Annotated in this window: 114 protein-coding genes, 1 tRNA gene and 2 pseudogenes (1 of these 117 running past the window's edge); 40 read left to right on the plus strand and 77 right to left on the minus strand. The window is 36.3% G+C overall.

Annotation, left to right across the window (positions count from 1 at the left end; translation table 11 throughout):
• From BMY21_RS13125 to rpsF, 8 genes are all read right to left on the minus strand, one after another.
• Window positions 1-4,973 (minus strand): OmpL47-type beta-barrel domain-containing protein (locus BMY21_RS13125; RefSeq protein WP_143064238.1); only part of this gene is annotated, 4,973 nt, incomplete at its 3' end.
• 1 nt (window position 4,974) lies between these two features.
• Window positions 4,975-6,717: a hypothetical protein gene (locus BMY21_RS13130; protein WP_074644930.1), complete on the minus strand. Its 1,743-nt coding sequence runs from the start codon at window positions 6,715-6,717 to the stop codon at window positions 4,975-4,977.
• Complete coding sequence (gene lnt, locus BMY21_RS13135) at window positions 6,714-8,309, minus strand: apolipoprotein N-acyltransferase (protein WP_083379876.1); 1,596 nt, start codon at window positions 8,307-8,309, stop codon at window positions 6,714-6,716. Before lnt ends, BMY21_RS13130 begins: the two co-directional genes overlap by 4 nt.
• A 154-nt stretch (window positions 8,310-8,463) precedes the next feature.
• Window positions 8,464-9,789: a replicative DNA helicase gene (gene dnaB, locus BMY21_RS13140; RefSeq protein WP_074644933.1), complete on the minus strand. Its 1,326-nt coding sequence runs from the start codon at window positions 9,787-9,789 to the stop codon at window positions 8,464-8,466.
• Between the two features lie 108 nt (window positions 9,790-9,897).
• Window positions 9,898-10,431, minus strand: coding sequence for a 50S ribosomal protein L9 (gene rplI, locus BMY21_RS13145; protein ID WP_074644934.1), 534 nt, complete (start codon window positions 10,429-10,431; stop codon window positions 9,898-9,900).
• Between the two features lie 159 nt (window positions 10,432-10,590).
• Complete coding sequence (gene rpsR, locus BMY21_RS13150; RefSeq protein WP_422100126.1) at window positions 10,591-10,863, minus strand: 30S ribosomal protein S18; 273 nt, start codon at window positions 10,861-10,863, stop codon at window positions 10,591-10,593.
• A gap of 77 nt (window positions 10,864-10,940) precedes the next feature.
• Window positions 10,941-11,435 carry a single-stranded DNA-binding protein gene (locus BMY21_RS13155; RefSeq protein WP_074644938.1) on the minus strand — a complete coding sequence of 165 codons (495 nt, stop codon included), beginning with the start codon at window positions 11,433-11,435 and terminating at the stop codon, window positions 10,941-10,943.
• A 32-nt stretch (window positions 11,436-11,467) separates the two neighbouring features.
• Complete coding sequence (gene rpsF / locus BMY21_RS13160) at window positions 11,468-11,761, minus strand: 30S ribosomal protein S6 (protein ID WP_074644940.1); 294 nt, start codon at window positions 11,759-11,761, stop codon at window positions 11,468-11,470.
• A 415-nt stretch (window positions 11,762-12,176) separates the two neighbouring features.
• On the opposite strand from rpsF, the gene BMY21_RS13165 reads away from it, so the two are divergent.
• From BMY21_RS13165 to BMY21_RS13220, 12 genes are all read left to right on the plus strand, one after another.
• The gene (locus tag BMY21_RS13165; RefSeq protein WP_143064239.1) at window positions 12,177-13,346 is read left to right on the plus strand and encodes an ankyrin repeat domain-containing protein; all 1,170 of its coding nucleotides are present in this window, start codon (window positions 12,177-12,179) and stop codon (window positions 13,344-13,346) included.
• A 15-nt stretch (window positions 13,347-13,361) separates the two neighbouring features.
• Complete coding sequence (gene rsmD / locus BMY21_RS13170; RefSeq protein ID WP_074644944.1) at window positions 13,362-13,913, plus strand: 16S rRNA (guanine(966)-N(2))-methyltransferase RsmD; 552 nt, start codon at window positions 13,362-13,364, stop codon at window positions 13,911-13,913.
• Between the two features lie 145 nt (window positions 13,914-14,058).
• Window positions 14,059-14,415 (plus strand): hypothetical protein, encoded by a 357-nt coding sequence (locus tag BMY21_RS13175; RefSeq protein WP_177177762.1) that lies wholly within the window; start codon window positions 14,059-14,061, stop codon window positions 14,413-14,415.
• A 33-nt stretch (window positions 14,416-14,448) separates the two neighbouring features.
• On the plus strand, window positions 14,449-15,612 hold the full coding sequence (locus BMY21_RS13180) for a tetratricopeptide repeat protein (protein ID WP_074644945.1): 1,164 nt from the start codon (window positions 14,449-14,451) through the stop codon (window positions 15,610-15,612).
• 13 nt (window positions 15,613-15,625) lie between these two features.
• On the plus strand, window positions 15,626-16,648 hold the full coding sequence (gene rlmN / locus BMY21_RS13185; protein WP_074645140.1) for a dual-specificity RNA methyltransferase RlmN: 1,023 nt from the start codon (window positions 15,626-15,628) through the stop codon (window positions 16,646-16,648).
• A 120-nt stretch (window positions 16,649-16,768) separates the two neighbouring features.
• A complete protein-coding gene (locus BMY21_RS13190) occupies window positions 16,769-18,415 on the plus strand; it encodes a glycoside hydrolase family 36 protein (protein ID WP_074644947.1) in 1,647 nt (548 codons plus the stop codon).
• A gap of 10 nt (window positions 18,416-18,425) precedes the next feature.
• Complete coding sequence (locus tag BMY21_RS13195; protein ID WP_074644949.1) at window positions 18,426-19,916, plus strand: DUF6937 domain-containing protein; 1,491 nt, start codon at window positions 18,426-18,428, stop codon at window positions 19,914-19,916.
• Between the two features lie 33 nt (window positions 19,917-19,949).
• Window positions 19,950-20,612 carry a TetR/AcrR family transcriptional regulator gene (locus BMY21_RS13200; RefSeq protein ID WP_074644951.1) on the plus strand — a complete coding sequence of 221 codons (663 nt, stop codon included), beginning with the start codon at window positions 19,950-19,952 and terminating at the stop codon, window positions 20,610-20,612.
• Window positions 20,609-22,036 (plus strand): MFS transporter, encoded by a 1,428-nt coding sequence (locus BMY21_RS13205; RefSeq protein WP_074644952.1) that lies wholly within the window; start codon window positions 20,609-20,611, stop codon window positions 22,034-22,036. The genes BMY21_RS13200 and BMY21_RS13205 overlap by 4 nt, the downstream gene beginning before the upstream one ends.
• 97 nt (window positions 22,037-22,133) lie before the next feature.
• Window positions 22,134-22,856 (plus strand): DUF3298 and DUF4163 domain-containing protein, encoded by a 723-nt coding sequence (locus BMY21_RS13210; RefSeq protein WP_074644954.1) that lies wholly within the window; start codon window positions 22,134-22,136, stop codon window positions 22,854-22,856.
• A 164-nt stretch (window positions 22,857-23,020) separates the two neighbouring features.
• Window positions 23,021-23,224 carry a heavy-metal-associated domain-containing protein gene (locus BMY21_RS13215; protein ID WP_022931398.1) on the plus strand — a complete coding sequence of 68 codons (204 nt, stop codon included), beginning with the start codon at window positions 23,021-23,023 and terminating at the stop codon, window positions 23,222-23,224.
• Window positions 23,225-23,227: 3 nt separating this feature from the next.
• Window positions 23,228-24,175 carry a D-2-hydroxyacid dehydrogenase gene (locus BMY21_RS13220; protein ID WP_256210460.1) on the plus strand — a complete coding sequence of 316 codons (948 nt, stop codon included), beginning with the start codon at window positions 23,228-23,230 and terminating at the stop codon, window positions 24,173-24,175.
• On the opposite strand, the gene BMY21_RS13225 is transcribed toward BMY21_RS13220, so the two are convergent.
• The 7 genes from BMY21_RS13225 to BMY21_RS13255 all read right to left on the minus strand — a co-directional run bounded on the left by BMY21_RS13225 (window position 24,172) and on the right by BMY21_RS13255 (window position 32,428).
• Window positions 24,172-25,290 carry a cation diffusion facilitator family transporter gene (locus BMY21_RS13225; RefSeq protein ID WP_074644956.1) on the minus strand — a complete coding sequence of 373 codons (1,119 nt, stop codon included), beginning with the start codon at window positions 25,288-25,290 and terminating at the stop codon, window positions 24,172-24,174. The genes BMY21_RS13220 and BMY21_RS13225 overlap by 4 nt on opposite strands.
• Window positions 25,291-25,424: 134 nt before the next feature.
• Window positions 25,425-27,413, minus strand: coding sequence for a glycoside hydrolase family 31 protein (locus BMY21_RS13230; RefSeq protein WP_074644957.1), 1,989 nt, complete (start codon window positions 27,411-27,413; stop codon window positions 25,425-25,427).
• Window positions 27,414-27,581: 168 nt separating this feature from the next.
• A complete protein-coding gene (locus BMY21_RS13235) occupies window positions 27,582-28,292 on the minus strand; it encodes an ABC transporter ATP-binding protein (protein ID WP_074644959.1) in 711 nt (236 codons plus the stop codon).
• Window positions 28,292-29,173: an ABC transporter ATP-binding protein gene (locus BMY21_RS13240; RefSeq protein ID WP_218141061.1), complete on the minus strand. Its 882-nt coding sequence runs from the start codon at window positions 29,171-29,173 to the stop codon at window positions 28,292-28,294. The genes BMY21_RS13235 and BMY21_RS13240 overlap by 1 nt, the downstream gene beginning before the upstream one ends.
• An 8-nt stretch (window positions 29,174-29,181) precedes the next feature.
• Window positions 29,182-30,240: a branched-chain amino acid ABC transporter permease gene (locus BMY21_RS13245; protein WP_074644963.1), complete on the minus strand. Its 1,059-nt coding sequence runs from the start codon at window positions 30,238-30,240 to the stop codon at window positions 29,182-29,184.
• A gap of 21 nt (window positions 30,241-30,261) precedes the next feature.
• Window positions 30,262-31,146, minus strand: coding sequence for a branched-chain amino acid ABC transporter permease (locus tag BMY21_RS13250; protein WP_074644964.1), 885 nt, complete (start codon window positions 31,144-31,146; stop codon window positions 30,262-30,264).
• A gap of 109 nt (window positions 31,147-31,255) precedes the next feature.
• Entirely contained in the window at window positions 31,256-32,428 is a 1,173-nt protein-coding gene (locus BMY21_RS13255; protein ID WP_074644966.1) for an ABC transporter substrate-binding protein, read from the minus strand.
• Window positions 32,429-32,630: 202 nt separating this feature from the next.
• On the opposite strand from BMY21_RS13255, the gene BMY21_RS13260 reads away from it, so the two are divergent.
• Window positions 32,631-33,131 carry a 3-isopropylmalate dehydratase small subunit gene (locus BMY21_RS13260; RefSeq protein ID WP_074644968.1) on the plus strand — a complete coding sequence of 167 codons (501 nt, stop codon included), beginning with the start codon at window positions 32,631-32,633 and terminating at the stop codon, window positions 33,129-33,131.
• A gap of 82 nt (window positions 33,132-33,213) precedes the next feature.
• On the opposite strand, the gene BMY21_RS13265 is transcribed toward BMY21_RS13260, so the two are convergent.
• The 7 genes from BMY21_RS13265 to rsxC are packed head-to-tail and all read right to left on the minus strand — an operon-like array spanning window position 33,214 to window position 39,694.
• The gene (locus BMY21_RS13265) at window positions 33,214-34,551 is read right to left on the minus strand and encodes an NCS2 family permease (protein ID WP_074644971.1); all 1,338 of its coding nucleotides are present in this window, start codon (window positions 34,549-34,551) and stop codon (window positions 33,214-33,216) included.
• Between the two features lie 33 nt (window positions 34,552-34,584).
• Window positions 34,585-35,382, minus strand: a complete 798-nt coding sequence (locus BMY21_RS13270) for an RnfABCDGE type electron transport complex subunit B (protein ID WP_074644972.1) — start codon at window positions 35,380-35,382, stop codon at window positions 34,585-34,587.
• Between the two features lie 11 nt (window positions 35,383-35,393).
• Complete coding sequence (locus BMY21_RS13275; protein WP_074644973.1) at window positions 35,394-35,969, minus strand: electron transport complex protein RnfA; 576 nt, start codon at window positions 35,967-35,969, stop codon at window positions 35,394-35,396.
• Window positions 35,969-36,685, minus strand: coding sequence for an electron transport complex subunit RsxE (rsxE, locus tag BMY21_RS13280; protein WP_083379877.1), 717 nt, complete (start codon window positions 36,683-36,685; stop codon window positions 35,969-35,971). The genes BMY21_RS13275 and rsxE overlap by 1 nt, the downstream gene beginning before the upstream one ends.
• Complete coding sequence (locus tag BMY21_RS13285; protein WP_177177763.1) at window positions 36,685-37,311, minus strand: RnfABCDGE type electron transport complex subunit G; 627 nt, start codon at window positions 37,309-37,311, stop codon at window positions 36,685-36,687. The genes rsxE and BMY21_RS13285 overlap by 1 nt, the downstream gene beginning before the upstream one ends.
• Window positions 37,311-38,285 carry an RnfABCDGE type electron transport complex subunit D gene (locus BMY21_RS13290; protein ID WP_074644975.1) on the minus strand — a complete coding sequence of 325 codons (975 nt, stop codon included), beginning with the start codon at window positions 38,283-38,285 and terminating at the stop codon, window positions 37,311-37,313. Before BMY21_RS13290 ends, BMY21_RS13285 begins: the two co-directional genes overlap by 1 nt.
• Window positions 38,285-39,694, minus strand: coding sequence for an electron transport complex subunit RsxC (rsxC, locus tag BMY21_RS13295; protein ID WP_074644977.1), 1,410 nt, complete (start codon window positions 39,692-39,694; stop codon window positions 38,285-38,287). The genes BMY21_RS13290 and rsxC overlap by 1 nt, the downstream gene beginning before the upstream one ends.
• A 119-nt stretch (window positions 39,695-39,813) precedes the next feature.
• On the opposite strand from rsxC, the gene BMY21_RS13300 reads away from it, so the two are divergent.
• Window positions 39,814-41,736 (plus strand): GGDEF domain-containing phosphodiesterase, encoded by a 1,923-nt coding sequence (locus BMY21_RS13300; protein WP_074644978.1) that lies wholly within the window; start codon window positions 39,814-39,816, stop codon window positions 41,734-41,736.
• 13 nt (window positions 41,737-41,749) lie between these two features.
• On the opposite strand, the gene BMY21_RS13305 is transcribed toward BMY21_RS13300, so the two are convergent.
• Window positions 41,750-42,802 (minus strand): mannose-1-phosphate guanylyltransferase/mannose-6-phosphate isomerase, encoded by a 1,053-nt coding sequence (locus BMY21_RS13305; RefSeq protein WP_074644980.1) that lies wholly within the window; start codon window positions 42,800-42,802, stop codon window positions 41,750-41,752.
• Window positions 42,803-42,856: 54 nt separating this feature from the next.
• Entirely contained in the window at window positions 42,857-43,369 is a 513-nt protein-coding gene (locus BMY21_RS13310) for a cysteine hydrolase family protein (protein WP_074644982.1), read from the minus strand.
• A 227-nt stretch (window positions 43,370-43,596) separates the two neighbouring features.
• Here BMY21_RS13310 and BMY21_RS13315 point away from each other — a divergent pair, with 227 nt between their 5' ends.
• Genes BMY21_RS13315 through arfB form a run of 3 tightly spaced genes read left to right on the plus strand, consistent with a single transcriptional unit; the run spans window position 43,597 to window position 44,560 of the window.
• Complete coding sequence (locus tag BMY21_RS13315; protein WP_074644984.1) at window positions 43,597-43,869, plus strand: hypothetical protein; 273 nt, start codon at window positions 43,597-43,599, stop codon at window positions 43,867-43,869.
• Complete coding sequence (locus BMY21_RS13320; protein WP_074644986.1) at window positions 43,853-44,131, plus strand: DUF4160 domain-containing protein; 279 nt, start codon at window positions 43,853-43,855, stop codon at window positions 44,129-44,131. The genes BMY21_RS13315 and BMY21_RS13320 overlap by 17 nt, the downstream gene beginning before the upstream one ends.
• Window positions 44,132-44,149: 18 nt before the next feature.
• Window positions 44,150-44,560 carry an alternative ribosome rescue aminoacyl-tRNA hydrolase ArfB gene (gene arfB, locus BMY21_RS13325; protein ID WP_074644988.1) on the plus strand — a complete coding sequence of 137 codons (411 nt, stop codon included), beginning with the start codon at window positions 44,150-44,152 and terminating at the stop codon, window positions 44,558-44,560.
• 25 nt (window positions 44,561-44,585) lie between these two features.
• On the opposite strand, the gene BMY21_RS13330 is transcribed toward arfB, so the two are convergent.
• The 6 genes from BMY21_RS13330 to BMY21_RS13355 all read right to left on the minus strand — a co-directional run bounded on the left by BMY21_RS13330 (window position 44,586) and on the right by BMY21_RS13355 (window position 51,678).
• On the minus strand, window positions 44,586-45,032 hold the full coding sequence (locus BMY21_RS13330; protein WP_074644990.1) for a MazG nucleotide pyrophosphohydrolase domain-containing protein: 447 nt from the start codon (window positions 45,030-45,032) through the stop codon (window positions 44,586-44,588).
• A gap of 125 nt (window positions 45,033-45,157) precedes the next feature.
• Window positions 45,158-46,150 (minus strand): HNH endonuclease, encoded by a 993-nt coding sequence (locus BMY21_RS13335; RefSeq protein WP_074644992.1) that lies wholly within the window; start codon window positions 46,148-46,150, stop codon window positions 45,158-45,160.
• Between the two features lie 16 nt (window positions 46,151-46,166).
• The gene (locus BMY21_RS13340; protein WP_074644994.1) at window positions 46,167-47,030 is read right to left on the minus strand and encodes a hypothetical protein; all 864 of its coding nucleotides are present in this window, start codon (window positions 47,028-47,030) and stop codon (window positions 46,167-46,169) included.
• A gap of 33 nt (window positions 47,031-47,063) precedes the next feature.
• Entirely contained in the window at window positions 47,064-47,468 is a 405-nt protein-coding gene (locus tag BMY21_RS13345; RefSeq protein WP_074644996.1) for a (deoxy)nucleoside triphosphate pyrophosphohydrolase, read from the minus strand.
• A 3-nt stretch (window positions 47,469-47,471) separates the two neighbouring features.
• Window positions 47,472-50,525, minus strand: coding sequence for a DEAD/DEAH box helicase (locus BMY21_RS13350; RefSeq protein WP_074644998.1), 3,054 nt, complete (start codon window positions 50,523-50,525; stop codon window positions 47,472-47,474).
• Between the two features lie 166 nt (window positions 50,526-50,691).
• Window positions 50,692-51,678 (minus strand): helix-turn-helix transcriptional regulator, encoded by a 987-nt coding sequence (locus tag BMY21_RS13355; protein WP_074645000.1) that lies wholly within the window; start codon window positions 51,676-51,678, stop codon window positions 50,692-50,694.
• A 250-nt stretch (window positions 51,679-51,928) separates the two neighbouring features.
• On the opposite strand from BMY21_RS13355, the pseudogene BMY21_RS16145 reads away from it, so the two are divergent.
• The 3 genes and pseudogenes from BMY21_RS16145 to crcB all read left to right on the plus strand — a co-directional run.
• A pseudogene (locus BMY21_RS16145) lies at window positions 51,929-52,099 on the plus strand (hypothetical protein); the annotation flags it as partial.
• Complete coding sequence (locus BMY21_RS13365) at window positions 52,100-52,786, plus strand: DinB/UmuC family translesion DNA polymerase (RefSeq protein ID WP_074645003.1); 687 nt, start codon at window positions 52,100-52,102, stop codon at window positions 52,784-52,786. It abuts the pseudogene before it with no gap.
• Window positions 52,779-53,147, plus strand: a pseudogene (gene crcB / locus BMY21_RS16090) (fluoride efflux transporter CrcB). The gene BMY21_RS13365 and the pseudogene crcB overlap by 8 nt, the downstream one beginning before the upstream one ends.
• Before the next feature lie 16 nt (window positions 53,148-53,163).
• Here the strand turns inward: crcB and BMY21_RS13375 are convergent.
• Both BMY21_RS13375 and BMY21_RS13380 read right to left on the minus strand, forming a co-directional pair.
• Entirely contained in the window at window positions 53,164-54,168 is a 1,005-nt protein-coding gene (locus tag BMY21_RS13375; RefSeq protein ID WP_074645005.1) for a helix-turn-helix transcriptional regulator, read from the minus strand.
• A gap of 18 nt (window positions 54,169-54,186) precedes the next feature.
• Window positions 54,187-54,834, minus strand: coding sequence for a CatB-related O-acetyltransferase (locus BMY21_RS13380; protein ID WP_074645007.1), 648 nt, complete (start codon window positions 54,832-54,834; stop codon window positions 54,187-54,189).
• 105 nt (window positions 54,835-54,939) lie between these two features.
• On the opposite strand from BMY21_RS13380, the gene BMY21_RS13385 reads away from it, so the two are divergent.
• From BMY21_RS13385 to BMY21_RS13395, 4 genes are read left to right on the plus strand one after another with little or no spacing between them, the layout of a single operon-like run.
• Window positions 54,940-55,869, plus strand: coding sequence for a hypothetical protein (locus BMY21_RS13385; RefSeq protein WP_074645009.1), 930 nt, complete (start codon window positions 54,940-54,942; stop codon window positions 55,867-55,869).
• A 10-nt stretch (window positions 55,870-55,879) separates the two neighbouring features.
• Window positions 55,880-56,035 (plus strand): hypothetical protein, encoded by a 156-nt coding sequence (locus BMY21_RS15875; RefSeq protein ID WP_177177764.1) that lies wholly within the window; start codon window positions 55,880-55,882, stop codon window positions 56,033-56,035.
• Window positions 56,028-56,192, plus strand: a complete 165-nt coding sequence (locus tag BMY21_RS15880) for a hypothetical protein (RefSeq protein WP_177177765.1) — start codon at window positions 56,028-56,030, stop codon at window positions 56,190-56,192. The genes BMY21_RS15875 and BMY21_RS15880 overlap by 8 nt, the downstream gene beginning before the upstream one ends.
• A complete protein-coding gene (locus BMY21_RS13395; RefSeq protein WP_143064241.1) occupies window positions 56,174-56,410 on the plus strand; it encodes a hypothetical protein in 237 nt (78 codons plus the stop codon). The genes BMY21_RS15880 and BMY21_RS13395 overlap by 19 nt, the downstream gene beginning before the upstream one ends.
• A 509-nt stretch (window positions 56,411-56,919) precedes the next feature.
• Here BMY21_RS13395 and BMY21_RS13400 read toward each other — a convergent pair.
• Both BMY21_RS13400 and BMY21_RS13405 read right to left on the minus strand, forming a co-directional pair.
• Window positions 56,920-57,420 (minus strand): hypothetical protein, encoded by a 501-nt coding sequence (locus BMY21_RS13400; RefSeq protein WP_074645015.1) that lies wholly within the window; start codon window positions 57,418-57,420, stop codon window positions 56,920-56,922.
• A 423-nt stretch (window positions 57,421-57,843) separates the two neighbouring features.
• Complete coding sequence (locus BMY21_RS13405; protein WP_074645017.1) at window positions 57,844-58,227, minus strand: VOC family protein; 384 nt, start codon at window positions 58,225-58,227, stop codon at window positions 57,844-57,846.
• Window positions 58,228-59,297: 1,070 nt separating this feature from the next.
• On the opposite strand from BMY21_RS13405, the gene BMY21_RS13420 reads away from it, so the two are divergent.
• Window positions 59,298-59,786, plus strand: coding sequence for a GNAT family N-acetyltransferase (locus BMY21_RS13420; protein WP_074645023.1), 489 nt, complete (start codon window positions 59,298-59,300; stop codon window positions 59,784-59,786).
• Between the two features lie 378 nt (window positions 59,787-60,164).
• Here the strand turns inward: BMY21_RS13420 and BMY21_RS13425 are convergent, their stop codons facing one another.
• The 5 genes from BMY21_RS13425 to BMY21_RS13445 are packed head-to-tail and all read right to left on the minus strand — an operon-like array spanning window position 60,165 to window position 62,717.
• On the minus strand, window positions 60,165-60,812 hold the full coding sequence (locus BMY21_RS13425) for a hypothetical protein (protein ID WP_074645025.1): 648 nt from the start codon (window positions 60,810-60,812) through the stop codon (window positions 60,165-60,167).
• 15 nt (window positions 60,813-60,827) lie between these two features.
• Window positions 60,828-61,034: a hypothetical protein gene (locus BMY21_RS13430; protein WP_074645027.1), complete on the minus strand. Its 207-nt coding sequence runs from the start codon at window positions 61,032-61,034 to the stop codon at window positions 60,828-60,830.
• Window position 61,035: 1 nt separating this feature from the next.
• Window positions 61,036-61,554, minus strand: coding sequence for a YiiX/YebB-like N1pC/P60 family cysteine hydrolase (locus BMY21_RS13435; RefSeq protein ID WP_074645028.1), 519 nt, complete (start codon window positions 61,552-61,554; stop codon window positions 61,036-61,038).
• 10 nt (window positions 61,555-61,564) lie between these two features.
• On the minus strand, window positions 61,565-62,062 hold the full coding sequence (locus tag BMY21_RS13440; protein WP_074645030.1) for a hypothetical protein: 498 nt from the start codon (window positions 62,060-62,062) through the stop codon (window positions 61,565-61,567).
• A 34-nt stretch (window positions 62,063-62,096) separates the two neighbouring features.
• Window positions 62,097-62,717: a LexA family transcriptional regulator gene (locus BMY21_RS13445; RefSeq protein WP_074645032.1), complete on the minus strand. Its 621-nt coding sequence runs from the start codon at window positions 62,715-62,717 to the stop codon at window positions 62,097-62,099.
• A gap of 93 nt (window positions 62,718-62,810) precedes the next feature.
• On the opposite strand from BMY21_RS13445, the gene BMY21_RS13450 reads away from it, so the two are divergent.
• The 6 genes from BMY21_RS13450 to BMY21_RS13475 all read left to right on the plus strand — a co-directional run bounded on the left by BMY21_RS13450 (window position 62,811) and on the right by BMY21_RS13475 (window position 67,819).
• Complete coding sequence (locus tag BMY21_RS13450) at window positions 62,811-63,125, plus strand: S24 family peptidase (protein ID WP_074645034.1); 315 nt, start codon at window positions 62,811-62,813, stop codon at window positions 63,123-63,125.
• Complete coding sequence (locus tag BMY21_RS13455) at window positions 63,122-64,378, plus strand: Y-family DNA polymerase (RefSeq protein WP_074645036.1); 1,257 nt, start codon at window positions 63,122-63,124, stop codon at window positions 64,376-64,378. Before BMY21_RS13450 ends, BMY21_RS13455 begins: the two co-directional genes overlap by 4 nt.
• A 66-nt stretch (window positions 64,379-64,444) precedes the next feature.
• Window positions 64,445-65,482 (plus strand): ABC transporter substrate-binding protein, encoded by a 1,038-nt coding sequence (locus BMY21_RS13460; RefSeq protein ID WP_074645038.1) that lies wholly within the window; start codon window positions 64,445-64,447, stop codon window positions 65,480-65,482.
• Window positions 65,454-66,428 carry a FecCD family ABC transporter permease gene (locus BMY21_RS13465; RefSeq protein ID WP_074645039.1) on the plus strand — a complete coding sequence of 325 codons (975 nt, stop codon included), beginning with the start codon at window positions 65,454-65,456 and terminating at the stop codon, window positions 66,426-66,428. Before BMY21_RS13460 ends, BMY21_RS13465 begins: the two co-directional genes overlap by 29 nt.
• A 3-nt stretch (window positions 66,429-66,431) precedes the next feature.
• Window positions 66,432-67,196, plus strand: a complete 765-nt coding sequence (locus tag BMY21_RS13470; protein ID WP_074645041.1) for an ABC transporter ATP-binding protein — start codon at window positions 66,432-66,434, stop codon at window positions 67,194-67,196.
• Between the two features lie 92 nt (window positions 67,197-67,288).
• Entirely contained in the window at window positions 67,289-67,819 is a 531-nt protein-coding gene (locus BMY21_RS13475; protein WP_074645043.1) for a hypothetical protein, read from the plus strand.
• Window positions 67,820-68,054: 235 nt separating this feature from the next.
• Here BMY21_RS13475 and BMY21_RS13480 read toward each other — a convergent pair whose 3' ends face one another.
• The 37 genes from BMY21_RS13480 to BMY21_RS13665 all read right to left on the minus strand — a co-directional run bounded on the left by BMY21_RS13480 (window position 68,055) and on the right by BMY21_RS13665 (window position 100,864).
• The gene (locus BMY21_RS13480; RefSeq protein WP_074645044.1) at window positions 68,055-68,432 is read right to left on the minus strand and encodes a hypothetical protein; all 378 of its coding nucleotides are present in this window, start codon (window positions 68,430-68,432) and stop codon (window positions 68,055-68,057) included.
• Window positions 68,429-69,868 carry a DNA primase family protein gene (locus BMY21_RS13485; RefSeq protein ID WP_074645046.1) on the minus strand — a complete coding sequence of 480 codons (1,440 nt, stop codon included), beginning with the start codon at window positions 69,866-69,868 and terminating at the stop codon, window positions 68,429-68,431. The genes BMY21_RS13480 and BMY21_RS13485 overlap by 4 nt, the downstream gene beginning before the upstream one ends.
• Window positions 69,861-70,196 (minus strand): hypothetical protein, encoded by a 336-nt coding sequence (locus BMY21_RS13490; protein WP_074645048.1) that lies wholly within the window; start codon window positions 70,194-70,196, stop codon window positions 69,861-69,863. The genes BMY21_RS13485 and BMY21_RS13490 overlap by 8 nt, the downstream gene beginning before the upstream one ends.
• Window positions 70,193-70,489 (minus strand): hypothetical protein, encoded by a 297-nt coding sequence (locus tag BMY21_RS13495; RefSeq protein ID WP_074645049.1) that lies wholly within the window; start codon window positions 70,487-70,489, stop codon window positions 70,193-70,195. The genes BMY21_RS13490 and BMY21_RS13495 overlap by 4 nt, the downstream gene beginning before the upstream one ends.
• Window positions 70,486-71,604 (minus strand): hypothetical protein, encoded by a 1,119-nt coding sequence (locus tag BMY21_RS13500; protein WP_074645051.1) that lies wholly within the window; start codon window positions 71,602-71,604, stop codon window positions 70,486-70,488. Before BMY21_RS13500 ends, BMY21_RS13495 begins: the two co-directional genes overlap by 4 nt.
• 1 nt (window position 71,605) lies before the next feature.
• Window positions 71,606-72,160 carry a hypothetical protein gene (locus tag BMY21_RS13505; protein ID WP_074645053.1) on the minus strand — a complete coding sequence of 185 codons (555 nt, stop codon included), beginning with the start codon at window positions 72,158-72,160 and terminating at the stop codon, window positions 71,606-71,608.
• Window positions 72,157-72,426, minus strand: coding sequence for an SH3 domain-containing protein (locus BMY21_RS13510; protein ID WP_074645054.1), 270 nt, complete (start codon window positions 72,424-72,426; stop codon window positions 72,157-72,159). The genes BMY21_RS13505 and BMY21_RS13510 overlap by 4 nt, the downstream gene beginning before the upstream one ends.
• A gap of 7 nt (window positions 72,427-72,433) precedes the next feature.
• Window positions 72,434-72,730 carry a hypothetical protein gene (locus BMY21_RS13515; protein ID WP_143064242.1) on the minus strand — a complete coding sequence of 99 codons (297 nt, stop codon included), beginning with the start codon at window positions 72,728-72,730 and terminating at the stop codon, window positions 72,434-72,436.
• The gene (locus BMY21_RS13520; protein WP_074645057.1) at window positions 72,705-72,923 is read right to left on the minus strand and encodes a hypothetical protein; all 219 of its coding nucleotides are present in this window, start codon (window positions 72,921-72,923) and stop codon (window positions 72,705-72,707) included. The genes BMY21_RS13515 and BMY21_RS13520 overlap by 26 nt, the downstream gene beginning before the upstream one ends.
• Complete coding sequence (locus BMY21_RS13525; protein ID WP_074645059.1) at window positions 72,920-73,495, minus strand: hypothetical protein; 576 nt, start codon at window positions 73,493-73,495, stop codon at window positions 72,920-72,922. Before BMY21_RS13525 ends, BMY21_RS13520 begins: the two co-directional genes overlap by 4 nt.
• A 1-nt stretch (window position 73,496) precedes the next feature.
• A complete protein-coding gene (locus BMY21_RS13530; RefSeq protein ID WP_074645060.1) occupies window positions 73,497-73,814 on the minus strand; it encodes a hypothetical protein in 318 nt (105 codons plus the stop codon).
• 8 nt (window positions 73,815-73,822) lie between these two features.
• A complete protein-coding gene (locus BMY21_RS13535; RefSeq protein WP_074645062.1) occupies window positions 73,823-75,325 on the minus strand; it encodes a hypothetical protein in 1,503 nt (500 codons plus the stop codon).
• 64 nt (window positions 75,326-75,389) lie between these two features.
• Entirely contained in the window at window positions 75,390-76,169 is a 780-nt protein-coding gene (locus BMY21_RS13540; RefSeq protein ID WP_143064243.1) for a hypothetical protein, read from the minus strand.
• A gap of 99 nt (window positions 76,170-76,268) precedes the next feature.
• Entirely contained in the window at window positions 76,269-77,648 is a 1,380-nt protein-coding gene (locus BMY21_RS13545) for a KAP family P-loop NTPase fold protein (RefSeq protein ID WP_074645066.1), read from the minus strand.
• Window positions 77,645-78,727: a hypothetical protein gene (locus BMY21_RS13550; protein WP_074645068.1), complete on the minus strand. Its 1,083-nt coding sequence runs from the start codon at window positions 78,725-78,727 to the stop codon at window positions 77,645-77,647. The genes BMY21_RS13545 and BMY21_RS13550 overlap by 4 nt, the downstream gene beginning before the upstream one ends.
• Window positions 78,728-78,763: 36 nt before the next feature.
• Window positions 78,764-81,871, minus strand: coding sequence for a type I restriction endonuclease subunit R (locus BMY21_RS13555; RefSeq protein WP_074645070.1), 3,108 nt, complete (start codon window positions 81,869-81,871; stop codon window positions 78,764-78,766).
• Between the two features lie 3 nt (window positions 81,872-81,874).
• Window positions 81,875-83,092, minus strand: coding sequence for a PD-(D/E)XK nuclease family protein (locus tag BMY21_RS13560; RefSeq protein WP_074645072.1), 1,218 nt, complete (start codon window positions 83,090-83,092; stop codon window positions 81,875-81,877).
• Between the two features lie 2 nt (window positions 83,093-83,094).
• The gene (locus tag BMY21_RS13565) at window positions 83,095-83,907 is read right to left on the minus strand and encodes a hypothetical protein (protein ID WP_074645073.1); all 813 of its coding nucleotides are present in this window, start codon (window positions 83,905-83,907) and stop codon (window positions 83,095-83,097) included.
• 11 nt (window positions 83,908-83,918) lie between these two features.
• Window positions 83,919-85,097, minus strand: coding sequence for a restriction endonuclease subunit S (locus BMY21_RS13570; RefSeq protein WP_074645075.1), 1,179 nt, complete (start codon window positions 85,095-85,097; stop codon window positions 83,919-83,921).
• Window positions 85,097-86,671 (minus strand): type I restriction-modification system subunit M, encoded by a 1,575-nt coding sequence (locus BMY21_RS13575; protein WP_074645077.1) that lies wholly within the window; start codon window positions 86,669-86,671, stop codon window positions 85,097-85,099. Before BMY21_RS13575 ends, BMY21_RS13570 begins: the two co-directional genes overlap by 1 nt.
• Before the next feature lie 32 nt (window positions 86,672-86,703).
• A complete protein-coding gene (locus tag BMY21_RS13580) occupies window positions 86,704-87,705 on the minus strand; it encodes a S1 family peptidase (protein WP_074645079.1) in 1,002 nt (333 codons plus the stop codon).
• Window positions 87,706-87,762: 57 nt separating this feature from the next.
• Window positions 87,763-88,233, minus strand: a complete 471-nt coding sequence (locus BMY21_RS13585) for a hypothetical protein (RefSeq protein ID WP_074645080.1) — start codon at window positions 88,231-88,233, stop codon at window positions 87,763-87,765.
• On the minus strand, window positions 88,220-88,450 hold the full coding sequence (locus BMY21_RS13590; RefSeq protein ID WP_074645082.1) for a hypothetical protein: 231 nt from the start codon (window positions 88,448-88,450) through the stop codon (window positions 88,220-88,222). Before BMY21_RS13590 ends, BMY21_RS13585 begins: the two co-directional genes overlap by 14 nt.
• A 40-nt stretch (window positions 88,451-88,490) precedes the next feature.
• A complete protein-coding gene (locus tag BMY21_RS13595) occupies window positions 88,491-88,898 on the minus strand; it encodes a hypothetical protein (RefSeq protein WP_074645084.1) in 408 nt (135 codons plus the stop codon).
• Window positions 88,898-89,392 carry a hypothetical protein gene (locus tag BMY21_RS13600; protein WP_074645085.1) on the minus strand — a complete coding sequence of 165 codons (495 nt, stop codon included), beginning with the start codon at window positions 89,390-89,392 and terminating at the stop codon, window positions 88,898-88,900. The genes BMY21_RS13595 and BMY21_RS13600 overlap by 1 nt, the downstream gene beginning before the upstream one ends.
• A 172-nt stretch (window positions 89,393-89,564) precedes the next feature.
• Window positions 89,565-90,872: a phage major capsid protein gene (locus BMY21_RS13605; RefSeq protein WP_074645087.1), complete on the minus strand. Its 1,308-nt coding sequence runs from the start codon at window positions 90,870-90,872 to the stop codon at window positions 89,565-89,567.
• 76 nt (window positions 90,873-90,948) lie between these two features.
• Window positions 90,949-91,578, minus strand: coding sequence for an HK97 family phage prohead protease (locus tag BMY21_RS13610; RefSeq protein ID WP_074645089.1), 630 nt, complete (start codon window positions 91,576-91,578; stop codon window positions 90,949-90,951).
• On the minus strand, window positions 91,572-92,153 hold the full coding sequence (locus tag BMY21_RS13615; protein ID WP_074645091.1) for a helix-turn-helix transcriptional regulator: 582 nt from the start codon (window positions 92,151-92,153) through the stop codon (window positions 91,572-91,574). The genes BMY21_RS13610 and BMY21_RS13615 overlap by 7 nt, the downstream gene beginning before the upstream one ends.
• 106 nt (window positions 92,154-92,259) lie before the next feature.
• On the minus strand, window positions 92,260-93,378 hold the full coding sequence (locus tag BMY21_RS13620) for a phage portal protein (RefSeq protein WP_256210467.1): 1,119 nt from the start codon (window positions 93,376-93,378) through the stop codon (window positions 92,260-92,262).
• Between the two features lie 91 nt (window positions 93,379-93,469).
• Window positions 93,470-94,684, minus strand: coding sequence for a phage terminase large subunit (locus BMY21_RS13625; protein WP_074645093.1), 1,215 nt, complete (start codon window positions 94,682-94,684; stop codon window positions 93,470-93,472).
• Window positions 94,681-95,223: a hypothetical protein gene (locus BMY21_RS13630; RefSeq protein WP_074645095.1), complete on the minus strand. Its 543-nt coding sequence runs from the start codon at window positions 95,221-95,223 to the stop codon at window positions 94,681-94,683. Before BMY21_RS13630 ends, BMY21_RS13625 begins: the two co-directional genes overlap by 4 nt.
• 29 nt (window positions 95,224-95,252) lie before the next feature.
• The gene (locus BMY21_RS13635) at window positions 95,253-95,441 is read right to left on the minus strand and encodes a hypothetical protein (RefSeq protein ID WP_074645096.1); all 189 of its coding nucleotides are present in this window, start codon (window positions 95,439-95,441) and stop codon (window positions 95,253-95,255) included.
• A complete protein-coding gene (locus tag BMY21_RS13640) occupies window positions 95,442-95,636 on the minus strand; it encodes a helix-turn-helix domain-containing protein (RefSeq protein ID WP_074645098.1) in 195 nt (64 codons plus the stop codon). It abuts the gene before it with no gap.
• 164 nt (window positions 95,637-95,800) lie between these two features.
• Window positions 95,801-97,330, minus strand: coding sequence for a tyrosine-type recombinase/integrase (locus BMY21_RS13645; RefSeq protein WP_074645100.1), 1,530 nt, complete (start codon window positions 97,328-97,330; stop codon window positions 95,801-95,803).
• 248 nt (window positions 97,331-97,578) lie between these two features.
• A tRNA-Gly gene (locus tag BMY21_RS13655) sits at window positions 97,579-97,651 on the minus strand.
• 99 nt (window positions 97,652-97,750) lie between these two features.
• Window positions 97,751-99,412, minus strand: coding sequence for a B12-binding domain-containing radical SAM protein (locus BMY21_RS13660; protein WP_074645103.1), 1,662 nt, complete (start codon window positions 99,410-99,412; stop codon window positions 97,751-97,753).
• Window positions 99,413-100,864, minus strand: coding sequence for a monomeric [FeFe] hydrogenase (locus BMY21_RS13665; RefSeq protein ID WP_074645105.1), 1,452 nt, complete (start codon window positions 100,862-100,864; stop codon window positions 99,413-99,415).
• A gap of 206 nt (window positions 100,865-101,070) precedes the next feature.
• Between BMY21_RS13665 and BMY21_RS13670 the strand changes: the two genes are divergently transcribed.
• The 6 genes from BMY21_RS13670 (at window position 101,071) to BMY21_RS13695 (ending at window position 110,570) form a co-directional block, all read left to right on the plus strand.
• Window positions 101,071-102,696, plus strand: a complete 1,626-nt coding sequence (locus tag BMY21_RS13670; RefSeq protein ID WP_074645107.1) for a methyl-accepting chemotaxis protein — start codon at window positions 101,071-101,073, stop codon at window positions 102,694-102,696.
• 145 nt (window positions 102,697-102,841) lie between these two features.
• Window positions 102,842-103,783, plus strand: coding sequence for an L-lactate dehydrogenase (locus BMY21_RS13675; RefSeq protein ID WP_074645108.1), 942 nt, complete (start codon window positions 102,842-102,844; stop codon window positions 103,781-103,783).
• A 105-nt stretch (window positions 103,784-103,888) separates the two neighbouring features.
• Window positions 103,889-105,277, plus strand: a complete 1,389-nt coding sequence (fumC, locus tag BMY21_RS13680; RefSeq protein ID WP_074645110.1) for a class II fumarate hydratase — start codon at window positions 103,889-103,891, stop codon at window positions 105,275-105,277.
• Between the two features lie 126 nt (window positions 105,278-105,403).
• Window positions 105,404-106,774 (plus strand): sensor domain-containing diguanylate cyclase, encoded by a 1,371-nt coding sequence (locus tag BMY21_RS13685; protein ID WP_074645112.1) that lies wholly within the window; start codon window positions 105,404-105,406, stop codon window positions 106,772-106,774.
• The gene (locus tag BMY21_RS13690; RefSeq protein WP_074645114.1) at window positions 106,771-109,830 is read left to right on the plus strand and encodes a hybrid sensor histidine kinase/response regulator; all 3,060 of its coding nucleotides are present in this window, start codon (window positions 106,771-106,773) and stop codon (window positions 109,828-109,830) included. The genes BMY21_RS13685 and BMY21_RS13690 overlap by 4 nt, the downstream gene beginning before the upstream one ends.
• Window positions 109,827-110,570 carry a response regulator gene (locus BMY21_RS13695; RefSeq protein WP_074645115.1) on the plus strand — a complete coding sequence of 248 codons (744 nt, stop codon included), beginning with the start codon at window positions 109,827-109,829 and terminating at the stop codon, window positions 110,568-110,570. Before BMY21_RS13690 ends, BMY21_RS13695 begins: the two co-directional genes overlap by 4 nt.
• On the opposite strand, the gene BMY21_RS13700 is transcribed toward BMY21_RS13695, so the two are convergent.
• Window positions 110,567-112,423, minus strand: coding sequence for a glycoside hydrolase family 36 protein (locus tag BMY21_RS13700; protein WP_074645117.1), 1,857 nt, complete (start codon window positions 112,421-112,423; stop codon window positions 110,567-110,569). The genes BMY21_RS13695 and BMY21_RS13700 overlap by 4 nt on opposite strands.
• A 277-nt stretch (window positions 112,424-112,700) precedes the next feature.
• Here BMY21_RS13700 and BMY21_RS13705 point away from each other — a divergent pair, with 277 nt between their 5' ends.
• The 3 genes in view from BMY21_RS13705 to BMY21_RS13715 are tightly spaced (at most 15 nt apart) and all read left to right on the plus strand, a layout consistent with a single transcriptional unit that may run on beyond the window.
• The gene (locus BMY21_RS13705) at window positions 112,701-113,495 is read left to right on the plus strand and encodes a CoB--CoM heterodisulfide reductase iron-sulfur subunit B family protein (protein ID WP_074645118.1); all 795 of its coding nucleotides are present in this window, start codon (window positions 112,701-112,703) and stop codon (window positions 113,493-113,495) included.
• A complete protein-coding gene (locus BMY21_RS13710) occupies window positions 113,495-113,884 on the plus strand; it encodes a 4Fe-4S dicluster domain-containing protein (protein WP_074645120.1) in 390 nt (129 codons plus the stop codon). The genes BMY21_RS13705 and BMY21_RS13710 overlap by 1 nt, the downstream gene beginning before the upstream one ends.
• 15 nt (window positions 113,885-113,899) lie before the next feature.
• A protein-coding gene (locus BMY21_RS13715) for a CoB--CoM heterodisulfide reductase iron-sulfur subunit A family protein (protein WP_074645121.1) crosses the window boundary here: on the plus strand, window positions 113,900-115,343 show its 5' portion. Its footprint extends 569 nt past the window's final position; the window shows 1,444 of its 2,013 coding nt (coding positions 1-1,444); its start codon is at window positions 113,900-113,902; its stop codon lies beyond the right edge, outside the window.

The following is a 115,343-nucleotide window of genomic DNA, read 5'->3' on the forward strand; positions in this document are numbered from 1 at the left end:
TCTGCTTCATAAATATTAATTGTGTTTCCGCTTATTCCGGCTTTCTTTACAATATATGTAACATCATTCAATACAAGCTCAAGATTTGTTCCGTCAATATCTCCATATACAGAATTGAATGAAGAATCTGTATATGTATTTGTAAGAGGAATCTCTTTATCCTGGCTGGCTGTTACAATATTGATATTCTTTGGTTCAAAGAATATGCTGCTGCGGCTGTTATTTAACCTGTAGGCCTCACCTTCAATTTCTATCTGATTTACATTCTGGATATCAAAACCATCTGTCTTTACTGTAACTGGTGTATCCAGTTCATTTGAAACGGCATTGATATACAGTGCATTTGGATATCCTAATTCGATTCTCTCAAAATGAACTGTTTCTGTATCTTTTACTTTATTTTCAACAGGAACTTCAACATTTACATCTGTAAGTGCAATTCCATTTTCTGCTTCATAAATAAAGTTCTGGTTTTCAAATACGAATTGTCCGCACTGTATTTCATATTTTAGAATATCTGCAGCCGGTTCAAATTCTGCAGCTGGAATTGAATTATCCTGTGCAATCAATGTACCATTTGCAATGTTCAGTTCATCAATTCTTTCCTTAACTGCATTTCCATTAACTGACTTAATTCCATAAACCTTAATATTCTCCGGCAGGATTAACTTACCATTTATAAGTTTTACTGAACCAGGTCTTTTTTCCTTTATACCGGTAATTATAATACCGTTTGAAAGTTCTCTATATTCAGATCTGATAACTTCTGGAACAACTGCATTTCCTACTGCAAAACATTTTTCAAGTGCTGCTGTGTTTCCGGCTTTATCATAACCTGTTACACTCAAAAAGTATGCTGTATCATTTCTGAATGTAGAAATGGTATAAGATTCTGGTAATTCACTATCTTCTGCGTTAAGAACAACTCTGTTGCTCTTTGCATTATCTTCATCAAGTCTTGTGTACTCAATTACAATCTGCTCACATTCTGACTGGGCATCAGTAACCTTTCCCCAGATTATCTTTCTGGCAACAGGATTACCTTCAACTTCTTCAATATTGATTTCATTCTCAAAAACAGGAGCTTCAAAATCAAAATTAAATGAACGGCTTGCTTCTACACTATTCTTTGCATAATCGTAAGCTGTTACCTGTACATCAAGTTTTCCGGCTTTTAGATTTTTTGCCTTGCACAGATTCTTTACATTGATTACTGCTGATGTATTCTTTGTATCAGCGCTGTAAAGTTTTTCTCCGTCTGTTGTAATTTCAAGTTCATATTTTTCAATACCAGTTAAATCTCTTGGTATGTTCCATGAAACATTTGTAACATCATCATTATAGAAATATGAATTACTGTAATTTACCTGTGGATTTAACGAAATATATAAACCTGCTGGTGGTGTTGTATCGACTCTGAAGCTGTAAACTGTTTCATCACTTTCTAAGTCATTTCCTCCGATACACCATACCTTAAGGAAATAGAACTCATTTTCCTTGTTATCTGCAAGTTCCTCAAAGTCAAGGATTTCCATTGATTTTGATTCAATGGTTCCGCTTGTTATCACGCGGGTATTTGTTTCTGAAACGCCTTCTTCAAGAGAATATCTGTAACCTTTAATTCCGGCTCCGGATGTTCTTGTCGGTTTCAGGACAAATGAAGCTGTAGTATTAAGTTCTACATCTTTTACATCGTTTGCAAATTTATGTGTTGTACTTGAGATGAGGGCTTTTCCAGGTTTTCCTGTATCCTTAATGATTGCCTTGATTAATGGGACACTGCAGTTTCCGGCAATGTCTTCTGCTTTTACATAAATGAAGTTTATTCCGTTCTGCAGTGCATTCTGGCTATTGTTCAGAATGATTGTATGTTCTGCCTGTACCTTCCAGTTTTCAGGTTCAACACCTTCTGTTGCAGATACTCCGTAATGAATACTCTTTATTGTTCCGCTGTCGTCAGATGCTTCAATCTTAACAGTTAATTCATTTTTACCGATAAAGTCATCATCTGAAATCTCATTTTCTTCATAGATGAACTTATTGCTTGTAATTGATGGAATTGTTCTGTCTATTTTGAATGATACTTTTTCTGATTCAGCTGAATTGCCCTGTTCATCAAATGCCTTAAGCCATACATTATGATTTCCAGCTTCAAAATTCCATACATCAAGCTCAATACTTGAATCAACTTTTTCCCTTCTGGTCAGAAGATTATTATCTACATAATACTCTACAGTCTTAACCCCGGATACATTATCAGTTACGCTTATGTTCTTTAATGTAAGCTTATCCTTATAGCTGTATGCTTCAGGAGTAAATGACATTACAGGAGGAGTTATATCAACAACATCAATTGTATATTCTACAGAGCCGATATTTCCACAATTATCTTCTACTGTAAAATATACCTTCTGTTTTTTTCCGTCTTTTAAGGTTGCAGTATTTCCTTTGTTATATGTCTTTCCATCCAAAGACCATTTATACGAATCCAGGTTCAGGCCGCTGTCTGCATCTGTTGCTGTAGCGGTAATCTTATTTCCCTTTTGTGTAAAGCTTGTATTAAACACAGGGGCTTTTCTATCAATTCTGATTGTTTTCTTTTCTGAAGTTCCGATATTTCCACAGTCATCTTCTACAGTAAACCATACTTCAACTTCACCGTGTGTGTTGAGAGTAAACTCGTTACCTTTTCCAGATTTTTCAGAACCGTCTGTATACTGATAGTAATATTTCCAGGTATCAGAGTTTACATCAGTAGAACTGCTGGCTGCTTTTATAACGGCACTTTGCACCCAGGTTCCAGGAACAGATGCAAAAGTAACTACAGGACCTGTATTATCAATTACAATTGTATATTCGTCGCTGTATACTTTGTTTCCGGCATTATCAATTGCGTAGAATTTTAGTTTATTTACACCTTCGTTTTCAAGTTTAGCTGAGATGGTATTCTTGTACTCCACATCAGAAATCATTTGAGAATTTATAGAGATTTCATATCCGGTTGCACTGATTCCGGAATTTGCATCTGATGATGTAACTGAAATTGTAAGAGATTTTGATTTTGAAGGTATAGTACTGTTAAGCTTAATTTCAGGCTTTGTTGAGTCAATTTTTATTTTCTTGGAAGCAGTTATGCCTTCAATACCTGTATTGCTTTTTACCTTGAAAACTAAGTTATATTCTCCTGTTTTATTTAAGAGAAGATAGATTTCTCCATTTGTATCTTTTTGACAGTTATTAAAGGTTTTTCCACCATCAAGAGAATATTGCCATGTACTGTCATTTATTCCGGATGAACAGCCATTTGCTGTTAACAAGATTTTATAACTTGAAAACCATGAATCACTATTAAATGTTGTGTAATTAATTGATGGGGTTGAATTATCAATGTAAACTTCAACAGTCGTAGTACCGGATTCATTTCCTGCCATATCTACAGCTTTACAATAAACTGTATATGAACCAGTTTTATTTAAAAGATAACTTGAACCTGTAGTCCAGTTATTTTGGTCTGTAGAAAACTTATAAGTCGATATTCCAGAATTTTCATCTGTACTCTTTGGTGTAATTGTAACTGAAGAACCATATTTATTTGCTTTTCCATTTACAATTGTTATTCCACCAACATTTGGATCTGTAAGAGTGAGAACAGGAGTTGTTGGTTTTACTTTATCGACTTTTAGTGTAATTTTTTCTGATGTTGCTTCATTGCCGGCTTTATCTGAAACATAGATATAAATATTATGAATTCCTGTGTTTAAATCAAAACTCTTACTAAATTCTGTATCTGTTAAAATTGCTTGTATACTGCCATTGTCGATGCTATATTTCCACGAATCTGGATCAATATTATTCTTATCAGTAGCTGTAGCAGAAACTGTAACAGCTGATTTTGTCCAGTCTTTAGTATAAGATTTAACATTAATTTCAGGTGGAGTTTTATCTATGGTAAAACTAATAGTAGAACTTGTTTCTGTATTTCCTGCTAAATCTGTTGCAATAAATTGAAAATCTTTATAATAACCTTCTTCATTAAAAATAACTACACCATCACATTCTTCTGTCTTACGCTCATCTTTAAAACTATATTCATATTTTATTTTTCCTGAAATTGGCTCGTTAATAGTTGCTTGAATTTTACCACTTCTATCAAAAACTTTCGGTTTTATTAAATAGTTAATTATCGGCCCTTTCGTATCTAATGTTAAATTAAAAGATTTAGTATTTTTATTTCCAATTTTATCTTCGACTGAAACTTCAAATACATAAATTCCGTTAGGCCATTTAGGAGAAAGTGTTAAACTATTTTTTTTGAGAGAAGCTTGATATTTACCATCTTCGCTATGGTAATTTATATTCCAGGAATTGTCGTTTATACCACATAGATTATCATTAGCATTAAAATCTACTTTTAGATTACTTGGTATGAATATGCCTTTTGGATTATCAATTGAAATACTTGGAGGAACAGTATCTTTTTTGAAATAAAAATAAAAATGAGTATCGTTAAAATAAATTTCCAATATGTCATTATTATTTACTACATAAGAATCTGGTTTTGGAGTAACAGCAACCACAGGTCTGGCTGCAATAGATCCTCTATATACAATATTTGAATTTATTTTTATTGTGCCATATGGATTATCAAAATTAATTCTTAGATTTTGACAATAAATATTATTATCTTTAAATAATATTTTACCACTAATAGCACTAAAGTTTATTAAACAAAGTTCTTCTTCTTTTTCTTCTTCAGATGTCAAATCATAATTTGCACATATTTTTAAATTAATTGTATCATATGGAATATTTTCCTGTAATTTGTTGTTATTATTATCAACATATTTTTTACTATATCCTTTAAGAGTTGGTCCAATACCAATATTTCCTCCCCCACTTAAATTAGCAAAAATATGGAAATTAAAAAGTATTAAACACAAAATTATAAATGTGATTTTTTTTAAATTTTTCATTTTAATCTATCCTTGAAGTAATTATGATTTGATTTCCTATTTTATTAAAAACATAAAATAAACCATTTATTGTATCTGTTATGGCAGAGGTATAAGAATCATGAGTGAAATATAAAAAGTGGTCTTTTTTTAAAAGCGGGTAAGATATTAAATCATTTTTTCTAATTGTATAAAAATAGTTTCCAGTATTTATATCTCGTTCCAAACATAATTCAAATTTTTGAGTTATTAATTCTTCTGCTATTACTTTAGGATGTCTATCATATGTTATATATTTTAATAAATATTGCCAACAAACTCCATTTTTGATTAAATTTATATTTTGTTTCAAAAATACATCCCAAAAGCTGTAGTCATGAATATTATTTAATATTGAAATATCTTTTTGTTTAACTGTTGTTCCATCAAGACTTATCTCTGCTTTTATAATATATCTAAAAGTCGTGTTGTTAACACCATAATAATTACGAATATAATAATTATTATTATTGCAATCAATAAACGGTATTTTTTCAAACGGTATTTCTCCATTCGTAGAAAAAGGGTCATATTTATTGATGTGAAGTAAAATATATACATAAGGTTTTGTATCATACAAACATTCTTTATCAATAAGTAAAATTCTCATATTACTATTTTCTGATCGAATAAAATTAACATCTTTTATTTGCTTATTTTTCAAATCAATATTTTGAAAAATAATTGCGTTATCATCCTCAATTAAAATAACTGCATTGTTTTTTGAATTAACAACAGATTTTACAAAGCTATCTGAATAGTTAAGTGTTTTTTCATACTTAATTATTGTAATTTCTTCATTATAATTTATTTCATAAAAAGAATTATGACTAATAATAAAACAAGAATCCAATTCATCTGCAAAATCATAAAAACAATCCGAATTATACGAATATTCAAGATTAATTTTTGTCGTTATTTCATTATTTTCTTTTATAAGGAATGAATAAATATTGTTTCCAGATGTAAAAATACCATAAAAATAATCATTGTATTCTTTAGATATCATTTTTCTAATTTTTATGTTATCAATTATATATCCGGAAAAAATAAATTTATGTATTTCATTTCCATTCTCTAGATTTATAGTACTCATACATAAATTTTGATTAACTAAATACAAAATAGAAATTTCTTTATCATTTGAAAAAAAGATGTTTTTTATATCTAAATCATCATAATGAGAAAACGGAATTACTTTAGTAAAATAATTATTAATATTGGAACCAGCAGCAAATATGAAAATTTTTTTATCTTCATTAGCAGAAGAAGTCCCTGTAAAACACAATGCATGATTGCCATTTTCTTTTATTTTATAAAATCTTGAAGTTGCATAAACATTTGCATATAGATTATCATTGTTATCGAAATAAATTTTTTTACATTCGTTTGAATTATAATGATTTTCTTTATACATTATAACTTCTGATTTTATTGAATCCGTAAAGGAGGCCCATGGTAAAGTTATTGTACTTGACGTATGTTCTTGGCTTGATGTTATTGGACTCGAAGAAAAAAAATTATGTTGTCTTGATAATGGATTATACAAAAATTGATTTTGATAAATTAAAAAACAATTACCATTAGAATTTTGTATAAAATCAAGATCTATAATATCATAATCTTCAATATATTGAGTTTTTTTGATATTATTCTCTATATCATCTGAAAAAATGAAAAAAACATAAAATACATAAATTAACAATAAAAATATTATTTTCTTCATATAACATCCTTTTTTTTGATTTTATTAATATATTTATATGCGACACATATAATACAAATTAGAAAATATAATATTCCTATACTATCTCCAATTTTTGTGTAAATAGAATATTTGGGAGTTAATTCCAGAGAAACATTGCAAATTAGAAAATTACTACAAAATGGTTTAAGCATTTTCAAACATTTACCTTTTTGATCAATATAAACAGTTTGTCCAGAAACTGAGGATCGTAAAAATGGTACTCTATTTTCAACAGCTCTGAAGACTTCCATTGCAAAATGTTGATACTGACAAACAAGACTTTTGCTCCAAAAATCACTTGAAATAGAAAGAATGAAATTTGTTTTTTTTTTCATAAAACATCGAACTTCATATCCAAATGATTCTTCAAAACATATTGGTGTGCAAAATGAAATATCCTGTAATGGAAAAGTAACAATCTCTTTACCAGAAGATAAACTATTAGAAAATTTAAAGAATTTTTGGTTGTAGAAATTGACAAAAGGAATTTTTTCAATAATTGGAACAAGATGCCGTTTTTTATAAACGTCTATATTTGCAGGAATTGTTTTCGTTTTATTATTTAAATAACAAGATATATTATATGCTTTATAAGTAAAAATTCCATTTCTCGTTGAATCGTATTCTAAACTTGTAGAGCCAAAAACAATAGGAATATTAATATCATAGAAAAATTGTAAATAATCAATAACATCCTGATACATATCAGATGGTATTGAATCTTCAGGATTCAATAAAATTCTTGGTCGAACAGCCCCTTCTGGAAAAACAATCAAATCAATATTTTCATTTTTTTGTAAAGCATCAGAAATAATTTGTTTATAAAAATCTAATATTCCATTATTTTTATCTTTATAATAAATAGAAGTATCTATATTATTTTGAATAAGGCATATTGTTTTTTCTGTATCTGTTTTTACTGTACTTTTTAATTGTACAGAACCATAAACAAGCAATGCAATAAAAACAGAACTATATCCAATTATATAAAATTTATTTTTTTTAATAAAAGAAATCTTATTACCTTTATATTTTATTAAAGAAAAAAAGAAACAAGAAGGAAACAAAATTACAAAATTTATTCCATGAACTCCAAATAATGCAGCACTTTGTAATAAAATGGGATTATTCCATTGACTATAACCAATAACTCCATAATTTACACCGAGAAAGCCCAAGGTTCTAAAATATTCAAAACTACACCAAATCAGGCATTGAATAATACAATTATTATTTTTAAAAAAATTAAAAGATTTTTGTAAGATTAAAAATACAATACCATATAAAATACCTTCATATAAAGCAACAAATAATAATGCAATTGCTTTATAATTTAGCAGCCAAAAAGCATATAATATACAAACTGCAATTCCGTATATAAAACCACAAATAAAACAATTATTGGTTGAATATCTAGACGTTATAAACAATATTGGAATTAGCATTAGCCATGCAAAAAAACTAATTCCATTTAATATAAAAGGATTGGGGTGAGAAAATATAAATAACAACACAGAGGTCAGAAGACTTAATGAAATAAGAAAGACTTCTGAAAATAAATTTTGTTTCATAAATTTATTTTTAAATATAAAATTAGGAGGAAGTATAAATTACATAATGAATTTATGTCAATAAAAAAAATAAATATAACACACTTTTATGACAAAAGTTACATAAAAAATATTTGAATTTAAAAAATAACCATGGTTATTTTTTAGAACTTTATTACGCTTCATCAGCCTTATTTTCAAATTTACTGTAAGATGGAAGGAAGATAATTGGAATATCACCAGTCGCACCGTTTCGCTGCTTGGCAAGAATAATTTTGGCATCCTGTGCTGCAACTGAATCACCGTCTTTAATACGATCACGATGAAGGAACATTACAACGTCGGCATCCTGTTCAATGGAACCTGAACCACGCAGCTGAGCAAGGTTCGGCTCTTCACCTTCTGCAGAACGTGCAACCTGACAGAGTGCTACAATCGGAATTTCAAGCTCACGGGCAAGTGCTTTAAGAGACTTTGAGATTTCGCTGATCTGTTCCCACTGCTCTTTTTTATTATCATCAAGGGTAATCAAACCAATATAGTCTATGAAAATAACTTTTACCTGCTGATTTTTAACCATACGTCGTGCAACAGCACGGATATCAAGCAGCTTCATGTTAGGAGTATCAACTGTATAAAGAGGTGCTTCGAACCAGCGGCCTGCTGCATCCTGAATTCTCTTTACATCATCTACCTTAAGCATACCTGAACGGATTTTCTGCATTGGTACTCTTGCTTCCTGAGCAAGAAGGCGCATACCGATTGATTCGTAAGGCATTTCAAGAGAGAAGAATCCACATGGAATATTTTTTTCGCAGGCAATATTCTGAATCATTGAAAGTGCAAGCGCGGTTTTTCCGATAGATGGTCTGGCACCAATAATAATAAGTTCGGAATTCTGAAAACCTGATGTATAGGTATCAAGCTTTGCAAAGCCGGTAGGAACACCTGTAAACTGATTTTTACTCTTATAACGTGCTTCAATCAGTTCGATTTCTTTGAACATGATGTCTTTTGCAGAATAAACCTGGGTTGTTTCGTTCTTTTCTGCAAGTGCAAAGATTCTCTGTTCTGCACTGTCCAGAAGTGCATCAGCATCTTTTTGTAAATCAAAAGAAGATGCCTTTAATTCTGAAGAAATTTTTATAAGGTCTCGTCGTGCAGCACGATCAAGAACCATGTTTGCATAATAATCAATATTTGCTGCGGAAGGTACTGTGTCTGTAAGTGATGCTATGTAAGCTGCACCACCCGCCTGCTCGAGCTTTCCTTCAACGGTGAGTTCGTTAATAATGGAAATAGTATCACCAGTTGCATTCTGAGCAAAAAGCTTAAGCATTGCTTCGTAAATTATCTGATTCTGAAGAGAATAAAAGCGGTCTGCTTTAAGAATAGAGACAACTTCGGCCATAGCAGTCCAGTTTAAGAGAAGTGCTCCTAAAACTGCCTGTTCTGCTTCAATATTGTGTGGTGGAACTTTATCTTTTAATTCAGCATCCATTTTTAATTCTCCCTGTTCTTAGTATATATGCATTTACAGATAAAAAAAAGTCGGAAATACAATGTATTACCGACTTTTTTTCGTAGAGGCTGTTTAGGGCCTTACAAATTATTCAGCATCAGCAGCTGGAGCTTCTTCCTTTGCAGGTTCAGCTTTCTTTTCTGCCTTCTTTTCTGCAGGAGCAGCGCCCTCTACAGTCTGTGCTTTTACAGCAACATGGATTTCAGCAGTCTGTGCTTCATAAAGTTTAATTGTAGCCTTGAAAGTTCCAACAGATTTAATTGTTGATCCAGGAATTTCAATTCTCTTGCGCTCAATTTCGAATCCGAGCTTAGCAAGTGCTTCTGCAACAACGTTAGCTGTAACTGCTGCATAAAGTTTTCCGTTAGCTGCTGCTGGCATTGTAAGTTCGATAGAAGCTGCTTCGAGCTTTTCTTTGAGGCTTGCAGAGTCCTTTCTCTTCTGCTCTTTACGAGCTTCGATTTCAGCTTTGCGGCCTTCGAAAATTGCTACTGTTGCCTCGTTGTAAGGTACAGCAAGATTACGTGGAAGAAGGAAGTTGCGTGCATATCCGTTAGCAACATTCTTTACGTCTCCCTCTTCACCGAGTGCTTTAACGTCTACGTTAAGAATTACTTTCATTGTAGTTTCCTCAAGCTCCTGTATTTTTTATAAGATTACCTCGGAGTATAAGATAATCCGATATGTCGGCAAGCACAGCTTGCCTCTGAGCCGTTCTTTCGATGAACCTAAAATGGCCCGCTGTCGCAGCCCATTTTTTAACGGTTCTTCGATTTTAGGCTAATCTGCAACGTAAGGAAGAAGACAGATTGAGCGAGCTCTCTTAATAGCTCTTGCAACTTCACGCTGGTGCTTTGCACAAGTACCTGTGATGCGGCGTGGAAGAATCTTACCACGTTCTGTCATATAGCGGCGGAGTGCATCTGCATCCTTATAGTCAATCTTTGCCTTGTTAGCACAGAAACGGCATACCTTCTTGCGGAAGTATGTCTTTCCCTTTGCGCGTCCGTCACGATCTTCTTCGCGACCTTCTGAAGCAGTAGCATCAGCCATTGCTGCTTCCTGTGTCTGTTTTTCTTCCATTTCCTGTGTATTCTCTTCAGACATAATTTTACCTCTTAACTAGTCAATTAGAATGGGATATCTTCCGGGAAATCACTTCCAGTATCACCGTATGGTTCAGACTGATAGCCGCCCTGGAAACCACCATTACCACCATTATTTGCCGGCTGGAATCTTGGAGCACCCCCTGCCATTGGACTTGAACCGCCCTGGCTGTTATCTCCACGTCCGCCGAGCAACTGTACCTGGTCAGCAACAATTGTTACCCTGCTCTGCTTCTGTCCATCTTTTTCCCAACGGTCCTGCTTTAAGTGTCCTTCAACACAAATCTGTTTTCCCTTGGTAAGATATGGTTTTAAGTTCTCTGCGGTTTTACCCCAGATAGTAATGTTGAAGTAGTTTACTTCTTCAACCCACTGGTCACCGTTTTTCTTGCTTCTATTGACAGCAATACTCACATTGGCTCTAGCCTGTCCGTTTCCAACATAACCGAAACTTCTTTCATCAGAACCAAGATCCTGTGTGAGACGGCCGATAAGTACAACATGATTTAAGTCTGTCATTAAAAGCTCCTTTCCGCATTTAGCGGCTTATTCTACTTAGATTCTCTTTCGTCGAGTTTTACAAACTGATACTTCAAAAGATTCATATTGATTTTGAAATCTTTTCCAATTTCAACGATTTTTGAAGGATTAAGCTTCATAGTGTAAAGAACAAAACGTCCCTTCTTCTGTTTGTTGATCTGGTAAGTAAGGTCGCGGTCGCCGAATGCTTTTTCTTCTTCGATTTCAGCGCCGAATTTAGCGAGAGTGCTTTTTACGTCGTCAGCACCTTTTTTTGACTTTTCATCATCGAGTGGATAAATAGTCATAAGTTCATACTTTTTCATAAGTATCTCCTATAAAAAATTTATTAGGAGGTAGCGATACGGCTTTATAAAAGAGTATCTAGTTCCTCCTTATGGATAAAGAGAATCATATTTCAGATTCCCAAGGGGTGTCTTGTAAATATATCAAAAATAAATGATTCAGTCAATTTATAAAGGGCTTTCGCATCATAAACATATTAACTGTATACTTGGCTCCCGGTCTCATATTTGCAGGACAAAAACGCGCAATATTGCGCTAGACGTTGTTTGTGGTATAGAAACTATTGTACTGCCGCTCCCGCGGCAGCCACAAACAAAGTCTTTTTGCCCTGCAAATCTGCTCCCTCGCGCCAAAATCACATTAAGTCTTTATAATGTGTAAGTCCTTTTCTTTTATATATTGCTGATTTCATTTGATTCAATTATAATTTATTACATGATTTCCTTTAAGAGAATTATCTTTATTCTTACAGTTATATTTTTTATTTCTCCTCTATTTTCATATTCATCCAGAAAAAAGGTAAAAGATGATGATGCTGCTTTGCAACGACAGCAGGAGCTAATGGAAAAACGTGCTCAGGCAGAAGCAGAAATTGAAGCGAGAAAAAAAGCTGCTGAGCTTGCAGAACTGGAAAGAATTGAACAGGAACGTCTTGAAGCTGAAAGACTTGAAGCAGAAAGAATAGCTGCTGAAAAAGCTAAAAAAGAGGCAGAAGAAAAAGCTGCAAAAGAAGCTGAAGAGGCTGCCCTAAAGGCCGCAAAGGAAGCTGAAGAAGCCGAAAAGCGCAGACTTGAAGAAGAACGTCTGGAAGCAGAAAGAATAGCAAAAGAAAAACAGGAATTACTGCAGCAGCAGATGAAAAAGGAGCTGGAAAATCAAAAACAGACTTCTGATAAAAATAGAAAAGAATATTTGAGTGATTATATCGTTTATGATTTTGATACAATTGATGATACAATTTCAGACGATATAACCTATAACCGTATTGCAAATCCTGATGAAAAAGATGTCGCTGGAAGAACACTTCTTATGCGTGCTGCAAAAAATGGGAATGAATGGGAACTGAAGCTTTTACTGGAATCAGGTGCAAATGTAAATCTTACAGATGAAGATGGCTGGACTGCTCTTATGTATGCTGTAAGATACAGTGAAGCACTGGAATGTGTTGACGCACTGCTAGATGCAGGTGCAGATGTATCTGTAAAAAATAAATACGGCTCATCAGCACTTGTGCTTGCTGCCTGCTATAATGGAAATCCTCAGATTCTTACAAAGATTCTTAAAGAGTATAAAAGTTCAGACAAAGAAGTCTTACGTTCTCTTATATTCCTTCTTTCAGAACAGAATATTTCTGAAAGACAGCAGGTAACAAAGCTCCAGCTTTTTATGGACAAGGCAGTTCCGTTAAATGTTCTTTATGAAGGAAAAACGCCTTTGATGTATGCAGCTCAATATGGTTCATCAACAAAGGTTATAAAAATCCTTCTGGAAAATCAGTCTTCTGTAACACTTCGTTCTACAGAAGGTAAAACAGCATTTGACTATGCAATGAAAAATACCAATCTTGTTCATGATGAGAACTACTGGGCTTTAAACAAACGATAAAATAAAAGGTACAACATGAGAATTACCGGTGGAAAATTAAAAGGAAGAATTATTAAATGTCCTGATGGTGTTATCAGACCCGCAATGGACAGAATGAGAGAATCAGTTTTTTCAATTATTGGAGATTTGTCTGATAAATCCTGGCTGGATCTTTTTTCCGGCTCGGGTACAATTGCCATTGAGGCAGTTTCACGAGGTTCAAAAGATGTTGAACTCTGTGAAAAAGATAAGATAAAAGTTGGAACTGTTCTGGAAAATGTTTCTATTACAGAAAAGGATTGCGGTGTAAAAATTAAATGTCATTTTATGCCGGTAGAATATTTTATCAAACGCTGTAAACGTTCTTTTGATTTTATATTTTTTGATCCACCCTTCCCTTACAGATTTCATGAGCAGTTAGTGCTGCAGTGCGATCAGAATAATATGCTGAATCAGACTGGAACAATTATGGTTCACAGACCGGAAGAGCATTTTATGCCGGATATAATTGGAAGACTTGTAAGAACCGACCAGAGAACTTATGGCCGTTCAATTGTAGATTTTTATACATACCCAAAATCTGAATAGAAAAATATAACAACTTATTAAAAAATATAGGGTAAAATTCCTATTTTATAATCTTAAAATAGCCTGTATTTTTTTAGCCAAAATAAATTTCTTTTTTTGACATATAAGAATTTTATGTTATAATTATTATATATTATTGTAAATTATGAACGATAGAAAAAGTTTAGAAAAAAAATTTACTGATGCAGTTCAAGAGCAAAAGATTCCGGACGGTTTCATAAAAGTAACTGATAATCCGGTTGAAGGCCTTAGTTCCGAGCAGAAGGTTATTCTAAACAGAAAAGCGAATATAATGTTCAATAATGGCAATATCGAGGATGCCAGAAGAATCTATATTACTACAGGTTATTCTGATGGTCTTACTCGTGTGGGTGATTATTATATGAACAAAAATGAAAGCTTAAAAGCCTTAAAAGCTTACTATCTAGCCCATAATAAAAGAGATGCTGAACCGATTTATGAAAATCTGGCAAAAGTAATCTCTACAATTATAAATGATTAGAACCAAAAAAGACCTAAAAAATGGAGTTTAAAAATGGATAGATTTAATCAGCCAGAAGATATTATTGTGCCGGATTCTTTTTCATCAGCTTCTGAAACAGACAACAAGCCGGATGAGATAACAAACAAAATATCTGATCTTTCAAAAAAGGGTTACCAGCTCATTAAGGAAAATGACATTCCTGGTGCAAAAAAAGCCTTCAATGAAATTCTCGAAATTGAAGAAAACAACAATTATGCACTCGTAGGACTCGGAGATACTGAACGAAAACTTAATCGTTTTAACGATGCTATCTCCTACTACAAGAAATGTCTTGAGTATTATCCTGCAAATAATTATGCACTTTTCGGTCTTGCAGACTGTTATAAGGCATTAAACCAGTATGCAAAAGCTATTGATATCTGGCAGCAGTATCTTGTTCATGATGATAAGAATATTACTGTAATTACACGTGTTGCTGATGCATACCGTAAAATTCATGATTTCAGAAAATCTAAGGATTTGTATCTTAAAGTTCTCGAAATGGAAAAGGACAATGCTTATGCACTCATCGGTCTTGGCCATTTGAATTACGACTTTAAGGAATATAAAGAAGCTCTTTATTACTGGACCCGCATTTACGAATTAAATGATAAGAATACTGTAGATATCCGTGTTCTTACTGCAATAGGAAACTGCCACAGAAAGCTTAAGACTTTTGAAGAAGGTACAAAGTATTTTGAAATGGCACTTGAGCGTGAGCCTGCTAACTTCTATGCCCTCTTTGGTCTTGCAGACTGTTATCGTGGTATGAACCAGCAGTTCAAATCAATTTTCTACTGGAATAAGATTCTTGAAATAGATCCTAAAAACAAGGTTATCCTTACACGTGCAGGCGATGCTTACCGTACAACAGGAAACTATCAGGAAGCTAAATCTTACTACAACAAAGCTCTTGAAATTGATTTCGATATTTATGCAGCAATTGGTCTTGCCCTCATCTGTAAAGGTGAAGGAAATAACGAAGAAGCTGCAAAACGCTTCGAAAATCTTATCAAGAATGACCCTCGCAACGGCCGTCTTTATGTAGACCTTGCAGAGTGTTATGTTGCAATGAACCGCAAACAGGATGCGATTAAAGTCCTCAGCGATTACATGAAGATGGACAGCCGCAATATTGCTGTTCGCAACACTCTTGATAAACTTCAGAGAAACTAATACATTCTCTCTTATGAATCAGATTGTTTTAACAGGACTCCTCCCCGCTGAAATTTGTGAGCAGCTTGAGCTGCCTCAGAAATTCCGGGGAACTCAAATTTTTAAATGGGTTGGCAGCGGCATCACAGATTTTGATGCAATGACTAACCTAAGTGCTGACCTTCGTAATTCCTTAAAAGAAAAAGCCCTTCTCCGCTCTTCAACTGTGAGCAATGTATTAAAGGATCCTGACGGAACAATTAAACTTCAGATAACTTTACAAGACGGAAATGCCGTTGAAACAGTTCTTCTTACAGACCGTGAAGGAAGAAAAACTGCCTGTGTTTCCTGCCAGGCCGGCTGTGCAATGAAATGTGCTTTCTGTCAGACAGGAACTCTTGGACTTTCCCGAAATCTTGAAGCTGGTGAAATTGTAGAAGAATTCTTATACCTGGAAAGTATAGCCGGAAAACTCGACAACATCGTATTTATGGGTATGGGTGAGCCAATGCAGAATCTTGAAGCAATCAGAAAGGCTATAGAGATTCTCTGTCATAAAGACGGCCGTGCTCTTTCTTCAAAGCGCATTACCCTTTCTACCTGCGGTATAGTAAAAGGTATTTATGATTTAGCTGATAACGGACCTTCAATAAGACTTGCCGTTTCTCTTACTACAGCAAATGAAGATTTAAGAAAGGAACTTATGCCTGTTGCAAAAGCAGATGCAAACTCACTTGCTGAACTTAGAAAAGCAATCGCATATTATGCAGAAAAATCCGGCAAACGAGTTACTCTTGAAGCAGCTTTAATGCATGATAAAAATACTGATGATGAAAGTGCACAGAATATGATTAAGTTTGCACGTGGAATAGATGTAAATATAAATCTGATTCCATGGAATCCAGTTTCTACACTTCCGTTTGAAGAGCCTTCAAAAAACGAAGTAAGCCGATTTGTTGAAAAGCTTGAAAAGGCTGGCCTCAATGTTACGCTTAGAACAAGACGCGGACGAAAAATCGGTGGAGCCTGCGGACAGCTTGGAAAAACAAATCAATAATCAGAAATCAGTAATAATTCTTAAAGAATTTATTTGACATTTTAATTTCCTGTGCTATTATTATCATAGTGATAGTGTTACTATCACTGTGATAAATTATAAATTGGCAGGAATACCAGAATGAAAACTTATACAGTCCATCAGGATTATTTTGCTGAAAATAACTCTGTAATAGATGTTTTACATTTAGATGATTTTGTAGATGCGGCAAAATATCGGGTTGATAATGCCTGTATCAACATTGGTGGCTGGCAGAGCTGGAATCCTTGTACAGAAGTTTTTCCTGGTAAAAAGCAGCCTCGTCTTAACTGCCGTCTCATAAAACAATGGAACGCCTATCTCGTATTTCCACAGTCTGGCCACAAACCTTCCAGAAACATAGTTCTCGGGCAGTTTGTAACATATATGCGCTGGAACGATTTCTATCTTGTATTTGCCTCTGTAGGAAATGTAAACGGAACTCTCCCACCCGTTCAGTTTGTATTTAACCGTTCACAAAATACCGTCAGCATCGAAATCTGTGATAAAGGAAATAACTGGAAAACGGGTGATGTAACAGGACGAATCGAAATCTTTACTGCTCAGTCTTATTTTGAATGCAAAGATAAACTTGCTGCAATTTTCGGAAAAGAGCATTTTAATTCCGTAAAGTGGCTTGGAAAAAATCCTGCAGGCTGGGAAAGCTGGTATAATCATTATGCAAATATCAACCAGAATCTTATTAAAGAAGATTTGAAAAAGCTCTCTGGAACAGAAAATATCATAAGTCTTGGAAACTATTCTTCAAAAATCTTTCAGATTGATGACGGATGGGAAAAGGCCCTTGGTGACTGGCAGACAAATCTCGAACGCTTTCCGGAAAACTTCAGTGAAATAACCTCTGAAATCGAGAAAGACGGATATATTCCAGGACTCTGGCTCGCCCCTTTTATTATTGATTCCAGAAGTAAAACAGCAACTGAACATCCTGACTGGCTTTTGAAAGACCATAACGGAAAACTTGTTCCAGCCGGATACAATCCATTATGGGGAAAAGACGGAACTTTCTATTGTCTCGATCTTAGCCGCGACGAAGTTATTGCTCATCTTGATTCAATAATGGAATCAGTAATTAGCAAATGGGGCTTTCGCTATATTAAACTTGATTTCCTTTATGCCGGAATGCTTTATGGAAATTATGCTCAGCAAACAGCTTCATATAAACTATTTACAAGAGCACTTAAAACAATCACATCAAGAACAACAACTAAAGACGGAAAGCCTGTTGCTTATCTTGGCTGCGGCTGTCCATTTGAACTTTGTTTTAAATACCTTCCGCTTTCAAGAATTGGCTGTGATACATATGAAAAATGGAAAAATCCTATGATGCGTTTCCTCCGCTGGAATGGACGCAATGAAGCCTATCTTAATGTCGTAGATACTCTTGGCCATGCTCTCTGGGACAATACGATTTTTATGAATGATCCTGATGTTGTATTTGTTCGCGAAGAAAACTGCACTCTCACAGAAAATCAGAAACTTCTGATTGCAGGTATAAACAGAATGTTTGGAAGTCAGTTCATGTATTCAGATGATCCGGGACTTGCCGGTGAACCTGAAAAGCTTCTTACACAGAAGATTTTTGATTTCATAAAAAAATATGATGAAGAAGAATTTGGAATTAAACAGACATCTGAAGATATTTATGAAATATTCAGCAAATCTGGAAAATACAAAGGTGAAGTAAATCTTAAAACAACTCACCTTAAAATGTCTGAGAGAGAATAAGGAGAATTAAATGACTATATTTGGAAATAAAATAAGTGGGTCAGTTTATAAAAAAGCTGTAAAAACACAAAAGAAGTTTATCAAAAAATTCGGTGATGACCGCAATACAGAATATCATCTTGAATTGAAAGATAATGATGTACTTACACCCCCCTTCGGCTGTCAGACAATTGTAACAAATCCATCTTCTTCTGAAGATACATTTGCATCAAAGCTTCCTGAAAAGCCGCTTATTATTGGAAACATCAGAATGGGCTTTGGTCATTATAGAATCTCAATGGCAATGGCCAGTGCAGCAAAGGCTCTCGGCTATACACCGCTCTGGATGGACCTCAACTCTTTCCCTGAAACTACCTGTACAAAAATCATTTCATATCAGAATAATCTTTATTCAATGGGAAGCAGACTTTCTCAAAAGTTTAAACTCTTCAACAAAATGATTTGGGAGCCATTAAACTACGAAGGTTTTAAAAAACTTTCATACAATGCCGGTGACCAGAAAACTGCAGAACTTATGACTCCTCTCTTCCGTGAAATTCCAAAAGATACTCCGTTCATTGCAACTCACGTATGGCCAAGTCAGGCTGCTATTCATGCTGGAATGAAAAATGTTGTAAATGCAATTCCAGACAACTGGCCAATGGCACTTCATTTAAGTGAAGGTGCAATTCATACTGTACAGACTTTTAATTCTTACTGGGGTTATAGAACTCTGCATGGTTTTGATGGTGAGAATATCATGAATCCTATGAGTGACGGAGACCTTATCTGGATTGGTCACTATATTGATCATGAACTTGTAAGCAATATTGAAAAAGACTGTGAAGCAAGAATCGCCCGTGCAAATGAAGGAAAGTCTATCCGCTTCCTGTTTACAATCGGAGGTGCCGGTGCTCAGGGAGAATTCTTTGCATCAATTATCAAGACTCTTCTTCCTTATGTTAAACAAAACAAAGCCTGCATTTACCTGAACTGCGGTGACTATGAAAATGTCTGGAATATGCTTCAGAATATGATTCCAGAATTTGCTGATGGTTCAGTTCCTGTTACAAAACATTTCAATGACTGGAATGAAGAACTTGAGTTTGCTAATAAAGCAATTGATGGATTTGATACAGATGCCGGAAGTGGAATTCATGCGTTCTGTAACAAAGATATTTTTGGTGCTGTTTATATTACAAACCTTCTTATGAGAGCAAGTGATATTCTTGTAACAAAACCAAGTGAGCTTGCTTTCTATCCTGTTCCAAAACTTTTTATCCGCCGTATTGGTGGTCACGAAATGTGGGGAGCTATTCATTCAGCAGAACTTGGAGACGGAACTCTTGAATGCGAAACACCTGAATATGCATGTCAGATGGTTAAGCTTCTTATGGAACAGCCATCTTTGATTGAAGGTATGTGTAATAATATTATTGCTCAGAAAAAAATCGGAACCTATGATGGAGCCTATAAGGCAGTAAAAATTGCTGCTGGTGAAATCCATGGCCGGAATTTATAAAAAGTAAAATAAAAAAGGAGGACGCGTCAAATTATGACTGCTGTAGAAAAACTCGCCGAAGAACGTGATGAACTCAAAAACGCAAGAATCGAAAGAATCCTGCAATCAGCTTTTTCACTTTTTTCGCATACAGGAATTGATGCAATTGCAATGACTGATATTGCAAAGAATGCCGAAATTGGTGTTGCATCGCTTTACCGCTATTTCGAAACAAAAGACGAAATTGCAATAAGAACTGCAATCTGGGCATGGGAAAATCAGAAAAATATGATTATTCCTATTCTTGATGATACAGGTTATTACCAGAAAAAAGGTATTAATCAGCTTGATGAAATATTTGATTTATTCTGCAAGTTGTATCAGTCTGAACCTGATTTTTTCAGATACATATATTTCTTTGATGCATATGTAGTATGTCAGAAAATTGAACCAGAACGATTGATTCCATATCAGGAAGTAATTCAGACTGTTCAGAAAATTATTTGTGAAGCAATTCATAAAGGTATTGTTGATGGTTCCATTTCATCTGAATACAAAGATAGTGAATGTGAACTATACTACTCTCTTATGCATACATATTTTTCTGCTACACAAAAATTGAGTCTCAGCGGAAAAATGTTAAAGATGGACGAAACAAATAATGATATCCAGCAGCTCAAGCTGCTGGGGAAAGTTTTAATTGGAGGCTTAAAATGAAGGCACTTACAAAAAAAATAATGTGGTGTTATGCCATTGGTCAGCTTGGCTGGTCTATCATCAGCGGTCTTATCGGTTCATGGCTTGTATATTTTTATCAGCCTAACCAGGAAGCAATCAATGATGGTATGATTTCTCTGATTCCTCAGGGACGCGTTGTGCTTGGTGTTCTGACTTTAATCGGTCTTGTAACAGCAATTGGGCGCGTATTTGATGCCGTAACAGATCCTCTTGTCGGCAACTGGTCTGATAACTGTAAGCATAAGCTTGGCCGCCGTATTCCATTTATGAGATGGTCTGCGCTCCCTCTCGGTATTGTTTTTGTTCTTGTTTTCTGTGCTCCAGTTCAGGCTGTAAGCGGAATTAACACCGTATGGCTTTTTATTACTGTTCTTGCTTACTACTTCCTCATTACATGTTATTGTACTCCATATACATCACTTCTTGCAGAACTTCCAAACAATCAGGAAGAAAAACTTAAGCTTTCAATGTGTATTTCCCTTACCTTCATTGTAGGTACCTGTATCGGTTATACAGCTCCAATGATCTGGGGTGGACTTATCGGCGGAGGTATGGCAAGAGTTCCTGCTATGAGAATTACTTTTGCAATTCTTTCTGCACTTGCAACTATCTTTATGCTTGTTCCAGCCTTTGGAATTAAAGAAAAAGATTACTGTGATGTTGTACCTTCAAATTCAAATATGATGACTTCCCTTACAAAAACTTTTAAGAATAAGGATTTCAGAATTTTTGTAGGACAGGATATCATCTACTTCTTTGGACTTGCAATGTTCCAGACTGGTCTTCCATTCTTTGTAACTAGTCTTCTTCAGTTACCGGAAAGCATGACAACTGTTATGTTCGGTGGACTTACACTTCTTTCTCTTGCCTTCTATCCGTTTGTAATTAAGATGTCTAAAAAATGGGGAAAGAAAAAGCTTTTGATTGCTGCATTCATCGGCTTTGTTTTGACATTCGGCTTTACTGCCCTTTCTGGCGAAAAACTTGGATTTATTCCGGTTTACGTTCAGGCTGTAATTATTGTAGTACTTGGTTCTTTCCCACAGGCTATCTTTGGAATTATCCCACAGACTATCGTTGCAGATATTGCTCTCGAAGATGAAGTTGAAACTGGTGAATCAAGAAGCGGTATGTTCTATGCTGCAAGAACCTTTGCTATGAAGCTCGGACAGTCTCTTGCAATGCTTATGTTCACTTCTCTTGCAACAATCGGTATTTCTGAATCTGCTTTCATTGAAGCTGCTGCAGAAACTTCTGAAAAGGCTGCAGGTTCTCCACTAGGATACAGAATTGTAGCACTTGTTGCTTCTGTCTGCTGTATTATTGGTGGTCTTATTATGGCTTTCTTTAATGAAAAGAAGGTTATGTCTACCATTGCTAAAGTAGAGAATACAGCTGAATAAATTATGAGCCGGGTATAAAATCCCGGCTTTTTTATAAGTATTTCTGTACTTCACCTGAAATTCATATTATAATGATATACAATATAAGGAAACTTTTATGACTACAACTAAAACTTTTCACTACATCTTTATTGTTTCTATTGCCTTTCTTTTTGTTTCCTGTGCTTCTCTTCCAGGTACAAACAGAAATTTAAGATTTACAGAGAAATATCAGACTGTTGAATTTGAAGAAAATCTGAATTATGTTGAAACGAATATCAAATATCCTCAATTTGATAAGCTGCCTGATTTAAATAAAAGAATTGAAAATACAGTTCTAAATAACTGGAAAAATTTTAAATCGTATTCAAGAAAAGAATATAATGATATTGTTGCCCTTAATGCCCGAGGAAACTCAAAATTGCCTCCTTTTGAATATAATGTTACATATGAAGTTACCGGTACAAAAGAAATTGTCAGCGTACTTATAAATACATATATATTCAGCGGTGGTGCGCACGGAACAACAAATCTGATAAGCTTAAATTATAATATGAACACTAAAAAATATATCAGTATTCTGAATGCAACTGATATGACTTATAACGAAATCTCTACCCTTTGCAGGAATCACTTATATAAAAAACTGATTGATGATAATAAAGCAGCAAAAAATCCAGCTGAAAAAGATGCTTTGCGGGAAATGATAAATATGGGCGCATTCCCACAGGCCGGAAATTATGAAATATTTACTGTAGATGGTGCAAGGGTTTATGTATACTTTGAACCATATTCAGTAGCGCCATATTCATACGGAATTCAAAAAATACAAGTTAAGTAGAGCTAACTACATCGTTTTAGTTTGTCCTATAATTGTACAAAACGCTACACTTCTAGTATTTTAGTGAATTAGCTGATGAATTTATATTGAACAAAATATATATTTATTTTATATTTGATTAACTTACATTTGAGAGTTGATTATTTAATTTATGAGGTTTTCTTATGCAGAAAAAGATATATGTAGTTGGTATGTTTGATGATGGAACAGCAGGAAAAGTACAGGCTGCAGTTTCAGCAGTAGCAGGAGTTACTAACTGTGTTGCTAACTGTGAAAAATCTCAGGTACTCGTAGACTATGATGATGCAGGAGCAGAAGCTGCTATCAATGCTGCAATCTCTGGCTGCGGTGTAGACGTACTCGGCTAATCTATGATTAAACTTACAATTCTAGATGGGCATGCGGTAAATCCGGGTGACCTACCCTGGACTTTTTTAGACGGCATTGTTGATTACAATGTATATGAAAGAACTTCTCCAGAAGAAGTAATCGATCATATCGGTAATTCAGATGCCGTTTTTCTTAACAAAATTCAGATTACAAAAGAAATTTTCGATGCCTGCCCTAATCTTAAATACATCGGGGTTCTTGCAACAGGCTATAATGTAATTGATTTGGAATCAGCTCGTGCTCATGGAGTAACAGTAACAAATATTCCTGCCTACTCTACTGAATCAGTTGCTCAGCATGTATTTTCGTTTATCCTTTATTTTACAAATCAGGTAGCTCAGCACAGTGCTTCTGTAATGGCAGGAGACTGGGTAAAATGCCGTGATTTCTGTTTCTGGAATGGAAGTCTTTCAGAGCTTTCCGGAAAAACTCTGGGTATTTTCGGTTATGGAAATATCGGAAAAAAGGTTTGTGAATTAGGTAAAGCTTTTGGAATGAATGTTATTTGCTGTACAAGAACTCCAAAAGAAGGCATGCCGGAACAAGTCAGCTTTGAAGAATTATTAAAGCGTTCAGATTTTCTGACACTTCACGCACCTCTTACAGAACAGACTAAGAATATTATAAATAAAGACAGCCTTTCTCTTATGAAAAAGTCTGCTTATCTTATGAATACAGCCCGTGGCGGCTTTGTTGTTGAACAGGATTTAGCAGATTGTCTGAATAATGATGGAATTGCAGGCTATGCAGCTGATGTTCTGCTTCAGGAACCAATGGCAGCAGATTGTCCTCTCCTTAAAGCAAAGAACTGTGTAATTACTCCACATATTGCCTGGGCGCCACGAGAGACCCGTAAACGCCTGCAGGGAATTGCGGAAGAAAATCTTAAGGCATGGATTGCCGGAAATCCGATAAATGTTGTCAGTTAATCACTGATATCCACATCGAACTGAACCTGAACATCGTAGTCTGGGAATGCATCGCGTACGTCCTGGACTACGTGATTAAACATTTCCTTCATGCTCAGAGAATCAAAAGAAACAATAATATCAAATCTCATCTTCTTAGCCTGCTCGTCTACAAAGAAGCCGTGCATCTGAAGAATCTCTTTATGTTCCATAACAATTTTGCTGACACGTTCACGAATCTGAGCTGCAGAGTTTTCATGAGTATTTACTGAATAAATACCTATTGCACTCATTGCAACTCCGTGTTTTAAATAAACTTCGTTTGCAATTTTTCGTGACATAGCATCAATTTTATCTGCAGACCAGGTATCTGGAACTTCAATATGAGCTGAACCAACGTGCATGTCAGGACCGTAATTATTCAATACTAAATCATATGCGCCAAGAATTTCTTTATCACAGGAAATAATTGTCCTTTTTATATCTTTAGAAAGATACGAATCAACACGTTCTCCAAGAATCTTACTGATGGTTTCGCGAAGAGTTTCAATACCGGCCTTTATGATAGCAAAAGAAATCAGAACACCAAGATATGCCTCGAGAGAAACGTTCCAGATAAGGAAAACAGCCGCAGCAATGATAGTAGATGCTGAAATGATTGAGTCCATCAGGGCATCCTGACCGCTTGCAATAAGGGAATCAGAGTTTACTTTTTTACCGCTTGTTTTTACATAAAGTCCAAGAACAATCTTTACAACAACTGCTACACTGATGATTACAATTGAAGCTGTATTATAATCTGGAGTAACAGGATTTATGATTTTCTTTATTGATTCAACACAAGCGGTAAGACCAGCGTAAAGGATGATTACAGCAATTACGAGTGCTGTAAGATACTCTGCTCGTCCGTGACCGAATGGATGCTTTTTGTCTGCTGGTTTTCCGGCCAGTTTTGTACCTACAATTGTAATTACTGAAGAAAGCGCATCACTAAGGTTGTTTACAGAGTCCATAATTATAGCGATAGAATTGGTGATTATTCCGACAAAAGCTTTAAAAGCAGATAAGAAAATATTTGCCAGAATACCGATTATACTGGTACAGATGATTATTTTTTCGCGATTTGGAGTTCCCATAAAAAATAATGTACTTCGTTTAACGAATAATGGCAAGTCGACAAGTATTTAAGTATTTTGTCATTGCGAGGAGCCCTTGAAGGGCGACGTGGCAATCCATGGATTGCTTCGGCTCTGCCTCGCAATGACTTTGATTAAGAAAGTTTAAAAACAGGAATACTTTCAAGCGGAGCATCAACTGTTATTGTCTGCCCGCCATCATATACTTTTCCGTCGTGAATGTTCTCCCACTTTCCTGCCGGAAGATATACGTCACGCTTGAAAGTCTGTGGTGCAAGAACTGGCGCTACAAGGTAGTCTGAACCAAACATATACTGATCTTTGAGGTTCCAGCACTTTTCGTCTTCAGGGAATTCGTAGAACATAGTTCGCATTGCAGGGCTTCCGTTTTCACTAGCCTCTTTCATAACTTTTGTTACATAAGGCTTTATTTTTTCACGGAGCTTAATCTGAGCTTCCATAATCTTCTGAGGGCCTTCACCGTATGACCAGATTTCGTTGTCTCGGCCTGTGAATAAGTGTCCTCCACCGTAACCCCGCTGCGGATCTTTATCGAGTAATGGAATATCGTGCGGATCGCGGTCACCGTGCAATCTTAAGATTGGAGTAAATACAGCCCATTCAAACCAGCGAACAAGAAGTTCCTTAAACTCTTCTGTGCGAACATCACCGTACATGAAGCCGCCAATATCAGTTGTCCACCAAGGAATACCTGCAATACCCATATTCAAGCCTTCACATACAGAAGTTCTGAAACATTCCCATGTAGACTGAACATCACCATTCCAGATTACCTGATTGTATTTCTGGCTTCCTACCCAGGCACAGCGTTCAAGGTTTACAATGCTCTTCTGTCCCATAGCCTTCTGACCTTCGTAGAAGGCACGGCTGTACATCTGAGGATAAATATTTGCAAACTGAAGTCCGTTTCCCATCTGGTATCTGTAGTTACCAAAATCATAAATGTTAAGGTCAGGTTCAGAGTTATCAAGCCAGAACATATCAATTCCGTAATCAGCATAATTCTTTTTACAGATATCCCAGAGGTATTCACGTGCTTCCGGATTTGTTGCATCAATTGCAAGACAGTCGCCCTGCCAGTCAAAGCTCTGGTTACTTCCACGGTCTGCACGAATCAGATAACCCTTTTCCTGCATTTCATAGAAGTGAGTAGATTTTTTATCAACATTAGGCCATACAGAAACCATAACTTTAGTTCCCATTGCATGGAGCTCATCACACATTGCTTTTGGATCAGGCCAGTATTCCTTATCAAAGAACCAGTCTCCCTGACGTGGCCAGTGGAAGAAGTCGATTACGATAACATCGAGATGAATGCCCATTTCTTTGTATTTACGGGCAACAGTAAGGACTTCTTCCTGAGTACGGTAGCGGAGTTTACACTGCCAGAAACCAAGATAATCTTCTGTGAGTGCCGGAGCACGTCCTACAGCTGCAGTGTAGTTTTCTATGATTTCTGCAGGAGTATCACCGGCAGTAATCCAGTAGTCCATTTCTTTTGTGCTGTCTGCATGCCATTCAGTAATGTTCTTTCCAAATGTAACTCTACCAACAGCTGGATTATTCCAGAGGAAACCATATCCAAGATTTGATAAAGCAAAAGGAATAGAAACCTGGCTGTTACGCTGAGCGAGTTCTAGAGTACAGCCTTTCATATCAAGATATGGTGCCGGATACTGACCCATACCAAAGAGTTTTTCTTCATCATTTGGATTAAAGCGTACTGTAAGTGAATAATCTCCGCCTATGATTCCCTGATACTGACGGCTGATGATTTTTGTACAGCAGCTTTCCTTTGTTGCAGTTGGATCATACTGGCGGTAGTATTCCTGCAAAATAAGTTTATCATTTTTATAGAATGAAATTACGCCATTAAAATTCAAACGTGCTTCAAGAATTCCATTTGAGATTGAAGCTCCATTTTCTGTTACGTTGATTTTTGCAGTTCCGTGATTGATTTTTTCTGTAAGTGCAACATCATGATCAATAAATGCACTCTCAAGTGTAGAACGAACTCTAAGAGAATTTTTTCCCCATGGTTCGATAAGAAGTGTTTCGTTACCTTTTTTGAATACTAAAGAATTTTTTGCTTCGTAAAACATTTTGAAGCCCTCCTATTCACTAATATAACATGAAAAATACAATTCTAATGTAAGAGAATTATTTGATTATTGTATAATTCTATTATAGATTCCCGGGCCAGGCCCGGGAATGACATGCATTTTTATACTTAGGAAGGACTGTCATCTTCGGTCTTGCCCCGGAGGTATTTATTTCTTTTTTCCGAGGTATGCTTCGCGAACTGTCGGGTTCACAAGTACCTGCTTGCCAGTGCCGCTGAGGACTATTTCACCTGTTTCGATAACGTATGCGATGTCGGCAGTTTTTAATGCCATATTTGCGTTCTGTTCAATAAGAAGCACGGTAACACCGCTGTTATTGATTTCACGGATGATATCAAATATCTGCTGTACTACAAGAGGTGCAAGTCCCAATGAAGGTTCATCCAACATAAGGATTTTTGGCTTACTCATAAGAGCTCGTCCAACAGCAAGCATCTGCTGTTCACCACCCGAAAGGGTTCCTGCAAACTGCCATGAACGTTCTTTAAGCCGTGGGAACAAATTAAATACCCATTCAAGGTCTTTTTCGATGGCCTTTTTATCATTACGAAGATAAGCACCAATTCTAAGATTTTCAATAACTGTCAGGTCTGAGAAAACGTGTCGTCCTTCAGGGCTGAGGGCAATTCCTTCTGCACAGATTTTATTGATAGGAAGTCCCGTTATTTCTTTTCCATCAAGTTTGATTGAGCCGCTTTCAGCTTTTACGAGTCCACTGATTGTACGTAACAAAGTAGATTTACCGGCACCATTTGCTCCAATAAGAGTAACGATTTTTCCATCTGGAACTTCGATATTGATACCGCGAAGAGCTTTGATTCCGCCGTATGATACATGTAAGTCTTTAATTTCAAGCATTATTCGGCCTCCTCTTCCACAGCATATGGCTTGTCTGAATAATCACTGTCTTCTTCTGATTCACCAAGATAAGCTGCAATTACATCAGGATTATTCTGAATCTCATCTGGAGTTCCCTGTGCAATAAGAGCACCAAAGTTCAAAACGTAGATTCTGTCAGAAATATCCATAACAAGATCCATGTGGTGTTCAATCATAAAAACTGAAAGATGGAAGTCTGTACGGATGCGACGGATAAAGTCTGTAAGCTCTGCAGTTTCCTGTGGGTTCATACCGGCTGCAGGTTCATCAAGCAAAAGCAAAGTTGGATTTGTAGCAAGAGCACGTGCAATTTCCAGACGACGCTGAAGTCCGTATGGAAGCGAAGTACAAAGTTCATCCTTTACATCATAAAGGCCTAGAATCTTAAGAAGCTCGGCAGTTTCTTCGCGCTGCTTTTTCTCTTCTTTCCAGTTAAGACGGAAAGTTGCAGAGAAAACATTTGAAGTGCGGCGAAGGTGTTTTGCAATCAGAACGTTATCAAATACAGTCTGGCTCTTCCACAAACGGATGTTCTGGAAGGTTCGAGCAATTCCAAGCTTTGTGATTTTGTCTGGAGTCGGTTCCAGGTGACCATTGAATACAGTTTTATCTTTTCCTGCATAAAGTTTTTTCATCTTTCTGCGGGGATGATTTTCTACAATCTTATTTCCGTTGAACCAGACTGCTCCGTTTGTTGGTGCATAAACTCCGGTTACAACATTGAATGCAGTTGTCTTACCAGCTCCGTTTGGTCCGATAAGAGATACAATTTCTCCTTCGTTTACTTCAAGAGAAAGATTGTCAACGGCAACTACACCGCCGAACTGCATTGTTATATTTTCCATTTTCAAAATGTTCATATTCATTCCTACTTTTTCTTAAACTTCTTAAAAAAGCCCGATATTCCCTTAATTGAGAATTCCTTATCGCCCATAATTCCTTTCTGGTAGAAAAGTACGATACACATAATTACGATTGAGAACACTACCTTTCTGAATCCAGGACGTAAAATCTGAACGGAAGTAAAGTTCAGGTTCGCGTTATCAAGGAAGCGGAGCCACCACTCAGAACATGCAATAAACAGGAATGAAGAAATACAGCTTCCTGTAACCGAGCCGATACCACCGATTACAACAATCAATAAAATCTCATAAGTCATTGCAGACTTAAACTGACTTGCCTGAATTGTTGTCTGGAACATTGCAAGAAGAGCACCTGAAATACCTGCAAAGAATGAACTGATTGTAAATGCCATTCTTTTATGATGAGCAAGATTGATACCCATTGCTTCGGCAGCAACTTCATCATCGCGGATAGCTTTGAAAGCACGGCCATAAGTAGAATTTATAAGAAGTACAATGACTGCAATACAGATTCCACTTACTGCAAAATAGAATGTTGTAGATTTGAATACCGGATACTTTCGCAAAAGGTTTGAACCGTTTGTAATTACACCAAGCTTATCCCACTGGAAGATTGCACGAAGAATCTCTGCAAATCCAAGTGTAGCAATTGCAAGATAGTCTGATTTCAAATGCAAAACAGGAAGTCCAATCAGATAAGCAAAGAAAGCTGCTACAAGGCCGGCAAGAATCATTGCAACTATTACAGGGAGTGTAAAATGAATCGCACCTCCATCAAAGTACTGATAAACCTGAGCACGAGCTTCAAGCGGAATTGTAAAGATTGCGTATGTATAAGCACCGAGCAGCATAAAGCCAGCCTGTCCGAGACTGAACAAACCTGTAAATCCATTCAAAAGGTTCATACTTACAGCAACAAGAGCGTAAATTGCACCCTTCTTTAATACTGTAAACAGAATTGATGTAGGACGAATTGTGTGTTCAAGAATAATAAGAACAACGAACAGCAGCGCAAGAAGTCCAAAGCCGATAAATAAATCTCTTTTTTTGTTAGTAATTTCCATAGCAAAAACCTCAATAAAAGATTAAACCTTATCGGTCTGTTTCTCGCCGAAGAGTCCGGTCGGCATGAACATCAATACACAAATCAAAAGAACAAAAGTAAAGGCGTCACTGAAGGTTGTCCAGCCAAGTCCCTTAATAATATTCTCACAGATACCAATTAAAAAGGCACCGATTACAGCACCAGGAATAGAACCGATTCCTCCGAAAACTGCTGCTACGAAAGCCTTAAGTCCCGGCATACCACCAACAGTTGGTGTAACTCCAGGATAGTTCGAGAAGAACAGAATTGAACCTACTGCAGCAAGGAAAGAACCGATTATAAAAGTCATCGAAATAACTGAGTCAATTTTGATTCCCATAAGCTGAGCAGTTTCAAAATCACGGGAAACAGCACGCATAGCCATTCCGATTTTTGTATACTTAATCAAAAGAACAAGTGCTACTACGAGAATAATTGTAAGGAAAGGAGTAATCACAGTTACACGTTTTGTAATTGCTCCAAAGATTGTTATAGAATCGCTTATCCATGGAATCTTCGGATAAGTTTTTAATAGTCCACCAGTAATATATAAAGCAAGATTCTGAATCAGATATGACATTCCGATTGCAGAAATCATAATTGACATACGAGGTGCAGTTCTTAAAGGTTTATAGGCAGTACGTTCAATTGCAAAGCCAACCAGAACTGTAAGTATGATTGTTAATGGGATTGATACCCAGAGCGGCATTACAGTGTAAGAATAAATCATGATAAGTCCGGCCGCCATAAATACATCGCCGTGTGCGAAATTGATAAGTCTTAAGATACCGTAAACCATTGTGTAGCCTATCGCGATGAGGGCATACTGGCCACCGGTAGAAATACCTGCAAGAAGATAAGGCAGATTAGCCTGAAAAAAGTTCATCTACGTTTCCTGATATAATAAAAATCACTGTCATCCCGAACTTGTTTCGGGATCTTAAAGTAGATGCTGAAACGGGTTCAGCATGACAGTGCTTTTTTATGATTTTAAATTAGTTTACTTTCTGAATAGCAATGAAGTCCCACTTTCCAGTTGAGTTGTTTACTTTTTTGATGTAAGCAACATCACGCTCAGCATCACCATTCTTATCAAATGCGATAGAACCTGAAACACCATTGTATGTTACAGATGGAAGAGCTTTCATAACGTCAGCAGATTTTGTGCTTCCTGCTGCTTTGAGAGCTTCGAGTGCAGTATAGTAAGCATCGAATCCCATTGCAGAAACAGCAGCGATTTCATCATCTCCACCGTTGTTAGTTTTAGCAGTAGCATTTGTATTAAGATAGTTTCTGAAACCGTCTACAAATGAAACTACATTAGCATCTGCACTTCCCTCTACGAAGAAGGTTGTTACATATACATCAATGTTTGTTCCCTTAGCTGCAGCAAGAACAACGTTAGAATCCCATGTATCACCTGCAAGAAGAGGAATCTTAAGTCCCTGTGTATTTGCCTGTTCAATGATAAGAGCAGCTGCCTCAATTGAAACTGGTGAGAAGAATACATCTGCTTTATTGTTCTTTGCATTTGCAACGTATGCAGCAAAGTCAGAAGTTCCATCTGGGAATGTTTCGAAAATTACTTCGATTCCGAGCTTTTTACAGCCTTCAATAAAGTAGTTACAAAGACCTACAGAATAGTCATCACCAAGTTTTGCAAGAGCATAAGCCTTTTTTGCACCGAACTTATCTTTAGCAAGATTTGCATGAACTGAACCCTGGAATGGATCAAGGAAGCAGATACGGAAATAGTGATTGTTTCCAAGAGTAACCTGTGGGTTTGTACATGTAACGCCAATAGCTGGAACATCTGCAGCAGCAAATGTATCAGAAGCAGCAATTGAAACACCAGAACCGTAAGATCCGAGAACTACAGAAACTCCCTTGCTTACGAGTTCAGAAGCTGCTGTTACAGCCTTATCATTTGAAGATTCGTTATCTACGATTTCAAGCTGAACTTTGTATTCTTTTCCTGCAATTTCTACAGTTGGAGTGATAGAGTTTGCATACTGAATACCAAGAGTTTCCTGCTTACCACCGGCACCGTTATCACCAGATGCTGGTTCGTAAACACCGATTTTTACAACATTTTTCTTTTCACCGCCACAGCTGATAAGAGCAAAAGCCATTACTGCTGAAGCAAGTACAAAAAGCATTTTTTTCATAAATTTTCCCCCATATGTTTTTAATCTAAATAAAAATATATCACATTTTTATGTCATGTTATATATATCTACCATATATTTGTAAAATTTCTAAGAAATTGCTATTAACGAAAAAAACACTATCTTTTAAATCTATTTAATGCTATATTTTAAATAGCGTATCTATATACGTGGTATGACATATATTAGGAGACTAAATAAAATGAAAACTTTTGGTGGCGCTGTGCTGTTTTTGGATCGTTCAGATATCAATACTGACGAAATTATTGCTGCAGAGTATCTTGCAGAACTTCCTAAACAGGAGTTAACTTCCCACCTTTTTGAAAATCTTAAGGTTGATGGTTTTAATCCAAAAAGTGATGTTGCCGGTAAAAAGGTAATCATTACAAAAGAAAACTTCGGCTGTGGTTCAGAACGTGAACATGCATCATGGGCTCTTGAAGCTAACGGAATCAATACAGTTGTAGCTCCAACATTTGCAAAAGCATTCCGTAAAGATATGTTCGCTAATGATCTTATGGCAATTGAAATTGACAGAAAATCTCTTGCAGATATGTTCCGCACATTTGCAGATAAAGATACAGAATGTAAGGTAGTTTTGAATGATGATGGAACTGCAAAGGTAAAACTTATTGCAGGTTCTCTTTCTAAGAGCTATCAGTTCAATGTGGATGATGCGGAGAAGGCTCTCTTCAATAAATAAAAGACGCGTCATGCTGAACTTGTTTCAGCATCTATAAAAAAGGCTGCCCGAAAGGACAGCCTTTTTCGTTTTATCGGCTTAATTACTTGCAAGCTTCGAAGATGATATCAGCCAGGAAGATAGCTGCGAGAATCCATGTAACAACAGGGATGTCTTTTACTTTCTTTCCTGCACACTTAGCGATAACGTAAGAAATGATACCCCACTGAATACCCTTAGCAATTGAGTAAGAGAATGGCATTGTCATGATTGTGATGAATGCAGGGATACCTTCTGTTGGATCATCAAACTTAATGTCTACAACAGACTTCATCATCAAATATCCTACGAAAATCAAAGCTGGAGCTGTAGCTGCAGAAGGAATGAGGAAGAACAATGGGCTCAGGAACAATGAAAGAAGGAAAAGAACACCAGTTGTAACTGAAGCAAGACCAGTGCGTGCACCAGCAGCAACACCAGAAGAAGATTCAACGAATGATGTTACAGTTGAAGTACCGAGACAAGCACCAACAGCAGTACCAACAGCATCTGCCATAAGAGCACCCTTAACGTTCTGAACTTCACCGTTTTCATCTTTAAGGTTACCCTGTTCTGCTACACCAAGAAGAGTTCCGATTGTATCAAATAGGTCTGTGAACAGGAATGTAAAGAAGATTACAAAAAACTGTCCGAGAACTGCAAATGAGAATTTTCCAGCAGGAGTACAAACGATTCCCTTGAAATCAAAAGCAAAGAAATGTGGAGCTGATGGAGCTGAGAATGGCTTAAAGTTTTCAGGAATAGTTGTTACACCAAATGGAATACCAATGATAGTAGTAATGATGATACCAATGAGGATTGCACCTGGTACCTTCAATGTGTACAAAACGATTGTAAGGATAAGACCAATTATAGCTACGATTGCAGCCTTATTAGCCATATCGAAGTTTACATATCCGATAAGAGTTCCTGTTTCTGTAGAAACGATACCTGCATTTGCAAGACCAATGATTGCAATGAAAAGACCGATACCAACTGCAACAGCTTTCTTAAGTCCTTCAGGAATAGACTTAATGATTGCTTCACGAACACCGCAGAGAGAAAGGATTATGAAGAGAATACCTTCCAGGAGAACTGCAGTAAGTGCAAGCTGATAGCTGCATCCCATACCCAGAACAACTGTGTATGTGAAGAATGCGTTAAGACCAAGACCAGGTGCAAGAGCAACAGGCAGGTTAGCACAGAATGCCATTACAAGAGTTGCAATAGCAGCAGAGAGTGCTGTGGCTGTGAATACTGCACCCCAGCTCATTCCAGAAGCTGAAAGAATACTTGGGTTTACAGCAAGAATGTAAGCCATAGCAAGGAAAGTTGTTATACCACCAACAAGTTCTTTAGAAACTGTGGTGCCTCTTTCCTGTAATTTAAAAAACTTTTCCATAATATATATTTCCTCCTATCATGGATTAACAAATTAAAGCAATACCAGAACCTTATCTACACAGGCTGTTACACAAGTACCGCATGAAGTACACTTTGTGTAATCAATTACTGGTAAACCAGAACTGACATCAATAGCCTGTTCAGGACATTTACGAGCACACATGCCGCACTTAAAACAGCCCTTTGAACAGTCTTTCTTAATCTGAACTTTGTTATCACTCTTGTTAGAGCAGACACCAATTGCACCTTTCAAATCAGCATCAATAAGACGGAACAAATGCTTTGGACAGGCAGCAACACATTTTCCACAGGCAACACATTTTGATTTGTTCACCTTTGGAAGTCCATCGTCTCCCATATAAAGGGCTCCGAAAGGACATACTTTCACACAGTCACCAAGTCCTATACAACCAAAAGCACATTTTTTTGTACCGTTCATTGTAAGCTGGGCAGCTTTACAGGTTTTAATTCCAATATATTCAGCCTTATCTGCAGCACAGTCTTTTGTACCGGCACAGGCAAGAAAAGCTACCTTAGGTTTTACTTCTACACCAGCCTGACCGAGAATCTCTGCAACTTTTTTAGCACAGTCAGAACCTCCGGCAACACAACCGTTAGTTGGAGCATCACCTTTAACTACTGCAGAAGCAAAAGCATCACAACCGGCAAGACCACAGCCACCACAGTTTGCACCGCTAAGTGCATCACGTACCTTCTGAACTTTTGGATCTGTATCTACATGGAAAATCTTTTTGAAAAGACCAAGCAGAACACCGAGCAGGAAGGCAATAATTACAGCAACAATAATTGTATATAAAATAGTATTCATACTGCCCTCACTTATTTAATAAGGCCCTTAAAGCCAAGGAATGCAAGACTCAACAAACTTGCACAAACATACAATATTGGAGTTCCAGCAAAAGCCTTTGGAAGATTCGCTGTCTTAACTCTGCTGCGAACCCCGCTCATAATTACCATAGAAATGAGGAATCCCATTGCAGAACCAAATGCATAAACAAGACTCTGTACATAATTGTAGTTCTTAGAAATACAGTTGATAGTAATACCAAGAACTGCACAGTTAGTTGTAATCAAAGCAAGGTAAACACCCATTGCATTATACAAGCCAGGAGACATCTTCTTAAGGAAGAATTCAACAAGCTGTACAAGAGAAGCAATTACAAGAATGAAGAAAAGAGTCTGAAGGAACTCGAGCCCAAGCGGAACCATAACAAGCTTGTAGATTGGCCAGGTTACGGCAGTTGCAAGCATGATTACGAAGGTAGTTGCAAGTCCCATACCAGTTGCTTTTTCTGTATCGTTAGTCATACCAATGAACGGACAGATTGCCAGATATTGGATGAAAACTACATTATCGATAAGAGCAGATTTTATAAAAAGTTTGATTGTTTCCATTATTGTGCTCCTCCCTCAGTTGGCTGTGCAGCAGCGGCTGGTGCTTCAACTTCGGCTGGTTTATCAGCTTCTTTCAAGGCAGCGATTTCTGCTTCATCAGCTTTATTCTGCTTGTACTGTTTCCATGCCTGAAGACATGCAGCAAGAATACCGAATACAAGGAAGCCGCCCGGTGCACTGTTAAAGATTCCGATGCGATAAGCTTCAGGAAGAACATCAATCTTAAGAGCAGTTCCTGCAAAAAGTGTTCCTCCGCCAAGAAGTTCACGAATCAAAGAAATTGCAACAAGAACGATTGTATAACCGATACCCATTCCAAGACCGTCGAGAATAGAATCTCCAACTTTATTTTTAGATGCAAAAGCTTCTACACGTCCCATGATGATACAGTTTACAACGATAAGCGGAATGAAAACTCCAAGAGCATTGTAAAGAGATTCAACATAAGCATTCAGAACAAGCTGAACGATTGTAGTAAAGGCTGCTATTACAGTAATAAAGACCGGAAGACGGATTGCAGAAGGAATCAGCTTACGGAAAATACTGATTACGATTTCACTCATAACAAGTACGAAAGTCATTCCGACTCCCATACCAAGACCGTTGAAAATACTTGTTGTAACACCAAGAGATGAACACAATCCGATGTTCAAAACAAGAAGAGGATTTTCACGAAGGAAACCATTAACGAAGGTTTTCAGTTTTGTGTTTGCCATTATTTTGCTACCCCCTTCTGATTAAAATATGCAAGAATATTTTTTGTTCCTTCATTGATTAAAGAAGAAACTGCAACACTTGTAATTGTTGCACCGGAAATTGCATCAAAATTTTCTCCGGCAGTAAAGCCTGATTTTGCATTCTTTCCTTCAAACTGTCCATAGAAGGTTTTACCGTTTGGAAGTTTAAACGTTGAATCATTAGCTTTAAGACCAAAACCAGGAGAATCTGTAAGCTTAAGGAATTTCAAACCGGTAACTGTTCCATCAGTTTTAATACCGATGAGAATTGTTCCCTGATCATAAGTTGGACCTGATACCTGAGCGGCACCGCCAACAATTTCATTACCGCGTTTAGCAACATACATTTCATCAACTGTAATTGCACCAACTACAGGAGGTGTAAAATCATTTATGGTTTCAAAAGTAAGTCCATTGTCAGGGAAGAATTCCTGCATTGCTGCACTAACCTTTCTTTCCTGATTCTGAGCAATTTTAGGAGCTGTAAAACTATTAACTACAGCAAGCATTGCACAGGCAACAACAGCATAAGCTGCAAGAATGAGTCCAAGACGGATCATGCTCCATGCATTTTCTTTCTGATTTTTTACGGAAGCTTCAGCCATTACTTTACCTCCTTTGCATCTGCAGGACGGCCGGCCTTTTTACCGTAACCGTACTTACGTGCAGTAAGATTATTAAGGAATGGAGCTACACTGTTCATAATAAGAATTGAGAACATAACACCTTCCGGATATCCGCCGAAGCGTCGGATCAGGAATGTAATAAGACCGCAGCCAAAGCCGAATATGAGACGGCCTTTTTTAGTAAGAGGTGCTGTAGCGTAATCAGTTACCATAAAGGTTGCACCGAACATAAGACCGCCAGTCATCAAAGCCATGGCAACATTTTCACCTGCAATACAGGAACAGATTGCAACTGTACCAACCATTGCAACTGGAGCACGCCAGTCAATGATGTGAGCTAGTGCAAGGAAAGCAAAAGAAATCAAAATCAATAAGGTTGAAGTTTCACCAATACAACCAGCTCTGTTACCAATAAAGTACTGCCAGTAAGTGCCCTGCTCTACAGCGAAAGTTCCAGCCTTCATTGCAGAAAGAGTTGTCGCAGAAGAAATTGCATCTACTGCAGAAATTGTTTTTGGAGTAAGCCAGGAAGCACCCATTGCTGCTGGGAAACTGAGGAACATAAACGCACGTCCAGTCAAAGCCGGATTGAATACGTTTGAACCGATTCCACCAAATAATCCCTTTGCAACAATCATGGCAACTGCAGCACCTACAACAAAAATCCAAACAGGAGCTGTCGGCGGGCTAACAAGAGCCATCATAACACCAGTAACACAGGCAGAAAGATTTCCAATTACTACCTTCTGCTTAGTCATTTTCTGAAAACAGAATTCAAAAAGTACACATGAAGCAACTGAAACAAGAATTCTTATTAAAGTTGCCCAGCGGAATAAAACAATACCCATAATGATTTCAGGAAGAAGCGCAAAAAGCACTGTTCCCATAATCATTGTTGTATTACATTTAAGATTAAAATGAGGGCTAGAAGAAACATGAATTTTATTGCTCATCACTTGCCTCCTTCAGCTTTTTCAGCAGCTGCTTTAGCGGCAGCCTTAGCTTTTTCTTCTGCCATTTTCTGGCGTACAATTCCTTTTCCAAGACGGATTCTTTGAATCAGATTAACCTTGGCAGGACAAACAAACGCACAACAACCGCATTCAATACAATCCATAAGACCAAAACTCTTAGCCTTTTCTATATTACCAGCCTTGAGTTCACGAACAATCAGAGCAGGACTCAAACGCATTGCACATTTTGCAACACAGGAACCGCACGAAATACACTGAGATTCTTCTTCAAGGAAGGTTTCTTTTTCTGTAAGGAAAGTAACACCACTGGTTCCCTTTGCAACTGGGAAATCAGCACTGGCCATTGCAAAGCCCATCATAGGACCGCCGGAAATAATTTTAACCGGTTCGCTTGCACCTTCAGATTTCAAAGTAAAGCATGAAGGCATAAGATCACTTACGATAGTTCCTACTGGAACACGGAGGTTTACAGGCTTTTCAACTGCTCCACCACTGATAGTCAGTGAACGTTCAACCAAAGGCATTCCAAGACGGAAAGCATCGCTGATAGAACATACAGATCCGACATTACAGATAACACAACCTGCATCAGCCGGAAGTTTTGCACTAGGAATCTCACGACCTGTTGCAGCTGAAACAATAAACTTTTCTGCACCCTGAGGATACTTTGTCTTTACAAGACAAACCGACATCTTGTCAGAATATCCGGCAGCAGCAATTTCGTTTTCAAGAGCTGGAAGAATATATTCTTTATTATCTTCAAGAACAATAATACCTTTTGCGTGGCCCTGACCATCCTTACCACCATTTATGATGTGCATGACAATTGCAAGACCATCAATAACTTTTGCCGGCTGTTCAAGCATAGTACGCTCATCACAGGTAAGATATGGTTCACATTCAGCAGCGTTAATCAGAACATAATCAATGATTTTATCTGCAGGAGGATTAAGCTTTACATGGGCTGGGAAAGATGCACCTCCCATACCAACAATACCCGCTTCTTTAATACGGGCTAAAGCCTGTTCTTTAGTTGTTTCAAAAGGATTTAATACCGGAAGAAGAGTTTCTCTACCTGCATCATCAGCTTCAATGATAATACAAGGAGCCATACCATTACCGGTAATAAGACAATTCTGTATTTTTTTTACTTTTCCAGAAACAGAAGAATGTACCGGACAGTTCATAAAGCCTTCGCCAGAAGCAATAATCTGTCCTTTTGCAACTTCATCGCCTACTTTTACAAGCGGCTGATTAGGAGCGCCTCCCATCGTAACCGGAATAGTCACAGTTTTTGATGCAGGAAACGCTGGAGTTATAGGACACTGGTTACTCAGTTCCTTATACTCTTTAGGGTGAATCCCACCCTTAAATGTTTTTGCTCTCATAATTCTTCTATTATAAACCGAGATTATTCATCTTGCAATATTTGAATGATTAGAGAAATATAACAATATCTTAAAAAAAACTTTCCCTTTTTTTGATTCCGGCTTTATAATATTAGTATATGAGCAGATTGGAGAAGGTTAAGCATTTTTTCGGAATAGAAAAATTAACAAAATATACACATGATTTTTTTGATGCTTCAAATATACGTTCAAGTTTATATGTAGCTTCCGTTGTAGTTGTTCTTGAACTCTGGATGATTTGCAGCACACTCTTTTTTCAATTTGTAGGTGACCTGAATCGTTCAGATAAATGGCTGTTTACCCATCTTCTCTGTTATTCAGTTTTATTGATATCAGCATTAGTTCTTCTTATCTATAGTATTTTACATCTTAAGAAAATTGTTAAAAATCAAAATGTCTGGTGGACAATCAGGTTTGTATTTGCTGTAATTTCAATCGCATTTGGGATTTACATTTCTTATCTTGATTATCTTAAGGGTGAACAGTTCATCACACTTATGACAATGACCATAATCGTTTTTTGTTTTACGGTATGGCGCCCTATCTATTCGATTATATTTCTTACAACTTCTTATGGAGTATTTTTCTATCTCTGTAATTCAGCAATACCAGCATCTTATGCAACAAAAGTGAATCTGAGCATTGTTTTAATAATCATTCTTTTAAGTGCAATCAACTCTTACAGACAAAAATTAAGTGAAGCAAAAAAAGATGAACAGCTGGAACAGGCTCATGATATCCTTTTGAAATTGTCTATTAGCGATGAAGTTACCGGAATTGCAAATATGAATTATTTCAGAGGCCAGTCCTTTGAATTGATTAACAAAAATGGCATTGATATTCACCAGTATATCTATCTGTATTTTGATATAGAGAATTTTAAGATGCTTAATCAAAAATATGGATTCTGGGAAGGTAATTCGTTTTTAAAGAAATTTGCAGATTTATTGAATCAGACTTTTGAAAAATCCCTGACAGCTCATTTTTCAAACGATAACTTTGTTGTACTTACAAAAGATGAAAGAATCAAAGAAAAGGTTTTAGATATCTGCAAGAAGCTTTCTGAATATCAATATGATATAAAACTTGGAATTAAAGTTGGAGCTTATAAACCTGAGAATAAGGAAGTACTTCCTCTGGTTGCCTGTGACCATGCACGTTATGCCTGTAATTCAATTAAAAAGCATTATAATATCACCTATTGTCTTTATGATGAGACAATGTCTTTAAGATTCCAGAAAAAGCAGTACATCATCAATAATTTTGATAGTGCCATTAAGAATGAATACATTCAGGTTTATTATCAGCCATTTGTAAATTCTCAAACAGGAAAGATTTGTGGAATGGAAGCTTTAGCCCGCTGGAATGATCCGCAATTTGGTTTCCTCTCCCCTGTTGATTTTATTGAAACACTCGAAGAATACTATCAGATTCACAGACTGGATATGTATATAGTAGAAAAGGTTTGCCAGCATATTGAATCTGCAAGAGCTAGAGGCAGAAAAATAATTCCTGTTTCACTGAACTTTTCAAGACTTGATTTTGATTCACTTAATCTTGCAGAAGAAGTCGAAAACTGTCTGAAAAAGTATAACATTGATAAGTCTGATATTCATATTGAAATTACGGAAAGTACTCTTTCAGAAGATGATATAAAACTTCAGGAAGAACTTAAGAGTTTCCGTGCCCATGGTTATGCTCTCTGGCTTGATGACTTTGGATCAGGTTATTCAGGATTAAATGTTCTTAAAGAATATGATTTTGATTTATTGAAAATTGATATGAAGTTCCTTTCAAACTTCGAAGGAAATGAAAGAGCCCGTCAGATTCTTAAGAATGTAATAAATCTGGCCAAAGACATTGGAATGCAGACTCTTACAGAAGGTGTTGAAACTCAGGAAGCTTATGATTTCCTTCGCGAGAATGGCTGTGAAAAGCTTCAGGGGTATCTTTTCAGCAAACCAATTTCCCGCGAAGAACTCGAAGCAAAACTTGATGCCGGCACTTTTGTAATTGAATAGCCGTTTAAAAAGCTTAGCTGCGACTCTTAATAATTTCTGCTATTTTCTTTACATCCTGGATTTTTCCCTTCGCTGCAATAAGAAGAGAATCATCACTGTCTACAATTACAACATCATCAAGACCAATAGTTGCAATTGTTCGTTTTCCGCCACGGATATAAGAGCTTGTTGTATCAAGAGTAATTACATCATCACCCTTTATAACATTCTGATTTTCATCTTTCTGGCTGATGTCATAAAGTGCACTCCAGGATCCAACATCATCCCAACCTGCATTCAACTTTACTACACGGCCTTTGGAAGTTTTTTCCATAACCGCATAGTCAATTGAATCGCCTTTAATCTGACCAAATGAATCCTTATCCAGACGTATAAAATCTGTATCAACTACAGCTTTTTCAAAAGCCTGAATAGAAAGCTCTGCCATTTCAGGATTAAAAGTTTTTAATTCTTCAAGGAAAATTGCAGCCTTAAAAACAAACATTCCGCTGTTCCATGCATATTCACCGCTTGCAAGATATTCCTGAGCTTTTTCAAGACAAGGTTTTTCTACAAATTTTTCAAGCGTAAAGGCACCATCACTTTCATCTCCGGCTGCTTTTACATATCCATAACCGGTTGCAGGGAATGTCGGAACAATTCCGAAAGTAACAAGATAGCCCTGTGCGGCATTATTGGCAGCTGTAAGAACTGCCTTCTGGAAAGCTTCTTTATCAGCAATAACATGATCGCTTGGAAGAACTACAACAACTGCATCCTTATCCTGTTTCATAGCAGCACAACATGCAGCAGCAATTGCAGGTGCAGTATTTTTAGCCATCGGCTCAAGAAGAATTGTAGGCTTAACTTCACTAACTTCACCAATCTGCTGGGCAACCATAAATCGATGGTCCTCCCCGCAGGAAATTATAGGAGCACCAAGTTCAAGCCCCTTAAGGCGGAGCAAAGTCTCCTGAATCATTGTATTTTTAGTAACAAGTGGCAAAAACTGTTTAGGATGATCCCCCCAGCTCAAAGGCCACAAACGTGTTCCGGCTCCACCGGAAAGAATTATTGGAATAATCATATCATTATTATAGTAAATAATTATGCAAAGCGCAAACAAAGGAAATGATCTTTTTTATTTCACATTGATCTGACACAGCTTCATTGCAGACAGTGCAGTCTCATGACTCTGAGGAGTTACACAGGCACAGCATGAAGAATCGACTGAAATCTTAACTTCAGGAAGTTTTGCTTTAAGAATAAAGGCATTGCTGATAACGCAGATTCCTGTGCAGAGACCTACAAGTTCAATTTCTTCAAGCCCATCAAGAGTTGCGACATAATCAGCAAGCGCCATAGAGCCAAAAGAAGGCTTATCAAAAATACGGCTATCACCTACATTAAGAGCGCTTGAAATCTGCCAGCCGTTAGAACCTTCAACACAATGAACTACAGGAAGATTCTTTCCTTCCTGAGTTTCAAGATAGTTCAGCTGATGTGTATCGCGAGTGAACACAACCATTTCACCAGCAGCTCTAGCCTGCTCTATCTTCTTAGCAACCTCAGGAACAATAGCAACAGCTTCTTTAGTTCCAAGTGCTCCGTCTATAAAATCATTCTGCATGTCTATTACGATTAAAAGTTTCATGATTCCTATTGTATCATTTTTTTGATATAATAAAAATATATCTGGGGCTGTAGCTCACCTGGATAAACGTTTGAATCTATAAATAGATAATTCATAAAAAAACAGTCCACTGGACTATTTTTTTATGAATTTACAATTGTATTAGGTTCAAGTCCGATCAGCTCCAAATATTCTTTGAATTGAAAAACAATTTAAACGTGTTATAATATTAAACGGAGGTTTTGAATATGAAATATCCATTTCTTACTTTAGACGATCAGACAGAAATTGTTCACTCAGAAATGCTTCCATATGGAAAAGTTCAAGTATACATTGAAAAGCCTGATGAAAAAGATTGTTTTCATAACGCCTCTTGTTATATTCCTGGATACGAATGGAAAGACATTAACGGATTTACAAAAGAAGAAATAGCACGCTATCAGGAAATCATTGAATCAACTGCACATTTAATTCTTGATTTTTCTAAAAAAGGTGGTTTCGAGAATGCCGCAGGTTTTTAAAATTGGTTCCTATTGGGTTTATTTCTGGGCCGATGAAAATGAACCTCTTGAACCAATACATGTACATATCGCAGAAGGCAGTCCTGTAAAAAATGCCACAAAAGTCTGGATTACCAAATCTGGTAAATGTTATCTCTGCAATAATAATTCAAAAATTCCAAATCATGTTTTAAATAATATTCTGAAAATTCTTGAAGCCCGCAGTTCTGAAATTATTGAAAAATGGATTAAATTTTTCGGCCAGATTTCTTATTACTGCTAACAGTCCCATCAACTCCAAATGAACCGATCAAAACTTCACGAATCTATCATCAATAATTCTCAAATGACTTTTGCTCGCAGTGGCGGTAATGGTGGTCAGAATGTAAATAAGGTAAACACAAAGGTCCATCTGATTATTCCAGTTACCTCACTCGGCGGCCTTACTGATGTAGAACTCATTCGCCTTCGTTCAAAGCTTTCTGCAATGATTAATAAGGATGGCTGTCTTTTCCTTGATGTAGATGATGAACGCTATCAGGAACGTAATCGTGAAATTGCTATTTCACGTCTTGAAAATAAAATTGTGCAGGCGTTGGTTATTCCCAAAAAGAGAATCAAAACAAAACCTACGCGAGCAAGTAAAGAACGCAAATTAAAACTGAAGAAGATTCGCAGCGAAATTAAAAAGAACCGCGGGAAGATCTGGTAGTCCCTAAAATTATCTGTTTTAGAAACTATTTATATTCCGGCGCAATTGACTCCAGTAGCTTCTGCATTTTTGCGAATTTTTCTTCATGCGAAAGCTTTTCTTTCTTGCCTTCTGATTTCTTGATTTTATCCCACTGAACATTAAGCTGTTCCAGCGTCATTTCCTTCTTTTCAAAAACATGCGGATGCCGGCGGATAAGTTTTTCAGCAGCTCCATCTAAAACCTCATCAACAGAAAACTTCCCCTGCTTTTCATAAAGAGCCGCAATCTCAACCGCATTCATAATTACATCGCCCAGCTCTTCCTTAGAGTGCTCCACGTCCCCCTCTACAATCACTTCCAGAGCCTCAAAAGTTTCTTCCACAAGATACTTCTTCATACTCTCCGGAGTCTGAACAGAATCCCACGGACATCCGTCATGAGCGATGAGAGTTTTTATTACTTCGTATAAGCGGGTGAATGAATCAGACATTTTGAAACCTCAATTATTATTATGCAGGAGGGGAAGGCCTTCCCCTCGCTCGCACTACGTTGCTCGCTACCCCTTCTAGCGGGCTTAAGCGCCGCCCGCAACTCCTGCTTTTATAAACAATACTTTTACAACAACACAAATCCACCACTTTGTGCATATCTCCACATATCGCTAATCAGATTTGGTTTGTAAGTTTTAAATTGATGTTGAACAAAAGTAGAATTAAATTTCCTTAAATCATCATTACGATTTTGAATGAGCTTTACATATTCCATTCTCGGAATCTTATTGTTTTTTCGCATATTACAAGCTGGACATGCTAAAACAAAATTCCAGAGTTTATCTTCCTTTATAAAACTCCAAGGGATAAAGTGGTCCACATGAATCTCATACAATTTTCTTCCACAATAAAAACAATTATACTGTTCAAATTCATTATAAAGAACCTGACGGAACACAGATAAATCATCACGTTGTGGTGTTGCTAATTCAAGTTTTTCTAAAAGTTTTGTAACAACAGATTCATCATTTATCTTTTCCAAAAACTTAGCCCATGCATAATAGTTGAGTTTTTCAATTTCGATTTTATATTTAAGCATAAAATTAAAAGCATAAGGATTCAGAAAAATTCCATCACCTTTCAAATCAAAAGCATAAAGGCAATTCTGAAAATCTCTATGAAGAGCACCGATTACATTTCTTCGGCAGTCATTGCTCACTTGTTTTATAACAGAGCTTCTCTTTTTTTCTGGAATTGAAATAAAAGGTAAATTTGCAAAAGATGATTCTTCCTGAATTAATGCTATGAAAATCTGTTCTATTTTGGAATATTCGCTCTTCCCATCAGGCAGCATTTGTTTTAAATGATATTTAGTAATCAGATTCCAATAGTTTTCAGCAAATTTTCCAAAAAGATTATCATAGCTGATGAAAAGGCTAGAATCCTCCTCTTCACTATTAAAGAGATTATCTAGAATAGATTTTACTAGGCCAAATTTATACGTTGTCCTTTTGGCGGAACTATCTGAAAATACATAATTGAATAACATCCAAAAAGTATCTTCATTTATTGGCCCCTCCCTTAATGTTCCAGAAGTCTTATTCCATCCTGCTGCCATATATCTCCAAAAATATTTATTCTTTGTAAGCTGCTTCTGTAAGTAACAATATTAAATCTTCAATATTCTCCATATCTGAAGGTAAAATTGTTAAAATATATCTATTGCGCTTAGCATTATATCGCCATTCTATTCCTAATTGATTGATTGAATTATCAATAGATTCTAATTGTTCTGCTTTGACCAATAAACGAACCCATTCTTTTTTAGGCTTAAAATAAATGAAATTGTTTACAATTCCATCTTTTGATAAACCGATATAAGGCTTTACATAATTTAATTCATAACCGACTGCTTTTTTTTGAATATAAGAAAGCAATGTATCTGTCATATTTAAGCTTTTTACACAACTCTTTGTTTCCCAATACTGTCTATCAACTTTTGCATAAGAATCTGTATCGTCAATTTCAGAAGCGATTGGAGCAAGATTTATAACTTTTGTAAAAATAAGTGAAACTTTATCTCCGACTTTTACTGCTTTCATTTGCAATGCAATAATTGGAATAGCTTTATTAAATAAATGAATAACATTTAAAAATCTATGTGTAATATCTTCCGCAATTATCACAGCAACATGATCATATGCTGGATACCTATTTTTTTCTAAATCCCAATATTCAATTGTTCGAATTATATGACTTGCATCTGTTTCCCCAAGTTGTATTTCTACCTCGTATCTAATAGGATTTTCATCATCATCATTTTCCAACAATAAATCTAATCTTCCACCAGATTCTTGTTTTCGTTCTTTATCTCGAACATGAACATTTCCTAAACCAAGAATCTCTGGATTTTCTGCTATTGTTTGTTGTATCCAAGCTTCATTAATTTCAGAAGATTTTTTTAAATCTATTTCTGGAAGTTTTACAAATTCTGTCATATAACAACCCTCCTAGGTCAAAACAATTCTTTCTTACAGAATCTCTTCAATTTTATCCAAAATCAGCTGATCCGCAGGCAACCAATCTACAGAACGTAAAGTTTCTTTTGTTACCCATTTGGCAGCTTCATGCTCGAGAAGTTTCAAATCACCAGAAACAATTGTACACAGAATACAATGCATAGTCAGATGAAAATTTGGATAATCGTAATCCACTACTCCAAGAATTTTTTCAGCCTTTACTTCTGTCGCCAGTTCTTCTCGAATTTCTCGTTCAATACATTGTTCAGGAGTTTCACCAGGTTCAAGTTTTCCGCCAGGAATTTCCCAGCCATCTTTATAATCGCCATAACCACGCTGAGTTGCAAATATTTCTTTTTTATTTGTCTCTGGATTTGTGCGAAGAATAATTGCTCCGCTTACTGTTACTTGTTTCATTTTTTATGCCTCTAAATAACTATATAAGTTTTGTGGAACAGAAGGTTCAATATCAAACTGTAGATTAACAACGGGAAGCATTTGACCTTTCTCATTTGGAATCTGAGTCTGTTCCTTTGACTCGTAATCTGTTTTCATTTTTCCAATATAATAAAAATCAGTTCCTTCATTATCATCTTTTTTGATAAAGAGTTCTATCTGTATATTGTTTGTTTCCTGATTTAAGATTGCTTCAACATCTGGGGAATTCAAATATCTCTTATTTTTACTCATCCAATTGAAGCGAGTATTATTTATAAAATAATCTTTATACTTGGTTGAAGATGAAATATCTTCTGCTTTTTCATAAGTTACAAAAACAGGACACTTCTTTCTTCCTTCGACTTCCTGAATAATATAACCGCCAACATTCTGAGGATTCTGGTCTTTGTCAAAGTTCATAATTTTGAAAACATCTTTTCTAGAATATTTTCTATAATAAACCAAACCATCATCACCATATACTTCATTTTCTTTTATTGTTGCCTTATTGATTCCATATTCTAGAAGATCGAGAAGATGCTCTTTATAAAGATTATTCTGAAGCATGCTATTAAAACTTTCAGTTTTTGAAAATGTCTTTTTTGCATTATCATAAGAAACATAAGATATCTCTCCATATTTCTTTTGATCTTCCTGACGATAATACTCTTTTGAAAGTACCTTTAGGATTTGTTTTACACTACCTTTAAAGACAACTTTTCTTTGTGACAATTCATTAGAAAACTGTTCAAGCGTTACTGTATTATTTTCAACTAATAGCTTTAATAAAAGAAGTTCATGCATCCTAAAACCATGTGAAAATTCCAAAGAAATAAATTGTAAAGAAGTTCTATGCTTTGGTTCTAAATCTGTATATTCCCTATCCATCTTTTTTAAGAACTCATAATATGAACCTGCATAATCAATAAAAAGATGGGGATCAATAAATCCGTTATTTACAAAATCCATCATAGTTGGAATTTTTGCTAATCGCATTTTGAGTTTATTGAATTCTTCTTTCAGTAATTTAAGCTGTGTAAAATTAGTATCATTAATTGCTTGGTAAATCTTTTGTCTTGCTATTTCATTAATTTGAACCGTTGAAGTCCCAGGTAATCCTGAAGAACCAGTATTCATAACTTTACGAAGATTATCTTTGTTGTATGAATTATCTCCATAAAGGGCTATTGGAATAAAGAAATTGTTCTCGTAGTTTCCAATAAAATCTATAACAGAAACATATGATTTTCCTTTATATTTTCTCAATCCACGACCAAGCTGCTGAACAAAAATGATAGCAGATTGAGTTGGACGAAGCATTACAACTTGATTTACCGAAGGGATATCAACGCCTTCATTAAAAATATCCACACTGATAATATACTGAAGTGGATTATCATCTGATTCCAATTCCTGAATTACTCTTTCTCGTTCTGCATCTGAATTATCTCCAGTAAGATATTTTGTATAATATCCATCATTGTTTAATTTAGCAGACAACTCTTTTGCTTCATCAATTCGACTACAAAATATTAATCCCTTAACTGGATATGCAAAATTTCTATAAAGATTTATTGTTCGCTCAATATGCTTAATTCGCTCTTCACAAATAAGTTTACTAAAATCAGAGTTGTCATCAATAACTTCACCATCAACAGTCAAATCTGAAAGTCCATAATAGTGGAATGGACAAAGAAGCTCTTCTTCCATTGCTTTTTGAAGTCTAATCTCATAGGCTATGTTATTATGAAACATAGAGAAAATATCGAAACCATCTGTACGCTCTGGAGTTGCTGTAAGACCTAACAGGAATTTTGGAGTGAAATAATCTATTACTTTCTTGTAGCTTTCGGCACCAGCATGGTGAACTTCATCAACAATTATGTAATCAAATTCGTTTTTCTCGAAAGACTTTAATGTGTCTTCTTTTGCCAAAGTGAATACAGATGCAAATAAATAATCAGCATCAATATCTTTCTGACTTCCATTTAAAAACCCAGTTTTGATATTTGGAAAAATATTCTTAAAACTTTTTTCAGACTTATCAAGAATCATATCTCGATGTGCGACATACAATACTTTGCGAGGTTTTTCTTGCTTTACATCAAAAATGGAAAGATAGGTTTTACCAGTTCCAGTTGCTGCAATTAAAAGTGCTCGATTTTGATTTTCTTCACGTAGATTATGCAGTGCTACCAATGCTTCTTCTTGCATTGAGTTTGGAACAATTTCCATTTCTACATCATCTTCTTCTATTTCAATTTCAGTTGTAAATTCTGTAAATTGCTCGAATTGAGTTTCTTCTAATTCTTCTCTAAAAGCTGGAACAATTGGATTTTTATCTTCATCCTTTTGTAATTCCTTTTCCTGTTTTCGTAATTCTTTAATTTGCTTATTAACAAGCTTTAAGGTCAGTTTCTTTTCTTCATATTTGTTAGAATACTTTTTAAGCCATTCTTCATTTACTTCATTTGCTTGCTTCCAGACTTCTTCGAATTCTTCGCGTACTGAAAATACAATTTGACCATCTGTACATGAAAGGAATTTCACACTCCACTCTTGATTCATTGTTAATGCAGAGGCTGTTAAATTTGCACTTCCAATAATAATTGAATAATAATTACTATGCTCAAAAATATAACCTTTTGGATGGAAACCACCTTTTGTATAAGCTCTGATTTCAATATTTGGAAACTGCATTAATTCTCGCAATGCTGAAGGCTGTGTAAAATTCAAATAGTTTGTAGTTAGGATTCTTCCTTTAATCGGATTTTCTCGATGAGCTACAGAATATAAAGCAAGTTCATCTAGCTTTTGTTTTATTGCAGCAAGACCTTCGTTATTTATAAATGCAACAGAAAAATCAAAAGATTTACAATTTGATAGTTCTTCAAGTAGTGATGTTAAAATCTTTTTTTCTCTATGATAATCATTAATCAATAGTGATGGTGCCAATTCAGAAATTGAATGATGTGTTTTTGAAATAAACCCCGTTTGTAAGCTTTGCAACAATTGAGCAGAATCTAAACTCGTCATACTAGCAGCTTACCAGGAATTTAAAAAAAGAACCAGATCTCTGCGTTAGGCTATGGAGCACCGCCGGAGGCGTCCACCGCAGCGAGCTGAATGGCGAGTGAGGAGGATGAGCGGTAGCGAAGTGCGGAACAGCCGACCGGACGCCTGAAAGGTGGCCGGGAACGCCCTATTTATTCTTCACCCTCTCCGCCATCTTCTTCACTTCGTCTGCATACATCTTCTTCAATTCCGGCGGATTTACAACAGTAACTGAAGCTCCAAATCTCAAGAGCCAGTATAGTGTTTCCTGAATCTGGTTTGTTTCAAAACTCAAATAGACTGTGCCGTCTTCATTCTGGCTGCACTGCTGATTTTTATGCCAGGTGCGTTCCAGGACGTATGTGTTTATTGACTTATCAAAAAGAAGCTCTATTTTCTGCGGTTTTGTTTCGTTATTCCAGATTCCAAAGTTCGGATCTATATGGACTTTCTGCTGATAACTTTTGTCATACTTAAATTCATCGCCAAGCTCAATGTTCTTCATTCGGGCTAAGGTGAATGTTGCGAAATCTTCATGCTTTGGTGAATAGCCCAGAATATACCAGTCGCCTTTCTGATTGTAAATCTTATATGGATGAAGTTCGTGTGGAGTATATTCAGTGGCGCTGATTTTTCTGTAATCAAACTTCATGATTTTATGAAGTTTTGTTGCTTTAAACACATCATTAAAAACTTCTTCGGGGATAACCGGAATCGGGTCTGCTATGAACTCTACGTCGTTTGCGAAACTTGACTGCACTTCTACCTGATTGGGCAGCATCTGAGACAGTGTGTTATAAACTTTTTCGATTGTCTTTTTAAGCGGTGTATTATTGTAGCGTTCCATGAGTGGCAGGATTCCTGTTACTGCAAATACTTCGCTTTCTGTGAGCATCATGTTTTTTACAAAGTATGTGTTATCGCTGTAATAATAGCCTTTACGCATCCTGTCATATTCGATTGGTGCGTTGTAATAGATTTTCAGCTCGTCGATATCGCGAAGGATTGTACGGCGGGAAACTTCCAGTTCCTTCATAAGGCGTTCAACACTCGGGTATCCGAGATTCTGAATTGCCTGCTCTATCTTAAATAATCTTAATGGCTTTGTATGATTTTCTTTTATTCTGGCGCTCATAGGTTAATTATATCACAAAATATCCCAAAAAAATGATTTTCAGTGCCTATTTTTGGCACCTGTAACTACTATACTATAATACAGAATAAATATTCAAACTGCAATATTAAAGAGAGGTAAACATGATTACAGGATTTCCAAGTCCGGCTCAGGGCTACGAGCATAACCAGATGGATTTTAATTCCTACATTATCAAGCATCCTTCGGCAACTGTTGTAAGGAACGCATTTATAAAGAAGTTGGGATTCCGATCTGCGTTGGTGCCGGCCCTACGAAAACTCTCGCAAAGCTCTACAACAAAAAGGCAAAAGAGCACGGTGGAGTTTTTGTATATAATCCTGACAAGGTTGATGCTCTGCTTGAACAGACTGACTGTGCCTCTATATGGGGAATCGGACCTGCCCGTGCTCAAAAGCTTGAGATGCACGGAATTAAAAATGCCTTGATGCTCAAGCACATGCCGTTATGCGACGCAAAGAGGCTTCTGACTTCTCAGGGCTTTGAAACTGTAATGGAATTAAACGGCAAGCGCTGCATGGATAAAATAACAAGGCAAACAAAAGATATTATTACTTCAAGCCGTCAGTTCTCTAAGAAAGTTTATGATCTTGATACTCTTGAATGTGCCCTGGTTGAATACACGGAACTCGCTGTAGAAAAACTGCGCAAGCAGAACTCTGAATGCAGAATTGTTCAGATTTGCATTTCTACCTGTAATTTTTATTCAGATAAGCTGGATGAGCAGTATTCTAATGCGGCCTTTGCAGAGCTACCCCGCCTTACTTCCTACACTCCGGATTTAGTAAATGCCGCAAGACTTATTCTTCCTCACATATATCATGAAAGCTACGGCTACAAAGTAATTATGGTAACGCTCCTGGATATTATGCCTGCCCAGTATCAGGGCTGGCTTTGGATAGACCCGAAAGAAGACATCAAAAAACGAAAACTGATGGAAGCCGTTGATACAATAACAAACACCTACGGCCGCCGTTCCATCACCCTCGCTAAGTCCTGGACTAAGACTGGCTGGGAAATGAAGCGGGAATTTTTGAGTCCGATGTCAATTTCTGATAATCTCCAGAGAAAGGAGAATATAAATGATTGATTGTCTTGCAGTTGCACTTGGCGGTGCCATAGGTTCAGTTCTACGTTACCTGATTGGATTGCTTCCTCTCAAAGAGCAGACTCTGTTTCCGATAAAAACTTTTGCAATAAATGTTCTTGACTGTTTTATCATCGGACTGATTGCTGCTTTCAGTTTATGATCAAGCAATCTTAATCCCCGCCTGATGTTATTCTTGAAAGTTGGAATCTTCGGAGGTTTTACAACAATTTCAACGTTTGCACTTGAAAGCTCTAATCTTCTGAAAAACGGACATCCAGGAATTGCAGCTTTATATATGTTCCTGAGCATTGCTATAGGAATCGCATTTGTTCTACTTTCAGAACTTTTCATAAAAAAATAAATTAGATATTATATAATTAGTTATTCTTCAGTATTTCTCTGGCTGCATCTCCAACTCTATTCTTCAATTCTTTTGGCCCCAAAATTCTTGCACTACCTCCGAAAGACATAACCCATGCAACAACCTGACCCAACTGATTAGTTTCAAATGAAAGATATACAGAACCATCAGGATTTTCTTTCATTGTCTGACCTTTGTGCCAGGTTCTTTCCATTACGTATGTTTTCAATCCTTTCACAAACTCAATTTCAACCTTAAACTTTTCGCCGCTGTTTCCCCAGGCTCCCATTTGAACATCAATATGCTGTTCAAGTTTAAAGTCTTTCGGAATAGAAAACTTGTCTTTAGTGATTTTACTGTTTCTAATTCGTGGCATTGCATAAAGTCTGATTGCCTGCGCATGATGCGAATATCCAAGAACATACCAGCTGCCTTTCTGGCAAATCATATGATAAGGATCAAATCGTCTTTCTTCATAATCAGTATTCTGTGCAGTCTTGTATTCCATCTGCAGTGTAAAATGCGCCTTTGTTGCTTTTAATACATTTTCGAAAACTCCTTTTTCTAAAGTCGTTATCGGGTCAGAAATAAAATGAACTTCATTGTTTATCAAAGCTGAATCAACAGTAATATTTTCAGGCAACATTTCAATCAGCTTATTCATCAGGTTTCTGTAAGATTCTTCAAGCGGAGTATTTTTATATTGTTCCAGCAAAGGAAGAATTGTAGAAAGTGTCAGGAGCTCTCCTTCCTTAAGCATAACCTGCTTAATATAAAAAGTGTTGTCAGTGTAATAATACCCATTCTTCTGAAAGTCATACTCTATTGGTGCTCCGTAGTCATCCTGCAATGTTCTTATATATCGACCAAACGTACTGCGGCTGAATTCAGTTCCCCAAACTTTATTAAGCTTATTAGCATTCGGATATTCACCGTTTCGGATTGCCTGGTCAATTTTCATCAGATAATTCAGAGTATGAAATGAATTGTTCTTTACTTCCTTCTGCTTTTTCTGTGCCATAAATAACTCTCCTGCAGTTTATTTCGCTTTCAATAATGATTTAATTTTGCTTTTGACTTCATCAAGATTACTGTTAGTCAAAATCGGAATAATGCCATCAATTTCCTCGATTGAATAATCCCACCATTTCCATTCAAGCATTAATTTTATTAAATCATCATCAAAACGTTTTCGAATAATTCTTGCAGGATTTCCGGCAACAATTGTGTAAGCTTCAACATCAGAACCAACAACACTATTTGCTCCTATGATTGCACCATTACCAATTTTTACGCCAGGAAGTATTGTTGCATTTTGACCAATCCAGACATCATTCCCAATAACTGTATCTCCTCTAAGCTGTAAATCTTCTGTTTCCGGTGGATTCATATTCCACCCTTCAAGTGTGTAAAATGGAAAAGTCGAAACTGCATTCATCTGATGATTTGCACCATTCATTACAAATTCCACACCAGCTGCAATCTGACAAAATTTTCCAATAATCAGTTTGTCTCCAAGCCATGGATAATGATGGGTTACATGAAATTCAAAATCCGAATCAGCTATATAAGTAAAATCACCAACTATTATATTTTCATTTTTTATTGTTGGTTTCACGTATATTTCTTTATCATAGCCCGCAATCGGATGAATTGTATTTGGATCAGGACATTTTCCATTTTTCATGATTTTCTCCTGCAAAAAATTATATCACACTATTTTTGAGGGTGCACCATTATTTGCGACACCCCTTGTTTTATAATTAACTCGATGATAAGGAGGATAAAGCCTATGAACGCACAGATTTTAATTAAAACAGCCAATGACTGGTTTGAATTCACAAAGAGCAAAACAGGACAGCTTGACTATGTTGGTAAATGGGAACAGAACAACAAGCCTGATGTAGACGGCGCAAAGAAACTTGCTTCAAGCACTTATTACACTCCAAGTTTCTTCACATTCATTGATTCAGCTTTGAACTGTAATCCGGTCGTTTATGTAGCACCTGATGCAGATGTTTCAGACAAAGATGTATTTGATTATCTCATTCATATTGGAGCATTACTTGCTGCAGTAGAAGCAAAGAACAGTTTGCTTGCCGGTGAATTATATCTCCGCCGTCGTACAGTATTTGAGAAGTTTGCACAGCTTACACAGTACATTCTTGAACCATACTGCGTAGAGATTCTTTTCTCTCTCTGCTATGGCTGTATGGCAAATATTGATCCAGATACAGTTCCTTTACTCTTTGAAAGCGTAAAAGAAAAACTAGACTTTGATTCTTCACGCGAAACTCTGGACCAGGCTTACATGAGATGGTTTAAGAAGAACAACGTAACTCTTACTTTGCCTCTTGTTGGTACATGTTTCTATAACTGGGATGCAGAGCCTTATGTTCTCGATAAACTTTGCGACAATCTCAACTGTGATGACCTTCTTGGAATGGCAGAAAAGATTCGCAATGCAAAACATAATTTCTATGAATCTCTTGAAACAGTTGTACAGGCAGAGCCATATAACAGCCACGACAAGAACTCAATTCTTGTTTGTATCGAAAGTCCAGAAGCAAAGATTGCTGGTAATCCAGGTCTTGAAAAAGCCGGACACATCAGAGCTCTGGCAGCAAAGATTATCCGTGAATCAAAACCTAAGATGATGGCTTATCCAAGTAAACTTGCATATGTAGGTGGAGAGGAAATCGTTGTGTCTGTTAAACTTTAATGGATTACTTATGAGTAACAACAAGGATCAAAAAACAGATGATACTCAGAAACTTATTAAAGGTTCTGAGTATTATCTTGAACAGCGAGAAGATCTACCCCAGAAATGGGATGAATACTGGGAAGAATTGATAAAACATAATCCTATAGGAGGAAAACATGAGTAAAATGTATGTAGAACCAAGTGAATATTTTACTGAGAGCATGAGAAAAATCCTCGAAGAGGGAAACAAATCAAATAACAAATCTATAAAAAAGGATCTCAAAAGTCAAAGAAGAATAAAAAAATCACAAAGGAAGGACTTATGCCTTGTGGTTGTGTAATGATTTGTAAAAAATGTAATATAAATTATCATCTTTTTTTGGGGGTTGGTAAATTATCTGCAACTAATAATTTAAAAGGAGTTTTATATTTATGTCCAGAATGTGGTATTTGGGAAAATAAATTAGTTCATATATCTAATGACTTAGCTTTACTTAGAAACGAAGATGTTTATGAAAATGAAGATTCATCAAAGAAATGCCCAAGGTGTAATATATAAATGGTTCATTATGAAAACTATAATCCTATAATGTTAAAAAATGATTTGTCCAGACTGTAAGTCAGTATTGGTAGATTCGGGATTATTAATTTTTGATTAATTTATGACATAAAATAATACACTGTTGTAGATTGTAATCCAGAAATAAAAAAGAGAGTCCTTTATTTGAAACAATTAAGAAAGATAGTAATTTTTTGACTTATTTCAGACTTTTGAAGAATATGTAAAATTTTTCTTTCTGGATGATTTATGTACTTCTGATTATAAAAACGTAATGAACGCATTCGACTTTTTTGTTTGGAAAGAAAGGTTTAATTTTGCCATTTAAAAAGGCTTCCGCTTGTACGGAAGCCAAGGAGTGAAGTAATGTAAGTAGTACTTTACTGGTGCAATGCGTTACGGAGTTGAACCGTAATCTCCCTTGGTATATGGTGTTCTCCCCCTTAAACTAATCACAATGCAGATTATATTATATAATACCCCCTGTCGCAAATAGTGCGACAGGATTTTTAATAGTTAATTCTTTTACCAACAATTTGACAATCATAAATTTTTGTACCATCATCTTTTATCATAACATTTTCCCAGTGGAAAGAGTTTTCTGTAATTTCTGAGAAAATCCAGTAAGTGTTTTCTTCATCCAGTACTTTGCCAATAAGTCTATCACCTTCTTTTGTAAAACGCAGTCTTTTCATACAGTGATCACAAGTGTAACAAACATCATAGCATTTTTCAAACTTATTAAACATTCTGAAAGATGAACCATATTCTCCATCAGGCTGAGGTGATTTTTCCTTAGTCGCTCTCGAAGGAAAAATAAAGATGTCTTGAATACCAGCGCCCTCAAGCACTCTTCTGAAAATCCACTCACCTTTTACATGGCGTTTTTGACCATCATAGTTGTCATCGTAATCACAATTCCAGTCTCCAAGAAGTGGTGCAAACCAATCATATTCATCTGGAATCTTATCAGTCTTTTCGCTTAGTAATGCCTTTGAAAATGTGTCCATTTTTTACCTCATATTTTTTTTAATGTATCCCTTTCCATATACACAACATAACAAACTTTACCAACTTTTAATATGATTAAAGTCTATATAACATATAAATTTAAGCATAAAAAAAGCACTTCTTATCGAAGTGCTTTGAAAGAGCGGATGAAGGGAGTCGAACCCTCGTCATCAGCTTGGAAGAGCATATGACTTACTGTCGAGTCCGTTCAAATCCGGTGAAGTTCCTAATGTGATATTACTATAATATTATATTATAAGGATTTAGGCAACCTGAAAAGGTTTGAGTTTACTTGAAAAGATTTAAGTTACAGTATCATAATTCGTATCATTTATGTATCTTTTTGGGTATTTCGTCTCAGCTCTCAGGAGCTGAGATACTTATATAGCCAAATACATAAGGCATTAAAAAATGCAATTATGTTATTCCGTAATTTCAATCATGTTGTCTTCAAGAGCAATAATGCAACTTTCGTAATATCCGTCTCCAGTTGTTCGCGGTCCACTGGTAACTGAGTAACCTGCTGCATCAAGTTTCGCAGTTAATTCATCTACAGCTTCTTTGCTTCCAACGCTAAACGCAACATGAGCATAACCGGTTCTGTAAGGGCTCTTATTCTGCTCCACGAGTTCCGGCCTTGTCATTAGTTCCAGGCGGGCTCCGTCATCAAACGAAATGAAGTAAGATCTAAAATCTGTTTTTGTATTGTGGTAGCCGTCATTGGCTTTACCGTTTAAGAAGGTCACGAAAAAGTCTTTAGCTTTTTCCAAGTCAGTTACATAAAGTGCTACATGTTCAATCTTCATAAAATCAGTCTAACATAAAAAATAAAAAGGGTCTCTTAAAAGCCGTTCGCTTCGGCCGTATTTCATACCGCCTTCGCTCACTACACTTCCCCTACACTACAAGCTTCATCTTCCAGAAAAAGGTAGCAAACAGACAGCTCACTCATTCCGCTTCACTTCGTTCAGCTCCATTCCTTCGCAGACTGTTTGCATTTACTAGCAAGCTCGCAGGTAGCAGCGCACAGTAGCGACGCACGCTTTTATCCAAGTACAGTCAGGCCAGGCGCTCCACGCCTCTGCTTCACTTCGTTTCGCAGCAGCGTTCCGCTTTGTGTCCTGCCTGTTTCCGCATGCGGGCCAATCATCGGTGAAGGTAACCATCTCCTTCATCCGCAAAATTCAAACTACAAGAAACATTGGCCGTGGCGGTTGTATGGGTTATCTTTTTGCATAAGCCGCCAAATGCCAGCCTCGCGCAAAAAAATCATCGTGAAGAAAATAAATGCCGTCCGCGGGTATCGCAACTAAAACAAGCGGGCACGCAAAAGGTTTTCCCCCTTCCCCCCTGCCGCGGGGCACCCCCCCAACACCCCCTTTCCAAAAATTAAGGAATGTTATTGAACCGCTCTCGGGGGGATTAGGGGGCAAACCTTTTACTCAACATTACAGTTGTCCCGCTTGTTTTAGATGCTCAGTTGGTCTTACAATGGCGGCTTCTTTGGGAACTTTCTTTGTGTGTGAAAGTTGCCTCCTCGCGCAGTGGCTTGTTAGCCACCGCACTCGTCAGCAAGGCGGCTCTGTTGAGCCGCCCTGGTCGTTCGCATACCAGGCAAGCCTGGCACGCTCTCTCCCTGTGGCGCAGAAAGAAAAGCTGAAAGCAGAACTTGCGCCACATCGAATTCTCAAAAGCAGGCTCCGCTAAAAAAATTGCTGTTGCCATTTTTTCTTAACGCTGCGCCTTTACCGTGAAAACTGCAAATACTCCAGCCGCACCTCCTTGTGCGGCTTCCGTGACCGAGTTCTCCAGAATCTCTAGTGATGAAATCCCTGATATGCTATACTTACTTCAAAAAGTTAGGAGTACGTAAACAATGGATTTTACTCTTGAGGATTTAACATTCGAAAATTGCAACAAAGCTTATGAAATTGACAGAACTGATATTCCTGATTCTTTTGTAGATGATGTCCCAACCTTAATTGCTACTTTACATTTTGGTTATGATAATAAATTAAAAGGACGCTCTTTTTTAATCACTAAAGATGGCAAAGCAATTGGCACAATCCTTCTTGGAGAAGGTTTATATTGTAATACAGATCCAGTTGAATTAAAAGATAAACCATTTTACCGCTTAGTATTTTTTGTGCTTGATAAAAATTTTAGAGGTAAAGGATTTGGCAGTAAGATTCTGGAACGCACAATTGAGAAAGTCTATAGCGAGTTTGGAAAACATCCAATTGTCCTTGGAGTCCATAAAGATAACGAAAAAGCTGCTCGTTTTTATTTGAAAAACGGCTTTACTAAAACATCCTGCATGGATGGTGATGATTACTGCTTTATCAGAAATGTTTCCGTAAATTAAATTTGCGGGGGGAGCGCGCGCAGCGATCTAAAATCTTTTCAAAAAAATTTAATCTGTGTTTGTTTTATACAAAGTTCGCATAAGCAGTTCTTATGCGGTTTTTAAATATTCTTTATTCTTCATATAAAAATAATTTTAATTTCTTTAGAATATGCACACTAAGAGAACTTATTAAAAATAAATAAACTCAAATCTTTTCAATCTTTATTTAGTCAAAGTCAAACCCACTAAAAACCAAGTTCACATTGAATAAAAAACATCAAAAACACGTACTAAAGTACACATAAATTTAAGTCGGGCAAAAATCCTGCACACCGCTCTTTTCTCTTGCAGTACGGATAAAGGCGCAAGCCGCACTGGGGGCACGGGGGAAATCGATTACAGCCCATGTATCGTCATAATTTCATAGTTCTGAATATTACGTGCTAAACCAATAATATCAACAACCATTCCATTGGTATAAACTTCTTGAGGCTCTTTCAATATTTTTTCTACAACATACAATCCTGCTAACATATCATCTTCACACTTTGCCATAATTTCATTGCCTTTAAAATCTATATAATATGGATCAGCGCCAAGCTCACAAAGTTTCTTAATTATATTAGAACGTCTTAATCCAGAAATTTCCTCAGCAAGACATTCATTAAGATTATCAGTTATATCAAAATTGGTAATAGCATCAGTGTACTGCATAGTTCTTTCTTTTTCAGTTTCAAAATATAAACCGGAATATTCTTCTACCATCAGATCATCAATATTTCCCAAAGAAAACTGCGCTGAAAATAAATTTAATATTTTATCATTATCATTAACAAACTTTTTAAAAGGTTCAAAGTCATCATAGTATTCAAAAATAATCTGGTAAGCTTTAGAGATAATGAAAACCGGACATTGCTTTTCCCAGCCGCCGATATCGTAAATAGGCTTTTTATATTTTTTTAATGTAAGTTCTCTTACTTTTTCATAATTACATTCAATAACTGCATGAATCAATTCATTGTCTTCAAAAAGCTTTCGTTCCATTTTTAATTACTCCTTTTATTTTAATCCCATAATCTTCATAGTTTCATCAGGATTTGCAATCCTTATATTCTCACCATCTACAAGTGCAAAATGCGGAAAGCCGATTTTCGCACCTTCCCATTTTTTATTCCAGACATGATACACAGTGTACTTACCCCACTGTCCGTGTTTGCGGTAGTGGTCGTATTCAAAACTCTTTTTTACAAACTCTCTGATAGTCATTTTATATCCTTCGCAATTTCCCAATCAATTTGATTTTTTCACACTTAGAAAGTTGACTCGGATTTGTACCAAGTACACCTACAGGAACATCCACACCAAGTTCATCGTAGTACTTTTTCCAGTAATCAGAAACATCTTTTTCTTCATCATTAAACTTCATGGGAACAGAATCAAAAATCGGAAGAATTTCTGCAATGTATTGAGAGCAGTAAAAGCTGCCGTTATCTGGATAAAAGCTGTGATTATATTCGCAGCCTAAATATTTTTCAGCACGTTCCTGAACAATCTCGCAGTCAATTTCCGGGTATCGAAAAATATCTACATCCCAGTTTCCTTCACTAAAAAAATCTTCAAGCTTCTGTTTTACAACTCCATATTTTCTCGATGCATGATAAATCATACCATCAAAAAATATTCCTACATGGCTGTATTCTTTTGTCGTTTCAATAATCGCTTTAGAGAATTCCGAGTTGTCGCGCATAAAAAGTAAGTCACCGTTCTGCAGATTATTTATATACATAACTATTTAATTACGAAATTCTTTTTCCTGTGATTTTGCAATCATAAACTTTTCTTCCATCAGGTTTAATCATAACATTTTCCCAATGGAAAGAGTTTTCAGTTATTTCAGAAAAAATCCAATAACTGTACTCTTCATCAAGTACCTTACCAACAAGCTTGTCTCCCTCTTTAGTAAAACGTAATCTTTTCATACAGTGGTCACAGGTGTAACATACGTCATAACAGTTTTCGAATTTATTAAACATTCTAAGAGATGAACCATATTCTCCATCTGGCTGAGGAAATTGTTCCTTAGTTGCTCTTGAAGGAAAAATAAAAACATCCTGTATACCTGCACCTTCAAGTACTCTCCTAAAAATCCACTCTCCTTTTACATGACGTTCCTGTCCGCCATAGTTATCATCATAATCGCAATCCCAGTCTCCAATGAGAGGTGCAAACCAGTCATATTCATCTGGAATCTTGTCTGTCTTCTCGCTTAGTAATGCCTGTGAAAATGTGTCCATTTTTTACCCCTTTTTATATTTATTATATTTATTATTATCCCTGCACCTTATGCACCACATACCGAACTTTTCCAATAACTCGGAAGTCTTCACTTTCTCCGTTCTCAGTCATTTCATCATACTTCTTATTATCAGAAATAATTCGAACATAATCCTTTGCACGCTGCAATCTTTTTACGAAAGACGCTCCTCGGTAATTAATTGCATAAATACCATCTGTTCCGTCGTAACCAAAGTTATCATAAAGGATGATGTCGTTATCAAAGAGAGTCGGCTCCATAGAGTCACCGCGAACATAAGAAGCTCTCATATTGTCTGTATACTTTTTAAGTTCATTTGGCAAAGCAACATAATCAATAATCTCAGAAGAATCTCCAAACTCCTGGCCGCGTCCTGCAGAAAAAGCCTGCTCGTAAACCGGAATATTAATCACATCTTTCTGCGGATTTTCAGGATAAGCAGTAAACTCTTCCAGAGTCATCTTAAAAACTTTTAAGATTTTCATAACCTCTTCAAAAGTCGGCATACGGCTGATACAAATCTTATTGCGTAAAGTCGAAAGTGGAATGCCTGCCTGCTCACAAAGCCATTCCTGATTATGATCTTTTTCAGTGAGAATCTGTTTTACTTTCTTCCAGAAAATGTCTGCTTCCATAGCTTAATAATACACCCGATTTTAAAATAAATAAATACCTATTTGAGTATTTTAATTGACAAATCTAAAATCACGCATTATAGTGATTTTATCATGATTACAGGTTTTCCAAGTCCCGCTCAGGGCTATGAACAAAAAGGCATAGACTTTAATAACATACTCATAAAGCATCCGTCGGCAACTGTTGTAATGAGAATTGAAAGCTCAAACTATATCGGCATGGGAATTTATAATGGCGACATTCTTGTAATAGACCGTGCAAAAAAGCTGAATCCAAACAGCCTTGTAGTCTATGAATCTGAAGGCCGCTTTGTCTTAGGCAGAGTTTATTCAATAAAGAGAACTTTAGAAGATACCATCATCACTGGTGCAGTTACTCATGTAATTCACACAGTAAAAGAAATATGATTTTACATGCAGACGGCAACAGTTTTTATGCATCCTGTGAACAAATCTACCGCCCGGACTTACGCAACAAGCCGGTGGCAGTTCTTTCAAACAATGACGGTATCATCATCGCCTTAAATAAAGAAGCCAAAGCCTGCGGAATCAAACGCGGTGACCCCTATTTCAAAGTACGGGACATCTGTGACTGGAAAGGCATAACAATCTTCTCAAGTAACTACACTCTCTACGCTGATATTTCAAGACGAATTACTTCTATATATATGGAATATGCTCCAGATATAGAAGAATACTCTATAGATGAAAGCTTTCTCTTTTTCGATAAATGTAACTGGTCTATAAAAGACTATGAAGAAATCGGCCATGACCTTAAACGACGCATTGCAAAAGAAGTTGGTATTCCTATTTGCGTAGGAGCTGCCCCAACAAAAACACTTGCCAAGCTCTACAACAAAAAAGCAAAGGAACACGGCGGAGTCTTTGTCTATAATCCGCGCGAAGTAGATGCCCTGCTCGAATCAGTTGATTGCGGCACAATCTGGGGAATAGGTCCAGCACGTGCACAAAAGCTTTTACTCCACGGAATCAAAAACGCCCTTATGCTAAAGCACATGCCATTATGCGATGCAAAAAGGCTTCTAACAATTCAGGGATTTGCAACAGTTCAGGAACTAAATGGAATCCGTTCAGTAGAAAAAGTCACCAGAGAAAAGAAGGAAGTTATCACCTCAAGCCGTCAGTTTTCAGTCAAAGTCGAAAGCATAGAAATCTTAGAATGTGCCTTAGTCCAGTACACAGAAATTGCAGTAGAAAGACTCCGCCAGCAAAACTGCGAATGCCAGGCAGTACAGGTAACAATTTCCACCTGCAACTATTATTCAGATGACATAAATAGCCAGTATTCAAATGGCGTAATAGTCCAGCTTCCCCGCCTGACTTCCTACACTCCGGATATAGTAAACGCTGCAAGAATGGCACTCCCACACATCTTTCGCAAAGGCTACGGCTATAAAGTAATAATGGTAACTCTCTTAGAAATAATGCCTGCCCAATATCAGGGCTGGCTCTGGATAGATCCCAAAGAAGATATCAAAAAACGAAAGCTCATGGATACCGTAGACCAGATTACAAGCTCCTACGGCCGCGGATCCATCACCCTCGCAAAATCCTGGACCTGCGACGGCTGGCAGATGAAACGAGAGTTCTTAAGTCCAAATGTTACGACAGATATAAATTCCGTTCCACTAATAAAATGATTCTTTGAATTCACATTATCTTATGTTAATATATTTATATGTAGTATCAATTATTCGGAGATTAATATGAAAAAATCAATACTAAACTTTGCATTCATTTCTTTTATTATAATGGTTGCAAGCTGTTCAAAAAATAAAATCCCTCAAAGTTCTGATTCAATACAAATTAATGATTATTCTGACAGAATAGTCTCACTTTCAAAACCCGCAGAAAGAATTGTAGTAATGGCTGACAATGCTTTTATGGTTGTTCATGAATTAGGAGCATTGGATAAAATTGTTGCAGTAGATTCTAAAACAAAAGGATATTGGGATTTATATTTAGCTTCTAAAACAAATCCCGAATTATCTTCTTTACCAGATGTTGGTAAAACTAAAAATCCAAATTATGAACTTATATTGTCGCTTAATCCTGATTTAATTCTATTAAAAGGTAATAAAGAAAGCGCAGATATTTTACAGGATAAAACTGGTGTTCCAGTTGCTAATATCATTTCCAAAACTGGTTACGATTTTGAAATATACAGTACTATCGGAAAACTCCTTGGAAAAGAAAAAGAAGCAAATGCCATTGTTTCTGAGCTTCAGTCAAGAAAAGAAAAACTTGAAAATTTGCTCACAAAAGTATCTGAAAACAAATCAGCTTATATTGTTAAACAAAACTCCAAGAATAATCTCTTCAAAACACTAAAAACTGCAGATTCATTAGCTCTTGCTTCTATAACAAATGTTGCTGCAGATGCTGGTAAAACTGATGAATGGGGCTTTGCTGAAATATCGAAAGAAGAATTTCTCAATTGGAGTCCAGATTTTATTATTCTTGATATGCCAACTTCTGATTCAGCTATCACAAAACAAATGCTTTCTGATGATGCAACATATCAATTTCAGAAAGCTATAAAAGAAAATGAAATATATCATACACATTCATTCTCTTGTCCTAAAGATTATGTATTTGTAATAGCTGAAGCTTATTATTATGCTCGTATTGCATACCCAGATATTCTTTCTGAAAAAGAATATAAAAATGCGATTAACAGCTTATTTGAAAAAACATACGGAATAAAGAATTACTATGAAGAATGGAAAGCCTCTCTGGATTAGAGTATCACTTCTAATTATCCTATTATCCATTTCTGCAATTATCTCTTTAATTCTTTTTCCTACAAAGTTAGATTTTACTATGGAGCAATCAAGGTTGTTTCATATAATTTATAAAATCCGATTACCTGAATTACTAATTGCAATAACGGCCGGCGCCTGTCTGGGTTTAGCCGGTTCTATTATGCAAATAATTTTAGATAATCCTTTAGCCTCCCCTTTTACATTGGGTATCTCATCAGCATCTGCATTTGGAGCTGCTTTATCCATTTGTCTTGAATCTAATATTGGTTTTAACTTTCTGAATCCAGAAATAAGTGCATTTCTTTTTTCAGTTCTATCAATTGTCCTTTTATTAATTATTACGTCCCTTGCCGGATTAAATAAGCGAAGTATTATTCTTGTTGGTCTTGCACTTAATTTTTTCTTTAATGCAACAAATACAATATTACAATACTTTTCAACTCCAGACGCAGTTTATCAAATTACATTTTGGACTACAGGTTCTCTCACTGTCGCAACGATTAAAGATTCTATAATTTTGTTTTCAATTCTTGTCTGTAGTTTATTTGTATCATTGCTTTTTTCTAAGGATTTAGGAATTATCCAGCAAGGTGAACGGAATGCAGTAATGCATGGAGTAAATGTAAATTTTGAGAGGATCCTTTTCTTACTTGTCTGCTCTTTATTGGCTTCTACAACAGTTTCAATAGTAGGCATTATTGGTTTTATCGGTTTAATTACTCCCCATATTGCAAAATTATTAAATCTAAAATCTCCAAAATATCTGTTAATTTCATCAACAATAATTGGTGCTTTCTTACTTGTAATTTCAGATATGGTTTCAAAGACAATTCTGCATCCAACAATTCTTCCAATAAGTGCAATTACATCATTGTTTGGAATTCCATTATTAATATTCTTACTGTTTATAAAAAAGGTCAGGTAAACTATGGAAACAATTTGTTCAATAAAAAATCTTTCCTTTTCTTATAATTCCTCAAAAAAAGTTCTAGATAATATTTCTTTCGATATTCATAAAAATGAAATTGTTGGAATCCTTGGAAAGAATGGTTCTGGTAAAACTACTTTATTAAATCTTATTACAGGATTCTTAAATAATTACTCAGGCGAAATAACTTTGTATCGTCAGAATATAAAAGATTTTTCTCTAACTAGTCGGGCAAAGACAATTGCATATATTCAGCAGTCAAAACTTACCATACCTGATTATTATAATGTTGAAGACTTTATTTTAGATGGCCGTCGACCTTTTAGAAAATTTGGATTTTATAACAAAAAAGACTATGACATCCTTGATAAAATAATAAATCAATGTAGTTTAGATTCTTTCAGAAAACGTCAAGTTAGTAGTCTTTCTGGAGGTGAACTTCAACGCTGCATCTTTGCAAAAGCATTAATGAAACAATGTGAATTATTGATTTTTGACGAACCGACTTCAGCAATGGATATAAAATATCAAAAAGATTTTTTTGAGCTAACATCTATTGCGAAGCAGAATCTTGAAGCCGGGATTTTACTTTCTATTCACGATATTAATTTTGCCGTTAAATATTGTGATCGATTAATTGTTCTGGATTCTGGATCAATCATTTATGATAATTATTCCAAATGGATTACTATAGATATATTAAAAAAAGCATTCGATACAGATTTTTCAGAAACCTGTTCTGAAGAGAAATATTTTTATTATTAGTTCAAAAAAAATTAAATAATACTCTTAATTTTTTTTTCTAATATTGATAAAATTACTCAATAATTAAAAATTCATAAATAAAGGTATAAAAAATGAAAATTTTCGAAATAATAAAAACATTTGCTCCTTTAGCTGTTTCAATATTAGTAGTAATTTTGAATCATTTTTTTTCATTATCTAAAACTAAAAAAGAAATAAAAAACAAATCAGACATTGAAGAAAATAATAAAATAAAAGAAAAAGCATTTGAACTTATTTCTTCTTTATTAGCCTTAGAAAGACAAGATTATACTTTTTCAAGTAAAATAAATATTTCTTTAATGACTGGTTATAAATTAACACCAGAAAATGAAAAAGAGTTAGAATTAGGACAAAGAGAGTTTAGTAATGAATTATTAAAAATTCGATCAATTTCACACTTTTATTTTCCTGAAATTTTAAAAAATTGTGATAGAATTGAAAAGTTTCATGATGAAAAAATCAAAAAATATTTGTCTCCAAACATTTCCATCAATGATGATTTTTTTAAAGATATTGATTCTATCACAGAAAACATACATACGACAGCACTTAAAATAATCAAATATCTGAGAGAAAAATTTAATACAAAAAAAATAAAATAAATTATATATAACTTGTTTATAAGCTTCCCTCTCTCTCCGATGTCCAGACACCCACGACCCTCGCTAACGGGGAGAGCCTTTTGTAATAAGCACTAATATTTTCCCCCACCCCTTTCAGATAAAAAAAATGTATCATCATTCAAAACGTGCTATTAACAATTTTTGGTATCATTTTTTTATTCTCTCCGCAAGTGGCTCTGTCCAGGTTTAATAGTTTACTGGACAGAGCCTTTTTTTAATCCGTCATTATAATTGGCTCCCACTTCCGGTCCTGTTCAACAGAAGAATATTTCAGATAAACTTTCCCAAGCTGCTTATCAGGATCAAACTTATTCAAAGCCTGGTCCACCATCAAAATTAAGATAGAAGTATTCTCGCAGTTAAGCCATCCGTTAGCACAATAGTTAATCAGAATTCCGTCCTTCCAATTACTCACAGTACAATCCTTCATCCTGATATCCTTGGCCAGCTTCTTATACTTCTTTAAAAATCCGTCATAAAACTCGCAAGGTTTAATAACTTGAAATCCATTAGCCAAAGGTTTAATTCCATCATAATAGAAAATCTCTTCCCACAAAAACTTTTGTAATTTTTCCAATACTTCTTTTTTCATTTTACAAATCCTCGCCATTCCGGCTTCACAGTAAGACCAAGCCACCATCGCTGGCTGTTGCTTACAAGTCGCTTAAAGCCCTTCTCCCCCATTCTCAGACTAAGCCACTTCTGTGACATAATATGTTCATTATTTTTATTGCACCACTTCATATAAGTTTCATACAGAATCTTAGTATGAAGCCTCCACTGTAAACTTGCATCAAGTTCCAAGCAATCATTAATGAATGTCCCAACAGCATCCATATCCATTCGGTATTCTTCATTCGCAGCCCTTACAACTTCAGGCTCTTCTCCAAGTCCCTCCTTTTTCCACATAGCATATCCGGCAATAAGCCAGTTTAAGATTCCAGAATTTTCTGCAATCAGTTTTTCAGTTAATTTTTTATCCCGCTGTTCTGGCGGAATAGTGACAGTAAAAGGAATCATCTTGATTCGTCGCCAGATTCCGTTATCAGCTCCACGGATTTTCGGCTTATGGTTAGTAGCCATAAAAATCTTGAACGTAGGCTTAAAAGAAAAATATTCGCCGTACAAAAATCTTGCAGTCAGAGAATCTTCACCAGTTACACTTTTCATAAGACTTTCATTAATCTGCTTTCCCTGTTCAATTTCACTCGTTGTAACAAAACGAAGTCCTTTAAGACGCGCAATATCATTACTCTTGTCATTCGTTTTCTTCATAAAGGTATCAATCATAGTGGTACAGGCATAATCACCAAAGAGGTACAAAAGAACATTCAAGAAAGTTGATTTACCATTTGCACCTGTTCCCCACAAAATAAAAAGACACTGCTCGCTCACATCTCCGCTCAAAGCATAACCGCAGGCCTTCTGAATGTAACGGATAAGGCTCTCATCCTTTTCAAAAATCTGCATAAGAAAAAGTTTCCAGGTCGGACAGTCTGCATCCTTATCATAAATAAAGTTACTTTTCTTAGTTATCAAATGTTTGATATTCGGTTCTTTAGCTTTTCCGGTTTTAAGATTAAGCGTAAGTTTATCTACATTAAAAAGGTAGTTGTCAGTATCAAGATCTTTTTCTATTACCTTAATTGCAGGCTGCATTTTCAAAAGACCTATAATCGCCTGAATACGTCTAAAGCTTTCACTTTTTATCAGATGCTTTTCAAAGTCCTGTTTCAAAAGCTGGTCCGGGATATAACGCTGGATTCTGTACATCTGGTGAATAAAAATCGGAATACGTTCTTCAACAAATCCTCTTACATCTAATTCCCAGTTAGTTCCATTCCAGACAAGGAATTTATCCAGAGTTTTACAGTAGCGGATAATATCCTGATAAGCCCTCAAAAAGTAAAGCGTATTCGTAAGGTCAGTGAACTGCATTTCACCTTTCACATACTTATTCGCTTTCATTTCAAGACCTATCTCTTCAAGAGCAGCCCTTTCTTTTTTTGAAAAATCCATCTCACTCATTAATCATTCCATTTTCTTTCAAAAGCCTGTATAACTGAATCAGCTTAAACTGCAGCTGCTCATATCCATCAAGCAAATTATAAGAACTGACATTTTTAATAATCTCTCCAATATGTTCATTTATTAAAATCAAAGAACCAGGATAATCTGCAAATCTTTCCATATTAAACCAGGCCACAAACTTGTCAGCTTCTTCGCTCTGCTTCATATCCGGAAAGCACTTAAACTTTTTATAAATCTCCACATCGTCTTTAAGACTCACATAAAATTCTTTTGCATCACGCCAGATATCTATGGGAATATAATTATCCTGATCTTTTTTTTTCATATTGCACCAACTTCATGAACAAAAACTTTTACAGCCCGCCCTGCGGCAGTTCTGTCATCATCAAAAAGAACTACTGGCCAGAATATCCACCAGCCACTTATATCAAAATCATTTTCATCAACAACGTCATAAAAGATAATTCCTTTTTCTTCATCCTTCACAACAGCCGGAAAATTCACAACAGAATCATCAGGCTTTTTTGCACATATAGTCACTTCCGCATAGCCCGATAAATCACAATGAGTATCAATCAGAATTCTTAGTTTTGATTTCGCCTTAAAAATCCATTTCATATTTTACAGTCCAAAGTAATTTCATCCGAAATCGGACAATACAAAGTCACAACATTATTAGCCTCACGGATTTTTCCACGAAGCCAATCCCAGAAACTTAGCACAGTTTCAACAGCCCTGTAAAAGATTCTTGAAGCCAGAGGAACTTCATCAATAGTTACTGAATCTTCAAAACTCCTGAAACTCTCTCCATACCGTAATACAGCCTCTTCATTTTCAACAGAACTTTCAAAAAGTCTTTTGAAAATAGATTGCTTATTTATTTCCTCATTAACTTCACTTGTACTAAAACAGTTTCTCAAAATCAAAAGCAGTTTCTGCACAGTATCCAAAAAAACAATATCTTCAGATTTCATAATTATTTTTCTGAGACTTCTAAATGATGAATCAGAAAAGAAGGTGCTATTTGTCAAAGCTCTTTTTACTCCAAGGCTTCGACCATAAAAAGAGCCTGTAACACTAACATTACCAATAACAGAACGAGTATAGAAAAATCCATCCGGCTCATTCTCATACTGCAGATACAGACATATTTCATAGTCATTAAAAATGTTTCTCTGCTGGCTTATAAACTCAGGCGAACTTATATATGAAATCTGTGAAGAATAATCTCTTCTCTTTGCACGGGTCCAATAAAAGTAAGCCATAGTGGTATCAGCGTCTTCAATTTCTCCAGTTGATGCATAACCAATTAGATCTGAATAAACGCCAAAGACAATCCGCTCACCTTCTACAAGCTTACGAGTTAAAGTTACATTCAGAGCTTTCCAGCCATTAGCCTGCCCGGTAAAAGAAGTTTCTGAAAAATATGAATTAAGGCACTGTGTCAGATTCCAGTTAGCATCTGCTGCAAATACAACTGGAATAACCGGCTTATAATTAAGCCCATAATTGTAATTCCAATACCATTCCGAAGTTGGAGCATAATAATAGAAGAAAACAGTTACGGTATTTGAATTAGAGTTTTTAGGAACAATTGCCCTTCGTCCAAAAACATTCTCTTCATCAACAAGCTCACCTTCCATGTCCTCATATTCATCTTCATCAATTTCAGTTTCATACCAGGAAAGACATTGGGTCGGAGTTCCGTTGTTACCAACAATAGAGTTACTCATATTAAGAACCGCTTACAGTAATCTGCCAGTCAATCTGCAGGCTGTCTGCAGAAGTAACATTTACAGAAGGTGTAATCTGAGCATAAGCAAGGCACTTGCTAGCCGCAGTATTTCCGTTCATTAGGGCTACTTCATTGATTCCATTTGCATTCAAATCACCTGCTGCAAATGAAGCCCTGTAAAGAACTACATTTCCGTTTGCAGCTCCAAAGCTTCCTTTGATTTTTGGAAAACCTGAATCAAGTTTTTTGTATGTTCCGGTTGCAGTGTTTACGCTGGTGTTGTTCTTTGGTGTGCTTCCGGTCCAGCCGGTTCCAACAAGCATATAGCCGTTTGTGGCATCCACCTTGTTCTGTGTTGGATTACTTATCATCAAATCAGCAATCAGGTTATCGCCGATGGTCGTAATCGTATTATGATGTTTTGTAATCATTGGTTTATGAGGAAGCCTTAAAAGACTTCTCCAAAATCCATTCTTGTAATACTTAATATGACCGTTACAATCGCGAACCGTAACAGTAACCAATCCCTTAAACTTTCCTTTACTTGTTATCATTTACACACTCCAGAAATAATTCCAAATATAAGTGAAGTAATAATTACTCCACCAGTTCCACCAATCAAAGCTCCATAAAAGAATTGATTATTCTTCTTCTGTACTTCCGCCTTTAATTTTATATTTTCCATTTCAAGATTCATCTTCGCCGCTTCCAATTGGTCAGCTCTCTCTTTTTCAAAAGCAAGCTCGCCACCAACTTCCAGTAAAGCAGCCTTAACTGCCTCTTGAGCAGTACGTTCAATTTCTTCCTCTGCAATTTCCATAACTTTCTCAATCGTCAGTTCGCTTGCAGCGTCTTCTGAATCTTTCTTTTCCGTCGCTGATTGTGTCGCAGACTGAGCCGTAAGATTCACACAAAGTACGGGCATCAGTATTAGAAATACGAGAAACTGCTTCTTCACGTTTGGCAGCAGCCTTTCTGTTAATCTCATCCGCATCCTCCTTTTCATCAAAATCTATACGTTCCGATGAACCTATTTTTTTACAAAAACATATGGCCGTCACAGCCGCAATTATTGTGCCAAGCCATACCAGGCATTTCTTAATCACTTCCCAGACTTTCTTCACTTGTCACCTTCCTTGTAAACTTAAAGTCCTTGAACTTCTGAAACTCTCTTCCTGCAATCACAGTAAGAGCCACAGTCAGCCATTCAGCTCCGCCTAGAACACCACAACAAAGAAGCACAGTAGCAACAATAAAAATCACAAACTTTACGCTCAAAAGCTTTTCAATAAGTCTTGTAAATCTAAATCCAATCATCCGCGTGCTCCATCAATTGCATTACGAATCTGCTCAAACTGGTAATCAGCTCCAAACAAATCCACGTTATCATCAGAGGCTTGCTGCAAAGCCTCGCGGTCTAAGCCACGCACAATAATTCTGTAATCATTTGCGTTGTACCAGGGCTTCATATCAGAAAGGCTTCTAAGCTCCGAATAAGGCTCTACACAGTTAAGCACTACATCGCGACCGCAAAGACCGGCTACATGGCAAATCTCATTTTCCTTGTACAACCTTGGACCAAGCTTTCTGTCATACAGCGTCATAAAGAAAGCTGCCTGTATGTCATCCTTATCCGGATTCTTCTTTGTAAAATATTTCTTAAACAAAGCATCAGCCGTTACACGAATCGCACAACCGGTCGCAAGCAGTAGAGCCAGGCATACAGAACCCGAACAGTCAGAAGTCAAAAGATTTTCCTTTCCGCTTTCATATTTCAAAAACTGCATACGTCCAAGAAAGTAGCGGTAACGTTCAGCTTCACTAAGTTTTGCGACAATCTCTTTTTCAGATTCCAGCATCAGCCGCATTCTAAGATTTACATTTTCCATATCAACTCCCATTTATAATCAAAGTGATAATTGTTACAGCAACGTTAAAGCACGAAATAACACAGGCAATAATTGCAGTTGTTCTTCCAGCTTTTCCGCTGTCATTTTTAATATGTTCTTCAAGACGTCTCGCCGTTGCACAAACATTCGGATTAAACTGGCAGGCAGTACTTCTTGAATCAAGAGAATCAATTTTGATTTCAACAGTTCTCTTAAATTCCTTCATTTCAGACCTAAATCCGCTAAGCTCAACTTTCAGTCCGTTGATAGAATCAATCAGACACTTAGTTTCACTTTCATTAATTCCTTCTTTTCCCACTTCCCCTCCTAAACTCTCGTAACCCACAATTCACTGCTGAATGCTTCTTCTTTTTTATATCTGAATGTGAGTTCATCAATTCTCACTTTCTTAAATCCATTTTTTGTATTAAGGCGGATATCCATAAAAGCCCCCACACGGGCATGGATTAGAGGAATAAAAGTTGTAAGATAATAAGCACCCTTACAGTTCACACATTCAGAAAGGAAATCTTTAGCACGTCTCTGGCAGAATGGTTCCCCATCAAATACATCATCACTTAAAAACTTAGATGTAATGTTTCTTACAATCTGGCCATGACTTGCAATCTCTTCATCATCTTTTACAAACACGCTGTAGTTAGTTTCTGAAATAATTGCACGGCCAGTAATTGCAGCCTTTCGAACTCCAATAAGTTTTCCATCTCTTCCAAGCTGTACAATGGCTCTATCTTTATAAGTCGTAATGTCATACTGAATTACAACAGGTTTATCCTCGCCGGTCACTTCCATGGCTTCTAAGAATTCGGCTTCACTGTCAATCGAATCAGCGTAAACAACATTACGAGTTTTACCTTCATCATTCTTAGCTGTATAAATCGCCTGGTAATCGTTATCAGAAATTATCTTGCGGCTATCATCCGTAAACGGATAGTATGGTTTCATATCTTCGTCATACCAAACAGGCGCATCCGAGTAAGACCAGAGCTCTTGACGTTCCATCTGCACATAACGTGTATATTTCAAGCGAACATTATTCGCATACTTTTCTCTGTTATTAAAAAATCTGTAATGAGTAATTTCACATTCATTGAGACTAAAGCAACTGTCATCGTTATATTCGTTTCCTGAATCATAAGGACTTTCAATAAATGAAATAGTCATATCCTTACCACATTCAACAACAGCGTTGTAAGCTTTAGCTAATGCACAAAGTTCTTTCCATGCAGAACCGGCAACAACTACATAAGGAATATCAAAAGGAAGAGTTCCGCAGTTTATCTCATTTGCATTAATTCCACCGCGAGCTGCAATAATATGAACTAAAGAATTCTCTGGATGCAGTTTGTCACAAACAAGGCTATGAACAACAGTCTGTGCATCAGTCCAGTTTCTCTGAAGTTTTTGATCATCAAGCTTTTTAGAAAGGTCTATCAATTTTATTTTACAAGTCTTGTTAGAAAAACCTGTTTCCTGAATCTGAAATCCGTCTGCATCCACAAACATATGGAAACGGAAAAATGTATTTGTTCTCTCTCCAAAGCAATACCAGATCTGAACTCCAAGCCCTGGTACAAGTTCAGCATGCTGCTCTAAATCATAAGAGCCATGAGTGTTATCTAAAAGAAGTTCTCCAAGATTTACAATTCCACCGTCTTCACTTTTATATGAAGTCATTACACATTCAAGAACATCACTGTCGCGGATATAAACATCACCGTCAGCAAGTTCAAAAACAACTCTTACAAATGTGCGAATGCTTGTGTTTTTAATTGCATTATCAACTTCCGGCGGAACTTCATAAAACTTCATGGTTATAGTCTAAGCCCAATGCCTATCAACAGTGTGTTTGACTATTTAAATAACTCATTAACATTCATAAAATTATCTGGGTAAACTCTTTTTCATTGCGCATAGTCAAAACAACAATGCCGGTCACATCAAAAAGCTGATTACACAAAACTGTATCAGAGCAGTTTATATCACAAAGCCCGCCAGAAGGCACAAGGTCGTATACATCCAAAGTAATGCCGTCTTTCTGGTCTATTACAATGCTAAGTTTTTCTATCCGGTCGTTTACCGGGTAATGCTCAGAGCTTAAAGGAAAATAAAGTTTAATCTGGTATTTGATTTTCTCATTAAAAGAAGCTGTAAGTTCAAAGCGGTAAACAAGAGGTATAGTTTTTAAGTCGCAGCTTACACTCTTCCCGTCATAAAAATATGTGCGCTGTCTTTCCCAACTCAAATCAGGAATTGTCAAAGGCCAGTTGTCAGTAAAAGAATCTTCATTTTCTTTTACATCCACACGTAGCTTAAAAGACTCTCCGTTATCACCTCGAAGTTCAAATCCGCAGGTGTTAATATTCTTGTAGATGATTTTTTCAAAGCCTCGGTCTACATAAATATCAAAGCCTTGATTGAGATAAAAAAACAAAAGGAACAGGCTCATAATGTTACTGTGCTCAAGGCGTGTTGTAAAACAGCCTTCAATCTTTTTTCCAGTAACAATTGTTTTATCCCTGTTCCTTTGTCCGATACACGAAGGCAAAGAATAGCCTTTTGACGTTTGTCTTACAGTTTCCTCGCTGTATGGTATTGGAATAAATTCACCGTCTCTTGCCACAGTCAGTGTGCAGTCTTTACCCTGTATTCTCATGCTTACAGTGTAAGGCCAAATACTATTAACCGTGTGTTTAAATGTGTGAAGAAGTGATTAAGCAGTTTTGTTCAAATGTGAACAACTTTAATTATTTTATTAAAATTGCTTTAATATTTTCTTGAAGGATTTCAAAAAATCTCTTTCTGAATTAAATATTTCATCCATTAAATAAACATTTGGCCATTTTGTTGCTACATAATATTGATCGACAAAATAGTTCATAAGCTGTGCAGAACATTTATCACACATAAATCCTGATAATTGTTTATCCTGTTCTCTAGGGCTTATTTGAATATCAGTAACAACTTGATATTCAGTTCTAAAAATCTTATCTAGATTTGCATAAAAAAGTTGAGGATTAATTATTTGATATTTGTCATTTATATTTGAAGATTGAATCTTAAATATATTACCTTGTATATGCTGTATATTAAAATCAGACTTCTCTTTCAAGAAAATAAATTTTATACAATACATTAACTCACAACAAAGTAGTCCATAAGAGTAATATTTCATTTCATGACCACTAAGTACTGTTAGTTTATGAACTAAAGAAACTTGTTTACAAATTTGCTTCTGAGTTCTTGAATTTATTCCATCCATTAAATTTTTATAAAACTCAATAAGTTGAGGCTTTTCAATTACAAGTGCATCAGAAAATCCTTCATCAATTCCATTAAGAATATTTTCTTCTTCTGTAATATTTCCGTTATTCAGAGTGATTATTAACTGTATAAATTTTTGAAGATATTTATCTGCAAATTTTTCATTATCATATCCTTGTGTATTCATTCCAAAAACTTTTGCTATACCAAAAGACAAATCCTTTTTATTGATAGCAAGAATCTGAATTACAGGCATTTCATTACAAACATGATGTAATCTTTCTAAAACTTTTATAGAATATTCAGGTAAGCATCGATCAAGTTCATCAACCACAAGAATTATGTTTAACTTATTGGATAATTTTATAATATTATTTCTAACAACAGTTATTGTATTTTTTAAAGGAAGCAGATTATCGATATCTTTTGTTACAATTTTTGTTCCTTGTGTAATTCGTTTGAATATTCCTTTTTTATGATTTATAGATTTTTCTAAATCAAATTTTGTTACTTCTTGAACCATTCCACAAATAAGTAGTTTTAAATCATTCAGAACTTCATTTAATAATACATCAACCGTTGATTCATAAATACTTTTCTGTTTAGTAACTTCATTTAATTTTTCAATCATTACAGAGAGTATTGCAATAAGAGGTTCGTCATAATAATCATTTTCCCAGGCATTGTAATGAAAAATTAAATATTCTTTATTTTTAGATAATTGTTTTTCTAACTCATTTAATAACCAGGTTTTTCCGCACCCCCATTCACCGTCAATGGCAAAAGATAAACCTTTTTTAGTCTTATTTTGATTTTCAATAATATTTTTGAGAAGTTCTAGGTAAGGTCCTCTTGATAAGTAATCTGTCATTTAGTTGTATTTTCCTTTTTTTTCAATGATTTAATTTCTCTTATTATTTCTTTTTGATTATTTTGTAGTTCAGTAATAGAACTATTAAGAGTTATATCATTTTCACTGATATTAAAGAGTGAAGAATTTAGATTTTCAAATTCTTCTTTAAATTTATTTCCGTTTTGTTTTGTATCTTCAGAAAGTGATTGTAATAATTCAATTTTTTTATCTTCAATTTGTTTAGTAAACTTATCATTTTGGTTAGATGAATATATATTAAAAATAATATCAAATAAAAGAGCTAATATTGAAATAGTTATTGCTACCATTGATAATATATTTGCTCTTTTACTTTCCTTTTTAGAATCATCAGCTTGTTGTTGTACAGAATTGTATTCTTGTTCTTGAAGAGAATTATTTACTTTTATTAAATCAATAAGTGTTTCTGAAAGTGTATGTACTTGTTCATTCAGTTGATTATTCACTTGTAACTGTAAGTTTGAATAATTTCTTAATATATTTTCAATTTCTCTACAATACTTTAATGAGGGGTCTTCATGTAAAATAGGCTCAAAATTAATAGGCGGCATATTTATTGGTTTTGGTTTTTCAAATAATCGACTAATACTATTATTTAAGTTTGTCATAGTTGATAATGACGAAGCTCCTAAAGTTTTTAGAGAATCTAATTTCATACTTAATGTGTCAGCTAATTTGTGAGATTCTTCTATAATTTTTTCATCTTCAAAATTGAATGCTTTTTCAATGTTTTCTTTGATAGAAAGATTATTATCATAAGAATATTTATAAAATTGTTTTTCAAAGTATTCTTTTATAAAGTTATTATATTCTTCATCAGTAATTTCTGTTAAATCAATATCTTTAATATTTATATTATTTTTGTTTTCTTTAAAAGTTTTTTTAAATAAGATTTTTTTAATATCTATATCTGTTTCTTGTTTAGAAATTATTTTTGATAATTCATCTTTTTTAACAGTTCCATCAATTATGTAAAAATTTAGTTTTCCATATTTTTGTGTATCTATAGAAAACATAAATATCATATCTGTTATATCTATAACATTATCATCGCTCATACTTTTTGTCCTTTTACTTTTTAATTTATTTATATATTATACTCCAAAATATCTCTCAAAGAACTCTGTCAATCTTTGAATAACATTCTTCTTCACTTCACTTCTGTTACCACCACCAAATCTTGAAGTTGGTGGAAGAATCTTATCAATGTCGGTTCCGGTTGTTCGTAATGTTCCATCACGGAAAGCATTTTCAACAAAGGCCTTAGTTTCTTCAGGCTTAAGTTTTAATTCCTCTGTGATGGCAGCGAGTTCTTCAACCTTCTTTTTCTTGATGTATTCCAGCCAGTCTTTCTGAATATCTGTTGATGTATTGATTTTTGAAATGAAGTCTTCAATAAGGTCCTTCTTACTTCTAAGCTCAATACTTCCGCCAATTGCTTTTCTGATGTCCACAAGAATAGTTGCATCCTGGCAATTTGATTCATGGTATTTTGCTACGAGCATAAGAATGTAATCAATGTTGATATCGACCTGTTTAATGAGTTCCATTTCAAAGACAATATCATCGTTGATGTTTTCTTTTTCGGCTTCTTCGCCTGGTCTGATTTCTGAGTGAATATCAAGGTAATGGCTCTGGTAATCCTGCAGGTCATTTATAGGAAGAAGATTATCTCCCTCAAATTGATCAAATGTTGTAAGGATATTTCGCATGCGAAGAATCGCACCGTAGAGCATTACGAACTCTTTTTTTGCTTCCTGTGTAATTACGTTTTCTCTGAATGAATCCAAAGGGAACTTAGTAAGAAGTTCATCAACAAGTTCTGTATATCCTTTGTGGTATTTATTCTTTTCATCAGTAAAGCCGTTATAATAATCATCAAAGCTACGTAATAGAATTGTACCTTTTGCATCCTTATCGCCAAAGAGAGCGATTGCTTCGTCAGTTTGTTCAGACAAGTCTCTAAAGCAAACAATGTTACCAAAGGTTTTGATAGAATTCAAAATACGGTTAGTACGGCTGTAAGCCTGAATAAGTCCGTGCATTTTAAGATTCTTGTCTACCCAAAGAGTATTCAAGGTTGTTGCATCAAAACCGGTGAGGAACATATTTACAACAATCAGAATATCAAGTTCCTTGTTTTTCATTCGAAGGGAAACATCTTTGTAGTAATTCTGGAATTTATCTGCAGAAGTATCATAATCAGTTTTGAAATATGCATTGTAATCTTTGATTGCACTTTCAAGATAATCACGGCTTACAACATCAAGTCCACTTGTATCATCTGAGTTTTCATCATCAACAAAACCGTTTTCATCTTCGGCTTCGTTTGCTCCAAAGCTGTAAATCATTCCAACTTTGAGGTCTACTTCTGGATGTTCTGCAAGTTGTCGTTTGAATTCATTGTAATATTTGATTGCAGTTTCAATGGACTGAACGCAGAACATTGAGTTAAAACCAGATAGATGTTTCAGAGATTTTTCTTCCTGAACGCTGTTTCTGTCGCGTGCTTTTGCAACTTCCTTTATATTTGTAAGAGCTCTGAATTCATATTTCCCACTATTGGTATTTCTTTTTGTTTTCTGATCAAAATGTTCAATGATGTATGAAACAACCTGCTCTATACGTTCCTTTGCAGAAAGTGCATTTTCCTTATCAATGGCCGCAACGTCCTTGTCTTTGATTCCATCCTTCATTTTGATTGTCTTTATATAATCAATACGGAATGGAAGAACGTTATGGTCGTTAATTGCATCGACGATTGTGTATGTATGAAGCTTTTCTCCAAAAGCCTGGTCTGTAGTTCTTATGCCACCAGCTCCATTGGCCCCAGCATTTTTCTGGAAGATTGGAGTTCCTGTAAAACCGAACAAATGGAACTTCTTAAAGTTTTTTACAATTTCCTTATGAAGTTCACCAAACTGTGAACGGTGGCATTCATCAAAAATCATTACAATATGCTTCTGAAAAATTGGATGGCCTTTATTACTTTTAACAAAGATTCCAAGTTTTTGAATTGTTGTAATGATGATTTTGCAGTTATCATCTTCGAGCTGTTTTTTAAGAACGGCAACAGACTTGTTCGAATTGGCAGCATCTTTTTGGAAGCGGTCATATTCTTTCATGGTCTGGTAGTCTAGGTCTTTACGGTCTACAACGAACAAAACCTTATCTATACAATCAAGCTGGCTTGCAAGAATTGCAGTTTTAAAAGATGTAAGAGTTTTACCAGAACCAGTTGTATGCCAGACAAATCCGCCTGCTTCTATAGTTCCTTCTTTATGATAATTTGTTGAGATAATAATCTTGTTCAATATTCGTTCAGTAGCTGCAATCTGATAAGGTCGCATTACCAAAAGATTATGAGAAGTATCAAAAACACAATACTTAGTAAGAATATTTAAGATGGTATGTTTTGCAAGGAAAGTGCGGGCAAAATCTTCAAGGTCATTAATAATTTTATTATTTGCATCTGCCCAGTATGAAGTAAACTCATAAGAGTTACTTGTTTTTTTACCGCTGCCTTTTTTTGTAGAGATTTCTTTAATATGATTTTCACGTGTTGTGTTAGAAAAATATTTTGTATTAGTTCCATTAGAAATTACAAAAATCTGAATAAACTGAAATAGCCCGGAACCAGCCCAGAAGCTGTCTCTCTGATACCGCTTTATCTGATTAAAAGCTTCGCGGATATTTACACCACGACGTTTTAATTCACAGTGAACAAGAGGTAATCCGTTTACAAGAACAGTAACATCATAGCGGTTGGAATAACGGCCGCCTTCCGGTGTAAACTGATTTATAACCTGCAAAGAATTGTTGTGAATATTTTCTTTGTCTAAAAGATAAATATTTTTTGTAGAGCCATCATCACGGCCAAGAACCTTTATGTAATCACTTTGAATTGTAAAAGTCTTTTCTTCAATTCCTTCATTTTGATTTGCAAGATACTGCTCATAAAATTGTAACCATTCAGGTTCAGAAAAAGTAATATGATTAAGTTTTTCAAGTTTTACCTTTAAATTTCTAACAAGGTCATCTTCTGTTTTTATTTCAAGATATTCATAACCCTGTTCAACAAGATCCTGAATAAACGTCTTTTCAAGTTCTGCTTCACTTTGATAATCTGCACGGCGTTTTCTAAGAGGAGTATATTCTGTAACTACGGTTGCTTCGTTTGTTTCTAAGACTATGTTATACATAAATTAACATCCCCCCAAAGTAGATTCTTCTTTAAATTTACTTAGTTCAATTAAGGCTTTTCGAAATTTTGTATTTATTTCATCAAAAGAATTAAAAGTATCAATTTCAATATATACACAATACCAGTTTTTATATATATAAATCCAATTGCTTTCTATTTTGGTATTGAAAAAATCATTGCATATTTTTTTGAGATATTTTTCTGCTTCTTTTTTAATTGAATCATCCCAATTATTATTTGCACGATAAAAACCAATTTGGATTGATGAGTCTCCCGGATAAAGGTAAACTCCTTCATAAAAATTATTTTGTTTTTCTAATACAAGACATTCTGAACCATGTATTCTACTAATATGTATAACATCATCTTTAGTACATTTATTAACAATATACTCATAGGCACATTTACCTCTAAACTCCCAATTTTTTAGCAAAGCAATAAGCTTTTCTTTTTTGTTATCTTCAAAAAGTTCTTTAATATTATTAATTTCTTCTGGTGTCATTTCAGTATTCTCCACTAATTTAGATAATAAGAGTTTATATTGTTCTAGTAGAACTAACGATAAATGATTATTATTATTCGAAGTCTCTGTTTTGTTAAATTCAATACAATCATTAAGGAATTTAATTAAACATTTTTCTTTATTACTTACCGGTAGTTCATAAAATAAAGGATTTGTTTTATCAAATATCTTATTTGAGATATTTTTATACTTATTATCCCAGTTATCATAATCAGGTATTTTTCCACCAAACAAAGTAATATACGGAATTTTCAACACTTCATATCCGTCGTTAGTAAGAGCTTCATAATACCGTGCTAATTGATTATCCTGATCAACAGCATCATTTATCTTATTTTCTATGATTATTGCTTTCTTATTTTCTGGTTTATCATATTTTATAAGAACATCGACTTTATGTTCTTCTCTTTCAACTTTTACATAATTTTTTATTTCCTGATTATTTCCAAAGACATTCATATCTAATCCAATAATATTTAAGAATTTTCTTAAATATTCAGGATTTCCTATTTGAATAGTACTTGGATTCAGAATTACTTTTAACAAATCGCTATGAAAATTTTCTTTTCTGTATTGGTCTGAAATAGTCATAAAAAAACTGAACTGATTATTATATGAATAATCAGTTTTGAGCATTTTTTGCTCATAAGCAATGTTGATATATTTCTTTAATTTTTCGTATAATTCTTTATCCATAGTTATACCTTATTAAAATATTCATTTAATTTTTTAATAATTACATCTGCACGGAACTTAATTATTTCTGTAGATTTATCAATATAAAAATTCGCAAACTTAATATATGCTTTTGAATCTAATTTCCATCCGTAAAAATCATGCTTAAATAATTCTTTTATAGTATCACTTTCTGTAAAATATGGTGATAGAAAATTTATGTTCCCAAACTTTAAAATAGAATCAATTTGAAAAAAATAAAATGAATTGGCTTTTACAAGCTCAACAAATACTTCATCTGCATTATTTGATTCTGGCAAACAAAGATTCAATTCTTTTAAAAATTTATCATAAAAATCTTTCCAACCATTCCAATTACCTCTATAAAGATTAATTGTTGTTTCTTTATTCTTTGATAAAGGAATAGAAATATTTGGCAGCACAGAAAAATTGCCCAGAGAATAACAAATATCTCTGAAAACTTCGGCTTTATCACATAATTCTTTATTTCCACCAGAAAGAATATCACATCGAGATAAATCTGCAGAAAACATTGTATTAAAAGTATTTAATGTATCTCCACGGTATTTCTTCCCTGTGCCGATTTCCGAAATATCCATTTCTGGCAAATCATTCCAGATAATAAAATATATTGCTCTTGCAAGATTTGTATCATCATAATCAAAACTTCTGCCAGGGCATCCGTATTCTGAATCTGATTCTAATCTTTTGAATGGAAAATCTTTTAATCCATCTACATCTAATGAATAATCATTAAGGAATTGTTTTACATATCTGATAGCATCATTAATTGTTTTGATAGAATTAAAAGTCATATTTGGAATTCCTAAGCCTCTCTACGCTTAAAAGTCAGAAGCTTGTCGCGGTAATATTCGTACTGCTTATGCCGTGCTTTAATTTCTGCAGGAAGACCAGAGGTGATGTCGTTACTGAAGGTTTCAAAATTATCAAGAATTTTTGCAATTTTTATTTGTTCTTCTATTTCAGGGAGTTCAATATCGAATTCATACATCCAAGTTGAATTTAAATTTACTTTTGGAATGTTAAGTGTCTTTTTACGGACTTGTTCCCAAAAATTTGATGAATTCATCCAATGTTTCATATAGTGGTTATCAACAATCTTTTTATTTATACGAACATATCCTAAACTTACGAAAATACCTAACGGATCATTTGAGTCATAAATTGTAGGATGACCAAGATTTGAACCAACTCGAGTAAATAAAATATCGCCTTTTTGAGGTTTTGCACCAGATAAGAATTTTTTATATTCATCTTCAGAAACATATTTAATAGGTGTATTGATAATATCTAAATAATCTTTAGATATATTTTGAGATGATATAAAAGGAATTCCTTTATCAACATATTCAGGAGTATGTGTTAGTCCAATGCCAATAGTTGCAACTTCTTTAAATTTATACGTCTTTAATGCTTTATTCTTCTGATGTAGAAGTGAGTCGCGATAGTATTCATACTGTTTACGACGAGCTTCTAGCTCCGCTTCTAGCTCCGCTTCTAGCTCCGCTTCTAGCTCTGTGAATTTGTCAAGAATGCGGACAATTTCATTCTGTACTTCGAGAGGTGGTACAGGGATTTCAAATTTATCTATACTAGAGATATGAACATGAGGAACTCCTCCACCTTTTTTAGTTGCATAAATCTGTTCTTGTAAATTTGTTAAAGAGTAATACACATACTTTGTAGAAAGATTTTCTTGTCCCTTTACAGAAAATGCATCATTTACAAATATCTTTTGATTCCAATATTGAACAAAACCAGCTCCAGCTCCACTTCCTGCAACGGTTATAGTTTCCCCATCACGGTTATATTGATTACAATAAAAAGCCGGTTCTTTTCCACCTGATATTACAGGATATTCACCTTCAACAGAATTTGCTTTTGTCAGTGATACACCACGTTGCATATCACATACTTCACAGAGTTTTTTATATTCCACACCATTCGGGCAAAGCTTATTTATCAAATCATCAAGTTTACTCATTAATTTTCAATCTCCCTGATGATTTTATCTATCTCTGCTCGGAGAGTATCTTCTTTTGCAACAATTTCATCAATCTGTTTGTTTAAAACTTTTATATCGATTACTTCTCTTGTATCTTCGGCTTCTACATAACTTGAAACACTCAGGTTGTATTCGTTCTGGGCGATTTCGGAATTTTCTACAAGGCGGCTCACGTAATCAATTTTATCTTTTCGCTCTGTAAATACTTTTAGAATATTATCAATATTCTGCTCAGTGAGTTTATTTGAATTGGTTACTTTTACACATTCTTTTGAAGCATCAATAAAGAGAGTTTTGTTTTCTGCCTTACCTTTTTTAAGAACCATAATACAGGTTGCAATACTTGTTCCAAAGAAAAGATTATCCGGCAGCTGAATGATACAATCAATGTAGTTGTTATCAATAAGATACTTTCTGATTTTCTGTTCTGCACCGCCACGGTACATAATGCCAGGGAAACAAACAATGGCGGCAGTTCCGTTTGTTGCAAGCCAGCTTAAAGAATGCATGATAAATGCAAGGTCTGCTTTTCCTTTTGGAGCAAGAACTCCCGCAGGACTAAAACGCTGGTCGTTTATGAGAATCGGGTTATCATCTCCTTCCCATTTAATAGAGTAAGGAGGATTAGAAACGATTGCTTCAAATGGTTCATCATCCCAATGCTTTGGATCTGTTAATGTGTCTCCAAGTTTGATGTTGAACTTATCATAACTTACATCGTGCAAGAACATATTGATACGGCAGAGGTTGTAAGTTGTAATGTTTATTTCCTGTCCGTAAAAGCCAAGACGAACATTGTCTGCTCCAAGGATTTTTGCAAACTTTAAAAGAAGAGAGCCGGAACCGCAGGCAGGGTCGTAAACTTTGTTTACAGTCTTTTTTCCAACAATTGTGATTTTTGTAAGAAGTTCAGAAACTTCCTGTGGTGTGTAATATTCACCACCAGATTTTCCGGCATTAGAAGCATACATACCCATGAGATATTCGTAAGCATCACCAAAGGCATCAATTGAATTATCTGAATAATCGCTATTGCCTAGATTCATGCTTGCAATTCCATTCATGAGTTTTACAAGCATTTCGTTTCGTTTATCTACTGTTGCTCCCAGTTTGTTGGAGTTTACGTCGATATCGTCAAAAAGTCCTTTGAAATCATCTTCGCTTTCTGTACCTGTTGCGGAGGCTTCTATTTCTTTAAAGATTTTTTCGAGCTTTTCGTTAAGGTCTTTTTTATCTTTGTTTGCTTTTTCAAGAACATTACCAAAGAGCTTTGAAGGAAGAATAAAGAATCCTTTTTCTTTTACAATATCATCTTTTGCGGTAAGTGCTTCTTTGTCTGAAAGCTTTGCATAACTAAAGTCTTTATTACCAGCTTCAATTTCACCTTTAGAAATATAGCGATTCAGGTTTTCCGAAATATATCTGTAAAAGAGCATTCCAAGTACATACTGTTTGAAGTCCCATCCATCAACGCTGCCACGAAGGTCATTAGCAATTCCCCATATTGTACGGTGGAGTTCTGCTCTTTCTGTTTCTTTTTTGTTATCTGCCATTTTATTATCCTATGTATATTTAAAATAATATTTTATGAGAAATCTTGAAAGAAGTCTTTGCCTTTAATCAATTCTTTAGGCTTTTTTTCTATTATAGCTGTAAGGTATGAAAATGGTAGTGCAATACCATACCCTAAATCATCATAATCGCCTTGACTACCATTATAATCAGGGAGTTGACAAGCGATACCTACCATTTGACCTTTTGAATTAATAACAGGTCCTCCACTGTTTCCACCCCTTATTTTAGCTGTAATAAGCATCGCATTAACTTTATTTAGATATTGATATCCTTTTGCAGAAATATTACCTTTTGTTGGTGTTATGCGAAGTTCAGCTTTACTTGAAATAGAAGCTGTTTCAGCGGTTAAGAAATCTGTAAATGTTGGGATTTTTGGATACCCCATTACTAAAACATCTTGTAATATTTCACCTTCGTTAACAAGAAGTACTTTTGAAGTTTGTCTTTGTAGTTCTATATATGCTATATCAATTCCAGGATTATCTGATATATATATTTTAGCATTATTTAATTCTTTTGCAGAAAATCCTGAAATACGTAAATTTGTAACATCTTCAATACAATGTTTTGCTGTAACAATTCCATTCCAAAAAAGAAAAGCAGTACCGCAATGATAATTTTTATCTTTATCTATAGTTACTACAGGCTTAACGTAATCTTTGTAAAAATTATAAATATAGGTAAAACCGTAAACGATAGAATTATAATAAAGATTTTTATTTAATGGATCTACGTTTTTGCTTCGATTAAATACTAAGTAAGTATTGTTTATACCCATACCATCTGTATTATTGATACAACTCATTGCATTATTTTTACATAAGATTTTACAAATTTGATCTATAACCTGTGGTTGGTATATAACTTTTTTGTTTTTATCAGTACAAAAATCTACAACTTTCTTTGGTTGTAATTTATTATTATTTGAAGCTTTGCTTGCATCAAAAAAATCTATTATATCAGAAATTAAATTTGGAAATTGTTTTTGATAATCTTCTAAAGTATCAGCCATAATTTTTTTCCTTTCTTAATTATAATTTAAATTTTAAGCTTTATAAATAGAAATATTCTAAATAAGTCTATATTCATCCAAATCAACCACTTCACACCCCAGATATTCGGCCGCCTTAAGTGCCCCTCTTAAAAGGTATAATTCAGATTCAACATTATTACATTCAAAAAAATGTGAAGGATTTATTAATCTTGTAAACTTAGACCAGAATAAGAAAAGATAGCAACGAATATAAACAGAAAGTGCAATCCATAAATAAGGAGTCTCAGCCAGTATGTAATGCTTATCGCTGACAATGATCCAAATCTTATTAAAGTATTCAATTACTCTTTTTTGCTTTTCCGGTGTGTCATTTACTTCAAAGAAACTTTTGATTCTGGCATATATTTCAACCATGTCATAATCATTAAAATCTTTGAATTTATAATTTGTTCGCTTGCCTTTTTCTAATATGCTATAAATCTTTTTGTAGTATTTTGGGTTTTCTATATGTCTGGCATATTTTGCAAGTTTTTTATCTAGATTCATTCGGTTTCCTCTGAATCTGCTTCAGTTCCAACTTCGGAGGTGTGAGAATCGTACTTCTAAGCTCTAAGGCTCCGTTATCTGGAAAATCAAGAAATGTAAACAAATCTTCAAATCTGTTCATCAAAGTATCATTCCAGTGACAGTAAGCAAAAACTTTTGATTTTAATTCCTCAACTTCTTCTTTTGTAAATAATACAATAGTTTGTTTATTTCCCATATGACCATTATACTATGGTTTTTAATTTTAAAGGAAAAAATCACCATTCTACATGTACAATAAAATCAATCCTTTTAGAAGTTGTCTTTACAATCTCAAAGTTACGCCAGAGCTCAAAATCATCATCATTCAGCATTTCATTAAGAATCTGCTTCATTTGTTGGATTTTAACATAGTCAGGTATTTTACTCTTTTCAAAATAAAACTCAAAAGAAAATTTATAATTTATTGTGCCTATAATACGGTCTTTTTTGCCCTGCTCGGCTTCTTCAAATACCATATTAAAACATGGCAGCAATTCTGTGTTTTTATATAAAGTTCTGTTTGTAAACTGTTTTAGTTCAAATTGATACTGCTCATGTTCTTTGTTCCAAGTGTCAATATATTCAGGAAGCTTTTCTATCATCAGATATTTTAATCTGTTATACATTTTCAAAAATTCTTGCATCAGTAATTCTTTCTCCTGTAAATATCAAGTGTCTGCTGAAGGTTGGTAGGTATTTCAAAAGCGTAATCATCTTCATGATTTTGAGTTTTAATAAACTCTTTCTTCTTCAAAAGAAAAAGTTTGATGATTGCTTCTTTCAAATCAGCTGGTAAAGTCAAAGGCAAAAAGCCTGCATTGTAATTTAAGAAAACTACGTGACCTTCAAGTTTTGGATCAATAAACATTATTTTTCTTCCGTCAATGACACAATTAGGAACTTTTTCCTTTGTCGTCATATCTGTGATGTTCACCATTTCTGTTATGTTGTCTTGATTTGTATACACCTTGCAGTCTCTAACTGTCTGAATCTCATTGTAATTATGATCTTCAAGCGGATAGCCAATGATTTTTTCTATGTATGAAATTGTAGACTGAAAGATTAATTCATCTATCTGTAATTCGGTATCATGTAATTCAAGGATTTTTTGGAGTTCTTCAAATGGGAATGGATGCATTCTTACCTCTCTTGAAAAGCGAGGCTCACGAAAGTATAACCTTCGTTCAGTGAAAAGCAAGGCCAAGCCCTTCGGGTGCTTCGCAGCCTTGCTTTCCCCTTCACTTCGGTTTTTAGTTTTTTTCGCCCCCGCTTTCCAAAGGCCAATATTTATATTGGCTTTTGGTTATGGGTTATGCTTCTGCTGTTTTAAGCAGTACCATGTTTTTCTTTGGTCTGGTAACAAGGAAGCCGTCACGTTTACGGAAGCGCATAAAGAGCTCGCCGTATTCGAGAGATTCTGTTGTTTCATCAAATCTCTTGATTTCTATTCCCTTACGGTTTCCGTGGATTATGCGTTTTGGATTCATAAAGATTGCAACAACGCTGTCTGCTTCCACGTCTGCAAGCTGCGGCATCAGGCGGCTTTCTACCACGTCATATCCATCAATTCTTCCTGGCATTCCATCACCTGGCTTTCTCCAGATTGGGTTATGGTTGTCGTCCTGAATGTTTGCAATGTGATTGAGGAAAGTTTCATGTAAGAACCATTTGCAATATTTTCTTTCTTCCGGCTCTACCATCAATTCAGCTTTTCTGAAATCAAGATATGTGAGTTTGCTTTCGTCTGTGCTCTGGATGCGGCACACTTCTGCATGTTCCATATTAATAGCACCAGTAAATGGGTCATCGTCTGCAATCAGGCACTGGCGGTCAAACTCCTGGCCGTAGGCTTCGGTGAAGTCTTCCAGGAACATCTTTCCAAGGTCCACAAAAACATCTTCGCCAAACTCGTCAAAGAATGGAACATAGCCTGCAAGTGTGTAAGCCTTGAGCTCTGTGCGTGTAGGCATGTTTGATTTTGTAGCGTCAATTTTCTGTCCGTAACTTGTGAGCCATTTCAATTCAATTCCGCCGCGGTCGCGCTCTGGAATAAATATTGAAGGTCCATTCATAGGTCGATGAGTTACAAGATTCATCATCTGAGACTGCTTTGCAGCTTCCTGCATGATTGTCTCTTCGTAAATCGGATTGATAAGATACTGGTCATTGTTGGCAAGGTTTCCGATAGGCTCGCCCAGCACTGCTTTTGAAGGAACAAAACCTTTTCCGGTCTCCCAGGTAAAGTCTTTCGGATTGTTCCACTTCTCTGCCCTTATGTTTGGACAGAATTTCAACTGACCCAAAGTTTCGTGGTCTTTGTTCCAGGCTGCGCACAAAGCTTTTCCAAGATTGTAGCAAACATCTCTGTAAGACAGAGGTTTCATTTCAGCATCAGTTTTTTTCAGGAGGTTTCGAAGTTCCTTTACAGCTTCCTTAACTCCCTCAATTTCTGATGTAGATGCAGTCTGCTGACTGTCTGCCATTTTCAAAATACCGTCAATGAGTTCTTCTGTCTCATTAAAGTATTTTGAAATCTGTTCCGGTGTTGCAGCTTCTGTCGGAACCAAGCTTTTCATATTGCTAAGTTTCTGCTGCAAAGATACAATTACTTCATTCATCAATTAGCCCCCTTAAGCTTTTTGGTGATATTGAGGAAGTGCAGTTGCCGCTGCACTTCCTCTTGTTTATGCACTACTAAGCCCGTGCAAGGCCTTTACCTAACTTATCCCAATACGAAAGCTCTTCTTCCTGAATTACTTCCGTAATCTCAAGTCTCTTCTGCGGTACGTGTATCGCAAAAGGATTAGCCGGTACACAGCAAATTGAAAATTCCAGAAGCTCCTGCTTACGGAATATACAATCGCAGTCGCGGTCTTTTGCATCCAAAAATTCCAGTTCATCAACACGAAATCCCACAGAGCCGCAGCGAAGAACTCCGGCTTTTACACGCTCTCCAATGCTCCAGCCAAACTCGTCAATCTCTTTTGAGTTAAAGAGAATGTCTCCTTCAAGCTGTTTTTCTGCTTTTACATTCTGGGCAATTCCAATAGCAGGAATTGAATAGTCATGGCTCCAGAGCACGACAGGATTTATAAGATAGTTTTTCAAATCCCATCCGCACGGGTCCACCTTTTCAAAGTCGCGGTCAGTATCAAAGGTACTCATTACCCAGTGGAAGGAATCTTTTTGAACATCCACACCCTTAAAAACTTCAACCTGTGCAGCTACTTTTCCAGAATGTGTATTGTCCTTCAAAAAAGACAAAAACAGATTTTTGTTTTTGGAAAACTCTTTGTTTTCCACACCATCAATTTTTACTAACAAGCCCAGCTCCTTACATCAAAAACCGAAAGCCTCTGATTCAAAACGATCAGATCATTAGGTCCCTTATAACCAATCTTTCTTTTCATAGTTGAAGAAAGTGTTCTTACAGAATCAATTGTAAGGCCTGTTACTCCGCTTATTTCTTTTGTGTTATAACCTTTGCCCATGTACATACCAACAAGATATTCACTGTCAGTAAGTTCAAGACTGATTCTGCGTCTGTCTTCCTTTTCACCACTTTTTACCATGTCACTGATTATTTCAGGAAAAGTTCTGTCTCCGTTACAGATTTTATCTATTGCTTTTGGAAAGCTGATTTCCTTTTCAATACCACAGATAAACCCGTCTACTCCAAGTTCCCAAAGGCGTAACCCAAACTCCGTAATACAGTTCCCGCATTCGCAGTAAATGATTTTCATGTTCTGATTGATTGAGCGTAAGTACATAATTTTGTATTTCAAAATAAAGCCCATAAACAATCTGTCAAAGATTAGAAGAATATCATCCCCAAGTTTTTGAAGATAATAAAAAATCTCCTGATCATTTGTGCCGTCAATAACCTGTGCCCCTCTCATATACCTCTCCACAAGTTCCTTCGTTAACTTTTTCGTCCACTCATCCGTCATACAGATGATCACTTTCTTTACCTTACCATTCATAATTTTTTTTCCTCTATTTTTTTTATTCAGAATCAATCTCCGAAACGGAATTAGGCTTCCACCAGCTGTCGCCCCAAGGCTTTTCCTTTTCTCCGCGTTCTCTTAAAACATCATTAATCGTCTTAAGGCCGGCATTAATTTCTGCAATATCCCTGTTACTCTGGGCATCCTCAGATTCTTGTAATTCAGGAATATTGTTCAGGTTAAATTCTCCGGTTTCAGGTAAGTTGAAACGGCGAAAAAACTGCACTTCTAATATCTGCTCAAAATTTTTTAGTAAAGGAATTAATGTAAAGTTCCAGAAGGCCCGGTGCTGGCTGTCTGTATCCGTTCCACTCAAAGAGCTTTTGGAATCCTGTATGTTTGCAACTCTCGGCGGAATGCCATACTTCGCTAAAAGTGTGTACAGGTTCCACTTTTTCATATCGTAAAGTTTCAGAACATCGGGGCTGAACGTCAGCGGCTGGTACTCTGTACCTTTACCCAATACTGCCACCCGGTTTTTCATACCGTGACCGTATTTTGAGTCCCAAGTTCTTGCTAAGATTTCAGCTTCAGTCTCTGTCAGAATCTGGTCAGTTTTCAAAAGTCCCTTAGGAACGCCACCCTCTTTTAAAAGTCCAGAATTCTGTTTTGCGGCAAGCAAATCCTGTTCGACCTCAAGGCCCAAGCTTACCAAAGGGCTTACGCCGCGATATTCATTCCAGGGATTCCAATCCTTAAAATGAATTATCTCATCGGGCAGAATGATAAACGGTTTTCCCGTTCCTCCTTCTGTATAAACCCATTTGATAATCTTTCCGCCATCAACCACATGCTGCATATTCCGAGGATTTAAAATATAAATCTCAGTCGGAATCCCGCAGCAGTAGTCATCGCCGAACCACCAAAACGCCTCACCATCGAGGCTCCACCAGGCACAGGTTTGTTTCCACAAATCAAAGCGGCACATGTTTTTATTAGGATACATAAAGAGTTTTGCCAGCTTTGAATCACTTTCTGTTTTACCGTTCTTTTTAATTTCAAACTCAGCACGGGCAACGTTTCTGGTAAGAATATCAATGCACACGCTAACCCAGGCATGCTGTAAATACGGGTCAGTACAGGTTTTCTTTTCCTGCACAGAAAAATCATCAGCCACAGTCTCATTGTTTATTTCTGTAAAGCTTCTGAGTTTTTTCTGTTTATCTTTTTTCTTTGAAAACAATCCCATATTTATTATCGGCTCTCCGTTATCCCATCACCACGCCGCTGGTTGCCGCAGAAAAAATCGCGTAACGCATAGCGTCCATGTAATGGTCATTTACTTTTACAATCTGATTATTCTCGTCGCGAGAATAATCCCATATTTCACCAAGAACACCGGTACAGTCTTTGCATACAAAAAACTGTCCGCGCTCAATTTTTGCTATAATGTAATCAATTCCGGCATCCACACTGTTATTTGCCTTAACTCCTCCCGGCACTTCCTGAATTCTCTCTCCACCAGCCGGGTCGCAGTAGGTAACAAAGCAGTCGTCATACCAGTTCTTTGCCTGCTGCTGTTCGACCGAGGTTTTAGTCGTAATGTTAAAGCCGCCAAAATCAGCGACCACATAAACTGTCTCTCCAACCCAGCCAACCTTAACCGCCGCAATATGAAGTCCAAAGTCCTGGCCACCTGTAAATCGGTCAAACTCTTCCGGCAGCTGGTCACGAGTCAGTATCATTGACTCTTCAAACTTTTCATAAACCGAGCCCTCAGGTTTTACCCAAAGACCGTCACGGAATCGGGCCCGCTGTTTTTCCGGCATGTTATCCAGGATGTCGCTGATGTAATCTTCATCAAGGTTTTCAGCATTATCCATCGGGTTCAGAACTTCACTTGCATAAAGCTCAGGCTTATTAAGCTTCTCATCCGTCCTCGGTTCAATCTTTCTAATGAACACCTTATAAGCCCAGTGCATTGGCGAACACGGGTTACAGTCATAAAAAAACTTATTCTTGCAGCCTTCAACTTTCATCGCCAGTCGCGAATAGGCAGTCGTAATTGCAGAATAAGAAATCTGGCTTACTTCGTTGAAATAGATAGTCACATACTCATGACCGAGAATGCGGTCTACCTGTTCCTTGTCACCAAGCCCGCCAATCCAAATTTCGCTGCCATTCCAAAGAGTTATAAGTCCGTCGTGTACGTTGGCTTTATAATTCTTTGCGCCTATTGTTTTATTCAGCCATGGAATTAAAGTCTCATGCAAAACAGAACTTCTTGCGTCCTTAGCTCTAAAACGGCAAATCAAATGACGGCTTCCAGGATAGCGGCAAGCCCGAAATATAATTGCCATTACAAGAACAGTAGTTTTTCCAGATCGCGAGCCGCCAAAAAGCAGAATATGTTTTGTTCCAGAACTCAAAAGTTCCAGAGCTTTTTTCTGTACTTTAGTCGGCTTAAAAACTTCTGTCGTCATAAGTCCTTAAAGCTGTCTACAAAACTTATAGCCAGTTCTCCCTGCACCGGCTGTTTTGCAGCTTCTTTGTCAGCTCCTGTAATAAATGAATCCAGCTTTGCTGAACGTTCAAGAAGGTCCATTGCTCCATCTGCGTTCAGGTCTTCTGGTTTCAGTGTCTTAATTCTTTTTTGAACAAGTTCGTCAAAGCCGTTCAACATTTCCATCTGTCTCTTACGGCGTTCAACTCTCTCAGCTAAAATCTCCCTTTCAGTTTCTTTTGCAATATACGCGTCATATTCTGCTGCCCGCTCATTCCAACGGTAAAGACGAGCATAACGCGCCCAGGAGCCATACTTCTTTGGCTCAATTCCGTGCATTTCCATACAGGCCTTAATGCTTCGCTTGTAGCCCATTGCACGAAAAAGACAGAAAGCCTTAAATGCCTTAGGTGGTTCGCTCTCTAATTTTTTCTCCCAAGACATCAAAGTTTCACCGCCTTTCGAATCAAGTTCACTGTTCATGTTTGCGGATGTCGAAACAGTGTCCTTTTCTCCCACCGCTTTTTTCCTCCTTCGCCTGATATTTTTTATTTCTGCACAGTAAACTTTTTCAAAGTCCTTCTTGCCAGATGCTCACAAAAAGCCGTGCTAAGCTTTACCGGCATCCCGTCATGCAGAGTTACAGTTACGGTAATATCGCCGTATCTTTTTTCCTCTGCCATTTTTCTTACATACTTTTCAGATTCATCAAGAACCTCATCCAGAGTTACAATCATTTAAGCCCCCTGAACCATAGTGCCGACCCAGTTGTACAAATCAGTTTTTCTAAAAATAAAACGTCTGCCAAAAGTCACATGCGGAATTCTGTTAGCCCTTGCAAGCCGATAAATATAGTCCACGCTAAAACCAAGATAAACCGCAGCTTCTTCTGCAGAAAGCAGATCCAGATTCTCACTTTTTTCCTCAGTCATAAGCACCTCGCGTTAAAATAAAAAGCCATAACGGTATTAAATCCGTTATGGCTAAATCTTAAACCCGAGAAACATCAACAGTGTGTTTGATTATTTCAAGAACTTGTTTGAATGTATAAACAAGTCATTAAATAGTTTTAATGACTTGTTGAAAATAAGAAAAACTAAGCAGAAAGATACTTCTCCCAAGCCCCAGAAATAACGTTTCGCATGTTATTAAACTTCTCCTGCGTATCATGGTCAGAGTAATGCTCAGTCATTACATAACTACGATGGCCCATAATCGCCATTACAGTATCAGTGTCCGCACGCTGTTTCAAAACAGTACAGCAGAAATGACGCAGGCTGTGGAAAACAATATTGCGCTCTTCCCGTTCTGCTTTTGAAACTCCAATCTGTTCCAAAGCTTTATACAAACAGTCAGCATAATATCCAGGCGTTATCGGCATCGAAAAGTCTTTTACAGACCAGAATACGTAACTCAAATCTCCAAAAGCCGGATTCTGTCTTGCGTGGTTCATAAGCTGCAAGGCCAAAGAATGATTAACCGGTAAGTCACGTGTATCTTTGTTCTTGGTAGATTTTAATTTATCCACCTCGCTGTAACTGTGGCGCACATGAATAAAGTCACTTACCACATCAATATCGCAGACACGTAAGCCGCTTATTTCACCGGCACGCAAACCGTAGAAAGCCGCAACCTTAAAGGCAAGTTTTGCAGCCTCGTTCTCCCAGTCAAGTTCAAGAAGCTGGCGAACTTCCTCTTCAGTCGGAATTCCCCGTTCTTCGTTGTCAGCCTTAAAGCGTTCAATTCCTTCAAGCGGATTTGCAGCAATTTTCTTTTGTGCCAAAAGAGTCTTAAAACACTTATTGGCCATGTTTATATTTTTGTTTACAGTCTCACCAGCAAGCTCTTTTTCGTCATGCAAAAAGAAAAAGAAATCATCAAGTTCAGAAAGTTCCAGGTCTTCAATCAGAGCATCGTTTCCAAAATAAGGCTCCCAGTAATTGCGTACATAGGCTCTCATACAAAAGGCATGCTTTTTCGAAATTGAGTGCCCATGCGCCAAACTACGCTTAATAAACTCAGAGTTTTCATAATCCCAGAAGTGGTCCATAGTCTCGCAAAGTAAATGCTTCCCCTCTGCCGTCACTCCCACACTTGGCACAGTACTTGCACAAGCTCTAACAAGCGATTTATCAGCGTTCACAAGGACCGGTTCAGACATAGGAGTCTTTTTTACAACGCATCTTTTCTTGGCTCTAGGCACAGGCATTGCTGCAGAAAGCTCTTTCATAACAGGAGCACTTTCAGCAATTTCAGAAACAAAAGCTTTTTCAGTATTCACAAGGGCCGCAGTTTTTGTAACTGGTGCTTTTGAAATTACAGGAGAGGCATTTCCAAACTTTGCAGAAATCAATTCAATGAGTTTAGAAGCTTCTTCGAATGTAAGGGTATCTACAATGCTTTTTAAGTTCTTCTTTGCCGAGCCCTTAACGGAATTATTAAAAGTTCTGGAATTACTACGACCTTCCGGCACACCTTCTTTAAGCCAGGTAGTAGCAATAGCATAAGCCTCAAATTGGTTTTTAGTATGAGTACTTTTTCCAACACTTTGCCAGCCCGTTTCCGGATCAACAAATACAACTCTGTAATAACCGTGATTGTTTTTAGACAGATAAAACTGACGCATAAAAACCTCCTTCAGAAACTTCATGGTTTTTGAAAAGACCCGTAATTATGCAGTTTTGTATCAACGATAGTACCAAAAACAGTATCATTTTTAGTATCATAATTCGTATCATCTGCATAAAAACAGCAGTTTTTTGCGCCCATTCCATCAGGTAGGGAGGCAAAAATACATAAACAAATCCCCGTAAATCCTTATGACATAAGTATTTACGCATAAAAAAAGCTCTCCAATTAGGAGAGCTTAATTAGAGCGGATGAAGGGAGTCGAACCCTCGTCATCAGCTTGGAAGGCTGAGATAATAAGCCGTTATATGACATCCGCAAATTGTTTCAAGTGACTTGTTGTCGCTTGATGTTTAGTAATATATACTTTTGATGGATTTTGGTCAATATCAAAAAAGGGATTTTTTCAAAAAAAGTTTTATTTTTTTACAAATCTAAAATCTACCTCACCCCTGTTCTTGAAAGTCTGGATTCTGCATGGCTGAGTTTTAAGATTCTCAGCAAACCATTTGATATCACTCGCATAATCTGAAGCAACATATTCTGCATTGTAATTTAATGTAATAGTTTCTGATTTTCCTGTATCAGTAGTTCGTGAAATTGCTCCGTAAAATTTTACAATATCTTCAGCAGCCCTGTAATATCTGTCCAGCTTTCGCTCTGCAAAAAGCCCTTTTAAGAAATCCAGCTGAACCTTCTCTATTTTAAAATGTTCACAACAATTCTCTAAATCAGAATTACCGGCCAGCTTTTTATCATAGAAGAATTCCAATAGTTTACTGCCTTTAATTTTCAAAACACGGCACACAGAATTAAACCATGGAACAGCACGTCCATCATTGTAAAAGACACTGCAGACCTTAGCCAGTTTTTCAGCTTTCTTCATATCTTCAACGCTGAACTTACCATTCTTAATTACATGATAAGGTGGATCTTTTTCCCAAACAAGACCGAGTCCCTCTGCCCTGTCATATAAATCAGTTCCAGGCAAAACAGAAAGACAGAATACTTCAAGATTATTCGGATACAAAGAAAGAGCAAAATCAAGCCCGTCCCGGAAAGAGCCGAAAGTCTCACCCGGTAATCCGAAAATCAGATCAAGACCGAAAGTAACACCCTCTTCATTCAGAATCGAAATACCCTTTAAAAACTTCTTTCTGTCGCATGGACGGTTTACAAGTTTCAAAACTTCATCATTTGCACTCTGTAAACCAATCTGTAATGCACATGGAATCTTAGTAAATTCCCGGGCAAGTTCCCTGTCAATCAATTCAGCTCTGGCTTCAAAATAGTAAAAAGTATCAGGAGTTTTTTCCCTGATCAGTCGAAGCAGCTCCAGAGCTCTCTTTTTATTTATATTATAAGTTGGATCCAGAACAAAAACCTGCGGAACCTTTTTCTTCGAAAACAGTTCAAGCTCAGCCTTTATGCGTTCCATTGGGAAAAGCCTTACAGTTTTTGCTCCCTTAGATTCATAACAATAAGAACACTTATAAGGACAGCCTCTTGCAAGTTCCCACAAAGCACCTTCATATTCCACAGGATCAATAATCCCGTCAAGATAAGGTGAATGAACAAGAGCCAGATCAGGAGATTGAGAAATTATTACTTTGTCTGATTTATTAGACTTATTCAGTATTTGCATAACCAGTAAAGGAACAGTAATTTCACCTTCACCGCTTACAGTGTAATCAAAATCTTTATAGAAAGAAGGATGAGCTGTAATTTCAGGTCCGCCGGCAATTGTAACAGCGCCTTTTGCCTTCAAAAGAGCCGCAGCCCGTCTAAGAATTTCTACATTCCATACAAAACACGAAAAACAGACAATCAGGCCCTCTGAACTTTCACGGCCCTTAGCAATTTCCCAGATTTTCTCTGCTATAAATGCAGCCCTTTTATCAGTATCATCCAGCTTCTTAAAATCATCATCTTCAATACTGAATGCCTTAAGCTGCACCTTTACATTATCCTTAAGCCCCGGCCAGTTCTTAATCGCCGTCGCAATACAAGCCGCCCCGAGCGGCAGAGCCTGCGGAGATTTTTCAATCAGTAAAGTTGTGCAGATTACTGAAACCGCCAATTATTTTCCTTCCTTTACATATTTATCAAGCTGCACATTAGCAAGATTCACTTTCTGAATAACACAAGGACCGGCCACACAGCCGCCTTCGCAGCTCATAACCTCAACAAGGTTACCGTCTTCTTCCTTAGCCTCAACGCGTCCGGCATTTATCTCACCATAATACTTAAGCTTTTTCATACCTTCCTTATCAAGACCGTTAATAACATCAAGCTTCAAAATAGAAGGATCAGTAAGACGACACTTTACAGCTTCAGCAACACCACCAGTTCTTGCAAAATTACGGCCGCTCGCACTCGGAACCTCAGTCTTTACAACAGGTTCAAGTTTACTTACAGCAATTCCTTTAGCTTCAAAGAAAGCTCCGAGCTCTTCGGCCGTAATAACATAATCAACAAGGTCATCATCAAAGCCCTCGCGACGTTTTGCAAGACAAGGACCAACAAAAACAGTCACACACGAAGAATCATCCTTTTTAGCAATTTCAGCCGCATAATGCATAGGACTTCTTGTCTCACTTACACAAGGGTCAAGGTCCGGAACATGAATATGCACCGCCCTCACATAAGCCGAACAGCAAGAAGTTGTCATAAGCTTATCACCGCGCTTCATACGCTCAGTAAACTCAGCCGCTTCTCTGTCCGCAGTAATATCAGCACCAGCTGCAACCTCATATACAGTTGTAAAACCAAGCTGTTCAAAGCCACGCTCAAGCTGCCCCGCACTACACTTAAACTGAGACGCAATCGAAGGTGCATACATCACACTCACACGTCTTCCATTCATAATGTGCTTGATAACATCCACAAGCTGGCTCTTATCCATCATAGCGCCGAATGGACATTCCCTCATACATTTACCGCAGTAAATACACTTGTGAAAATCAATAACTTCATGACCGTCTTCGCCTTTAGAAATAGCTCCTACAGGACACGCAGCTTCACACGGAACAGTAATTTTAATAATCGCATGATAAGGACAGTTCTGTTCACAAAGTCCGCAGTGAATACATTTATCTGCATCAATATGTGCATGATGAACAATATGAATCGCCTTTTTAGGACAGTTTACCATACAAGGACGGGCAAAACATCCCTGACACGCATTAGTAACCATAAAGTTCTGCTTAACACAACCGTTACAGGCCTCGTGTAAAACAGTAATCATAGGCCAGGTTGGTTTTTCACGCGACAAAGCTTCCCGCGCATAATCATCAAGATCATTCAAATCATTATAGTTCTCAACCGAAATACCCATTCTCGCAAGCAGACGCATTCTTAAAAGCTCGCGGTCATGATAAATACAGCATCCAATAGGAGCCGTACCGGCAGGCCTCATTTCAGTCGGGATTTTATTTATTTTTCGGGAATCAAGTTCACCATCAAGTTGAAGTTTTGCAATTCTAACAAGAAGTTCTTTTTTTACATTATTCGCGTTATTATTTATGTTCATTCTTCTATTATATAGATTTATCTGAAGAGGGAAAAGCCATATGAAGGGGAAAGACTTCCCCTCGCTCCAACCGCCTCCGGCGTTTTCCGCTACCCCTTCCAGCGGGGACACCCCGCAACGCCCCGTCCCTATCCCCAGCCCTCCATACAAAATAATTATCATTTTTTATTTGCACTAACATCATTTATAAACTAGAATGATACTGTATGAGTTTTAATTCTTTTAATCAGAAATTTTTCCCGTCTCAGGACATTCTCGATAAATGTCCAATGCGCGAACGTGAACAGCTTTCAATGCTGGTCGGTGCAAATATCGTATTTATGATAATGTTCGGACTTTTTGGACTTGTACTCTTCATCTTCAAATACTTTATAGTAGGAACAGGTGGATTACTTCTTTTAGCATTCTTCATTTCTTCACTATACTTTATAAAGAAAGGCCATATTCATTTAGGCTCCTGGATTACCACCTCCGCGATAATGGTAATAGCCGCCATAGAATGTTATGGAGCGCCTTTTTCAATCACAAATTACTTACCTTACAGAGACAGTTGTTTCATTGCAGTAATGGGTGTCTGTAATTATGTAATTTCTTTAAGACGCCGTCAGATGCATAGTTTCTTCACATTCGGACTCATTCTCTGGTTTGTAACTAATGCCACTGTATACCGACCAATTTATATTGCAAATAAGAATATAGCAGTAATGAATATTCTTATCTGTACACTTGCAATTTTAGTTTCAAATATCTGTCTTCTGCTTTTCGACAGTTTTACAAGACGCGTAGTTACCCGTGCAGAAGAGAACGAAAATAAATCCTCTCTTGCCCTTTCAAAAATCTCAAATGTAATTATTGAAACTGCAGAAGGACTTAATATCGGTAAACAGCTTTCAGAATCTACAAATAAAGCTTCATCCAGTGTTTCAGAAATCCGTGAATTGTATAATTACATCAATACTGAAACTACAACCTTAAGTTCAGAAGCAATTACAATTAAAGACTCAAGCTATCAGATCAATGACAAAGCAGAACAGATGAAAAAGAGCGTTCAGAGCCAGAGCGATGCTATTTCAACAACCTCTGCAGCTCTTACAGAAATGTCTGCCAGTCTTACAAATATCAGCAGTATTGCAAATGATCAGAGAGCCGGAATGAATTCCCTTGTACAGAACCTCGACTCTCAGATGAAGCTTCTTCAGGATCTTGTAAACGATATGATGAAGGTAAAGGAATCTTCAGACAAAGTTTCAACCTTCGTAGAAGCCGTAAATAAGATTGCTTCTCAGACAGGTCTTCTTGCCATGAACGCCTCAATCGAAGCAGCTCATGCCGGAACTCTTGGAAAGGGTTTCTCAGTTATCGCCCAGGAAATCCGTAAACTTTCAGAAGAAACTTCTAAAAATGCCCAGAAGATTACAGATACACTCGAAGAAAACGGTACAATCGTAAATGCTACATCAGAATCTGTAATTTCATTCTCTGAATATACAAAGACAACTACAGACACACTCCGCAAAACAATCCGCGTTATGGAAGAAATTCTTTCCGGAGTTTCGGAAATCGATACCGGAACCCGCGATGTAATGAATGCACTTACACGTATTGTTGATGATGCGAACACAAATACCCGTCTTGCAGAAGGAGTTGCCACAGAAATCATTCAGCAGAACACTGCCCTTCAGAATATTTCCAGCGGTACAGAACAGCTTCAGCAAAAGGTAAGCAGTCTTGAAAATCTTTTGAACAACATTCGTAATGCTATTGATGAAATTGATGCAAATGCTTCTGCTAATGCTGCAGTTGCCGAAAAGATTTCCGGAGCATTGTGTTAGTTTATTGATATAACTTGATTCTTTTCCTCTCGTTTTTCTATTAACAAAAAACGTTTAATAGATTATAATTAAAAAGATATATTAGGCTTAATATATTCATTATAGTATTTAAATAGATATATTTATTTTGATAGGAGACAGAAATATGTCAAGAAAAATTACAATCATCGGTGCAGGACAGGTTGGATCAACTGTTGCCTATGCTCTTACTTTGAAGCAGATTGCTTCAGAAATCGTCATCATCGACATTATTAAAGAAAAAGCTATGGGAGAAGCAATGGATATCCGCCAGGGTACTCCTTTCATTGGCCCAGTTTACGTTCACGATGGTGATTATGAAGATGCAAAGGATTCCGACATCGTAGTATTCACTTCTGGTGTTGGCCGCAAACCTGGACAGTCACGTCTTGACCTTACACAGACTAACGTTGATATCACAAAGTCTGTAATTCCTCAGATTACTAAGGCTGCTCCTAACGCCCTTTATGTTATTGTTGCAAACCCTGTTGATATTCTTACATATCAGTTTGTAAAAACTGCCGGTATTCCTGCTAACCGCATTTTCGGTACAGGTACTATGCTTGATACTGCTCGTTTCCGCGCTCGTATTGCAGAAACATACAAAGTAGCTCAGGAAAACGTACACGGATACGTATTCGGTGAGCACGGAGATTCTTCTTTCGTACCTTGGTCTCTTGCAAATATCGGTTCTATCCCGGTAGATTCATTTGCTAAATCATACCACGGACCAAAACTTCCAGACTTCGATAAGAACGACGTAGAAGACTATATCCGCAAGTCAGGTGGAATCATCATTGCTGCTAAGAAATGTACAAACTATGCTATCGGTGTTACAACAGCTACTCTCTGTGAAGCTTTGAACTACGAAACTGATTCAGTTCTTACAATTTCTTCTATGCTCGATGGCGAATACGGAATTAAGGATGTATGTCTTTCTATCCCAACAATCATCGGTGCAAACGGAATTAAGGGACGCCTCGAAGCTCCTCTTACAGATTCAGAAATTGAATCTCTCCGCCACAGTGCAGAATGTCTCAAAGACGTTATTAAACAGGTAAACTTCTAATATAATATTAATCGTCATTGCGAGCGTAGCGAAGCAATCCATTTAATATAGATTGCTTCGTCACAAAGTTCCTCGCAATGACAATTTTTTTTAAGGATGAAAACTATGGAATACAAAATTGAACATGACTCAATGGGTGAAGTAAAAGTTCCAGCAGATAAATACTGGGGCGCTCAGACTGAACGCAGTCACGAAAACTTCGAAATTGGTGTTGGCATTGAAACAATGCCACGTGAAATAACAAAGGCTTTCGGTTACCTCAAAAAGGCAGCTGCAATGGCAAACAATGCCCTCAAGCCTGAGAAAATGACAAAGGAAAAGCTTTCTGCAATTAAAAAGGCTTGTGATGAAGTAATCGCCGGCAAACTCAACGATCACTTCCCACTCGTTGTATGGCAGACAGGTTCTGGTACACAGAGCAACATGAATGCAAACGAAGTTATCGCTAACCGCGCTAACGAAATTGCAGGTAAAAAACTCTGTCATCCAAACGATGATATCAACATGAGTCAGTCTTCAAACGATACCTTCCCTACTGCACTCCACATTTCTGCAGTATGTGCTATCGAAGACAAGCTCTTCCCAGCTATCGACACTCTGGTAGAAACTTTCAAGAAACTTGAAAAAGAAAATATGAAGATTGTAAAGAGTGGTCGTACACACCTTCAGGATGCTGTACCTATTTCTTTCGGTCAGGAAATTTCCGGCTGGAGAACTTCTCTTGAGCAGGATAAAAAGATGCTCCAGTCTTCACTTCCATTCCTTAAGCAACTCGCTCTCGGTGGTACAGCTGTAGGAACTGGTTTGAACGCACCTAAGGGCTTTGACAAAAAGGTTGCTGAATGTGTATCTGAACTCACTGGAAAGAAGTTTGTTACAGCACCTAACAAGTTCCACGCTCTTACTTCTAAAGACGAATTAGTATATGCACACGGAGCAATCAAGGCTCTTGCTGCAGATATGATGAAGATTGCTAACGACGTTCGCTGGCTCGCATCTGGTCCTCGTGATGGTCTTGGAGAAATCCGTATTCCTGAAAACGAGCCGGGTTCATCAATCATGCCGGGAAAAGTAAACCCAACACAGTGTGAAGCTGTAACAATGGTTGCAGTTCAGGTAATGGGTAACGATGCTGCTATCGGCTTCGCAGCATCTCAGGGTAACTTTGAATTGAACGTATTCATGCCTGTTATCGCTTACAACTTTATTCAGAGTGCACGTCTTCTTGCAGAAGCTATGCTTTCTTTCAACAAGAATTGTGCAGTTGGAATTAAGGCAGACAAGGCTAAGATGCATCATAACCTTTACAACTCTTTAATGCTCGTAACAGCATTGAACCCATATATCGGTTATGAAAACGCTGCTAAAACAGCTCACAAAGCATTTGATGAAAACATTTCATTGAAGGATGCCTGCGTAGGACTTGGATTCCTCACAGCTGCAGAATTTGATAAAGTATTCAAGCCGGAAGCAATGGCCTTCCCACAGAAATAGCCAGTAATCGAAGAACCTAAACCGGGCTGCGACAGCGGGCCGGTTTAGGTTCTTCGAAAGAATGATTCAGAGACAAGCTGTGCTTGCCGACCTTCAGTAATTATTATTTATTTTAAGGATAATTTATTGAAACAGAAACTACCAGTAATAATTCTTCTTTGTATTTCACTTGTTCTTCTCACCTTTATAACTCCATCTTTTTTACATAATAAGAAACATGAAATATCCAATAATCAGCTTGTTGCTTCTCATATTTACGGACTCATTGCCGGAAATATTGAACGACCAATCGGTATTTCAACTGGTTTAAGTTCAGATGAATTCCTTGTACGCACCCTTGAGCAGGAAGAAAACATACCTGAAAACATTATGGAAGAAATGATGTCTTCTTTCCTTGGTGCAGTAAAAAATCAGTTTGGTTATGATGCTTCATTTGTTGTTTCAGAAAAAACAAAACGCTACTACACTCCTACTGGAATTGCTAAAATCGTAAACCCTCAGGAAGATCCTTATGATAACTGGTATCAGATGTTCCTTGATACAAATCTTCCTATTCAGCTTGAAACAGACCGCGATCAGTTATTTGATTGGCGCTGGAGTATTTTTATAAACGCACGTATTGTTGATTCCAATGGCACAACCTTAGGTATCTGTGGAATTGCTCTTTCAATGGAAGACTGGCAGAAAATGCTTTTAGCTGTTGAAAAAGAATACAAAGTAAAAATCAATCTTATCGATACACAAGGTCTTGTGCAGATTGATACAGATTTTAATAATATAAAGAATGCATACCTTTCAGAAGCAATTTCTGATCATGCTTCCGAAAAAGAATTTACCCATACAGATAAAGCTGGCCACGGTTACCGCATGACCCGTTTTATGCCTAACTTAAAATGGTATCTTGTTGTTCAGGGTAAAAATGAAATTGAAGCACAGTTTGCAGGTGCTTCTATAATTCTTGTAATTTATATTCTCCTTTTTGTTTGTCTTTTCTTATCATTATTTGATACTAATAAAAAGTATAAACAGCATGAATTTGTTATAAAATCGACAAGTCCTGTAGATGAATTAACAAAACTTCCAAATCGTAATTATCTGAAAGAGGCTTATGGAGAACTCGGAGTATTTAATACTACCCGTTATAAATCTCTCTCAGTTTTTGATATTGATCATTTTAAGGTAATAAACGACGAGCGCGATGGCGACAAAATTGTTCTTGGAATTGTAGAAATCGCTAAGGAACTTCTTGATGACAGAGGAATTCTATTCCGCTGGTCAGGAGATGAATTTGTTTTATTCATGGAAATGGAAATTGATGAAGCTGAAAATCAAATGAAAGCTCTCTGTGAAAAAGCAAAGGAAAAACTTGATATAACAGTTTCTGTTGGTCTTGTAAAAGTTGATCTTTCAGTTTCTATCAAAATAAATTATTACCGTGCCGTGCAAAACTGCTATGCAATTAAAGAAGCTGGTGGAAATGGCGTTGGAAGGCAATGAGAGAAAAATCTTCGAACCTTCTTAAAAATCAGACTGTAATACTGATACTCTCCAGTATAGCTCTTACCTTTTTAGTAACTGCCTTAATCCTTATTGCTCAATCGCACACACTTTTACTTAAAAATTATACAAATGCAATTTATCTTGAATCAGAAAAGAAATCCCTCGAACTGAATTATTTTTTTAATACTGCAGAAGATATTGTAGCTGGCTGGAAGAAATATATTCTCATGAATCTTGATGAAAAGAAATTCCAGGATGAAAAAAACTATGAAAATGATTTTTTGAGAGATTTATCTACAAAAATGGCTTCAGACGTTGTAAATGAAAAAGGAGTTGTCTGTACCTTTTTCCGTCTTGAAGCGGAAACCTATGGACCTACTCGAGGTATATTCCTCATCGGTGGATATCAGAAAACTTATGTAAGTGTTCGTCTGACAGATCTTTCAAAATATTCACCAACAGATACAGATCATGTCGGCTGGTATTATCTTCCTATCTGGAACAAAAGCCCGGTATGGACTTCTCCCTATGATAATGAAAATCTCCGCCAGAAAATTATTTCTTACAGTGTTCCTGTATATAAAAACGGTAAACTTCTCGGAGTTTTAGGAATTGATTTAAGTCTTGCAATCATTGAAAATATTGTACATTCCCTTAAAATTGATAACTCTACAGGACTTCTTTTTGGAAAAGAACAGAATCATATTCATTTATATAAAAAAGAAGAAATGTCTAATTCCGTTGAACGCTCTGTAGACATTGCAACCATGATGGAACAATTCCGAAAGGCAGATAGCAAAAAACTCACCAGATTCACCTGGGAAGGAAAAAAGCATTTTGGAATCTTAAAACAACTTGATAATGGAATGACTTACATAACGGCAATTACTCAGGATGAGGCTATGCAGCTGATTAACGGTCAGATAAATTCCCTCATCATAATATTTTTGTTTGTCTGTTTAATTACTTCCCTGCTCTTCTTTTTCTTAAAGCGTAAAATTATCATTCCATTTAATATCTTATTCAAAACAACAAACCGTCTTGCACGTGGAGAATTATACGTAGATATTCCATATACTTCGGATAATGAAATTGGAACTCTCACAAATAATATCCGTATGATGACTACTCAGATGAAAGAATACATTGAGTACATCAGTGAGCAGACAAAAAAAGAACGTGCTGCAAAGGAAGCTGCTCTTACCGAAAGTCAGATAAACGCTGCTGCCTCACAGGCAAAAAGTGCATTCCTTGCAAATATGAGCCACGAAATTAGAACCCCAATAAATGCAGTACTCGGCATGAATGAAATGATTCTTCGAGAATCTAAAGATAAAGCAATTATCGGTTATTCATCGAATATCAAAATAGCCGGGGTAAACCTTCTTTCCATTGTAAATGACATTCTCGACTTCTCTAAAATCGAAGCCGGCAAAATGGAACTTATTCCAGATAACTATGAAGTTTCTTCAATGATTATAGACCTTTTAAATATGACACGAGACCGTGCAAAAGCTAAAGGCCTTAAATTTAATCTGAATGTAAACTCTTCACTTCCTAAAACCTTATATGGAGACAGCATCCGTATAAAGCAGTGTATTATAAATCTTCTTACTAACGCAATTAAATATACAAAAGAAGGTTCCGTAACTTTTGAAATTGATTTCAAAAAACAAGATGATGACAACATTCTTCTTAAAGTAAATGTAAAAGACACCGGCTGCGGTATAAAAACAGAAGACATAGATAAACTCTATAAACCTTTCGAGCGAATTGATGAAATAAAACACAGAACCATTGAAGGAACAGGTCTTGGAATAAGCATTGTAAACAGACTTCTTGATATGATGGGAAGTATGCTTAAAGTAAAGACAATTTACGGCAAAGGCTCAGATTTCTCTTTTGAAATTAAACAGAAAGTTGCTGACTGGACAGCCGTTGGTGATATCAATGAAGCTTATGAAGAAAGCGTTATGGAGATGGCAGATTATAAAGAAAAGCTTCATGCCCCAAAAGCAAAACTTTTATTTGTTGATGATACAGAAATGAATCTTGATGTCGTTAAGGGCCTTCTCAAAAACACTGGAATTACAGTTGATACAGCTCTTAGTGGTAAACAGGCACTCGAAGCAATCAAAACTACAAAATACGATATTCTTTTTATTGATCATAGAATGCCCGAAATGGATGGTATAGAAACCCTTCATGCAATGAAAGAAATGTCAGACAATCTTTGTGCCGGAAAACCTTGTATTGCTTTAACTGCAAATGCTATTAGTGGTGTCAAAAAAATGTATCTTGAAGAAGGTTTTGATGATTATCTTTCTAAACCTGTAAATCCGGCAAAACTCGAAGAAATGATTCGCCGTTATCTTCCTGAAGATTATATTGAAGCAGCCCCAGAAGAAGAAAATGAAACTTCAGTCAATACTGAAAATACAACAGAAACTTCCGAAGTAATTCGAACACTTTCAAATATAGAAGGTTTTGATATTTCTGAGGCCATCAGATTCACAGGATCTGAAGAAGTTCTATTATCTACAATAAAGCAATACTATACTTCAATGGATCAGAAGGCACAGGAATTACAGCAATACTTTGAAGCTGAAGACTGGAAAAATTATGAAATTAAAGTTCATGCACTAAAAAGTACTTCCCGTCTTATTGGTGCAAAAGAGCTTTCCAAACTTGCAGAACATTTGGAAAAGTGTGCAAATAATAATACAGTATCTGAAATACAGGAAAAACATAAGCCGCTTTTTGATCTGTTTTTGAGTTATAAAGAAAAACTTGCCCCTCTTGTAAAAGAAGAAAAAAATCAGACACCAGCAAAAGAAATTTCACAGGAAGAATTATCAGAGAAAATCAAGTTTCTTCTAGACTATGCCAATGATTTTGATATTGATGGTCTGGATTCTCTTATTTCTGAATTATCTTCTGTTCAACTCCCCTTTGATTTTTCACAAAAATTTGATAAAATTAAAACCAGTGTTGAAAATGTTGATTTTAAAGAACTAAGAAATTTACTTTCTGAATGGAGCAATAATAAATGATGGATGAGCTTTTTATAGTTGGTGATTCTTCTCGTCTTGTTGTAAAGAATCTTATAAATCAGTTCAATGCTACAGACCTTAAAATAAATGTTTTTGCTCCAACTAACGAAGATGTAGACAGACTTCCAAACTATTCAATTCAGCTTCTTATTCTTCTTTCAGATAACATTGAATTTAATATCATTAGAAAGATTGTTGTTTACCAGAAAAAATATGATTATCATTTATGTTTTGTCGGTAAAATGACAACCATTTCTCTGGAAGATAATAATTTTTTCAACAAGATTCCTTCTATTAAATTAGAATCCTACACTATTGATATTGAAAATCTTCTGGAACTGATGGAAAGAAATAATGTCAGCAAGAAACATATTCTTGTTGTAGATGACGAGCCTATTATTCTCAGAAGTATAAAAGTCTGGCTTGGTGATGATTTTCATTTATCACTTGTCAGCTCAGGTGAAATGGCACTTGAATTCCTTGATATGCATCCTGTTGATCTTGTTCTGCTGGATTATAAAATGCCGACTATGGATGGACCAAAGGTTCTGGAAGCAATCAGAAGTGATAAAAGACTTGCTAACCTGCCTGTTATTTTCCTTACAGCAAACAATGACAGACAGAGTGTAATAAACGCAATGCAGTTAAAACCAGATGGTTATATTCTCAAGAGCAAGGCTCCAGACGAAATTAAAGAAGCCGTTGTCGACTTCTTTAAAAATCGTATCATAAAAGTTTAACGGCTCAGCCAGAAAACTTTTCCTCTGAAGTCTCCGTCAAGTTCTGAACCAAACGTCTCTTTCAATTTCCAGTTTGAAAGTAACTCTGATAAAACTTTTGAAACATCTGCCTGAACATCTGCATTTTCAAATGTATGAACAATCAGTAATGCCTCATTTCCATATTCACGGAGAACAATCTGCCAGCCTTCCGGATTCAGATAATCTTTAACATTTGTCTGAATTAAACTTGTATATCCATTTTTGATGATATGACTTACTTTACCATAGAAATCTATAGCTTTAAGGGCCTGATTCCATTTATCATCAGCTAAATCAAAAATCTCACCAGAAAGACAAAGTCTGCCTAAAAAGCCTGAGGTAAGTACAAAGTTTATGCGGTGAATGTCTGCATCTGCACGAAGTACAGCCCAGATCTGACTCTGTTCAGGACGAATAAGTCTGTGAAGATTTGCTGCAACTAAAGGAATGTCTTTTGCTTCATGGGCATCAGAAAAACTTGCCTGACTCACAAGTTCCATCATTGAAGGTTCAAGACGGTGTCCTCCACTTGCACAGTTTTCAATAACAAGTTCCGGCATTTCTTTTGCTATATGACGGAAATATTCCTGACTTTGACAAACACATTCACGAAGGTTTTCGCCAAGGCTTTCCTCGCCATCAACACCCTGGCCGATATTTTCATTATAATCAACCTTCAGATATCCCATCTGGCATTCTTTAAGAAGTCCTAAAACTTTTTCGTCCAGATAATTCCATACCCATTTCTGCCTCATATCCCAGAAGCGTCGTGCCCCTACTGTTACCAGGTAATTATCGCGTTTGAGTACGTGGTCAGTTTCATTAAAAGCACCGGCTACAGTTCCAACATTTTCAAACTCAAACCAGATTCCAGGAATCAGACCATGCGAACGAATCATATCTGCAGCAGACTTAATTCCTTCTGGAAAAAGCTTTTTGCTTGGAATCCAGTCACCAGCTGCATCAAACCAGTTTTCAACTCCATCTGGCTTATACCATCCGCAGTCAATTACAAGATATTTGACTCCACTTCCATCAAGTTTTTCTGCAGTCTTAGTAAGATTTTCTATTGAAGGATTTCCCCATGTAGTGCAGTATTCGTTGAAAATTACAGGCAAGTCTTTATCAACCTCAGCAATCCGAGGCTTTTGAGCCTTTACAAGCAGATCACAGACTTCTTCAAGTGACGAGCCTTCTGCTATTACCGCCTTAGGAGTTTTGAACTTTTCTCCAGGTGTTAACTTTTTTGTCCAGTTTCCAAAGTCACGGTCTGCAAGTCCGCCCTGCACGTTTATATCATCTGTATTTCTGAATATCTCAATCTGCCAGCTGGATGCACAATAAAGCTGAATACCAGTGAATTTCTTTTCTACCGAGTTTTCCAGAACCAGGAACGGGAACCACTTACGCACCGGCATTGAACCAATCTGCCCGAACTTTTCAATTCTAAAACCATGATTAGCCCAGGAACGTTCCATATTCATGTCTGTTAAATCCTGAGAAAGCAGTTTACCTTCTGCACTCCAGAAAGCTGTTGCCCGATGTATTCTGTCTGCTTTAAGTCCTTTTAATGCAAAACTTGAAAGCAATTCTATATAAGCATCTGAAGTGCCGTTATTTTTAATTTCTGTAAAGCATTCATAAACTTTTTCATTTTTGTTATGAATTGATTTTACTTTAATTCCATTCTTTCCTTCGAAACAGGTTTCATTTTCTGATTCAACTGTTTTTTTACATTCACGAACAGACTCACTCTGAGAAAGTGTATGTCCGTTTCCATATCCATTATTATAAGAGTCGCCTCTAAGGCGCCATTCTGCATAAAATTCCATGTTTATATTATAAATCTTAATGATTAAAAAAATAGAACGAAAGTCTGAAATTGATTGAACGTTTAACTAATTTTTATGACGTCATTCTGAACTTTTTCAGAATCTATATTAAAGATCCCGAAACAAGTTCTGGATAACAATATTTATTAAAAAGCGGCGATTTTTAATCTTCACAAAAATTCAAATTCAAGGTATATTATTAGGATAATTAGGGAAAGAATCGGTAAAATTTTTTCTTTGATTTCCATATATGTATATTTATTAATTGGGAGCAAGTATGACATATTCTTATTTTCCAGGTTGTACGCTGAAAAACAAGGCTCTTGACCTTGATATTTATGCGCGTAAATCTGCGGAAGCATTAGGATTCACACTTGAAGAAATTCCTGAATGGCAGTGCTGTGGTGGTGAATACCCTATGGCAAAAGATGAAATCGCTTCTAAACTTTCATCTGTTCGTGCTTTGGCAAATGCACGTGATTCAGGACATGACTTGGTTACTCTCTGTTCTGCATGTTACAACGTTCTTAAGCAGGTTAATAACGATGTTGCAACAGACGAGAATGTAGCATTCAAGGTGAATAATTACCTCAAGCAGGATGAAATTGAGTATCATGGTGAAGCTAAAGTAGTTCACTATCTCGAAATTCTGCGTGATGTTGTAGGCTGGGACAAAGTAAAGGCTGCTGTTAAAAAGCCTTTCACCGGTAAAAAAATCGGTGCTTATTACGGATGTCTTCTTCTTCGCCCGGGAAAAGTTCTTCAGTTAGACGATCCTGAAAACCCACAGATTATCGAGGACTTTATTAAAGCCATCGGTGGTACTCCAGTTATCTATGGACAGAGAAACGAGTGCTGTGGTGCTTACACAATGTTCGAAGATGAATCAATTCCTAAGAACAGAACTAAGAAAATCCTTTCTAATGCAGAAGATATGGGTGCTGACTTCCTTGTTACATCTTGTCCACTCTGCCGCTATAACCTTATCAAGAACAAAGGTGATTCAAAGCTCGATGTAATTTACTTCACAGAGCTCCTTGCAGAAGCACTTGGCTTGAAGGAGGAAAAGTAATGGAAAACAACGAACTTGCAAAAGAAATCATCCTTTTGAAAAGCGGCGTAAATCCTAAGAAATGTATGGTCTGCGGAAAGTGTTCTGCTACCTGCCCTAACTACGATGCTATGGAATATCATCCACATCAGTTTGTACAGATGGTAGAAAACGGAGACCTCGAGCCTCTTTTGAATTCTAAATCAATCTATGCATGTCTTTCATGTTTTGCCTGCCTCGAGCGTTGTCCACGCCAGGTAGAACCAGCTAAACTGATTGACGGTGTACGTCAGTATGTTGAAGGTCAGCGCGGTCCTCACCGTCTTGATCCTGTTCAGGTTCCAGAGCATCTGGATGATGATATGCCTCAGCAGGCTATCGTTAGTGCTTTCAGAAAGTACAAGAAATAAGGAGTGACATAGAAAATGGAAAGAATTGGTGTATTTGTATGTCACTGTGGTACTAACATTGCCGGAACAGTTGACGTAGAAAAAGTAGCAGAAGAACTTGGAAAAGTAGATGGAGTTGTTTACTCAACACACTACACTTACATGTGTTCATCTGCCGGTCAGCAAATGATTGAAGACCATATCAAGAATGACAAGCTTACTGGTGTTGTTCTTTGTTCATGTTCTCCACGTATGCACGAAAAGACATTCCGTTCATGCGCAGAACGTGCTGGTCTTAACCCATTCAAAGTTGAAGTAGCAAATATCCGTGAACAGACATCATGGGTAATGAAAGATATGGAGCAGGCTACTGAAAAGGCTATTGCTCTTGGTAAAGCTGCAATTGCAAAGACAATCCTTGACACACCTCTTATCGCAGGTGAAACTCCAATGACAAAGCGTGCTTTGGTAATTGGTGGTGGTATTGCCGGAATTACAGCTGCCCTCGACATCGCAGATGCAGGTTTCCCTGTAGATATCGTAGAAAAAGACTACACTGTCGGCGGTAAGATGGCTAAACTCGATAAGACCTTCCCTACTTTGGACTGTGCTTCTTGTATCGTAACACCAAAAATGACAGAAGTAAGCCAGAATCCAAACATCCGCATTCTTTCAGCTTCTGAAGTTTGCAGAGTAAGCGGATATATCGGAAACTTCGAAATCGATATTAAACGTCACCCACGCTATGTTGATGAAACAAAGTGTACAGGTTGTGGTGCTTGTATCGAAAAGTGTCCAAACAAAAAGGTTCCAAACAGCTTTAACCTTGGTTTGAATAACCGCAAAGCAATCGATATTCCTTTTGCTCAGGCTGTTCCAAAGGTTGCAAACATCGACGCAAATTACTGTCTCCACATGAAGGGTCTTGCAAACGGCAAAGACAATGTTTGTGGATTCTGTGAAAAAGCTTGTGCCGCTGGTGCTATCAAGTTTGACCAGAAAGAAGAAATCATTACAGAGAAGTATGGTGCAATCATTGTAGCAACAGGTTACAATCCTATTTCTCTTGAAAAATTTGATGAATACGCTTACAACCAGAGCCCGGACGTTGTATCTTCTCTTGAGTTTGAACGTCTCTGTAACGCTTCTGGTCCTACAAACGGTCACCTTCTTCGCCCTTCAGACGGAAAAGAGCCAAAAACTATCGTATTCGTTCAGTGTGTTGGTTCGCGCTGTTCAGCTGATTCTACAAAGGGTCACGAGTACTGCTCAAAGATCTGTTGTATGTACACTGCAAAGCACGCAATCCTTACACGCGACCACTATCCTGATACAAACTGTTATGTATTCTATATTGACGTTCGTACTCCAGGTAAACTCTTTGATGAATTCTACCGCCGTGCCGTTGAACAGTATGGTGTACACTACATCAAAGGTCAGGTAGGAAAAGTTACTCCACAGAGTGATGGAACTCTTGATG

Source organism: Treponema bryantii (assembly GCF_900111035.1).
Classification (GTDB): domain Bacteria; phylum Spirochaetota; class Spirochaetia; order Treponematales; family Treponemataceae; genus Treponema_D; species Treponema_D bryantii_C.

What these genes read in the sequence shown, in the direction of transcription:
- BMY21_RS13335 (WP_074644992.1), bottom strand. Translation starts at nt 46,150, where the DNA reads ATGGCAGCAGGATGGAATAAGACTTCTGGAACATTAAGGGAGGGGCCA.
- BMY21_RS13260 (WP_074644968.1), top strand. Translation starts at nt 32,631, where the DNA reads ATGAAAACTTTTGGTGGCGCTGTGCTGTTTTTGGATCGTTCAGATATC.
- BMY21_RS13210 (WP_074644954.1), top strand. Translation starts at nt 22,134, where the DNA reads ATGACTACAACTAAAACTTTTCACTACATCTTTATTGTTTCTATTGCC.
- BMY21_RS13205 (WP_074644952.1), top strand. Translation starts at nt 20,609, where the DNA reads ATGAAGGCACTTACAAAAAAAATAATGTGGTGTTATGCCATTGGTCAG.
- BMY21_RS13340 (WP_074644994.1), bottom strand. Translation starts at nt 47,030, where the DNA reads ATGACAGAATTTGTAAAACTTCCAGAAATAGATTTAAAAAAATCTTCT.
- BMY21_RS13495 (WP_074645049.1), bottom strand. Translation starts at nt 70,489, where the DNA reads ATGAAATGGATTTTTAAGGCGAAATCAAAACTAAGAATTCTGATTGAT.
- BMY21_RS13705 (WP_074645118.1), top strand. Translation starts at nt 112,701, where the DNA reads ATGACATATTCTTATTTTCCAGGTTGTACGCTGAAAAACAAGGCTCTT.
- BMY21_RS13200 (WP_074644951.1), top strand. Translation starts at nt 19,950, where the DNA reads ATGACTGCTGTAGAAAAACTCGCCGAAGAACGTGATGAACTCAAAAAC.
- BMY21_RS13640 (WP_074645098.1), bottom strand. Translation starts at nt 95,636, where the DNA reads ATGACTGAGGAAAAAAGTGAGAATCTGGATCTGCTTTCTGCAGAAGAA.
- BMY21_RS13180 (WP_074644945.1), top strand. Translation starts at nt 14,449, where the DNA reads ATGGATAGATTTAATCAGCCAGAAGATATTATTGTGCCGGATTCTTTT.
- BMY21_RS13470 (WP_074645041.1), top strand. Translation starts at nt 66,432, where the DNA reads ATGGAAACAATTTGTTCAATAAAAAATCTTTCCTTTTCTTATAATTCC.
- BMY21_RS13405 (WP_074645017.1), bottom strand. Translation starts at nt 58,227, where the DNA reads ATGAAGATTGAACATGTAGCACTTTATGTAACTGACTTGGAAAAAGCT.
- BMY21_RS13240 (WP_218141061.1), bottom strand. Translation starts at nt 29,173, where the DNA reads ATGAACATTTTGAAAATGGAAAATATAACAATGCAGTTCGGCGGTGTA.
- BMY21_RS13380 (WP_074645007.1), bottom strand. Translation starts at nt 54,834, where the DNA reads ATGAAAAATGGAAAATGTCCTGATCCAAATACAATTCATCCGATTGCG.
- BMY21_RS13155 (WP_074644938.1), bottom strand. Translation starts at nt 11,435, where the DNA reads ATGACAGACTTAAATCATGTTGTACTTATCGGCCGTCTCACACAGGAT.
- BMY21_RS13345 (WP_074644996.1), bottom strand. Translation starts at nt 47,468, where the DNA reads ATGAAACAAGTAACAGTAAGCGGAGCAATTATTCTTCGCACAAATCCA.
- BMY21_RS13625 (WP_074645093.1), bottom strand. Translation starts at nt 94,684, where the DNA reads ATGACGACAGAAGTTTTTAAGCCGACTAAAGTACAGAAAAAAGCTCTG.
- BMY21_RS13490 (WP_074645048.1), bottom strand. Translation starts at nt 70,196, where the DNA reads ATGAAAAAAAAAGATCAGGATAATTATATTCCCATAGATATCTGGCGT.
- BMY21_RS13615 (WP_074645091.1), bottom strand. Translation starts at nt 92,153, where the DNA reads ATGAGAGGGGCACAGGTTATTGACGGCACAAATGATCAGGAGATTTTT.
- BMY21_RS13555 (WP_074645070.1), bottom strand. Translation starts at nt 81,871, where the DNA reads ATGTATAACATAGTCTTAGAAACAAACGAAGCAACCGTAGTTACAGAA.
- BMY21_RS13310 (WP_074644982.1), bottom strand. Translation starts at nt 43,369, where the DNA reads ATGAAACTTTTAATCGTAATAGACATGCAGAATGATTTTATAGACGGA.
- BMY21_RS13525 (WP_074645059.1), bottom strand. Translation starts at nt 73,495, where the DNA reads ATGGAAAATGTAAATCTTAGAATGCGGCTGATGCTGGAATCTGAAAAA.
- BMY21_RS13235 (WP_074644959.1), bottom strand. Translation starts at nt 28,292, where the DNA reads ATGCTTGAAATTAAAGACTTACATGTATCATACGGCGGAATCAAAGCT.
- BMY21_RS13600 (WP_074645085.1), bottom strand. Translation starts at nt 89,392, where the DNA reads ATGCATCCATTCCCATTTGAAGAACTCCAAAAAATCCTTGAATTACAT.
- BMY21_RS13675 (WP_074645108.1), top strand. Translation starts at nt 102,842, where the DNA reads ATGTCAAGAAAAATTACAATCATCGGTGCAGGACAGGTTGGATCAACT.
- BMY21_RS13270 (WP_074644972.1), bottom strand. Translation starts at nt 35,382, where the DNA reads ATGAATACTATTTTATATACAATTATTGTTGCTGTAATTATTGCCTTC.
- BMY21_RS13535 (WP_074645062.1), bottom strand. Translation starts at nt 75,325, where the DNA reads ATGAAGTTTTATGAAGTTCCGCCGGAAGTTGATAATGCAATTAAAAAC.
- BMY21_RS13695 (WP_074645115.1), top strand. Translation starts at nt 109,827, where the DNA reads ATGATGGATGAGCTTTTTATAGTTGGTGATTCTTCTCGTCTTGTTGTA.
- BMY21_RS13365 (WP_074645003.1), top strand. Translation starts at nt 52,100, where the DNA reads ATGCACGGAATTAAAAATGCCTTGATGCTCAAGCACATGCCGTTATGC.
- BMY21_RS13225 (WP_074644956.1), bottom strand. Translation starts at nt 25,290, where the DNA reads ATGGGAACTCCAAATCGCGAAAAAATAATCATCTGTACCAGTATAATC.
- rplI (WP_074644934.1), bottom strand. Translation starts at nt 10,431, where the DNA reads ATGAAAGTAATTCTTAACGTAGACGTTAAAGCACTCGGTGAAGAGGGA.
- BMY21_RS13320 (WP_074644986.1), top strand. Translation starts at nt 43,853, where the DNA reads ATGCCGCAGGTTTTTAAAATTGGTTCCTATTGGGTTTATTTCTGGGCC.
- rlmN (WP_074645140.1), top strand. Translation starts at nt 15,626, where the DNA reads ATGAATCAGATTGTTTTAACAGGACTCCTCCCCGCTGAAATTTGTGAG.
- BMY21_RS13175 (WP_177177762.1), top strand. Translation starts at nt 14,059, where the DNA reads ATGAACGATAGAAAAAGTTTAGAAAAAAAATTTACTGATGCAGTTCAA.
- rsxE (WP_083379877.1), bottom strand. Translation starts at nt 36,685, where the DNA reads ATGGCAAACACAAAACTGAAAACCTTCGTTAATGGTTTCCTTCGTGAA.
- BMY21_RS13645 (WP_074645100.1), bottom strand. Translation starts at nt 97,330, where the DNA reads ATGCGTCAGTTTTATCTGTCTAAAAACAATCACGGTTATTACAGAGTT.
- BMY21_RS13420 (WP_074645023.1), top strand. Translation starts at nt 59,298, where the DNA reads ATGGATTTTACTCTTGAGGATTTAACATTCGAAAATTGCAACAAAGCT.
- BMY21_RS13290 (WP_074644975.1), bottom strand. Translation starts at nt 38,285, where the DNA reads ATGAGCAATAAAATTCATGTTTCTTCTAGCCCTCATTTTAATCTTAAA.
- dnaB (WP_074644933.1), bottom strand. Translation starts at nt 9,789, where the DNA reads ATGGATGCTGAATTAAAAGATAAAGTTCCACCACACAATATTGAAGCA.
- BMY21_RS13425 (WP_074645025.1), bottom strand. Translation starts at nt 60,812, where the DNA reads ATGGAACGAAAGCTTTTTGAAGACAATGAATTGATTCATGCAGTTATT.
- BMY21_RS13465 (WP_074645039.1), top strand. Translation starts at nt 65,454, where the DNA reads ATGAAGAATGGAAAGCCTCTCTGGATTAGAGTATCACTTCTAATTATC.
- BMY21_RS13570 (WP_074645075.1), bottom strand. Translation starts at nt 85,097, where the DNA reads ATGAGTAAACTTGATGATTTGATAAATAAGCTTTGCCCGAATGGTGTG.
- BMY21_RS13575 (WP_074645077.1), bottom strand. Translation starts at nt 86,671, where the DNA reads ATGGCAGATAACAAAAAAGAAACAGAAAGAGCAGAACTCCACCGTACA.
- lnt (WP_083379876.1), bottom strand. Translation starts at nt 8,309, where the DNA reads ATGAAACAAAATTTATTTTCAGAAGTCTTTCTTATTTCATTAAGTCTT.
- BMY21_RS13710 (WP_074645120.1), top strand. Translation starts at nt 113,495, where the DNA reads ATGGAAAACAACGAACTTGCAAAAGAAATCATCCTTTTGAAAAGCGGC.
- arfB (WP_074644988.1), top strand. Translation starts at nt 44,150, where the DNA reads ATGAACCGATCAAAACTTCACGAATCTATCATCAATAATTCTCAAATG.
- BMY21_RS13455 (WP_074645036.1), top strand. Translation starts at nt 63,122, where the DNA reads ATGATTTTACATGCAGACGGCAACAGTTTTTATGCATCCTGTGAACAA.
- BMY21_RS13690 (WP_074645114.1), top strand. Translation starts at nt 106,771, where the DNA reads ATGAGAGAAAAATCTTCGAACCTTCTTAAAAATCAGACTGTAATACTG.
- BMY21_RS13580 (WP_074645079.1), bottom strand. Translation starts at nt 87,705, where the DNA reads ATGGCTGATACTTTAGAAGATTATCAAAAACAATTTCCAAATTTAATT.
- BMY21_RS13385 (WP_074645009.1), top strand. Translation starts at nt 54,940, where the DNA reads ATGAACGCACAGATTTTAATTAAAACAGCCAATGACTGGTTTGAATTC.
- BMY21_RS13585 (WP_074645080.1), bottom strand. Translation starts at nt 88,233, where the DNA reads ATGAATCTAGATAAAAAACTTGCAAAATATGCCAGACATATAGAAAAC.
- BMY21_RS13285 (WP_177177763.1), bottom strand. Translation starts at nt 37,311, where the DNA reads ATGGCTGAAGCTTCCGTAAAAAATCAGAAAGAAAATGCATGGAGCATG.
- BMY21_RS13595 (WP_074645084.1), bottom strand. Translation starts at nt 88,898, where the DNA reads ATGCAAGAATTTTTGAAAATGTATAACAGATTAAAATATCTGATGATA.
- BMY21_RS13560 (WP_074645072.1), bottom strand. Translation starts at nt 83,092, where the DNA reads ATGGATAAAGAATTATACGAAAAATTAAAGAAATATATCAACATTGCT.
- BMY21_RS13430 (WP_074645027.1), bottom strand. Translation starts at nt 61,034, where the DNA reads ATGACTATCAGAGAGTTTGTAAAAAAGAGTTTTGAATACGACCACTAC.
- BMY21_RS13300 (WP_074644978.1), top strand. Translation starts at nt 39,814, where the DNA reads ATGAGCAGATTGGAGAAGGTTAAGCATTTTTTCGGAATAGAAAAATTA.
- BMY21_RS13605 (WP_074645087.1), bottom strand. Translation starts at nt 90,872, where the DNA reads ATGAATGAAGTAATTGTATCTTTGCAGCAGAAACTTAGCAATATGAAA.
- BMY21_RS13130 (WP_074644930.1), bottom strand. Translation starts at nt 6,717, where the DNA reads ATGAAGAAAATAATATTTTTATTGTTAATTTATGTATTTTATGTTTTT.
- BMY21_RS13445 (WP_074645032.1), bottom strand. Translation starts at nt 62,717, where the DNA reads ATGGAAGCAGACATTTTCTGGAAGAAAGTAAAACAGATTCTCACTGAA.
- BMY21_RS13480 (WP_074645044.1), bottom strand. Translation starts at nt 68,432, where the DNA reads ATGAAAAAAGAAGTATTGGAAAAATTACAAAAGTTTTTGTGGGAAGAG.
- BMY21_RS13475 (WP_074645043.1), top strand. Translation starts at nt 67,289, where the DNA reads ATGAAAATTTTCGAAATAATAAAAACATTTGCTCCTTTAGCTGTTTCA.
- BMY21_RS13450 (WP_074645034.1), top strand. Translation starts at nt 62,811, where the DNA reads ATGATTACAGGTTTTCCAAGTCCCGCTCAGGGCTATGAACAAAAAGGC.
- BMY21_RS13395 (WP_143064241.1), top strand. Translation starts at nt 56,174, where the DNA reads ATGCCTTGTGGTTGTGTAATGATTTGTAAAAAATGTAATATAAATTAT.
- BMY21_RS13635 (WP_074645096.1), bottom strand. Translation starts at nt 95,441, where the DNA reads ATGATTGTAACTCTGGATGAGGTTCTTGATGAATCTGAAAAGTATGTA.
- BMY21_RS13315 (WP_074644984.1), top strand. Translation starts at nt 43,597, where the DNA reads ATGAAATATCCATTTCTTACTTTAGACGATCAGACAGAAATTGTTCAC.
- BMY21_RS13545 (WP_074645066.1), bottom strand. Translation starts at nt 77,648, where the DNA reads ATGACAGATTACTTATCAAGAGGACCTTACCTAGAACTTCTCAAAAAT.
- BMY21_RS13565 (WP_074645073.1), bottom strand. Translation starts at nt 83,907, where the DNA reads ATGACTTTTAATTCTATCAAAACAATTAATGATGCTATCAGATATGTA.
- fumC (WP_074645110.1), top strand. Translation starts at nt 103,889, where the DNA reads ATGGAATACAAAATTGAACATGACTCAATGGGTGAAGTAAAAGTTCCA.
- rpsR (WP_422100126.1), bottom strand. Translation starts at nt 10,863, where the DNA reads ATGGCTGATGCTACTGCTTCAGAAGGTCGCGAAGAAGATCGTGACGGA.
- BMY21_RS13250 (WP_074644964.1), bottom strand. Translation starts at nt 31,146, where the DNA reads ATGAACTTTTTTCAGGCTAATCTGCCTTATCTTCTTGCAGGTATTTCT.
- BMY21_RS13255 (WP_074644966.1), bottom strand. Translation starts at nt 32,428, where the DNA reads ATGAAAAAAATGCTTTTTGTACTTGCTTCAGCAGTAATGGCTTTTGCT.
- BMY21_RS13305 (WP_074644980.1), bottom strand. Translation starts at nt 42,802, where the DNA reads ATGATTATTCCAATAATTCTTTCCGGTGGAGCCGGAACACGTTTGTGG.
- BMY21_RS13355 (WP_074645000.1), bottom strand. Translation starts at nt 51,678, where the DNA reads ATGAGCGCCAGAATAAAAGAAAATCATACAAAGCCATTAAGATTATTT.
- BMY21_RS13460 (WP_074645038.1), top strand. Translation starts at nt 64,445, where the DNA reads ATGAAAAAATCAATACTAAACTTTGCATTCATTTCTTTTATTATAATG.
- rsxC (WP_074644977.1), bottom strand. Translation starts at nt 39,694, where the DNA reads ATGAGAGCAAAAACATTTAAGGGTGGGATTCACCCTAAAGAGTATAAG.
- BMY21_RS13440 (WP_074645030.1), bottom strand. Translation starts at nt 62,062, where the DNA reads ATGGACACATTTTCACAGGCATTACTAAGCGAGAAGACAGACAAGATT.
- BMY21_RS13590 (WP_074645082.1), bottom strand. Translation starts at nt 88,450, where the DNA reads ATGGGAAATAAACAAACTATTGTATTATTTACAAAAGAAGAAGTTGAG.
- BMY21_RS13550 (WP_074645068.1), bottom strand. Translation starts at nt 78,727, where the DNA reads ATGAGCGATGATAATGTTATAGATATAACAGATATGATATTTATGTTT.
- BMY21_RS13230 (WP_074644957.1), bottom strand. Translation starts at nt 27,413, where the DNA reads ATGTTTTACGAAGCAAAAAATTCTTTAGTATTCAAAAAAGGTAACGAA.
- BMY21_RS13670 (WP_074645107.1), top strand. Translation starts at nt 101,071, where the DNA reads ATGAGTTTTAATTCTTTTAATCAGAAATTTTTCCCGTCTCAGGACATT.
- BMY21_RS15875 (WP_177177764.1), top strand. Translation starts at nt 55,880, where the DNA reads ATGAGTAACAACAAGGATCAAAAAACAGATGATACTCAGAAACTTATT.
- BMY21_RS13520 (WP_074645057.1), bottom strand. Translation starts at nt 72,923, where the DNA reads ATGATTGGATTTAGATTTACAAGACTTATTGAAAAGCTTTTGAGCGTA.
- BMY21_RS13165 (WP_143064239.1), top strand. Translation starts at nt 12,177, where the DNA reads ATGATTTCCTTTAAGAGAATTATCTTTATTCTTACAGTTATATTTTTT.
- BMY21_RS13700 (WP_074645117.1), bottom strand. Translation starts at nt 112,423, where the DNA reads ATGGAATTTTATGCAGAATGGCGCCTTAGAGGCGACTCTTATAATAAT.
- BMY21_RS13540 (WP_143064243.1), bottom strand. Translation starts at nt 76,169, where the DNA reads ATGAGAATACAGGGTAAAGACTGCACACTGACTGTGGCAAGAGACGGT.
- BMY21_RS13485 (WP_074645046.1), bottom strand. Translation starts at nt 69,868, where the DNA reads ATGAGTGAGATGGATTTTTCAAAAAAAGAAAGGGCTGCTCTTGAAGAG.
- rpsF (WP_074644940.1), bottom strand. Translation starts at nt 11,761, where the DNA reads ATGAAAAAGTATGAACTTATGACTATTTATCCACTCGATGATGAAAAG.
- BMY21_RS13400 (WP_074645015.1), bottom strand. Translation starts at nt 57,420, where the DNA reads ATGGACACATTTTCAAAGGCATTACTAAGCGAAAAGACTGATAAGATT.
- BMY21_RS13275 (WP_074644973.1), bottom strand. Translation starts at nt 35,969, where the DNA reads ATGGAAACAATCAAACTTTTTATAAAATCTGCTCTTATCGATAATGTA.
- BMY21_RS13435 (WP_074645028.1), bottom strand. Translation starts at nt 61,554, where the DNA reads ATGTATATAAATAATCTGCAGAACGGTGACTTACTTTTTATGCGCGAC.
- BMY21_RS13330 (WP_074644990.1), bottom strand. Translation starts at nt 45,032, where the DNA reads ATGTCTGATTCATTCACCCGCTTATACGAAGTAATAAAAACTCTCATC.
- BMY21_RS15880 (WP_177177765.1), top strand. Translation starts at nt 56,028, where the DNA reads ATGAGTAAAATGTATGTAGAACCAAGTGAATATTTTACTGAGAGCATG.
- BMY21_RS13375 (WP_074645005.1), bottom strand. Translation starts at nt 54,168, where the DNA reads ATGGCACAGAAAAAGCAGAAGGAAGTAAAGAACAATTCATTTCATACT.
- BMY21_RS13505 (WP_074645053.1), bottom strand. Translation starts at nt 72,160, where the DNA reads ATGATAACAAGTAAAGGAAAGTTTAAGGGATTGGTTACTGTTACGGTT.
- BMY21_RS13190 (WP_074644947.1), top strand. Translation starts at nt 16,769, where the DNA reads ATGAAAACTTATACAGTCCATCAGGATTATTTTGCTGAAAATAACTCT.
- BMY21_RS13350 (WP_074644998.1), bottom strand. Translation starts at nt 50,525, where the DNA reads ATGACGAGTTTAGATTCTGCTCAATTGTTGCAAAGCTTACAAACGGGG.
- BMY21_RS13265 (WP_074644971.1), bottom strand. Translation starts at nt 34,551, where the DNA reads ATGGAAAAGTTTTTTAAATTACAGGAAAGAGGCACCACAGTTTCTAAA.
- BMY21_RS13500 (WP_074645051.1), bottom strand. Translation starts at nt 71,604, where the DNA reads ATGAGTAACTCTATTGTTGGTAACAACGGAACTCCGACCCAATGTCTT.
- BMY21_RS13510 (WP_074645054.1), bottom strand. Translation starts at nt 72,426, where the DNA reads ATGGAAATTGCAGAGGAAGAAATTGAACGTACTGCTCAAGAGGCAGTT.
- rsmD (WP_074644944.1), top strand. Translation starts at nt 13,362, where the DNA reads ATGAGAATTACCGGTGGAAAATTAAAAGGAAGAATTATTAAATGTCCT.
- BMY21_RS13215 (WP_022931398.1), top strand. Translation starts at nt 23,021, where the DNA reads ATGCAGAAAAAGATATATGTAGTTGGTATGTTTGATGATGGAACAGCA.
- BMY21_RS13245 (WP_074644963.1), bottom strand. Translation starts at nt 30,240, where the DNA reads ATGGAAATTACTAACAAAAAAAGAGATTTATTTATCGGCTTTGGACTT.
- BMY21_RS13665 (WP_074645105.1), bottom strand. Translation starts at nt 100,864, where the DNA reads ATGAACATAAATAATAACGCGAATAATGTAAAAAAAGAACTTCTTGTT.
- BMY21_RS13220 (WP_256210460.1), top strand. Translation starts at nt 23,228, where the DNA reads ATGATTAAACTTACAATTCTAGATGGGCATGCGGTAAATCCGGGTGAC.
- BMY21_RS13195 (WP_074644949.1), top strand. Translation starts at nt 18,426, where the DNA reads ATGACTATATTTGGAAATAAAATAAGTGGGTCAGTTTATAAAAAAGCT.